Raw genomic sequence first — 109,878 nt, 5'->3', positions numbered from 1 at the left:
GTCGCGCCCTTCGATCAGCGTGGTGGCAATGCCCGATGCCTGCAAACGTATGGCAAGGGCAAGCCCGCCGAAACCGGCGCCGATCACGGCGGCGCGCTTGGGTTTCGGCTTTGTTTCGGAATTCATCGATCCACCTTAAGCGAAGAGGGGGCGCCAATACCGGCCAGCACCAGCGCGGCTTTCGTTAAAGGAACAGGCGGCTTGCCCGCAAGCACCCGCGCCATATCGGCGGTCGTGCTGCCCCCTGCATAGAAACGTTCGATCAACCCTTCGTTCAGGCGATAGAACCGCTGCAATACGCGGTAACGCCGGTCGGGTTCCGCCGCGCCGAACAACATGGCCGCCAGCATGCGGTAAAACCGCCCGCGCTGCCAGTGCGCCTTGGCATATTGGTGCGACGCGCCCGCGATGGCGGGGCCGTCCAGATGCGGCAGGGCGGCAATATGATGCGCAAACCGCACCGCATCGGGCAGGGAATAGCTGGTCAGCGGCTGGAACAGGCCCGCGCGCACGCCTGCCAGCGCCACGCCGCGCGGCACGCCGCGCCACAGCGCCGCGAAATCGCCGCCCGTCACCACCGGCAGCACGCCCGTCTCTTCGCGCGAAATGCGCGCGATGCGCCAGCCCTGCGCACCGGCATGGTCGGCAATGCGCTGCGCAAGCGTGTCGCGGTCCAGCGCGGGCGCATCGGCGTAATAGGTATCCTCGACGAACAGCGACTTTTCCGCGAACGGCAGCACATAGACGAAGCGGTACCCGTCATGCTGCGGCACGCTGGCATCCATCACGACCGGACGGGTCAGCCCGTGCGGCGCTTCCAGTTCCAGCATCTGTCCCGCGAATTTCTGCCACCCGCCCTTCAGCGCGCGCAATTGCGCAGGCCCGATCCCGCGCGCGTCGATCACCGCGCGGGCCGCGATCCGCTCACCGCTGTCCAGCACCACGCCATGCCCGTCCAGCGCGGTCACCTTTGTGCCCGTCATCACCGCATCGGCAGGCAGCGCATCGGCCACCGCCCGCGCCAGATTGTCCGACGTCACCGACCGATAGGCGGTCGGCAGGCTGCGGCGATATTCGGGGAACGCCACATCATAGCCGCCGTCCCAGCGCGCCGCGACCAGCGGTTCGACCAGATCGCGGCTGGCAGGGGCGATATCGCTGGCGAAGAACGACCACAGATGATGCCCGCCGATGGCCGGCCCGCCCTCTATCAGTGCGACCGACACATTGGGCCGCCTTGCCCGCAGGGCCAGCGCGATCAGCGCGCCCGAAAGCCCGCCGCCCGCAATGGCAATATCGAATATCCGTGCACCCATCGCCCCGTGCTTAGAGGCAGAACGGGCCGCCAGCCATAGCGACGTGGCCGATACGGGCGAAATGCCATCGCCCGTCCGTACAGCGCCGCGCGCGCCCCCCTTTACGACCATGCGATCCGCGCCTAGTATCGCGGCTCACCCCGGGGAGCCTGCTTTGGCTGAGAGGTGGGCGTAGCGGCCTGCGACCCGTTGAACCTGAACCCGTTAGCACGGGCGGAGGGAAGGGCAGTCAGGCGGGCCGTTCAAGAACCGCACTCTCCTTCCATCCTTTGAAGAACAAGGGCCATGTGCCCGATGGAAGTGGAAGAAAGGCTCCCCAATGGCGGACATCAACAGCAAGCTTGAGATTGGCGTCACCACCGGCCCCATCCGCGGATCGCGCAAGGTGCATGTCGCCGCGAAATCGGGCAGCGGCGTGCGCGTCGCGATGCGGGAGATCGCGCTGGAGGGGGACGAGCCTTCGGTCCGCGTTTACGACACCAGCGGCCCCTATACCGACAGCAATGCGGTGATCGACATTCAGGCGGGCCTGCCCCAGCTGCGCCGCGACTGGATCATGGCGCGCGGCGATGTCGAGGAATATGACGCCCGCATGGTCAAGCCGGAAGACAACGGCCAGCTTGGCCCCGACCGCAGCGGCGGCGTCCCCGCATTCCCCAATGTCGTGAAACGCCCCCTGCGCGCGAAACCCGGCATGAACGTCAGCCAGATGCACTATGCCAGGCGCGGCATCATCACCCCCGAAATGGAATATGTGGCCGAGCGCGAAAACCTTGGCCGCGACTTCATCCGCCGCGAGATCGAAGGCAATTCGTGGGGCGCGTCGATCCCCGAATATGTCACCCCCGAATTCGTGCGCGACGAGGTCGCCCGCGGCCGCGCCATCATCCCGTCGAACATCAACCACCCCGAAACCGAACCGATGGCCATCGGGCGCAACTTCCTCGTCAAGATCAACGCCAATATCGGCAACTCCGCCGTGGCGTCGGACGTGGCGAGCGAAGTCGACAAGATGGTCTGGTCGATCCGCTGGGGCGCGGACACGGTGATGGACCTGTCCACGGGCCGCAATATCCACGACACGCGCGAATGGATCATCCGCAACTCGCCCGTGCCGATCGGCACCGTGCCCATCTATCAGGCGCTGGAAAAGGTCGGCGGCATTGCCGAGGAGCTGACGTGGGAAGTCTTCCGCGACACGCTGATCGAACAGGCCGAGCAGGGCGTCGACTATTTCACCATCCACGCGGGCGTGCGCCTGCCCTATGTGCCGCTCGCCGCCAAACGCGTCACCGGCATCGTGTCGCGCGGCGGTTCGATCATGGCGAAATGGTGCCTTGCGCACCACAAGGAGAGCTTCCTTTACGAGAATTTCGACGAGATCACCGAGATCTGCAAAGCCTATGACATCGCCTATTCGCTGGGCGACGGCCTGCGCCCCGGTTCCATCGCCGACGCCAATGACGAGGCGCAGTTCGCCGAACTCTACACGCTGGGCGAGCTGACCAAGCGCGCGTGGGAGCAGGACGTTCAGGTCATGATCGAGGGCCCCGGCCACGTGCCGATGCACAAGATCAAGGAGAACATGGACAAGCAGCTCGAAGCCTGCGGCGAAGCGCCTTTCTACACGCTCGGGCCCCTCGTCACCGATATCGCGCCGGGTTACGACCACATCACCAGCGGCATCGGCGCGGCGCAGATCGGCTGGTACGGCACGGCGATGCTTTGCTATGTCACGCCCAAGGAACACCTTGGCCTGCCCGACCGCGACGATGTGAAGGTCGGCGTGGTCACCTACAAGCTGGCCGCCCACGCGGCGGACCTTGCCAAGGGCCATCCGGCGGCACAGGTGCGCGACGATGCGCTGTCAAAAGCACGCTTCGAATTCCGCTGGCGCGACCAGTTCAACCTCTCGCTCGATCCCGACACGGCAGAGCAATACCACGACCAGACGCTCCCCGCCGAAGGCGCGAAGACCGCGCATTTCTGCTCGATGTGCGGGCCGAAGTTCTGCTCGATGAAGATCAGCCAGGAAGTGCGCGAGTTTGCCGCCAAGCAGAACCAGCCCAGCGACCAGTTCCTCGCCGCCGATGCGTCTGTCGAAGACGCGGAGAAGGGGATGGAAGAGATGAGCCGCGTGTTCAAGGAAACCGGCTCGGAGCTTTATATGGGGCAGGGTGATCGGGAGCGGGATTGAGAATTTGCGGACTATGCGATTCCACGGTATCAGGATTGAAATCGCATTTGTTCCCACTATGTTCTTATCGAAAGGGGATTTGCGTGGGATATTCCGCTAAAGCGGTGGCTAATGCATTTCTCGACATCGCTAAAGCGAATGAGAAAGGGCTAACGCCACTTAAGCTACAAAAACTGGTCTATATTGCGCATGGCTGGAACCTTGCAATTAATGGGCAACCGTTAGTTGATGATGAGTTTGCCGAGGCATGGCAATATGGACCCGTGTTCCCGTCGATTTATCACGAATTCAAAGAGTTTGGTAAGTCCAACGTCACGACCAAGGCGTTGGACTTTGAAATGGGTGATGATCTTGAATTCGATGTTTTTCAGCCAGAAGTGCCATCTTCTGACGAGGAAACGTGGAGCCTTTTGCAGCGGGTATGGGAAATATATGGAAAATACAGTGGGTTGACACTATCTGATGTTACTCATCGTCCAGATACGCCTTGGTCCAAGGTTTGGAACGAGAGTGGTGGGCGGAAAAATGCCGATATCTCTAACGAGGTTATTAAATCCCATTACGACCAGCTTGCGAAAACTAGAACAAGTGGTTCTGCCTCGTGAGCGAGGGTAGCGATAAGCTCGATGCGATTGGGTCGGATCTACCCGTTGCAAATAAACCTACCGCGAAAGCGTTTCTTGAAGAAAGCGCTTTTGCTTTAGAACGCGATCGTGAAAATAACCGGCATCGTTTGCAGCAGGATACCATGCGGCTTGGTGCGATTGGGAAATGGTTTGGATCAAGAGATAACGCGATAATATATATCGTCGCTATTCTCGTGACCCTTAGTGTCGTGGTTGTAGCAGTTCTCTCGATTATCGATCCTCAAATCCGCCCTTCGGCATTTGAGTTTTTCAAGATAGTCAGTATGGCACTGGTTGGCTTCTTCGCAGGAAGGAGTTTACCTAGCGCAGAGGACTAATGTTCATGCCGAGTCACAATCATGCAATTCTTACCGCTGAAATTATTGCACTGAGTGAGGCAGATAATTGGTCCGTTGCGCGGCAAGAATGGCATTTGCAATCTATATATTTTGAAGAAGAGCCTTCGACTTGTCTCTGTTCACACTTTCCCATAATTGAGGTTTGTGTGCTCGTAAACGCCAAGAATGGAAACACTGCAGAAGTCGGAAACGTCTGCGTTAACAAATTTCTAGGTATTCCATCTAAAATTATTTTCGACGGACTTAAGCGCGTCGCGAATGACCAAGACAAGGCTCTCAACATACCAGCGGTCGATTATATCCGAAAAAAAGGATGGATTAATGACTGGGAGTATGGGTTTTTGAACGACACTTCTCGCAAGAGGACTTTGTCTCCAAAACAAGCTGCGAAGCGGCATCAAATTAATCAGCGTATACTTAAAAACGTGAAGCGATCAAAAAAGAACATTTGAACGCCCGTTTTGAAGCGTCGCGAGATAAGCTAGCCAGAGTGTTAGTACCAAGATAAACCACTCATTTTATTTTCCTACACCCCGCCCCCCATGCTCATCCTCACGGATGACCAAACCCGCAAAAACCCCGCCCGAACCCGATTACATCCCCGTCGCGCGCCGTGGGCCGCATTGGGACCCGCAGAAGATGGCCGATTTCTTGCGCATGCTTGCCGCCACCCATTCCGTGTCGGAAGCGGCGCGGTCGGTGGGGATGAGCAGGCAGAGCGCCTATCGCCTGCGCTCCCGATTAAAGGGCACGCCGTTCGATATCGCGTGGGAAACCGCCTTTCGGCAGGGCTTTGACAATCTGGCCCATGCCGCGCTCGAACGCGCGATGAACGGGGTAGAGGTGCCGCATTACCATAAGGGCGAGCTGATCGGCACCTCGCGCCGCTATGACGAGCGGTTGACCGTGGCGCTGCTCAATATGCGCAACCGTTATGGCGCGCCCGCGCTGGGGCGCTATGGGCCGATGGCCGAATATATGTCCGAACGCTGGGATACGTTGCTGGAACGGGTGGAATATGGCCCGCTCGATTGGGACCAGCCCGAATTCCCGCCCGACCCCGCGCAAGAGGTTCAGAACCTGATCGCCCGCTTCACGGTGGAGGAGCCTGCGCCGCGCGGCAACCGGCGGCGCCCCTGATGTCACCTGTGCCGCCCTGCCGGAAACGACGGGAAACCGGCGCTTTGCGCGGGGGCGGGGCGGGTGACAGCCTGTCACCTTTGTCACCCGTGGCCCCGCAAATGGCGCGCGGCTTCCCGCCGTTCCGGGCCTATCCCTCGAACTGCGTTTCCAGCGTGATTTCGCAGTTCAGAACCTTGGAAATCGGGCATCCCGCCTTGGCTTCGGCGGCCAATGCCTCAAAATCCGGTTGCGCCATGCCGGGGATATGCGCCTTCATGGTCAGCGCGCTTTTCGTCACGGCAAATCCGTCGCCGTCCTTGTCCAGCGTCACTTCGCAGCTGGTGTCCAGCGTGCCTTCGGTATGGCCCGCCCGCGCAAGGGCAAAGCTGGTGGCCATGGTAAAGCAGCTGGCATGGGCGGCGGCGATCATTTCCTCGGGGTTGGTGCCGGGGCCGGATTCGAAACGGCTTTTAAAGCCATAGGGCGCGTCGACCGCTCCCGATCTGGTGGCGACATGGCCCACGCCATCCTTGCCAAAGCCTTCATAGCGGGCGGTTGCGCTGTTCACGGTCATTGCTCGGGTCCTTTCGGCATATGCGTCCCTGCGGCCAAAGCGATTCAGGCCGCGATGCGTTCCTGCTTGCGCGGCGCGGGGCGGCGCGGGATAATCCGGTGGTCGCTCCGGTCCCCGTCACCGCCGCGCCATCGCATCGCTCTGTGCAGAGGAATTGCGCCAGATGTCGAAAAATCCCTTGGTAATGAACCCGTTCGCCGCTGCCTCCTTTGCCTTCGAATGCTGGCGCCTGTGGTACGAATCGTCGCAGGTGATCGCCATGCGCTCGCTGCGGATGATGCAGGGCGGCGCACTGGCCCAGCGCGAGGCGGTGCGCATGGTATCGGAAAAATGGGAAACGGCGGCGCTGCTGACGATGCGGGCCTCTACCGGCCACGCGGGCCGCACGCCCGAAGCGTTCATGCGCCACGCGGTGCGCAATTACCGCACCCGCGTATCGCACAACCGGCGGCGCCTGATGCGGTAGGGGCTCTGGCGGCAGGCGGGGGGGCGTCAGGAAGGATGGTGATGGCCGTGGCGGTGGGTCAGAATATCCAGCACCCGCAATTCGCCCTTCCAGGCGCGTTCGTGGAAAAAGAACACGACCGCATTCACGCAAGGCTCGACCAGCGCGATCCCGCCCGCCAGCGCAAAGCTGCCGGTGAAGGCAAAGGCAACGGCGAACCCGACCATAAGGTGAAGGCCTAGGAAGCTGACGGTTTTGACAAGATCGCGGGGCATTGCGGTGTCCTTGATGGGGTAGTGCCCTACTTATTGCGAGCAAATCGCAATTACCAACGCGGAAAGCTGCAGAGTGTGATCGCTTCGGGCGATGAAAGCGGCGGAAATCGGCAGAAAAACCGCTGATGGACGGGGCGGCAGGGGGGCGGAACGGGGCGCGCAACTCGCCGCTTGGTCCGTTCGGCTGGCCGATTTCACCCGATTGAGACGGAACGGTGCCGAGAATGTGGCCGTTTTATGATCATGATGACGAAACGACCGATAAACGACTGTGTACAGGCCCGCCCTGCCGCCACGGCGATTGCCGCCGTGCTGGTATTGTCCTCCACCATGCCGCTTGCCGCACAGGAAGTGTTGGCCGGTCCGCCGCTGGCCATGCCCGCGCAAACAACCGCGCCGCAGGACCCGATGCCGATGCAAACGCAAACTGCGCCCGAGGCGACAGTGGCTCCTGCGCCGCAGACGACAAATGTGTCGCGGCCGATGGTTCAGCAGGTTCCGGATAAGATTGTCGTCCCCGACATCGACCTGCCCGCGGTAGAAGCCGAAGCCGAAGCTGAAGCCAGCGATGCGCCCGCCGCCTCAAGCGCCGCGCCGGTTCGGAACTCGGCGAGCGCGACGATAGTATCGGCAGCCGAACCTGCCGAACCCGTCGCATTGCCCGCCGCTATGGAACCCGCAATCGCCCCTGGTCTGAGCGATCCCGCCGCTCCCACCCCCGTCGAGCAGACACGTGTAACGCAGGAAACGACGACGACGAATGCAGACTGGATGTTCATGGCCGGTGCCGGTGCCGCCGGTCTGCTGCTGGTCGTTCTGCTGCTTGGCGTGGCTGCGCGTCGCAGGCGCGGTAATCGGGCGATGCGCCAGCAGGCCGCCGCAGGGCGACGGGAAGCCGCTGTGCGGATCGATCCGGTCGAACCTTCGACCGCCGAGCCGAAGCCGCTTCATCACAACCTCGATGGAAACGGCAATGTCACCACGCGCAGCGCTGCAACGCGCCAGCCGGTCTCTGTGGCCCCTTCGGCGGCAACCACCCGTTCGGTCAGCTTTGGCGCCGGTCCGGAGCACATAGTCACGCCGCATTTGCCGCGCGATCCGGTGGTGGACCGTTCGGTGCCCGTTTCGGCCAGTGCGGCGCAGGCTGAAACGGCAGAAGGCCGCCACGAGTTGATCGATCGCATGGTCGCGGCAGAGCCGGACCGGGCGATCCCGTTCCATTCGTTGAAGGCCCGCCGCCGCCGTGCGCGACTCATCGTGCAGACGCTGGTGCAGCGCATGAAGGACAATCCGAATCTCGATTTCGGGCGGTTTTATCGTAATTTTGGCAGCCGCTACGGTGAACAAACCGCCGCCTTTGCCTGATTTGCCAGCGCCGCAACGCCGATTTGCAGTTAATTTTCCCCTCTGTTGGGGATTACGACCGGCGGCCCCCTTTCCGGGGCCGCCGCTTCGTGCTTGGCCTAGGGGCTCGGAACGCAGGCGGACCGGGGGTCGTTATCCGGACAGGAACCGCCGCGAAAGGAATTCGATGCTTGAACATGTCCCCGAATGGCTGGGTGCCGCCCTGCACAATGTCCGCGCCGGACATAGCAAGCTGGCCGCGCTGAAACTGGGAAGCGAGAGCGTGGTAGGCGCGGGCGGCATGGTGCTGACCTCGGCCGCGTTCGAGAATGGCGAGGAACTGGACCCCAGCTTTACCGCTGACGAGGAAGACGCCGTCGCGCCGCCGCTGGAATGGAACCATATTCCGGCAGGGGCACAGGAACTGGTGCTGATTGTCGAGGATCCCGACGCGCCTTCGCCCGAACCGTTCTGCCACTGGCTGGTGTGGGGCCTTGCCCCCCAGCGCGGCAAGCTGATGGAGGGGGAGGTTCCGCCCAAGGTAGGGAAGAATTCCTATCAGAATTCGGAATGGCTGCTGCCCGATCCGCCCACCGGTCACGGCCCGCATGATTATGTGTTCCAGCTGTTCGCGCTGGACACGATGATCGATCTGAAGCCCGGCGCGGGCCGCGGCGCGTTGATGAAGGCGATGGAGGGCCATGTCCTTTCGCTCGCCATCCTGACCGCGACCTATGAACGCGGCGGCACCGACATCGACGATTGGGACGACATCGACCTGGACGACGATGACGATTGACCGGTTTCAAACCAATCCGGCTGCCCGCACAAGGGGGCCGAAACTCTCCTATGGAAAGGAAGTAAGTAATGGCTGCCAAGAATAACGCGATCAACAAGCCCGTTCCCGTTTCGGCCGATCTGGAAGAGATCGTCGGCAAGGGCCCGATGGCTCGCGGTGAAGTGACCGCCAAGGTTTGGGAATACATCAAGAAGCACGATCTTCAGGCCGCTGACGACAAGCGCATGATCGAGCCCGACGCCAAGCTGGGCAAGGTGATCGGCACCGAGAAGATCTCGATGTTCAAGATGACCGCGGCGATTTCCAAGCACCTCGGCTGATCGGTTTTTCCGGTATGAACAGGCTGGGCGGTCCGTTGAGGGCCGCCCTGTTTGTTTGAAGAGCCGAGCTTGCCGCTATTTGTGCCGGATATCGATATGTCCCAGCATGCGCACGAAATAGGCCGTCGACCAGCCCAGCATGATCACGCCGGCAATACTCTCCAGCGCGGCGACATTGCGCCATGCGGTCAGGATCAGCGCATCGTTAAAGCCGACGGTCGAATAGCTGATAGTCGAAAAATACAGCGCCGACGACAAATCGGGCAGCGCCCCGACATAGAGATAGAAAAAAGCGTATAGCCAGATTTCCATCCCGTGGATGATGAACAGGCTCAGCACGATCACGATTGTCATGCTGATGCCGTGGACGGTGACCGGCGGCAGATGGGTAACGCGGCGCGGGTCTTCGGCAGGACGGATGAAACGGGTGATCATGGCGAGGCCGAGCCCGTGAATAATCACGCAGGACGCGCCCAGCAGGCTGGCAGCACCCAGTTCGATGGCCAGCTGGTGGAACGGCGCATTCGTCAGTGCTGTCTGCAATTTTCGCCCCGCACCCGGTTTCGACCGGCCATATCATAGGGCGCAAGCGGCACGATTTGAAAGACCTGCGGCTTTCAGCCCTTATGTTCGGGCAGGCCCTTGCGACTGGTTGAGGCGAATTCTTCCAGCTCGGCCTCGCTCATGCTGTCGTACATGTCCTTTGACGCGCCTTGCAGATCCGATCGTTTGGCATCGCCCCGCTTGGCCGCCAATGCCGCCCCCGCGGCCTTTTGCTGGGCTTTCGATTTTGCAGGCATCAGTCGGCCTTTTCCAGTTCGGAGCCGAGTTTCAGCACCTCGTCCCCGTCTTCCTGTTCGATCAGATAGGCTGGATTGTCGCTGCTGCCGTGGCGGGTGATCGTTGACCCCTTGATCGTGCGTTCGACATCATTTTCGAAACGCTCGCGGATCTGTCCTTTTCCGGTGCCGTTGCCCCAGCTCCACTGGACGTGTTGGTTTACGCGAAAGCTTTTGTCCCGATCCGCCATCGTATTTACTCGGCTGCGGGCGCGCTGTCCGCATTTTCGGCTTCGAACGTGAAGTCTTCGGCCATTTCGGTGGCGGGTTCCTCATCGGTCGCCGCCGGTGCGGTGCGGGTGGCGACTTCCTTGACCTCGCCCGCCTGATCCGATGTCAGCGCACCGGTAACCCATACGATGGTCATCGCGGCGGCAGCCAGAAACAGGCTGATCAACAGCACATAGCGGACGATATTCGGGGTCGATCCGCTACGCGCCTCGTCGGTGGTCAGGTCGACCTCGTCTCCATGGCGTTGCATCGTCAAATCCTTCCAAGCTCCTGTCATGCGATCCCTTGACCCGCGTCCGGTGCCGGAAGCAGGCGGTTCATGTCGGAAACGCACCCCCGGAGCATAAGGTTCCGGGGGAGGCGGGAGGAAGGACGCGCGAAGACGGCCCTGAATCAGGGGCGCAGCAGCTCGTTGATGCCGGTCTTCGAACGGGTCTGCGCGTCCACGGTCTTGACGATTACCGCACAATAAAGCGACGGGCCGGGCGTGCCGTCGGGCAGGGGCTTGCCGGGCATAGAACCGGGCACGACCACGGCGAAGGGCGGAACGCGCCCCACATGGACTTCGCCGGTGTTGCGATCGATGATCTTGGTCGACGCGCCGATGAATACGCCCATCGACAGCACCGCACCTTCGCCGATGATGACCCCTTCGGCCACTTCGCTGCGCGCGCCGATAAAGGCGCCGTCCTCGATGATGACAGGGCCGGCCTGCAGCGGTTCCAGCACGCCGCCGATGCCCGCACCGCCCGAGATATGGACGTTCTTGCCGATCTGCGCGCAGGATCCGACCGTGGCCCAGGTATCGACCATCGTGCCCTCGTCGACGAAGGCACCGATATTGACGAAGCTGGGCATCAGCACCACGCCCTTGCCGATAAAGCTGCCGCGCCGCGCCACCGCGCCCGGCACCACGCGAAAGCCGTTCCGGGCAAAGCGGTCGTCGGTCCAGCCCGCGAATTTCGACGGCACCTTGTCATAGGCGCTTTCACCCGCCGAGCCATAGGGCACGATTTCATTGTCGTTCAGGCGGAACGACAGCAGCACAGCCTTTTTCAGCCATTGGTTGACCACCCATTCGCCGTCCTGCTTTTCGGCCACGCGTGCCTCGCCCGAATCGAGCAGGGCCAGAGCTTGCTCGACATCCTTGCGCACTTCGGTGCTTTCGGGCGTGACATTGGCGCGATCCTCGAAGGCGGCGTCGATGCGGGCGATCAGCTCTGATTGGGTGGTCATGGCGCGCGGTTCTTTCTTGGCACGGATGGTAACTGCCGCCGTGAAGGGGCGGTCGGGAAAGGCGCACCGCCTATCGCCTCCACCCCGTCGGGGCAACTGTTACAGGCGAAATCACTTGTGCCGTGGCGGGCCATGCACTGCGCGATCGCATAATTGCCACTCGATTTTTCATGGCGATCGGGGCACTTATCGAATGATCAAGGGGCTTGGCGCACATCCGTCTGCGGATCGATACGCGCCAATTGCGGGGGAACGGATGATTTCGGGTCGATCGGAACAACAGCGTCGGGCGGGGACGCGGGCCCGCAAGGCGCGGCTGATGCTGGGCCTGCCTGTCCTTGCGCTGCTGGCGGCCTGCGGCGGCGGCGGATCGGGAGGAGGGCCGATTTCCACGCCTTCGCCCGTGCCCAGCCCGACGCCGACCCCGACGCCCGCGATCAATTTCAACACGGCGGAATATCGCCAGTCCGACGGACCCGAACTGCACGATGCTGTTACCGCATGGCAGCAGGGCGCCACGGGCGAGGGCGTGGGCATCGCGATCATCGACACGGGGATCGACAGCGACAATCCGGAATTCGCGGGGCGGATTTCCAGCGCTTCGGCCGATGTGGCGGGCAATCGCGGGATCGAATCGCCCGATGGGCACGGCACGCAGGTCGCGCTGGTCGCGGCGGCGGCACGCGACGGAACAGGGGTGATGGGTATCGCGTTTGACGCGACGATCATCGCATTCCGCGCCGATCTGCCCGGCACGTGCGAGGGGTTCGACCCGCTGAACCCCACGACCGGTTGCAGCTTCAGCGATTCCGATATCGCACAGGGCGTCAATCTTGCGGTGTCGGCCGGGGCAAAGGTCATCAATATCTCGCTGGGCGGATCGACACCGACCCGCACGCTCGGCAATGCGCTGGCTTCGGCGGCGGCGGCGGGTGTGGTGATCGTGATTTCGGCGGGCAATGACGGGGAGAGTACCGATCCGCTGGTCGATCCGTCGAACCCCGATCCCTTTGCCATCGGCGCGCTGGCCGCCGCGCGGTCGAATGTGATCATCGCCGGATCGGTCGACAGCGCATCGCAGATTTCCGCCTTCAGCAACAAGGCAGGCTCGTCCGCGGCATCGTTCCTGACTGCTCAGGGCGAAGATATCTGCTGCGTCTATGAAGATGGCGAGATCTATACCGAGGTCCAGAACGGGTCCGAATATGTCTATGTCGTCAATGGCACCAGCTTTGCCGCGCCGCAGATCGCGGGGGCGGCGGCCTTGCTGGCGCAGGCCTTTCCCAATCTGAGCGGATCGGAAATCGTCAGCCTGCTGCTGAACAGCGCGCGCGATGCGGGGGCGGCGGGGACCGATGCGATCTATGGCCGCGGCGTGCTGGATATCGGTGCGGCGTTCGAACCTGCGGGCACGACGACACTGGCGGGCAGCAGCACGGCGCTTTCGCTGGCCAGCGCGGCGGGTACGACCAGCCCGGCAATGGGCGATGCGGGGGTACAGGGCACTGCCGGAGCGGTTGTGCTCGACGGATACGGGCGTGCCTATGCCGTCGATCTGGGCGCGCGGTTGCAACGCGCCGCACCGCGCCGCGACCTTGCCCGCGCGCTGATCGGCAATGCGCAGGGCGCCAGCCTGCAGGCCGGTGCGCTGGGGGCCAGCTTTTCGGTTACCGATCCGCTGAACGGACGCGGCAGCGGCGGCGCGCTGAACCTGCGCAATGACGAGATTGCGGGCGCGCGGCTTCTGGCCGCGCAGGTCACCGCACGGATCGCGCCGGGCACCGAGGTCGCCTTCGGCTTCCGTCAGGGGGCAAGCGGGCTGGAAGCGGGTCTGCGCGGCGCCGAACGGCCTGCCTTTATGGTCGCGCAGGACGCGGGCGCGGATTTCGGTTTCGCCGCCATGCGCGAAGGATCAATGGCGGTGCGCCGCGATATGGGCGGCTGGGGCCTGACACTGTCGGGCGAAACCGGCCTGGTATGGAGCGAGCGGCTGGACGACCCGTTGGCGATCCTGCCCGCACGGCGTGACCGGATTGCGCGCTATAGCTTGGCGGCGGGCAGCAGGACGGGCGATGTGACCGCCATGGTCGGCGCTTCGTGGCTGGCCGAGGATGCGACCGTTCTGGGCGGCAGTTTCCAGCAATCGCTGGTGGGCGCGGGCGGGGCCGACAGCCTGTTCGTCGATGCGATGCTGGGCTGGGACGCGGCGCGCGACTGGCGCTTTGGCGCGGCGATGCGGCAGGGATTTACCCGCCCCGTCACCGGCGGGCTGATGGCGGGCAACAGCCTGCTGCGAAGCATGGGGTGGAGCGTGGATGCCGTGCATTCGGGCCTGTTCGGCAGGGACGACCGGCTGGCGCTGCGCATATCCCAACCCTTGCGCGTCGAAACGGGTGCGCTCGCGCTCGATCTGCCGCTCGCCTATGACTACGAGAGCGAAGAAGCGAGCTGGGGCATATCGCGCCTCTCGCTCTCTCCCAGCGGGCGCGAGATCGCGAGCGAGATTTCGTGGCAGGGCCCGCTATGGGGCGGAAACATGTCGGCCAGCCTGTTCCACCGGCGCGAACCGGGCCACATCGCTGCGGCCGGCGACGATATAGGCGCGGGCCTGCGCTGGATCCGCGCGTTCTGACGATCAGGTCGGCGAACCGTCGCCCGTCAATTGCCTGACAAAGGAGACGAGGCCCGTCTGGCGTTCCCGGCGCAGCCGTTCGGCATCCAGAATGCGGCGTACCTGTTCATAGCAGCGGTCGATATCGTCGTTGACGACGACGTAATCGTAATCCGACCAGTGGCTGATTTCGGCACGGGCGCGGTCCATGCGCGCCTCGATCACCGCGGCATCGTCGGTGCCCCGCGCGGTCAGGCGGCGGCGCAATTCGTCGATACTGGGGGGCAGGATGAAGACGGGAACGACATCTTCGCGCGCGCGCTGCGATAATTGCTGCGTGCCTTGCCAGTCGATGTCGAACAGGAAATCGGTGCCGGCCTTCAGCCCTGCCCAGATTTGCGCCTTGGGCGTGCCATAGCTGTTGCCGAACACATGCGCCCATTCAAGGAATTCGTGATCTTCGGCCATGCGGTCGAATGTCGGCTTGTCGACGAAATGATAATCGCGCCCGTCCTGCTCGCCCGGGCGGATCGGCCGCGTGGTGGCCGAAACCGACATGGCAAGCCCCGCATCCGACTGCAGCAGCTTTTTCGCAATCGTCGTCTTTCCCGCACCCGACGGCGAGGAGAGAATGAACATCAGCCCGCGGCGCGCCAAAGGGGTTTCCGGCGCGCCATGGGGGGCGGTATCGGTGCTGTCGTGATCGGCCATGCGCGCTGATGGCCGCGAGGGGGGAGGTGCGTCAAGCGCGTAAAGCGCCCTCTTGCACCGCTGTCACCCGTTGCCGCTGTCGCTCATGCGTTTGTGCAATGCCTTTTGTCCCTCGGCCCGGGCCTTGCGGCTGCGGCTGCGGTCGTACAGCGCCTTGGCCAGCAACCCGCCGCCGATCACCACCGCACCCGGCACCGAACGGGTGGCGACGCGGGCAAGTCCCGCTGCCATCAGCGTTTCGGAGATCGACCGGTTGTCGATCGCCTTGCGCGCGTCCTCGCGGCTATAGCGCTTGCTGAGCATTTTCTTTTCCGCCATCTGCCGCGCAAAGCGCGATACGCCGCGCAAGGCGATGTCGGTCAGGATCAGATTGGTGATCGGATTGGGGCTGAAATCCGGCAGGCCGTTTTCGTCGGTCACGGGCGTCGTGCCCTTTTTCGGTTTCTTGCGGCTTTTGCGGAAAATGCCCATTGCTTGCCCCCGTTCGCTAACAGCGCGCCTGCACTGCCGCATGACAGATGCGGGCGCTGCCTATTTCTTTTTGCCGAAATCCACCGTGACGACATTCGAACCGTCGTCGGGTGCATCCCTGTCGTCAACGCCGACATGGGCAGCCTGTTCCGAATCGTTTTCGGCATCGCCGTGGGGCTCGCCCTCGTCCACCTCTGCCACGGCCTGGAATTGCAGGCCGAATTCGACGGCCGGATCGACGAAAGCGGTAATGGCGGAAAACGGAACCGTCAGCTTGGCCGGAATCTGGTTAAAGCTGAGCCCGACCGAGAAATGATCCTCCGCCACGGTCAGGTCCCAGAACTTGTTCTGCAGAACGATCGTCATCTCGTCCGGAAAACGGGCGCGCAGATCGGCGGGAATGTCCACGCCTGCCGCGCCCGTTTTGAACGTGATATAGAAATGATGGCTGCCCGGCGGCATGCCGCCCGCGGCCTCGACCTCGCCCAAAACGCGGCCGACCACGGCGCGCAGGGCTTCCTGCACGATCTCGTCATAAGGGATCAGGCTGTCGGGCGTGGTATCGTTCATGGGCACGAATTGTCAGGCGGTTACGCGCCGGTCAAGCATGAATGGACCAAGCTTGCGGACAATATCGCGGCCGTCGAACAATTGTTGCGGGTATGCACGGTTGCGCTTGATGCGAATTTCCGATGCTTGTCGCATCGCGCAACCCCTTGCACACGGCGGCGCGGGGCCTATAGCGCAGGATCATGCAGACCAGCCAAGCCTCTCGGACCGGTTCCATCCGGCGCAAGACCCATGAAACCGACATCGATGTCGCCATCGATCTCGACGGGACGGGCCAATATGACATCGCCACCGGCATCGGTTTTCTCGACCATATGGTCGAACAGTTTTCGCGCCATTCGCTGATCGATGTGAAGCTGCATGTCGACGGCGACCTGCATGTCGACCAGCACCATACGGTGGAAGACAGCGCCATCGCGCTGGGCGAGGCGATTCTGCAGGCCCTTGGCGAAAAGCGCGGCATCACCCGCTATGGCCAGGCCTATTCCCCGATGGACGAGACTTTGGCTCGCGTCGTGCTCGATATCTCGGGCCGGCCCTATCTGGTGTGGAAGGCCGGATTCTCGCAGCCGCGGCTGGGCGAGATGGATACCGAATTGTTCGAACACTGGTTCCATTCGATATCGCAGGCGGCGGGTGTCACGCTGCATATCGAACTGCTCTATGGCCAGAACAACCATCACATTGTCGAGGCGATCTACAAGGGCTTTGCCCGTGCCATGCGCGCGGCGGTGGAAATCGACCCGCGCAAGGGCGATGCCGTGCCGTCGACAAAGGGCATGCTGGGCGCCGGGACGCTGGAGGTTTAGGGTAACATGTTCATTCTCGACATCACCTATACCGCCCCGATCGAGGTAATCGACGGCCTTCTGGCCGACCATATCACCTGGCTGGAACAGGGGCGCGCCGACGGCATGTTCATGGCATGGGGCCGCAAGGTGCCGCGCGACGGCGGGCTGGTCTATGCCACCGGCACGCGCGAAACGGTCGAGGCGGCGGCGCAGCGCGATCCGTTCGTGGCGAATGGCGCGGCCAGCGTGCGCGTGATCGAATTCGTACCGAGCTATGCGGACGCGGGGCTCGAAGGGCTTTCCCGATGAAAGACGGGCTCGCCCTCATCGATTTCGGTGCGGGCAATCTGCATTCGGTTGAAAACGCGCTGAAGGCGGCAGGCGCGGGGCGGATCATCGTGACCAGCGATCCCGACGATGTGCGGCGCGCCGAACGCGTGGTGCTGCCGGGCGTGGGCGCGTTCGGTTCCTGCGCCAGCGCCCTGCGCGCCATTCCTGGCATGGTCGAGGCGATGGAGGAAGCCGTGCTGGACGGCGGCGCGCCGTTTCTGGGCATCTGCGTGGGCATGCAGCTTCTGGCGACGCGCGGGATCGAATTCGGCACGCATAAGGGGCTGGACTGGATACCGGGCGAAGTGCGCGCGATCGAGATTACCGATCCGGCGATCAAGGTGCCGCACATGGGCTGGAACGATGTGCGCCCGATGCCGCATCACGATGGCGCGGGGCTGATCGATCAGGGCGAGGCCTATTTCCTGCACTCGTTTCATTATGTCGCCGACAGCGGGCGCGATATTGCCGCGATCACCGACCATGGCGGCGCGATCACCGCCGCCGTCGCGCGCGACAATCTGCTGGGCGTGCAGTTTCACCCCGAAAAGAGCCAGCGCTATGGCATTGCGCTTCTCGAACGTTTTCTGGACTGGAAGCCATGATAGTATTTCCCGCCATCGACCTTAAGGCCGGACAGGTCGTGCGCCTTGCCGAGGGCGATATGGACCGTGCCACCGTCTATGGCGACGATCCCGCCGCGCAGGCCGCGATATTTGCCGAGGCAGGGGCCATGCATCTACATGTCGTCGATCTGGACGGATCGTTCGCGGGCAGGGCCGAGAATCGCGACGCAGTCGAAGGCATATTGAAAACCTTTCCTGGCCATATCCAGCTGGGCGGGGGCATCCGCACGCGTGAGGCGGTGGAGGGCTGGTTCGACCTTGGCGTCTCGCGCATCGTGATGGGCACCGCGGCGCTGAAAGACCCGCAATTCGTAAAGGACATGGCCAAAGAGTTTCCCGGCGGCATCGTCGTCGCCGTGGATGCGCGCGACGGCATGGTCGCGACCGAGGGCTGGGCGGAATTGTCCGACGTGCCCGTCGTCGATCTGGCCCGCCGGTTCGAGGATGCCGGCGTTGCCAGCCTGCTGTTCACCGATATCGGCCGCGACGGTATGCTGAAAGGCTGCAACATCGACGCCACCGTCGATCTTGCGCGCGCGACCGACATGCCCGTCATCGCCAGCGGCGGGGTGAAGGGGCTGGACGACATCCATATCCTGTCGCTGCATGCGAATGACGGGATAGAGGGGGTAATCACAGGCCGCGCGATTTATGACGGGCGGCTCGACCTTGCCGCCGCGCTCGCCATCGCCGCGCGGGCGGAGGGCTGATCGCATGACCGTCCGCATCCGGGTTATCCCCTGCCTCGACGTGGCCGAGGGCCGCGTGGTCAAGGGCGTGAATTTCGTCGATCTGGTCGACGCGGGCGATCCGGTCGAACAGGCGCGCGCCTATGATGCGGCGGGCGCGGACGAACTGTGTTTCCTTGACATTTCCGCTACCCACGAAGGGCGCGGCACTCTGGTCGATATCGTGCGGCATACGGCAGAGGTGTGCTTCATGCCGTTAACCGTGGGTGGCGGGGTGCGTTCGGTGGACGATGCCCGCACATTGCTGCTGGCAGGCGCGGACAAGGTCGCGGTCAATTCCGCCGCCGTGGCGCGGCCCGAAGTGGTGGCCGACATCGCCGACCGTTTCGGCGCGCAATGCGTGGTCGCCTCGGTCGATGCGCGGCGCGTTGCGGGAGAGGGCCGCTGGGAAATTTTCACTCACGGCGGGCGCAAGCCGACCGGCATCGATGCGGTCGAGCATGCGGTCAGGCTGGCTGGTCTTGGCGCGGGCGAATTGCTTGTCACATCGATGGATGGCGACGGGACCAAGGCAGGCTATGATCTTGCGCTTACCCGCGCCATTGCCGATGCGGTTTCGGTGCCTGTCGTCGCCAGCGGGGGTGTCGGCACGCTCGACCACCTTGTCGAAGGGGTCACGAAAGGCCATGCCAGTGCCGTGCTCGCCGCGTCGATCTTTCATTTCGGCACCTATTCGATTGCCGAGGCCCATGCCGCCTTGCGCGCCGCGGGGCTGCCCGCCCGGGCATGACGGGCATCGTGCTGATACGGGGGCATAGGCACCATGGGTGAGAGCGCAAGCGCGGGACTGCTGATCGAAGGCTTCGTCCTGCTCGGCGCGGCGCTGGTGTTCGTTCTGCTGTTCCGGCGGCTGGGGCTGGGTGCGACGCTGGGCTATCTGGTCGCGGGCGTGGTCGTCGGCCCGCAAGTGCTGGGCCTTGCCGGAGATGCCGAGGACAAGCTGCATTTCGCCGAGCTTGGCATCACATTTCTGCTGTTCATCGTCGGCCTCGAACTGGCCCCGCAGCGCCTGTGGCGCATGCGGCGCGAGATTTTCGGACTGGGATTTGCGCAGGTCGTGCTGTGCGCCGTGGCGATTGTCGCGCTGATCTGGCTGACCACCGGCTTCACCTTTGCCGCCGTGCTGGCGCTGGGCCTGCCGCTGGCCCTGTCCTCGACCGCGCAGGTCTTGCCGATGCTGCAATCGGCGGGGCGCCTGCGGACGCCGTTCGGCGAACGCGCCTTTGCGGTCCTGCTCTTTCAGGACCTGTCGATCATCCCGCTCCTCACCATCGTCGCCGCGCTCAGCCGTAATCCGGCGGATCAGGCGGGGCCGCCCGGATGGCAACTGGCGCTGATGACGATTGCCGCGGTCGTCGGGCTGATGCTGGTGGGCGCCTATCTGCTGCGCCCGCTGTTGCGGCTGATCGGCAATCTGGGCGAGCGGGAGATGTTCGTGGTCGCCGGCCTGTTCGCGGTGGTCGGTTCGGCGGCGCTGATGGCATGGCTGGGCCTGTCGACCGCGCTGGGCGCATTCGTCGCGGGCGTGATGCTGGCCAGCTCCCCCTTCCGGCACGAGCTTGAGGCGGATGTCGAGCCGTTCCGGTCGATCCTGCTGGGGCTGTTCTTCCTTGCGGTGGGCATGATCCTCGATCTGCAGGCCATTGCCGAACGTCCTGTGTTCGTGATCCTTGGTGCGATCCTGCTGATCGGCGCGAAAACCGGTGTGATCTTTCTGCTGGGGCTGGTTGCCAAAATGCAATGGCGCAGCGCGCTGGCACTGGGTCTGCTGCTCAGCCAGGGGGGCGAGTTCGGCTTTGTGCTGTTCGCTGCCGCCGAACAGGGGCTGCTGATCAGCGGAGAGGCATCGAGCCTGTTCACCGCGATCATCACGATTTCGATGGCGTCCACCCCGTTCCTGATGAAGTTCACCTCCAGCATCCGCAAGCCAGCCAATGGCGATAGCGAGGAGCGCGAGGGCCCCGTCAACGAAGGTGCGAGCGCGTTGGTCGTCGGCTATGGCCGCTTTGGCCAGACGGTCGCGCAGGCATTGTCGGCGGGCGAGATCGGGCTGACCGTGATCGACCACGATGTCGAACAGATAGACGTGGCACAGGAATTCGGGGCGACCGTCTATTTCGGCGACGGCACGCGCATGGACCTGTTGCGACAGGCCGGCGCGTCCGAGGCGGAGGCGATCCTGTTCTGCATCGACGGCGACCAGATCGACAGCCATTTGCTGCGCGAGGTGCACGAGGCTTTTCCCAAGGCGCTGGTCTATATCCGCGCCTATGACCGCCGCTCGATCCTGAAAATGGATCCGGGCGAAAAGGATGTGGTGGTGCGCGAGGTTTACGAATCCGCCATCACCATGGCGCGCGAGGCATTGCGCGGGCTGGGCACCAGCGAGCAGCATATCGACGGCGCGATCGAGGATTATCGCAAGGTGGACGAAGAGCGGCTGAAGCTGCAACGCGAGGCAGGCGACCTGCGCGCGGGGCGCGACCGCATGTTCGTTCCCGATCCGCGCCACTGATGCGCGCCACAACAGCGAATAAGGGCATCATGACCGACACCACAGACATACTCACCCGCCTTGCCGCGACGATCGAGACCCGCAAGGGCGGCAATCCCGACGAAAGCTATGTCGCCAAGCTGTTCGACCGCGGACCCGATTATGCCGCGCGCAAGCTGGGCGAGGAAGCGGTCGAGACCGTCGTCGCCGCGCTGGCGGGCAGCGACGGTGAACTGGTGGGCGAGGCGGCGGATGTGATCTTCCACCTGTCGGTCCTGCTTGCCGCGCGCGACCTGTCGATCCTTGACGCGCTGGGTGAACTGGCCCGCCGCGAAGGGCTGTCGGGGATCGACGAAAAAAACGCACGCAGCGCAAAGGGAGCGAAGTAATGCAGCCTGTCGACCCCACGCAGCCCTATGATCCCGACAATATCTTTGCCAGAATCCTGCGCGACGAAATCCCTTCGACCCGTGTGTACGAGGATGAATGGGCGATCGCCTTTCACGATATCGCGCCGGTCGCGCCCGTTCATGTGCTGGTGATCCCGCGCGGCGCCTATGTCAGCTGGGACGATTTTTCCGACCGTGCACCGGCCGAGGAAGTGGCCGGTTTCGTCAGGGCGGTGGGCAATGTCGCGCGGCAATTGGGGCTGGTCGAACAGGGCTATCGCCTGATCAACAATATCGGGCCGGACGGCGGGCAGATCGTGCCGCATCTGCATGTCCATTTGCTGGGCGGGCGCGTAATGGGGCCCATGCTGACACCGCAATAGCGCGGTTCGACCCCCGCGATGCCACCATTCGTGGCTTCGCCGCGATCAGTAGTTAACAAGTTCCGCCCCCGCGCTTGTGTGACGAATCGCAGCGCGGCTATGAGCGCAATGTCTATGCGCTCCGACGATGATCCCGATATTTCGCATCATGGCGAGGCGCTTCCCGTTCCGGCGGGAGGATCGATCCTGCGCGGCGCGCATTATTATGCGGTGCGCGTGTTCTTCGAAGATACCGATCTGTCGGGCGTGGTCTATCACGCCAACTATCTGCGCTGGTTCGAACGCGCGCGCTCGGACCTGTTGCGCATGCTGGATATCGACCAGCGCCACGCGCATGAAGGGGGCGAGGGCGCCTATGCCGTCAGCGATCTCGCCATCCGCTATGCGGCGCCCGCGCGGCTGGATGACGATGTGCTGATCGAAACCCGCGCCGTGCAAATCGGGCGGGCGTCGTGCCGGTTGAAACAGCGTGCATTTCGCGACGATCAATTGCTGGCCGAAATGGATGTGCGCGTCGGTTTCGTCGCCCCCAATGGCCGTCCGCGACGCCAACCCGAAAAATGGCTGGCCGCCTTCGATAATTTCATGAACCGTTCACCTGACGCGGGCAATTCCGCACCTCAGGGGGCTCTCCCCGATCATTCTCCAGACCTGAAAGACTGATGTCGATGACCGCAACCGCCCTTGTTCTGGCTGCCGCGATTCCCCCTGCCACCGTGGCCGCGCCCACCCATCTCGATCCGCTGCAACTGTTCCTCGATGCCGGTATCGTGGTGAAACTGGTCATGGCGGGCCTGCTGCTTGCATCGGTTTGGGTATGGGCGATCATCGTGTCCTTCTCGATGAAGGTCGGACGGCTGGAGGCGAAGAACCGCCATTTCGAAAAGAGCTTCTGGCGCAGCGACAATCCCGATGCGCTGATCGCCAACCGCGAAGGCAATCTCCCCTCGCGCTCGGTGGCAGAGGCGGGGCTGGCCGAATGGCGCGCCTCGACCGAAAAGGGCGTCCGCGACCGCGAGGGTACGCGCGCCCGTCTGACGCAGGCGATGGATGCAGCGGTCACGACCGAAAGCGACAAGCTTGCCGCGCAGCTCAATTTCCTTGCCACCGTGGGGTCGGTCGCACCCTTCGTGGGGCTGTTCGGCACGGTCTGGGGCATCATGGAAAGCTTTTTCCAGATCGGTGCGCAGTCCAATACCTCGCTCGCCGTGGTCGCGCCCGGCATTTCCGAGGCCTTGTTCGCAACCGCCATCGGCCTGTTCGCGGCCATCCCTGCGGTGATCGCCTATAACCGGTTCTCGCACCGCGTCGGCACATATGAAACGCGCCTCTACCGCTTTGCCGACAAGCTCCATGCCTCGCTCAGCCGCGAACTGGAGGCGATGTAAATGGGCGCAAGGCTCGCATCTTCAGGCGGCGGCGGGCGCGGCAGGCGCGGACGCCATGGCCGTGCGCCCATGGCCGAGATCAATGTCACGCCGATGGTCGACGTGATGCTGGTGCTGTTGATCATCTTTATGGTCGCGGCCCCGCTGCTGGTCGCGGGCGTGCCGGTCGATCTGCCCGACAGCCAGGCCGACGCCCTGAATAACGAGGACCGGCAGATCAGCGTCTCTCTGGACGAACAGGGCCTCATCTATATCGACGAGGATCGCGTGCCCGCGGGCGAGTTTGTCGACAGGCTGGCCGCCATTTCGCCGCCCGATGCGGTGAACGCGCCGCCGGTCGTGCTGCGTGCCGACCGTTCGCTGGATTATGGCCGTGTGGTGGCCGTGATGGGGGCCTTGAATGCCGCCGGATTCCGCCAGATATCGCTGGTCACACACGGTTCATCTGAAAGCCCATAGCCGATGGCGAATATGCGTTCCGCCTCTGCCCTTTACGATGCGCCCGAATCGCCCGCTTTCGGGCGTGAGGAGCGCGTTGGGCTGGGCATTGCCATCGTGGCTCATGCCATTCTGTTCGCAGGGCTGGCATGGTGGGATTCCTCGCCCGAGCCGGTGGACCTGCCTGAACGGATTTCGGTGACCGTTTCCGACGAAATCGCGCTGGAATCGGTCTCGCCCAATCCGATGGCCGATCCGGCCCCCTCGGTCGCGCCCGAGATCGGAGAGATCCGGCCCGCTGCCGAATCGCTTCCCGAACCCGTGCCGGTCACTGCCGCGCCGGTCGAAACGCCGCGTCCCGCACCGACGCCGCGCCCGAACCCGACGCCAGCGCCCCAGCCCAAGGCGCGCCAGCCCGAACCGAAACCCGCGCCGCCGCAGCCCAAACAGCAACCGCGCGAGAAACAGCAGGCGCAGGGCAGCCGGATCGGTTCGGACTTCCTGTCGGGCACCGGCGGCAGCGGTTCCGACCGCGAGCAACCGGCGGAACGGGCAGGACCGGCGACCGCCGCCTCGCTCTCCTCGGCCATTGCGCGCGAGTTGAAACCGCACTGGACCGCGCCGCAAGGTGCCGATGCGGAAAAGCTCGTCACCGTGCTCGCATGGCGCATGAACCGCGACGGCAGCCTTGCGGGCCGCCCCGAAGTCGTGTCGCAGTCGGGCATTACCGAAGCCAACCGGGCGCAGGCCGACCGCCACGCCGAACTCGCCATCAGGGCGGTGCAGCTGGCTGCGCCGTTCGACCTTCCGTCTGAATATTACGATAGCTGGAAACGCGTGGATGCGTTCCGTTTCGACCGGAGACTCTAAGGATGCTCAAAGCTCACCGGCCCCATATTTTCGCCCTGTTCGCGGCTGCCATCGCCGCAACGTCCATGCCTGCTGCCGCACAGGAATCGGGGGGGCTGACCGGCTCCGTCTCCGACGAAAGCGAATGGCAGGATCTGGGCATCGCGATCCCCGCCTTTCCGACCGACCGCGACCAGCCGACCCCTGCCGCCCCGCAAACCACGTCCAAGCTGGGCGTGGAACTGGCGCGGGTGATTACCGCCGATTTGCAGAACAACGGCCTGTTCAAGCCGGTCGGCCCCGACCGCCTGCCCAAGATCGCCTTTACCGAGGCGACCAATCCGCAATTCGACCGCTGGCGTCCGCTGGGCACCGACATGCTGGTGCACGGCTATGTGACCGCCGCTGCCAATAACCAGCTGACCGTGGGCTGCTATCTCTATGACGTGCAGCTGGGCAGTGAACTGGTGCGCGAAGGCTATGTCGTCGCGCCTGCCGACTGGCGCCGCGCCGCGCATAAATGCGCCGATATGATCTATTCGCGCCTGTCGGGCGAAGAGCCGTTTTTCGACAGCCGCATCGCCTATATCGCGGAGACCGGCCCCAAGGGGAACCGGCGCAAGCGTCTGGCCATCATGGATTCGGATGGCGCGAACCATCGCTTTATCACTAGCGGATCGTCGAGCGCGCTGACCCCGCGCTATTCGCCCGATTATTCCAAGATCGCCTATCTGTCCTATTCCGACGGCAATCCGCGCATCTATGTCTATGATATCCAGAGCGGGCGTCAGACACTGGTTACGCAGGCCAGCGGTCCGACCTTTGCGCCGCGCTGGTCGCCCGATGGCCGCTATATTCTCTATTCCATGGCGATTGCGGGCAATACCGACATTTATCGCGTTTCGGCCAGCGGCGGCGGCACGCCCGTCAAGCTGACCGACAGCCCCGGCATCGACATCGGCGGGTCCTATTCGCCCGATGGCAAGCGGATCGTGTTCGAATCCGACCGTTCGGGCAGCCAGCAAATCTATGTGATGGATGCCGACGGTTCGAACCAGCGCCGGATCAGCTTTTTCGGCGGCCGTGCGGCGACGCCGGAATGGAGCCCGCGCGGCGACCAGATCGCCTTTACCCATATCGCGGGCGATCTGCGGGTCGCGGTGATGAGCCCGTCGGGCGGCGGCATGCGCCATCTGACCAATGCGTGGCAGGACGAGGCCCCGACGTGGAGCCCCAATGGCCGCATCATCCAGTTCTTCCGCACGACGAAGAACACTGGCCAAACTTCGCTGTGGCAGGTCGATCTGACCGGTCGCCATCTGCGCAAGCTGGATACGCCCGAAGACGCTTCCGACCCCGCGTGGGGACCGGTTCTGCCCTAACTGCGTTATCCCTGTACTGCCGAGCGTCCGATGGGTCCGGACGCACGGAATCGATTGACCCGACCGCCTGATGCGAGGCATTCCGTTATGGGCCCGCAATATAAGAATAAGGAGCTTTGAAATGTCGCTCTTGAACCGCCAGTCTGCCGTTCTCCTCATCGCTGCCAGCACGCTGGCACTCGGCGCGTGTAAGTCGACGCCCGACGAACTGCCGCCCGAACCGACCCCGATGCCGACGCCTGCACCCGCGCCCGCACCCAGCGGTCCGGTGCCCGGCAGCCAGGAAGATTTCGTCGCCTCTGTCTCGTCGGATCGCATCTTCTTCGACACCGACCGCTACAATGTCGACAGCGCCGACATGGCCACCCTGCAAAGCCAAGCCCAGTGGCTGGCCCGCTATCCCAACGTGCGCGTCACGATCGAGGGTCATGCCGACGAACGCGGCACCCGCGAATACAACCTCGCGCTGGGTGAACGCCGCGCCAATGCCGCGAAGAACTATCTCGTCGGCCTTGGCATCCAGGCTGGCCGCATCAATGTGGTGAGCTATGGCAAGGAACGTCCGGTCGCCCTCGGCTCTGACGAGCAGAGCTGGGCACAGAACCGCCGTGCGGTGACCGTCACGGTTCAGTAAATCCTCGAGTGGGCGGTCCGTCGATGCTTTTCGGCGGATCGCCCCTCGACCCCCGGCGATCCAGCCTGTAACGGTTTTTCCATGGCACGTTCGGGTCGATCGATGGACTGGGGTTTTCCCCGCTGGCGCGGCTATGAAGCCGGACGCGAGGCACAGACGGTGCGCCTGTGCGACCGCCATGGATGCGAGGAGCCGGGCAATTGCCCCGCGCCCAAATCCCCCAACAGCCCCGACCGCTGGTATTTCTGCGAAAAGCACGCCGCCGAATATAATCGCGGATGGGACTATTTCGCTGGCCTGGATGCCGAGGAAGCCGCCGCCCGCGCTGCGGGAGAGCGTTCGGAGAATGCCGGATACCAGCAGGCCTCGCACTACGGCTGGGGCGGATCGGGCGACGGTTCGCGCAGTCGGGACGAGATCAACGCGCTCGACGCGCTCGATCTGGAATATGACGTCGACTTCGCCACCATCAAGAAAGCATGGCGGGCCAAGGCGAAGGAAGTGCACCCCGATGTGAAACCGGGCGATGACGCGGCTGCCAGGGAATTTCACAAGCTGCAACTGGCCTATGAAGTGCTGCGCGCTGCCGAAGAGCGCCGCAGCTGGCACGGCCACCCCGAAGGTTAGGCTTCGGGCGCGGGCCCCAGTTCGGCTTCGTCCCACATTCCTGCGATGACCAACAGGCGATCGTGGATCGGGCTGGGCGGTCTGGGCGCGCTGCCGATGCACGGAAGACCGGGCACGACATCGTCGCTGACCGACATTTCCAGCGCCTCGCGCGCGGCGTCGGCGGCTTTGGCGCGCTCTCCGGTCTGCCAGCAGATAAAGGCCCGCGCCGCGCTGGCGGCGAAGCCGATGAAGGGATGGCCCAGCTGCGCCAATGCCCGCCGGTCGAGCCGGTCCAGCCAGTCGAGCGCCCTGGCATAACGGCTTTCGTCGCGCAGCAGGCCCACGGCAGAGCAATAATCGGTGATCGCGGCGATTGCCGTGAACTCGCCGCCGGTTTCGATGGCGCGTTCGAAACGCTCGAACATCGCTTCGTAATCGCCGGTGCGGAAATGGATCATCGCCTGCGCGTGCAGGGCAGGGACGATCTCGTCCTCATATTCGGCGGCAGCGATCTTTTCGTCATATAGCGCGAGCGCGTCCTCGGGGTGATCGCTGGCAATCGCGCCTGCCTTCTGGCCCAGATAGAACAGCCGCTGGTCGCGGGCACGCGAAAGGCGCAAGCGGAAATCCGCCTGCGCCTTTTCGTCCCATTCGGGTCTTTGATACCACTCGCTCGCCATCGCGGCCCCTTTCTAGGGGCACGATGGTTACCAAAGCGTGAGGATCGCTTATTTCGGGGCCAGCACCATCAGCATCTGGCGGCCTTCCATGCGGGGATAGGCTTCGACCTTGGCGATCTCTTCCACGTCTTCCTGCACGCGCTTGAGCAGGTTCATGCCCAGCTCCTGGTGCGAAAGCTCGCGCCCGCGGAACCGCAGGGTCAGCTTCACCTTGTCGCCGTTTTCGATGAATTTGTTCACATTACGCATTTTCACGTCGTAATCGTGGTCATCGATATTGGGACGCATCTTGATCTCTTTGAGTTCCTGCGTCTTTTGCGTCTTGCGGGCGGCATTGGCCTTTTTCTGGGCTTCGTACCGGTATTTGCCGACGTCAAGGAACTTGCAGACCGGCGGGTCGGCATTGGGCGAAACCTCGACCAGATCGAGCCCGACTTCGGCCGCGCGTTCGATCGCCTCACGCGTGTACATCACCCCGAGATTCTCGCCTTCGTCATCGATGACGCGAACCTTGTCGACCTGAATGAAATTATTATATCGCGGCCCGCTCTTGACCGGCGGTTGCAAACTGCGACGGGGTGGACGTGCTATGGGGCCTTCTCCTTCGGTTGCCTCGAACCATTCACTCAAACACACGGCTGACGCGGGCCATAAAGGCAGTGATCGGTCAGTCGCAAAAATCGCCGCCCGCCATTGGCTGGATACCGATGGTCAGGGCAGGCCGAAACCTTTAGCGGGCGCTCTTATCCCTAAACGGGTCCAAGTTAAAGAGAGAACAGGACGCCGGAACGACGCCTTTTGCGCAAGGTGTGGACGATAAATAGGGGTTTGCCGCCGCGAATCCAACCCCGCGCCGGTTTCAGGCGGCCTTTCCGCCGGTTTTCGTGCTTGCAGGCCAAAGCGGGAATCGCAGCAGTTTGCCTGCCGCCGGAACCGCCGCTTCGATCGTGCGGGCGGGTTGCAGTGCCGCGACGATGGCGGGATCGCCCGCGTTCATGCCGCCCGTCAATGCGCCGCACGCGGGCAGCACCATGCGTCCGCCGCGATTGCCCGACCCATGGGCCACAACGGCGCAGGGCCGCACGATTCGCCGTCCGCGCAGCGACAATTGCAGGCGCGGGTGGAAATGGCCCGATAATTCGGGCCGCATCTCGTCGGCACGGGCGATATGGCGCAGCACGATGCCCGCGATCTCCATCTCGGTCACTTGCGTTCCGCCGGGCGCTGCGGCCTCGCCGTGTTTCTCGTCGTGATTGCCGGTGATCCACACCCAGTCCAGCGCGCGGGTCAGCGCGTCGAGCATACCGCGCGCGTGCGGCTCCATCCGGTCCGGACCGGCGGTATCGTGGAAATTATCGCCCAGCGTGAACACCCGCCGCGCGCCGGTCGCCCGCACTGCCTGCGCCACGCGTTCCAATGTCTCGCGGCTGTCATAGGGGGGCAGCATCTGGCCGGTTTGCGCATAGAAGCTGGCCTTCTCCAGATGCAGGTCGGCCACGATCAGCGCATTCTCCCGCTCCCAATACAGTGCGCGGCCGATGCCCGCATCGGCGACCATGCGCCATGCCTGACCGGCAAATTCGAAAGGGGCGAACGAAACGGGAACCATGCACTTGCTATTGCCGCCGTGCGCCGCATTTGGCAAGCGCCGCTGCATGACCGACTGGACCAAACAGACAGAGCAGGCCCGTGACTGGTTCGAAACCCTGCGCGATCGCATTTGCGCCGCCTTCGAAGCGATCGAGCGCGAGGCGGGCAGCGATGCCGCGTTCGAATATACGCCATGGCAGCGCGAGGAAGCGGGGAACGACAATCCCGGCGGCGGGACGCGCGGATTGATGAAGGGCAGGATTTTTGAAAAGGTGGGGGTGAACGTCTCTACCGTGCATGGCAGCTTTGCGCCGCAATTTGCGGGCACGATCAACGGTGCCAGCCCCGAACATCCGAATTTCACCGCCACCGGCATCAGCCTTGTGGCGCATATGGCCAATCCGCATGTGCCAGCGGTTCATATGAATACACGTTTCCTGACAACGCAGAAATCATGGTTCGGGGGCGGGGCCGATCTGAACCCGCCGATCCCCTATGAACAGGATACCGCCGAATTCCATGCCGCGATGAAGGCGGCCTGCGATGCGCATGGCGATGAATATTACGACCGGTTCAGCAAATGGGCGGACGAGTATTTCTATATCCCCCATCGCGGCGTGCATCGCGGGGTTGGCGGTATCTTCTATGACCATCTGGAATGCGCCGATGTGGCCGGATTCGACGCCAATTTCGCCTTTACGCGCGCGGTGGGAGAGGCGTTTCTGGACATTTTCCCGCGCATCGTCCGCCGCCGCATGGGGCAGGAATGGAACGCGGCAGAGCGGCAGCAAATGCTGGAATGGCGCGGCCGTTATGCCGAATTCAATCTGGTCCATGACCGGGGCACCTTGTTCGGTTTGAAGACCGGCGGGAATATCGACGCCATTCTGATGAGCCTGCCGCCAGAGGCTGCATGGAGTTGATTGCATGCGATAATCCGAAACCGGTTTAAGTTGAAATTAAGTCGGTTCGGGCGAATAGTGCGATTGACGGAACGGGCCGCCATACAATTGCGGGCCCGCAACAGGGATCGCAGAATGATGGGACCGAATTCGCAATCACGCCGCGCGGCATCGCGCAGCAAGGCTTTGACCGGTGCCGGCAATGCGCTGGGCGCGCTGGCCATGGTGCTGGCGTTGACAGGCTGCGGCGGCGGTGGCGGAGGATCGGGTTCGGGCCCGACGGTCGTTTCGCCTTCTCCGACGCCCACCCCGACGCCTACACCCACGAACAGCACCTGTTCGCTGTCGAACCGGCAGGCGTGGGTAAAGGCCGCGCTGGACGAATGGTATCTCTTTCCCGATCTGCTGGCGACGAATGTGAACGCCTCGTCCTATACCGACCTGCAATCCTATATCGATGCGCTGGTCGCGCCCGCGCGGGCGGAATCCAAGGACCGCTATTTCACCTATGTCACCTCGATCGAGGAGGAGGAGGCCTATTACGCCAGCGGTTCGACCGCAGGGATCGGCGCGCTTCTGGCACTGGATGGCGCGGGCCGGCTGTGGGTGCGCGAGGCCTATGAAAATGCGCCCGCTTTTGCCGCAGGCATGGATCGCGGGACCGAAATTACCGCCATCGGGACAAGCACATCGAATCTGGTGACGGTCACGTCGATGGATTACGACGAGCTGGTGGATGCGCTGGGTCCGTCGGATGTGGGCGTTTTGCGGGTGATGCGCTTTGTGACCACCGATGGTCACACGCTGACGCGCACCGTGACCAAGGCCGATTACGACATCGAACCGCTCTCGCCGCGCTATGGCGCGAAAGTGCTCGATACGCCGTCGGGCAAGGTCGGCTATGTCCATCTGCGAACCTTTATCGAGCCGGCGCAGGGCGCGCTGCGGACCGCCTTTGCCGGCTTCAAGGCGCAGGGCGTGACCAATGTCATCGTCGATGTACGCTATAATGGCGGCGGGCTGGTCAGCACGGCGCAGGTGCTGGGCGGGCTGCTGAACGCAGGCAATGTCGGCAAGGTTTTCTCGACACTGGAATTGCGCGCCAGCAAGGCGTCGCAGAACGACACCTATTACTTCCAGGATGAAAGCGGTGCGATCAGCGCGGCGAAAGTCGCCTTTATCGGCACATCGTCGAGCGCTTCGGCGTCGGAGCTGATCATGAATGCACAGATACCCTATTCGGGTAGCAATGCGGCGCTTGTCGGGTCGAATACCTATGGCAAGCCGGTCGGGCAGTTCGCCTTTGACCGCGACCAGTGCGACGACCGTCTGCGCGCGGTCACCTTTCGCACTGCCAATGCCGACGGAGATGCCGATTATTTCACCGGCATGGCCAGTGTGATGGACAAGACCTGCCGGGCCAGCGACGATCTTGGCAACCAGCTGGGATCGGTGGACGAAGCATCGATCGCCACGGCAACGGGTTGGATCGGGGGTAACAGTTGCACCGCCATTACCGCAGGCGGTCAGGGGACCTTGTCGGTGGGCGGCCGTACGCCCATGCCCGCGCGGCCCAATATCGCACAGATCGAGATGCCCGGCCTGTTCTGACCCCAATGCCTGTTCTCAACCCGATAATGTTCTGACCGCATGAATTCGGCGCTTTTCGCAACTCAGCAGAGTTGCAAGCCGCGCAAGAAGCGCCCAAATTCGCCGTTAAGATGCTGCGCCAGTACGAACTTGTCGAACGTGTAAAAGCCTATGATCCCGACGCGGACGAGGCGATGCTGAACCGTGCCTATGTGTACACCGTGCAAAAGCACGGCACGCAAAAGCGCGCCAGCGGCGACCCCTATTTCAGCCATCCGGTCGAGGTGGCCGGCTTGATGACCGACCTGAAGCTCGATCAGGAAACGATCATCACCGCGCTGCTGCACGATACGGTCGAGGATACGCTCGCCACGATTGAGGATGTGGAGCGCAATTTCGGAGCCGAAGTGGCGCGGCTGGTCGACGGCGTGACCAAGCTGTCGAAGATCGAGCAAATGCCCGAGAACGAGCGCGCGGCCGAAAACCTGCGCAAGTTCCTTCTGGCGATGAGCGAGGATTTGCGCGTCCTGCTCGTCAAGCTGGCCGACCGGCTGCACAATATGCGCACGCTGCACTTCATATCGAAGCCGGAAAAGCGCCAGCGCATCGCGCGCGAGACGATGGATATCTATGCCCCGCTGGCTGAGCGTGTGGGCATGTACGAATATATGCGCGAGATGCAGTTGCTGGCCTTCGAACAGCTGGAACCGCAGGCCTATGCCACCATCACCGGCAGGCTGGCGCAGATCCGGTCGGAAGAAGGCGGGCAGGTCGATGAAATTGCGCTGCGCATCAAACAGGTGCTGGCCGAAGGCGGGCTGAACGTCGAGGTGTCGGGGCGCGAAAAGCATCCCTATTCGATCTGGAAGAAGATGGCCGAACGCCATGTCAGTTTCGAACAGATCACCGATATCATGGCATTCCGCGTGCTGACCGATAGCGAGGAGGATTGCTATCGCGCGCTGGGCCTGCTTCACCGCAACTGGTCCAGCCTGCCCGGGCGGTTCAAGGATTATATCTCCACCCCCAAGGCGAACGGCTATCGCTCGCTTCACACCGCGATGATCTATCGCAATTCGATGAGGATGGAGGTGCAGATCCGCACGCAGGAAATGCACCGCACCAATGAATTCGGACTTGCTGCGCATTGGGCTTACAAACAGGGCGGGGCGACGCCCGACGGACAGGTCGGCTGGCTGCGCGATCTGATCGAGGTGATGGAGCAGGCGCAGGACGCCGAGGAATTGCTCGAGAACGCGAAGCTGGCGATTTATCAGGACCGCATCTTCGCCTTTACGCCCAAGGGCGCGTTGTATCAGCTGCCCAAGGGGGCGACGCCGGTCGATTTCGCCTTTGCCGTGCATACCGATCTGGGTGCGCAAGCGGTCGGCGCCAAGATCAACGGGCGTCACATGCCGCTGCGCACGCCGCTGGCGAATGGCGACGTGGTCGAGATTATCAAGGGCAGCGACAGCGAGCCGCAATTGTCATGGCTCAGTTTCGTGACGACCGCCAAGGCGCGCGCCGCGATCCGCCGGTCTGTCCGCATGAAAGAGCGCGAGGAAACGGTCGAAACGGGCCGCGACCTGTACGAATCGATTGTCGCGCGGATGCCCGGCAAGGTCGGCAAAAAGGCACTCACGGGCGCGCTCAAGCGGCTGGAGCTGCCTGACGAGGACGCGCTGATGCTGGCTATCGGCGAAGCGCGTCTGGGCGAGCGTGAAGTGATGGAGGCGCTGGTCCCCGGCAGCGCGGCCGAATTGCCCGACAACAGTTTCTGGCAGGCGCCCCTGCGCGCGGTCCGGATTCGCGGGCTGAAACGCGGGTCCGATTTCGTGCTGGGCGAATGCTGCCATCCGGTGCCGGGCGACCGCATTGTCGGCGTTTCCGACGGCAAGACGGTCAAGGTCCACACCATCGATTGCCTGACCCTTGCCCGGGAAGCAGGGGACGAGGAATGGATGGACCTGTCATGGGACGCCAATACCGATGGCGCGACCGGACGATTGCAAGTCATCCTGTATAACCGCCCCGGCACCCTTGCCGAGATGACCGGTATTTTCGCGGCCAATCACGTCAATATCTCGCATCTGGCGCTTTTGTCCCGCGACGAGCGTTTCGGCCATTACGAAGTGGACATCGAAGTGCGCGATCTGGCCCATCTGACGCGCAATATCAGCGCGCTTCGGGCCAGCGACGCGGTCGCGCAGGCAAATCGCGTTTAAGGGGGCAAATCGCGTTCAGGGTGGCGTTCAGGAGCCGGCTTCAGCATCCTCGACCATGCGAACCGGAACCTTGATGTTGCAGACATCGGTACCACCCGCCGGAACCGCATAGAAACTGTCGCTGCGATTGGCGAGGATATCGACATAGCGGGCAAAGCTGTCGCCTTGCGTGTCGAGAAATTCATATCGTGGCCGCTCGCCCTCTGGCAGGTCGCTGGCCAGCCGCGCAGAGATGATGGGCGAATGTTCGGCCATGGTCGCATAGACGCCAAAACCCGCCGTTCCGCGCGGAAGGATCGAGAGATGCTCGATCCCGTCGATCACCTTGCCGACGACGGCGATATTCCGGTCAAGCTGGCGCGGCGCGTGTCCGATGACGGCATATAGTTCCGCTCCGGTTCCCGCGTCCGGCGACAGGTCGCGCGCGACGCCGACCGATCCATAGCAATGCACCGGCCACATGCGAACCGGCGTGTTCGTCATCGGATCGGTGCCATCCGTGACCACATGGTCCTGCAATTCGACTGCGACCGGTATGCCGCGCACATAGGTGAACGCCGCGGCATAGGGGTCGGCGTAGCGCGAGCCGGGTTGAGCCGCTGCCCCATCCGATACCATCCCGACCGGACGCCGTCCGTTTTTGCCCCACAGCACGCTTGCCATGCCGTCCTGCCATGCCAGATCATAGTCATCTTCGCTGGTTGGTACGATATCTGCGGGAAGGGGCTTGGCAGGGCTTTTCCGGTCGCTTTCCTCTTCCTCGCCGTCGCCCCATTGCACCACCCAGTTGTCGACCGAGCGATAGATCGAAAGGCCGTCCCACCAATGGGCGCGCGCCATGGTGCGGATATTGCGCGTCCAGCTTGCGGACACGGGCTCGGCAAGAAGCTGGACCACGAATTCACGCGGATTGCCCTTGGCATCGGGGGCAAGCGTTACGACCATCAGCTCATCATCCGGAATGATCGACCATTCGGATTGTGGCGCGCTATTTACGATATCGTTCGGTGTAACAGCAGTTTGCTTGTCATCCTGAGCATAGGCGGGGGCGGCGCAAAGGGCGGTGGCGGCAAGTGCGAGGGGCAGTTTCATGCCGCCGATGATGGCATCCGCGCGCTGCATGTAAAAGGGGCTTGGCTGCGCGGTGATTCGCCCAAAGGGATTAGTCAACCTGCCCGAATTTGCCGCCCAGCGGTTCGCACCGGCGTTAACGAAAATTTTTTTGCACGCCGTCGAACCTGCGATTTTCGCGGGTGCACAAGGTTAATGCGTGCGGTTCGATGCCGTGCCGGTGCTTTGATTCGCATGGGGGGAATGGTGGGCGGTGAGGGGCTCGAACCCCCGACCCTCTCGGTGTAAACGAGATGCTCTACCAGCTGAGCTAACCGCCCGTCGAAGCAATTGGCTTCGTCGAAGGGGGCCATTTAGACGCTTTTTCGCTCGCGTCAATCGTTCAGCTTTTTCGCAATTGCAGCAAGCATCACGTGGAAATGCGCCGGGAACGTTTACTTGCCGTTAACACTTTTGGGTGAAAGTAGGAGGGTAACAGATTATCCGGCCCGCGCCCGTTGAATTGCGCCGGACGGACCATGATGGAAGGACATGAGATGGACGAGACCTCACGCCTTGCGCGCCAGTGTGCCTATGCCTTCATGGTATTACGCGTCGTGCCCGTGATGCTGGTCGCCAGCACCGTCGGCCTGATGTGGATCAAGTAAACTGCTGACAAAGGCCTGGGGCAACCCGGCTGACAGACGCTGAATACAGCCGCCGCGAGAGCATCGCGGCGGCTGTTTCCGTTTCAGTTACAGCCTTCGCTTCAGGTTCCGGCCTTGGCCAGCATTTCGGCGGTTTCCGCGCTGGTCCAGTCATGCTCGCCGATCATGCGCCACACTTCCTTGCCCTCGGCGTCGTAATAGATGGTCAGCGGCAGCACGCCGCCGCCATAGGCGAAGCCCAGATCGTTCTCGCTGTCGATCCACGGTTCCAGATGGGAAAAGCCCTGCTCGGCGAAAAAGGGCGTCACGACCTCGGCCCCCTGCATGTCCTGCGACACGGTCAGCACTTTCAGCGATCCTTCGCGTTCGCCCGCCAGTTGGTCCAGCATCGGCATTTCCAGCTTGCAGGGTCCGCACCATGTCGCCCACAAATTGATCAGCAGCGGCTGGCCGGTAAATTCCGCCAGCTTCTTTTCCGTGCCGTCGGGCAGGGTAATGGCGAAATCGGGCAAGGCCTCGCCCGCATGGCTTTCGTCCATGATGCCCGCTTGCGCCGCCGGATCGGCGCTTTGTTCAGCCTCGCCTTGCTGCGGGGCCTCGCTTTGACTATCGCACGCGCCAAGCGAAAGGGCCGCCGCCATGGCAAGCGCGGGGGCCGCAAAAGAAGGTGTGCGTTTGATCATGGGCAATTCCGGCTCCGGTACGGGTAAGGCTGCAAACCAGATGTGGGGCGGACGCTTCGCCGAGGGGCCGTCCGCGATCATGCGCGAGATAAACGCCTCGATCCCCTTCGACAAGGCATTGTGGCGGCAGGATATCCGCGCATCGAAAGCGCATGTCGCCATGCTGGGCGCGCAGAATATCGTCTCGGCAGAGGATATGGCGCTGATCACCGAAGGTCTCGACAAGGTCGCCGCCGAATACGAAGCCGATGGCGTGCCCGAGAACTGGGACCTTGAAGACATCCATATGGTGACCGAGGACCGGCTGACCCAGCTGATCGGCGCCGCCGCCGGACGCCTGCACACCGCGCGCAGCCGCAACGATCAGGTGGCGACCGATTTCAAATTATGGGTGCGCGACGCGCTGGACCAGACCGATGCGGGGCTGGCTGCCCTGCAGCGCGCATTGGTCACGCGCGCGGGCGAACACGCAGATTCCATCATGCCCGGTTTCACCCATTTGCAGACCGCGCAGCCGGTAACGCTGGGCCATCACCTCATGGCCTATTACGAGATGTTCCGGCGCGACCGTTCGCGCCTGATGGATGCGCGCGCGCGGATGAACGAATGTCCGCTGGGCAGCGCGGCGCTGGCGGGCACGGGCTTTCCCATCGACCGCGATGCGACCTGCGCGTCGCTCGATTTCGCCAAGCCTACCGACAACAGCCTCGACGCCGTGTCCGACCGCGATTTCGCGCTTGATTACCTGATGGCGGCCAGCCAGATCGCGCTGCACCTGTCGCGTCTGGCGGAAGAGCTGGTGCTGTGGGCCAGCCAGCCGTTCGGCTTTGTGCGCCTGCCCGATACGCTGTCGACCGGCAGCTCGATCATGCCGCAAAAGAAGAATCCCGATGCCGCCGAACTGGTGCGCGGCCATGCGGGGCGGGTGACCGGCTGCCTGATGTCGCTGATGATGACCATGAAGGGGCTGCCGCTCGCCTATTCCAAGGACATGCAGGACGACAAGCCGCCGGTGTTCGAGGCACATGGCCTGCTCGCGCTGTCGATCGCGGCGACCGAGGGCATGATCGCGGGTGCGACCTTTCGCACTGACCGGATGCGCGGCGCGGCAGAGCAGGGCTATGCCACCGCCACGGACCTTGCCGACTGGCTGGTGCGCGAAGGCGACATCCCGTTCCGCGAGGCGCACCACATCACCGGCGCAGCGGTCAAGCTGGCCGAGAGCCGCGGTATTGCATTGGACGCGCTGACCATCGACGATCTGAAAGCCATAGACAGCCGCATCGACGAACGTGTGTACAAGGCATTGTCGGTCGATTCCTCGGTCGCGGCGCGTGCCAGCCATGGCGGAACCGCGCCCGCGCAGGTAAGGCTGCGGGTGGCCGATGCGCGTGTTGCGCTGGGTATGGAGGACGCTTGATGCGCAGCGGATTACTGGCCCTGACCCTGGCCCTGACATCGCTGGCGCTGGCCGGATGTGCCCGCCAGACCGAGCTGAAACCCGCCGCAGGGGCCGAACTGCCGCCCACGCCCTATGGCGAAGCGATCCAGCCCGATGCCGGCGACCTGCTCGAACGGCCCGTGCAGGCTGCGCCCGAACGCAATGTCGAGCTTCGCACCCGTTCCGAACCGCGCGAGGACGATCCGTTCGACCTCCCGCCCGAAGGCTGAATTCCCTTGGACCATTTCCATTACCAGAACGGCGAGCTTTACGCCGAGGATGTGCCCGTCGCCCGCATCGCGGCAGAGACCGGCACGCCCGTCTATGTCTATTCGCGCGCCACGCTGGAACGCCACGCGCAGGTTTTTCGCGAGGGGCTGAACGCGCTGCCCAGCGTGCATCTGGCCTTTGCGGTCAAGTCCAATCCGAACCTTGCCGTGCTGAAAGTGCTGAAAGAACAGGGGTTCGGCGCCGATGTCGTGTCCGAGGGGGAGATGCGCCGTGCGCTGGCCGCGGGTATTCCGGCAGCGGATATCGTGTTTTCAGGCGTCGGCAAGACGAAGCGCGAGCTGTCTGCCGCATTGGAAGCCGGAATAGGCCAGTTCAATCTGGAGTCCGAGGAAGAGGGCGAGGAGCTTGCGGCGCTCGCCGCCGAACGCGGGCTGAAGGCGCCCTGCGCGCTGCGCGTGAATCCCGATGTAGAGGCCGGAACCCATGCCAAGATCTCGACCGGCAAGGCCGAGAACAAGTTCGGCGTCCCCTATGACCGCGCGGCAGAGATGTTCGACCGGCTGGCGCGGCTTCCCGGCATGAATTTGCGCGGGCTGGCGGTGCATATCGGCAGCCAGCTGCAAAGCCTTGCTCCGCTGGAGGCCGCCTTCACGCGCATGGGCGCGCTGATGGAAGCGATCCGCGCCGAGGGGCATCACATCACCCATATGGATCTGGGCGGCGGTGTCGGCGTGCCCTATCGCGAGGGGGAGCAGTTTCCCTCGCCTGCCGATTACGGCGCGATGGTGGCACGGATCTGCAAGGGCTGGGGCGTGACGCTGATGTTCGAACCGGGCCGCGTGATCACCGGCAATTCGGGCGTGCTGGTGACCGAGGTGGTCCGCGTGAAACAGGGCGTGACCGCGCCCTTCGTGGTGGTCGATGCGGCCATGAACGATCTGGCGCGACCGGCGATGTATGATGCGTGGCACGATTTCGCGGCCGTGAAGCCGACCGGAGAGACTTTTACCGCCAGTGTCGTCGGCCCGATTTGCGAATCGAGCGATGTTTTCGCCAAGGATCGCGCCATCGACACGGTGCAGACGGGCGATCTGGCGGTGTTCCGCACGGCGGGCGCCTATGGCGCGACCATGGCCAATACTTATAACTCGCGCCCGCTGGTGCCCGAGGTGCTGGTCAGCGGTGACAAATATGCTGTGGTGGCCGACCGGATCGAACCCGCCGCCATCCTTGCCGCCGAACGCGTGCCGGACTGGCTGTGAACTCGCTGCCGCTGTTCCACCGTATCGCCGACCGCAAGGTGGTGGTGCTGGGCACGGGCGAGGCAGCGGCGGCCAAGCGTCGGCTAGTCGAACGGGCGGGCGGCATTTGCGTGGGCGAGGCAGAAGCCCATCACGCGCAACTGGCGTTCATCGCGCTGGAGGACGAGAGCGACGCGAAGGCGGCGGCCATGCGGCTGCGCGGCAAGGGGCTGATCGTCAATGTGACCGACCGGCCTGCCTTGTGCGATTTTACGGTGCCTTCCATCGTCGATCGCGATCCCGTCATCGTGGCGGTCGGCACGGGCGGGGCGTCGGCGGGCATGGCGAAGATGCTGCGGCTGCGGCTGGAACGGTTCCTGCCGCAGGGGCTGGGCATGCTGGCGACGCGATTGGCGGCGGCCCGCGACGCGATCCGCGCCCGCTTTCCCACTCCCGACCAGCGGCGTCGCGCGCTGGATGCGGCCCTGCGCGAAGGCGGGCCGCTCGATCCGATGGCGCAGCACGATGGCGATGCGGTCGACCGCTGGCTGGCGGGCGGCGATGGCGCGTTGGAGCAGGGGCAGCGCGAGATCCTGTTACGCTCGGACGACCCGGATGACCTGACCTTGCGCGAAGCGCGGCTTTTGGGCGGCGCCGATGTGGTCATTCACGACCCGAATGTGCCGCAAACGGTGCTGGTCCGTGCCCGCGCCGACGCCATTCGGGTGGCATCGGGTGGCGATTTGTCGGGGATACCATCCGAAGGGTTAATAGTATCGCTGCGCAGATCGCGCTAAAATTTCCATCGCTATGTCACATGATATTGCACCGCGTTCGATCCTTCGCAAAGCGCTGCGCATGGACGGGAACAAGATGAACCGGGCAGACGACCCCGAAGCGCTGCGCCACGCCGCGAATAATTGTCGTCACATGCTGCAAGTGCTGGAACGCAAGCTGGCCGACGCAGAGGAACATTTGCGCAATGGCGAGCATGACCGCTGCCGCCAGATCCTGATCTTCCTGCGTCAGGCCATGCCAGAGGCGATTGCCGCGCTGGACCCCGACCATCGGGGAAATACGAACTAACTACCTGACTTCAATCGAGGAATGGCGCTGACAAGGCGTCGATCGCCGCTTGCAAAATGACGGCGGCGGCATGGCTGTCGATCCGCTCTGCCCTTTTGGCGCGGCTCATGTCCTGTTCGATCATCGCGCGTTCCGCCCCCGCGGTGGACAGGCGTTCGTCCCACAACAATATGGGAAGCGCGAAGGCCGCCTCCAGATTGCGCGCCAGCGCGCGCGCCGCCTGTGCGCGCGGCCCTTCGCTGCCATCCATGTTCCTAGCCAGTCCGATAACGATGCCGGTGACCTTGCGCTCGGCAATCTGCGATTCGAGCGCGGCTTTCAGCGGTCCGAACTTGCCGCGCGGCAATGTCTTTCCCGCCGTGGCAAAGCGCCAGCCCGCGTCGCATATCGCCACGCCCACGGTCTTGGTGCCGGGGTCCAGCCCGATCAGCACGCCGCCGTCGGGCAGCGCATCGGAAAAGCTGCGGGCATCTTCGGCGATCATGATGCGGGTGCGGCTGCCTTGGCAAACGCCGCCTCGCGCGCGGCGACATCGGCGCGCAGATTGGCCCAGAACAGGGGAATGTCATACACGTGGTAATTATTCCCCGGCAGCACCGCATTGCCCATTTCGGGCGGGTTGCCGATCAGCAGGATACCGCGCGGATCGCATTTCGCCGGGACCGCGCCCGCGACAAGGCTGCCGCCGGTCATGTCGCCATTGGGAACCAGCGTCCCCAGATTATCTTCCATCGGTGCCTCGCCCCCGATGCCGCCCGTCAGCGGGTTTGAACACAGCACGTTTTCGGGCAGCTTGGGCACACCGTCGAGGTCGGGCCCGCGGGCGAAAGCCTCCAGCAGCGCCTCGGGCTCGGCGGGTTCGGCAAAACTCTGCCAGCTCATCACGCATCCCGATTGCGATGTGGTGGCACAGGCGGGCAGGCCCATGGCGGGCAGGTCGACATCGGTCGAAACGGGCCAGCCCACGACATAGGCCGCCACGATACGCGCAGCCAGCGGTGTTCCCGCCACCTTCTCCTTTATCAGGCGGATCAGATGCAGCGAACCCTGGCTATGACCGGCCAGCACGATGGGCGCGTCCTGCGGGATGGTCGCCACGAAAAAGTCGAAAGCCTGCGCCACATCGGCATAGGCCGCGTCCACCGCGCGCTTCGCCTCGGGCTTTTGCGTCAGGAATGCGCCGACCGCCGCCTGCCGGTAGCGCGGTGCCCACAGTTCGACCGAGCGGTTAAAGGGGCTGGCCATGCCGCGCACGAACAGCTCCGCGCCCTGCCGCGAAGCCGCGTCCGCCAGGGGAGCGTTCCAGTGATCGGTGCCGGTAAAGCTGGTCGGGTGGATAAAGAACACCGCACTGTCCGACGCGCCTTCTTCGGGCGTGAAGCCCGCGGGCAGGAAACGGGCCGGATTAGTCGCGCCCATACCGGGGCGCGAGATCCACATTTCGGGATCTTCATAGGCGTTATTGTCGAGCGCGGCCTGTTCCTCGAACGCGCCGCCGGGGACGAAGGCCATCTCGGTCAGCTCTTTCGACCAGAAGCTGAGCGCGATGCCCGCCGCGATGACCAGCACCACCAGAAAGGCGATCACATAAAGAAACTTGCGAGCCATCGATCCTTACAACCCCCGAATTGCGTTTATTCCGGCTGAAAACTCTGCTGCGCCGCATCGTCGCTGAACGGATCGGCGGCACCGTGTTTCGAACGATATTCCAGCATCACCTTGATCATGGCGATCAGCGGATCGGCCAGCGCCAGCCCCAGAATGCCGAACAATATGCCCAGTATCAGCTGTCCCGCCAGCACCAGTGCGGGCGCCAGATCGACCGTCTTCTTGGCGATCAGCGGAATGACGAGATAGCCGTCGAAGGTCTGCACCACGAAATAGACGCCCACGCAATAGAGCGCCATGTCGGTGCCGCCCGAAAAGCCGACCAGCACCATCAGCAGGCCCGAAATGACTGCGCCGATATTGGGAATGAACGCCAGCAGCCCCGTCAGCAATCCCAGCAGGGCCGCCATCGGCACGCCATAGATCGCCAGCGCGGCCCATGTGATGAACCCTTCGAACACCATGCCGACCAGTCGCCCGAACATCAGGCGGCGCATGGCAAAGCCCATCTGCCCCGTCATCTCCAGAAACGCCTCGCGCCGGTTGTCGGGCAGCATCCACGCGACACCGCGTTCATAGAGATTGGGTTCGAGCGCGATGTAAATGCCAAGGATCAGGATCAGGAAGCCGGTGGTGAACCCGCCGATGATCCCGCCGACTGCGCTGGTCAGCTGGCCCAGACCGCCCATTGCCTGCTGGGCCAGCCCTGTGAACTGGTCGGGATGGATTTCCAGCCCCTGGCTGCGCAGCCATGCGAACAGGCGAATCGCCTGTTCCTCGACCAGCTGGGGGAATTGCGCGGCTTCCTCTGCCAGCGATGTGCCCGCGAAGATAAAGACCCAGACGATAAAGGCCGCGCCCAACAGCAGCACGATACCGACACGCTTGCCGCGCCCGATGGGCAGAACCCTGCCCAGCAGCCGCGCGCCGCCATCGATGATCGCGGCCAGCACCAGCCCGCCGAACACCACCAGCAAGGCCTGCGCCATATAGATCGCCACGCCCACCAGCAAGACGATCGACACCCAGATCAGGGCTCTGCGCGCTTCGAACCGCAACTGCGGGTCCGAAATGCGGGTCGGGCTGGCGGATTGGGGATGGGGGTCGGCGTCGTTCATAGGCGGTCCTGCATGGGCGATCTGTTCCGGCCTTATTCAGCGATTCCCTGCGCTTGCGGGGCGGTCGCGCGGATGACGGGGCGCAAACTGCTCCATGCGCGCTCGGTGCGCAAGCCGCTCCACCACGAAAGCGGGTTCCACGATTCGCTGCCATCCAGAGAGAAGGTGATGAATTCGGCCCTGCCGCCCACATCGGCCAGCGGCACCGGCCCGCCCAGACCCTGCCCGGGACGCATTTCGCGGCTGTCGGCGGAATGGTCGCGATTGTCGCCCATCAGGAACACATGGCCTTCGGGCACGATAATCTCGTGCATAGTGTCCAATGGCTGGTTCAGATGATCGATGACCAGATAGCTGGCACCATTGGGCAAGGTTTCGCGCCACGTCGGCGGTTCGAAAACCTCGCGCCCGCTGGGCAGGCGCACGCGGAACCGTTCATAGGCTTCGAGGCAGGGGCGGCCGTCGCAAATCTGCGAATCGTCGGCGCGCAACTGGACCGGCGGTTCGACTTCCTGCGGGACGGGAATGCCGTTCAGCACGATCTGGCCGCGCCGCACTTCGATCCGGTCGCCGGGCAAGGCGACGACGCGCTTGATCCAGTCCTCGTTCGCATAGGGCGGAGTGACGATGACGATATCGCCATATTCGGGGGTCGAACCCATTACGCGCGCGGTCGAGCGGGGCAAAATGTGAAAGGAGGCGGAAACCCAGCTCCACCCATAGGGATATTTCGACACGATCAGCCGGTCGCCCACCAGCAGGTTGGGCATCATCGAACCGCTGGGAATATAGAACGGCTTGGCGACCAGCGAATGGAACGCCAGCACGGCCAGCAGCATCACGACCAGTCCGCCTGCCTCGCTCAGCCAGTTCACGCGTTCGCGCGCGGGGCCATCGATAGGCTCGATCGGGCTGGCGGGCACGGGGCGCGTGCCGCTGCGCCAGTTGGGGCGGGGGCTGTTCATTGTGGGCTGTTCATCGCGAATGGGTCATGATGCCGTAATCAGAAGCCGCGCTTCGATCACCACGAAGGCCTGTGCCCACGGGTGGTCGTCGGTCAGCGTCAGGTGGACAACGGCCTCGTGCCCTGCGGGCGTCAGTTCGGCCAGACGCGCCGCCGCCCCGCCCGCCAGCGCCAGAGTGGGCGCGCCCGATGGGGCATTGACGACGCCGATGTCCTTCATGAACACGCCGCGCTTGAAGCCGGTGCCGACGGCCTTGGAAAATGCCTCTTTCGCGGCGAATCTCTTGGCATAGGTGCCTGCACGAGTGAACGGACGGCGTTCCGCCTTGGCGCGTTCGATATCGGTAAAGACGCGCATTTCGAATCGCGCACCGAAGCGGTCCAGCGAGTTCTGGATACGCTCTATATTGCAGAGGTCGGACCCCATCCCGATAATCATGGGGCGAACCTCGCGGGCACATGCTTCGGGGCGCGAAGCGACTCCCGCAAGGCCGAACGGCCGCCGCCGCTTATGCGGCGGAATCGCAGCGCAGCAGAGATGGCCGTCAGGCCAAACCAAGGGGCGCGGATGCGCCCCGCCCGGCGTTTGAGGGGCCAGAACAAAAGACTCATCAACGCGCTTCATCCATCAGGTCGCGCATTTTCCGCACCGCGTTTTCCAGCCCCACGAAAACCGCCTCGCCGATCAGGTAATGACCGATGTTCAGCTCCGCCAATTGGGGAATCGCCGCGATGGGTTGCACATTGTCATAGGTCAGGCCGTGGCCGGCATGCGGTTCGATCCCGTTCTTCGCGGCAAGCGCTGCCATATCGGCAATACGCTTCAACTCGCGCGCGCGTTCCGTTCCGCTGGCATGGGCATATTCGCCGGTGTGGAATTCGACGACGGGCACGCCCAATCGCATCGCGGCCTCAAGCTGGCGCTCCTCGGCCTCGATAAACAATGATACGCGAATCCCCGCATCGGCCAGCCTTCCGACGATGGGCGCCAGCCGGTTGTGCTGTCCCGCCGCATCCAGACCGCCCTCGGTCGTGCGCTCCTCGCGCTTTTCGGGGACGATGCAGGCGGCATGCGGGCTGTGTGACAGGGCGATTTCCAGCATCTCGTCCGTCGCGGCCATTTCCAGGTTCAGCGGCAGGCCAGTGGCGGACTGGATACGCGCCAGATCGCCGTCGCGGATATGGCGGCGGTCCTCGCGCAGATGGGCAGTGATGCCGTCGCCGCCCACTGCCGCCACGATTTCCGCCGCGCGCACCGGATCGGGATGATCCCCGCCGCGCGCATTGCGGATGGTGGCGACATGGTCGATGTTCACGCCCAGTCTAAGGCGGGAAGGGGGCACGGGCCGTCTCCTGATCAGGGCTTTTTGCGGCTGCCGGGCTTTTCGGCGGGAATCGCGGCCAGCTCGGCAGGAACCTCGTCCTCGGCATAGGTCGGGAAAGAGAGCGAGACGAGCGCGTGATAGGGAATGTCGAATTCCACCTCGCCCCCCGAACGGTCGACCAGCGAGCAAATGCCCACGACCTTGCCGCCCGCTTCCTCGACAGCCCTGATCGCCTCGCGGCTGGAAAGGCCGGTGGTGACGACATCCTCGACCATCAGGATTTTCTCGCCCGGCTGGATGTCGAATCCCCGGCGCAGTTCAAAGGTGCCGGTGGGCCGTTCGACGAAAATAGCGTCCACCTGCAGCGCGCGGCCCATTTCATGGCCGATGATGATGCCGCCCATCGCCGGCGAAACGACCTTGTCGATCTTGCCGCGCAGGTCGCGGGGCAGGGCGGCGGCCAACGCCACCGCCAGCCGTCCGGCGCGGTCGGGGTTCATCAAAACGCGCGCGCATTGCAGATAATGGGCACTGTGGCGGCCCGAAGAGAGCAGGAAATGCCCCTCGAGCAGGGCGCCGGCAGCGCGGAATTCCGACAGGACTTCGTCTTCGTTCATCTTTCCTCGTCCAATTGCCGCAGCCGGTGGGCGCGGGCGTCCGGTGAACCCGCCCTATCATACAGGGACGGAAAAAAGGCGCCTGCGACGGGTGCGAAACGGGTGGTCGCCAGATGGCGAACAGGCTGCGGATTGCAAGCTTTATCAAAAATATCCCCTAGAGGTGCTTGAGGCAGCCCGCAAGCGCGCGTATAGGCCCCCCAAGCCGCGCCCCCTCGGGCGTGGTCGATGGTGCGTTTCTGCGCCATTTGCGTGGGGCATGTTCCGCGCTTCAGTTCAGTCTATCCGCCGTCTGGCAGGGGCATCGAATGCCTTGTCAGCGGGTGGAAAACGGGATCAGGGAAAGCGATCTTGACAGTGATGGGAATCCGCCGCGCAGCCGAATTCGTCACCTTGGCGGGCGCCGCGTTGATGGCATCTGCGGGCACCGCGATGGCCGCCGCCGCCGAAACCGCAGCCCCCGTGGTGGAAGCCGCGACAGGCTATGTTCCGATGAAGCCGACCGAGGGCAAGGGCATGCCCACCCCGGGCGCCATCGGGTTCCAGGACCAGTATTCGCCCATCGGCGATTACGGCGAATGGATGCACAATGCGGTGCTGATGCCGATCATCACCATCATTTCGCTGCTGGTGCTGTTCCTGCTTATCTGGGTCGTCGCCCGCTATCGCGCCAAGGCGAATCCCAATCCCTCGCGCACCAGCCACAACACGCTGATCGAAGTGATCTGGACGCTGTTGCCCGTGCTGGTCCTGCTGGCGATCGCGGTCCCGTCGATGCGTTTGCTGGCCAACCAGTACGAAACCGCGCCAGAGGGTGCGCTGACCGTAAAGGTCACCGGTTACCAGTGGTATTGGGGTTATACCTATCCCGATTACGGCGGTTTCGAGGTGATCTCGAACATGCTGCCCGAGGAAGAGGCGATCGCCAATGGCGAGCCTTCGCATCTTGCGGTGGACAAGCGCATGGTCGTTCCTGCGGGCGTTCCGATCCGCATCCAGACCATCGGCGCCGACGTGATCCACTCGTTCGCGGTTCCCTCGCTCTGGTTCAAGCTGGACGCCGTGCCGGGCCGCCTGAACGAGAAGGTGATGTTCATCAAGGAACCGGGCGTTTACTACGGCCAGTGCATGGAACTGTGCGGCGCGCGTCACGGCTATATGCCCATCGCGGTCGAGGCGCTGCCCAAGGACAAGTTCGAACAATGGGTTCTTGAACAGCCGGGCGGCACGCTGGGCGAAGAGGCAGAGGCGGCTCCTGCTGCCGAGGATGCGGCAGTCGAGGGTGCTGAAGAAGCGCCCGAGGGCGAGGGCGAAGCCGCCCCCGCCGCCGCCTGACAGATTTTACGGATAGGGTACCGACACCATGGCCACCACCGCCCCTGAAAGCTTTCCGGTCCACGAGGATGCGCATCACGCGCATGATGCGGATCACAAGCCGCCGTTCTTCCAGCGCTGGTTCATGTCGACGAACCACAAGGATATCGGCACTCTCTACCTGATCTTCTCGATCTGCGCGGCCATCATCGGCGGCGGCATTTCGGGCATCATGCGTATGGAACTGGCAGAACCCGGCATCCAGTATCTGGGTGCGGTTCACGAATTCCTGGGCGGTACCGCCGGCGATTTCGACGGATCGCTGCATCTGTGGAACGTGCTGATCACGGCGCACGGCCTGATCATGGTGTTCTTCGTGGTCATGCCCGCCATGATCGGCGGTTTCGCCAACTGGTTCGTGCCGATCATGATCGGCGCGCCCGACATGGCGTTCCCGCGCATGAACAATATCAGCTTCTGGCTGACCTTCATGGGCTTCTGCTCCCTGATGATGAGCGCGTTCATGCCCGGTGGCACCGGCATGGGTGCGGGCACCGGCTGGACCGTCTATGCCCCGCTGTCGACCACCGGTTCGCCGGGGCCTGCGGTGGACTTCGGCATTTTCGCGCTCCACCTTGCGGGTGCGGGCTCGATCATGGGCGCCATCAACTTCATCACCACCATCTTCAACATGCGCGCGCCGGGTATGACCCTGCACAAGATGCCGCTGTTCGTTTGGTCGGTGCTGGTCACGGCATTCCTGCTGCTGCTCGCCCTTCCGGTGCTCGCTGCCGCCATCACGATGCTGCTGACCGACCGTAACTTCAACACCACCTTCTTCACCCCGCAGGGTGGCGGTGACCCGATTCTGTACCAGCACCTGTTCTGGTTCTTCGGCCACCCCGAAGTGTACATCATGATCCTGCCGGGCTTCGGCATCATCTCGCAGATCATCTCGACCTTCAGCCGCAAACCGGTGTTCGGCTATCTCGGCATGGCCTATGCCATGGTCGCCATTGGCGTCGTCGGCTTCATCGTGTGGGCGCACCACATGTACACGGTCGGCCTGTCGGTGAACGAAAAGATGTATTTCACGGCCGCCACCATGGTGATCGCGGTGCCGACCGGCGTGAAGATCTTCTCGTGGATCGCGACGATGTGGGGCGGTTCGCTGCGCTTCACCTCGCCGATGTGGTGGGCGCTGGGCTTCATCTTCCTGTTCACCGTCGGCGGTGTGACGGGTGTGGTGCTGGCCAATGGCGGCATCGACGACAATCTGCACGACAGCTATTACGTGGTGGCACACTTCCACTACGTGCTTTCGCTGGGCGCGGTGACGGCGATGTTCGCGGGCTGGTATTACTGGTTCCCGAAGATGTTCGGCGTATGGCACTCCGAGCTTCTGTCGAAGCTGCAGTTCATCGTCTTCTTCGTGGGCGTGAACACGCTGTTCTTCCCGATGCACTTCCTGGGCATGAACGGCATGCCGCGCCGCTATCCCGACTATACCCCGGCGTTCGAGCTGTGGAACTGGGTCGCGACCAAGGGTTACGAGATCATGGCGATCAGCATCGTGATCTTCTTCGCCAACATCCTGTACGCCATCATCGTGCGCAAGAAGGCCGAAGGTAACTATTGGGGCGAAGGTGCGACCACGCTGGAGTGGACTTTGTCCTCGCCGCCGCCGTTCCACCAGTTCGAAACCCTGCCGGTGATCGACGACAAGGCAGGCGCCGCGCACTAAGCGCCCGCCTGACGGCAAATGCCCGAAGCCTTGTGCGAAGGGCAAGAATATCAGGGGGGCGTCGAAGGTGCTGCGGCTCCGCGACGTCCCCTTGCCGGTTTTTCCGCCCTCCATTCGCTTGAACGGAATTCTGGACTATCATGGCAAGCATGATCCAAGCCGATGACAATATGCAGCAGGGCGTGGCTCTGCCTGCGGACTGGCGCGATTTCGTCGCGCTGACCAAGCCGCGCGTGATGTCGCTGGTGGTGTTCACCGGACTGTGCGGCCTTCTGGCGGCTCCGGGCAGCATCCATCCGGTCATCGGTTTCACTGCCATCCTTTGCATCGCGCTGGGCGCGGGCGGGGCGGCTGCGATCAACCAATGGTACGAAGCGGATATCGACGCGGGCATGAAACGCACCGCGTCCCGCCCGATTCCCGCAGGGAGGATGGACCGCGAAAACGCCCGCGATTTTGCTGTTGCGCTGTCGGCCGGATCGGTCGTTGTCATGGGGCTGGGCGTCGGCTGGCTGGCGGCGGCGCTGCTGGCGGTGTCGATCGTCTATTACGCGGTCGTCTATACGATGTGGCTCAAGCCGCGTACGCCGCAGAACATCGTCGTTGGCGGCGGCGCGGGCGCGTTTCCGCCGCTGATCGGCTGGGTCGCGGTGACGGGCGATATCACGCTGATGCCGGTGCTGCTGTTTGCGATCATCTTCATGTGGACTCCGCCGCATTTCTGGGCGCTGGCCCTGTTCGTAAAGACCGATTACGCGCGGGTCGGCATTCCGATGATGCCGGTCGTCGCGGGCGAGGTTTCGACCCGCCGGCAGATTCTTGCCTATGCGATCGCTTTGGCACCCGTCGCTTTGGCGCCATGGTTCGTGGACGGGGCAGGGATCGTCTATGCCATCAGCGCGGCTGGGCTGTCGGCCCTGTTTTTCGCGCTGTCGATTCCGGTCGGCCTTCGCCGCGCACAGCCCGATGATGCGATGAAGCCCGAAAAGCGGCTGTTCGCCTTTTCGGTGCTCTATCTCTTCGCGCTGTTCGGCGCATTGGTGGCGGACCGGCTTCTGGCCAATGCAGGAGTGATCGCATGACCGATAACGAGAGCGACGCCGAAAGGGTGACCCGCCAGATCCGCGCCCGTCAAAAGAGCCGGAACATCGCGCTTGGCCTGTTCCTTGGCGGGTTGGTGGTGCTGTTCTTCATGCTCACCATCGTTCGTTTCCCCACCAGCTGAATCCAGGCGAGCTGATCATGGCCCAGACAATCGCATCCGTACCCGAAAAGACGCAAAGCACGCGTAATACGCGTACAGGGCTGATCTTTCTGGGCGTCGCGCTGGGCATGCTCGGGCTGGGCTATGCGGCGGTGCCGCTGTATCGCATTTTCTGTCAGGTTACCGGCATCGACGGCACTACCCAGCGCGCCAGCGCGGCACAGGCATCGGAAGTCAAGGCGACGGGCAACCGCATTTCGGTGCGCTTTGACGGCAATGTCGCGACCGGTCTGCCATGGTCGTTCCATCCGATGCAGACGACCAGCAATGTGATGATCGGCGAAAAGGCACTGGCGAAATACGAGGCGCGGAATAATTCCGCGCGCGAGATTACCGGCACCGCCGTATTCAATGTCAGCCCCGTTCAGGCGGGCAAATATTTTAACAAGATCGAATGCTTCTGCTTTACCGAGCAGACGTTGAAGCCCGGAGAGGACGTCGAGATGCCCGTCATCTATTACGTCGATCCGGCAATTCTGGAAGATCCCGATACAAAGGATATCCAGCAGATTACGCTGAGCTACAGCTTCTATGAGAGCGACCGGCTGTAAGGGCTGTCGCACGCGGGGAAGAAGGCTTATCGGGATTAGCGGCGTAAAGCCTCTGGACCATACGGGGTCTGCTGGCTAAAGCGCGGCGCAAAGGTTTGGGTTTTGCTAGGGGGCGCAACCGCCCTCTTACGCGATCAGTAAGGGAAGACACGCGACAATGGCCGGCACCAAGAACCACGATTATCACATTCTGCCGACCGATCCCTGGCCGTTTCTCACCTCGCTTTCGGCGCTGGTGATGACCACGGGTCTCGCGCTGTTCATGCACGACTATCCGTTCGGCACCTATCTGTTGATCGCGGGCGTCATTGGCCTGCTGATCTCGATGTTCAGCTGGTTCGGCAATATCATCAAGGAAGCACATGCAGGCGACCACACGCCGGTGGTGCAGTTGCACCAGCGCTATGGCATGATCCTGTTCATCGCTTCGGAAGTGATGTTCTTCGTCGGCTGGTTCTGGGCCTTTTTCGACTTCTCGCTGTTCCCCAGCACTCTGGCCGAATCGGTCGGGGGCGTCTGGCCGCCCGAAGATATCCACGCCGTGATGGATCCGTTCGATCTGCCGCTGCTGAACACGCTGATCCTGCTGTGTTCGGGCACCACGGTGACCTGGGCGCACCACTCGCTGATCCACGGCGACCGCGAAGGGCTGAAGCAGGGGCTGTGGCTCACCGTCATTCTGGGCGTGCTGTTCAGCGCCATTCAGGCCTATGAATATATGCACGCGCCGTTCCCGTTCGGTGAGAATACCTATGGCTCGGTGTTCTACATGGCAACGGGCTTCCACGGCTTCCACGTGATCGTCGGCACCATCATGCTGATCGTCTGCCTGATCCGCGCCTATAAGGGTGACTTCACGCCCCGCCAGCACTTCGGTTTCGAAGCGGCAGCGTGGTACTGGCACTTCGTCGACGTGGTGTGGCTGTTCCTCTTCATCGCCGTCTATATCTGGGGCGGTTGGGGTGCGCCGATCCATTGATAGGCTGATGGCGGGGTCCGGACATTGACCGGCCTTGACCAGAAGGGGGGCGAAGATGCGTCCCCCGACAGCGGCGTGCCCGCAGACGGTACCAGTTCCGATCGCGGCGAAGGCCCCGATGTCGGTGCCGCATTGCGCAGTGCGGTGCGCGGGGAATGCCCGCGTTGCGGCGCAACCACCATGTTCGAAGGCGGACTGCCGGCCGGATGGGTCCGCTTTGCCGCGAAATGCGGTTCCTGCGGGCTGGACTATGCACGGTTCAATGTGGGCGATGGTCCGGCCGCTTTTCTGACGCTGATTATCGGCACCATCATCACGGGTCTGGCGATCTGGCTCGATCTGGCGGTCAATCCGCCGTTCTGGGTGCATGTGATCCTGTGGGTGCCGCTGACGGCGATCATGGTGATGGGTGGATTGCGCGTGGCCAAGGGGTTGCTGCTGATCGTGGAATACCACCGCGATGCGCGTGAAGCGGGCGGGCGCGATCCGGACGATCGATGAAACGCCTGCCGCTTATTCCGACCATTCTGGTGCTTGGTGCCGTTGCCGTGATGATCGGCCTTGGCGTGTGGCAGATCCAGCGCGCCCAGTGGAAGCACGCACTTCTGTCCCGCTATGCCGCTGCAGCGCAGGATGATACGCCCGTCGCATGGCCGTTGTCGCCCGACCAATTCGAACCGGCCTATTACCGCCGCTCCGCCTTCACCTGTGCAGAAGTCACGGGCCGCGACGCCATTGCGGGCCGCAATGCCGATAATGCTTCGGGCTGGGTCCAGATTGCCCGCTGCCGCACGGACGAAGGGAACGAGGCTGCGGTGCAACTTGGCTGGACGCAGAACCCGCAGCCCGTCGACTGGGCTGGCGGAGATGTCACGGGCCGCATCACTCGCTATGGCGAGGGCGTACGGCTGGTCGCCGATCCGCCGCTGGCCGGGCTTGCCCCCAATGCCCCGCCCGATCCGCGCGAACTGCCCGATAACCATATGGCCTATGCGTTTCAGTGGTTCTTTTTCGCGATCACCGCGCTCGTCATCTATTTTCTGGCGCTGCGGCGGATGCGCGGGAAATCGGGGCAATAGGGCCCCCGGCCCGCTCTGTCTTGCCTTGACGCGCCAGCGGGGCTAACCGCGCGCCTCATGGATTACATCAGCACCCGTGGCAGCGCAGCGCCGCTCGATTTCCGTTCGGTTACGCTCGCGGGCCTTGCCAGCGACGGCGGGCTTTACGTGCCGCGCGAATGGCCGCGCTTTTCGGCCGATGACATTGCCGCGATGGCGGGGCTTCCCTATGCGGAGCTCGCCGCAAAAATCATGCAGCCCTTCGTCGGCACCTGCATCGCGCCCGAACGCCTGCTGGAACTGACGACGCAGGCCTATGGCCGTTTCGCGCACAAGGCCGTGACCCCGCTGACCCAGTTTGACGAGCGGAACTGGCTGCTCGAACTGTTTCACGGGCCGACCCTGGCGTTCAAGGATGTGGCGCTGCAACTCCTTGGCCTGTTGTTCGAGGAATTCCTCAAGGACAGCGACCAGCATCTTACCATCGTCGGCGCGACCAGCGGCGATACCGGCAGCGCCGCGATCGACGCGGTGGCGGGGCGCGCGAAGATCGATATCTTCATGTTGCACCCCAAGGGCCGCGTGTCGGAAGTTCAGCGCCGCCAGATGACCAGCGTGATCGCGCCCAATGTGCATAATATCGCGCTGGAAAACGCCAGTTTCGACGATGCGCAGGCCATGGTGAAGCGCATGTTCGCCGACACGGCGATGACGGGTCGTTTCCGCATCACGGCAGTGAATTCGATCAACTGGGCGCGGCTGATGGCGCAGGTCGTGTATTACTTTGCCGCCGCGATCCAGCTGGGCGCGCCGCATCGCAAGGTCGCCTTCAGTGTGCCGACGGGCAATTTCGGCGACGTCTTCGCCGGGCATGTGGCCGCGCGCATGGGCCTGCCGGTCGGGCAACTGATCGTCGCGACCAATGTGAACGACATTCTGCACCGCGCTTTGTCGACCGGCGACTATTCGGCGCATGGCGTTACGCCCACGGAAGCGCCGTCGATGGACATTCAGGTGTCGTCGAATTTCGAACGGCTTCTGTTCGATGCGGGCGGGCGCGACGGGGCGGCGCTGGCCGAACAGATGCGCGGGTTCGAGGCGTCGAAGGCCATGCAACTGACCAATGCGCAGCGCGAAGGGGCCGCGAGCCTGTTTGCCAGCGCGCGCGCCGATGCGGACCAGATGCGCGCCGCGATGCGCTGGGCCTATGACAATTGCGGCAAGGTGATCGACCCGCATACTGCAATCGGCTTGTCCGCCGCGCTGGAGGCCGATCTGCCGCGCGGCGTGCCGGTTGTAACGCTGGCCACTGCCGATGCCGCCAAATTCGCCCCCGCGGTTGAGGCTGCCATTGGCGTGTCGCCTGTGCTGCCGCCGCGCATTGCCGATCTGATGGATCGCGAAGAGGCCTGCACCGATCTGCTGGGCACTTACGAAGCGGTCGCCGAGTTCGTGGCGGCCAATGCCACCGAAAGCCCTGCCTGAAACCGCTATGGCGCAACTGATCGAACTTCCCCAATTGCTGGTCGGCGAGGGCTGGGCGGATTACGCCCTGCTCGATAGCGGCGAGGGGCGGAAATTCGAGCAATATGGCCCCTATCGCTTTATCCGGCCCGAGCCGCAGGCGATGTGGAAGCCGCGGCTGGGCGATTGGGACGCCCATGGCGAATTCGTGCCCGGTTCGGACGAGGATGGCGGCGGGCGCTGGCAATTCACAAAGCCCGTCCCCGAAAATGGCTGGCCGCTGGCATGGCGCGAGGTGAATTTCACCGCCCAGTGCACACCGTTCCGCCATCTGGGCTTCTTTCCCGATATGGCGCCGGTGTGGGACTGGATGGACGGCATGCTGGAGGGGAAGAGCGACCCGCAGACGCTGAACCTGTTCGGCTATACCGGCGTGGGTTCGCTGTCGCTGGCGCGGCGCGGGTCGGTGGCGCATGTCGATGCCAGCAAGAAATCGGTGGCGCAGGCGCGCGACAATGCCGATGCCAGCGGCATGGGCGATGCTCCGGTCCGCTGGCTGGTGGACGATGCCGCCAAATTCGCCGCGCGAGAGGTGCGGCGCGAAAAACGCTATGACGGCATTATCCTCGACCCGCCGAAATTCGGGCGCGGACCGAAGAACGAGACGTGGCGGATCGAGGAAAGCCTTGCCCCGCTGATCGCCGATTGCCGCCAGTTGCTCGACGCCGATTCGCGCTTTCTGTTCCTGACTGCCTATGCCGTGCGGATGAGCTCGCTTTCGCTGGCGGGGCTGCTGGACGAACAATTCGCCGCGCTGCCGGGCCGGATCGAACATGGCGAACTGGCCGTGCGAGAGGCTGCTGTCCCCGACAGCGAAACGCGCCGAATCCTGCCCACCGCCATTTTCGCGCGCTGGGCCAATGATTGAGGATCATGCTGTGAACGATTCCCTGATCCTTGAAGTCGATGATCTTGTGGTGGACGTGCTGACCGGCATCTACTCGGAAGAGACCGGCAAGCCCCAACCCTTGCGCATCTCGATCGCGGTGGAGCTGGAAATGCCCGAGCGGTTCGAGCCCGACACGCCGCTGGACGCCAGCAAGAATTACATGGACCTGAAATTCGCCGCGACAGAGGCTTTGCCCCCCGGCGTCCATTTCAAGCTGATCGAGGCGGTGGGCGACCACATCTGCGATAGCCTGTTTGTTCAGGATGCGCGGGTGAAATGGGTGCGGGTCAAGATCGTGAAGCTGGCCATTGCCGAGCAAGACGAAAAGATCGGCATGACGCTGACGCGTCATCGCAGGTGACGGCGGCGATGGACGGCGAGGCGGTTTTGCAGGTCGAGTTGGGCGGTGCCGATCCGCTGGCCGCCGCGGCGGTGTTCCACCAGCATCATCTGCCTCGCGCCGTCGAACTGCTGGGTCGCGGTTGCCGGTCCATCGTGCTGCAATTCGAATATGCGCCCGAAAAGCCGCACCGCTGGCGGAAAGAGGCAGTCGCCGCGCTGGCCCGCGCGGCGATTCCGGCGCGGGTAAACGGCGTGGCCCCCGCATCCGCAACGCCGGATGATGACGCGATTGCGTCGACGATTGCCTTTCTGCACGCGAACGAAGGCGTGACGGGGCAATTGCTCCTTGCGGGAACAGGTGATCCGCTCTGAACACTTGGCGGGCCCCGATCGCTCTGTCACAATGCATGCGATGAGCACTGGTCAGCACAAACCTCTGGTCGATGGCTTCGGTCGCCATATCACCTATCTGCGGCTGTCGCTGACGGATCGCTGCGATCTGCGCTGCACCTATTGCATGCCCGAACGCATGACGTTCCTGCCCCGCGCCGAGGTGCTGACGCTGGAAGAGGCGCATCGCATCGCGCTCGCCTTTATCGACCGCGGCGTCACCAAGATCCGGCTGACCGGGGGGGAGCCGCTGGTGCGGCGCGACATGATCGATCTGGTGCGCGCCCTGGGACGTCGCATCGGGGATGGTCTGGAAGAGCTGACGCTGACCACCAATGGCACGCAGCTGGCCGATTTCGCAGACGATCTTGCGGCAGCGGGCGTCCGGCGCGTGAATGTCTCGCTCGACACGCTGGACCGCACGACTTTTGAACGTCTGGCCCGGCGCGACCGGCTGGACGCGGTGCTGCAAGGGATCGCCGCCGCACGCGACGCGGGGCTGAAAATCAAGCTCAACACCGTCGCGTTGAAGGGTGTGAACGAGCAGGATATCCCCGCCATGGTCGAATGGGCGCACGGGCAGGGCCATGACATGACCCTGATCGAGGTAATGCCGCTGGGCGAGGTCGATGGCGAACGGATCGACCATTACCTGCCGCTGGATGCCGTGCGCCGCGATCTGGAGGCGCGCTGGACGTTGACCCCTAGCGGACATCGCACGGGCGGGCCTTCGCGCTATGTCAATGTGGCGGAAACGGGTGGCAGGCTGGGCTTTATCACGCCGCTGACAGGCAATTTCTGCGACGGCTGCAATCGCGTGCGGTTGACCGCGACGGGCCAGCTTTACGCCTGCCTTGGCGGGCGCGAGCAGGTCGACCTGCGCGCCGCCGTGCGGTCTGCCGATCCCGACGGCGCAGTGGCACAGGCGCTGGATACGGCGATGGCGATCAAGCCCGAACGCCATCATTTCGCGATCCGCAAAGCGGGTGAGGCACCGGCACTGGCCCGCCATATGTCGGTCACCGGCGGCTAGGTCCGGTTCTTATGTCGCTGACGCTTCTGTTTCTCGGCAAGCTCGAGGATGCGGCGGGTGCGCCCGAATTGTCGCTCGACATCGAACGTCCGCTGACCCTGTCGGAGATTGCCGAACGGCTCGAACCGCGCCTTGCGGTGGCGATATCCGCCGCGAATGTGCGTATCGCGCTCAACGGCTCGCTGGTGGGCGCGGGCGCATGGAGTGCGAAAAGCGGCGACGAGCTGGCCTTTCTGCCGCCCGTCAGCGGCGGTTGAGCGCGCCATGATCCGCGATGTCCGCCTTGCCCATGCCGGTTTCGATCCGGCGTTTGAATTACGGCAATTCACCGCGCGTCAGGATGCGGGCGGCGTGGTCAGCTTCCTTGGCAAGGTCCGCGCCGAAGGGGGCGCCGCTGCGGTAGAGGCGCTGGAACTGCGCCATTACGCGCCGCTGACCCTGTCGGGGATGGAGGAACTGGCCATGCGGGCAGAACGCCACTGGCGCCTTACCGGCCTGCTGGTCATCCACCGCGAGGGGCGGATGGTGCCGGGCGATCCCATCGTGCTGGTCGCATGCGGCGCGCGTCACCGCCGCGATGCGTTCGAGGCGTGCGACTTTCTGATGGACCATCTGAAGTCCGAAAGCTGGTTCTGGAAGCGCGAGAAAACGTCGCAAGGCTGGCACTGGGTCGAGCCGCGCGAACAGGACCGTGAAGACCTGTCGCGCTGGGCGCATATCGCCTGATCAGACGCTCATTGGCTTCATTGGCCCATTGGCGCCGTCAGCGCCTGCAACGCGGCGTCTTCCTCTGCGACCAGCGCGGCCACTTCCTCGCGCGCGGCGGCAATTTCGGGCAGGCCCTGTGCCGCGCCCGTATCGGCGGCGGTCACTGCGCCCACGGCCAGCATCGAATCAAGCTCGGCCAGCGCAAACATCGTATCGCTGCGTGCCGATTCGACATCGCTGATCGCGACGATGGCATCGGACCAGCGCGTGCTGCCCTGCGCCGCTCCTCTGGCGGCATTGGCGCGCGCCCGCGCGGCGCTGGCGCGGCGCAGGAAAACAGCATGCGAGGCGCTGGCCTGTTCGCGCAATTCGGCGATCCGGCCGTTCAGACCCGTCGGAAGGGGCGCGGGCGCGGCGGGGGTCGCGATATCGGGTTCGGCAGGCGGGGCATTGCCCTCCACCCGTTCGAAATCGCGCCTTTCCAGCGAGGGATAGCGCGAATCGCTGGCGCAGGCCGACACGATCAGCGATGCGGGAATGGCGACAAGGAAAAGGCGCTGTGCAATCATCACCGCGCCTGATAGCAGCTTGGAAGCGATCCGCCAGCCAAATGGCTGCGGGGAAGCAGGGCGGGTGGTACGGCCCGCCGGACGCCCCTTTCCAATTGACAGCGGCAGTCATTGCCAGTAACGGGCACCGCTCAATCCGGCATCCCGTGCTTTTGCGCGCTGTAATTGCATTGGGCCGGAATAATCGTCCGCAGATCGGCACGGATACAACATCGGCGCTTTGACGTCGGGTCGTGGCTTCGCGGCAGAACAGACAGGTTTGAACATGTTCGCAATCGTGCGCACGGGCGGCAAGCAGTATCGCGTTGCCGCAGGAGACAAGATCGCGGTCGAGAAGCTGGCGGGTGAAGCCGGCGACAAGATCGAACTGGGCGACATCCTGCTCGCAGGTGAAGGCTCGGACCTCAAGGACGCCTCGAAGGTCAAGGTTTCGGCCGAGATCATCGCGCAGGCAAAGTCGGAAAAGGTGATCGTTTTCAAAAAGCGTCGTCGCCACAACTATCGCCGTCGCAACGGACACCGCCAGCAGATGACCCTGCTGCGCATCGTGTCGGTCGGCTGAACCCAAAGTAGGAGCACACAACCATGGCACATAAAAAAGCAGGCGGCTCCTCGCGCAACGGCCGCGATTCGGTTGGCCGTCGCCTTGGCGTCAAGAAATTCGGTGGCCAGGACGTGGTCGGCGGCAACATCATCGTGCGTCAGCGCGGGACCAAGGTTTACCCCGGCGTGAACGTCGGCATGGGCAAGGACCACACGCTGTTCGCCCTGACCGAAGGCAAGGTCCGCTTCCACGATGGCAAGCTTGGCCGTAAATTCGTGTCGGTCGACGTGCTGGCGGAAGCCGCCGAGTAAGGGATAGATCCTAGCGATAGGCCGTCCCTTTAAACGGACGGCCCCGCCGGCACAGACCGGCTTGAAGGGAGAGGGCCACGCGGCCAGTCTCCCTTTTTCGCGTCGGTTTTGCGGGTGGGCGGGGGCATCTTCGGTGCCCGCCACAGGTCATCGCATTCAGGGAACCCGATCAAAAACAGATGGTTAACGCCCATAACCGGACACGGCATCTGGACAGCACGGCCAATTTTTCATGGCCGGTATCACCATATTGAAACGCGGCAGGCCTAGTGGCTCGACCGCGCCATTAGGGAGCGGAACCTTGTTTATCCGTAGCGACAATCTTTTCCTTCGGCCTGCATGGCCCGAAGACCGTGACAATCTGGACCGTGCGGGCGTTCCCGCCACCAACGATCCCCTGCGCCCCAACGATCTGGCGCACGGGCTGATCGTGACCATGCCGTCGATTGGGCAGGACCGCATTGCCGGAACTGCCGGTTTCGTCGCGCGCGGCGGTCGGTGGCAGCCGCGTATCTGGCTGGCCCCTGCGTTCCGTCACCTTGGCCTGTTTGATGAGGTGGAGGAGGCGATGTTCACGCTGATGGCGCAAATGCCCGACCCGTCGGGCCCGCGCCATATTCCGGCAATGGAATTGCAGGCGGCGTGAACTGCACGGGCGCAAGCGAAAAACGCAAGCGCAACTATAGCATAGTTAATTGTTACCGTTGATAATTTTGTGTATCAGCGTGAAAGGGTCGCGTCTTAACAATTGAAATCCGGTGGCAACAAGAAAACGACTTAGCCAGGAAGACAGCCAGCGCGCTGCGCTGGAAGCGGCGCGCGAACTGCTGATTGAATCGGGTCCGCAATCGCTGACGCTCAAGGCCGTGGCAGCGCGGATCGGGCGTACCCATTCCAATCTTCTCCACCATTTCGGCAGCGCGGCAGGCCTGCAAAAGGCGCTGGCGGGTTTCCTTGCCACGTCGATTTGCGAGACTATCGCCAAGGCGGTCGCCAAGCGGCGGGCGGGGCAAGGCAGCGCGCGCGAGCTGGTCGACCTGATCTTCGATGCGTTCGGACGCGAAGGGGCCGGAGCGCTCGCCAGCTGGACCATGGTATCGGGCAATCGCGATACGCTGGACCCGATCTTCGACACGATCCACGCTATGGTCGAGGAACTGGGACCCGAGGGCGAAGACTGGCAACGCGTGCGCGAGGTGACGATGGTGATCGTGCTGCAGGCGCTGGGCGATGCGATTATCGGCGATTCGCTGGCCGGGTCGCTCGACCTGCCGCGCGAATCGGCGCGCGATCTGGCCACGCGGCAATTGATCGCCATGCTGCCTCGCGGAGAGAGCGTTTAACTCTTCGCGGGCGTCTCAGTGCCTTCCGCATTGTCCAGAACAAGCCAGCCGGGCCAGAGTGCCGGATCGGTATCGGCCAGGCGGACATGGTCGACCGCCACCCCCAGATCGTCATAGGCGACGCGGCGGCGCGCCTCGTCGCTTTGCGCGATGGGCAGCACCAGCAGGCGCCGGTTCACTTTCTGGCGCCAGTTCATGCGGGCGGTGTTTTCCTGCCCGATGTAACAGCCCTTGCGGAAATTCACGCCGTGCAGTTCGGCGGCATTGCATTCCAGCCAGAGTGTCTGGTCGAAACCCAGTTCGCCGCGCCCTTCGGTCACGCCCAGTGACAGGCGATGCGCGCGATAGGCATCGTCGGCGCCGGGGCCGTCCGATTGCTCTGCCGGTAACAGCCAGCGCTGGCCCAGTGCGGCAAGACGCGGATCGTCGGCCCCGCCATCGCCGCGATGGCTGTTCCAGTGCACGTCGACCGCAGGGTCCACGGCAATCGCGATCTTGCGGCGCAAGCGATACAGCGAAAGCTTTCGGACCAGCTCGTCCGCATGATCGCGTTCGCATTCGATCAGCAAATCCTCGCCACTGGGCCAGACGAAAAAGTCGAACAGCACCTTGCCCTGCGGCGATAGCAATGCAGCCCATACGGGCAGGGGGGCGGTGACATCATTGGTGACCAGCCCTTGCAGGAAGTCGACGACATCCGTGCCCCCGCTCTCACCTTCACCCGTCAGACGGATGATCGCGCGATCCTTCAGTCGGGTGACATCGTGGCGAGAGGGCGTATCGGTCATGGGCTGCTGTCCTTTTGCCGGTCCGGCGCAATGCGTATCTGGCCGATGTAGGAACGACCCGCACAAAGATAAGCGCTTGCGCGTGATTTCCCGTCAGACAGGCGGCTGGGCGCGGCGTCGGGCGCGTGTGCGCAGCAGCAGGTCGGCGCAGAAAATGGCGATGGCCGTCCAGATGATGACGAAACACACCAGCCTTACGGGATCGAGCATTTCGCCCAGAACCGTCAGTCCCAGCAGAAACACGATCGTCGGTGCCAGAAACTGCACGAAGCCAAGCGTGGAGTAATCCATCCGCCGCGCCGCCGTTGCGAACAGCAGCAGCGGGATCGCCGTCCACAGCCCCGCACCGAACAGCAGGCCATGCCCCCACAGGTCGCCGCCAATGCCATTGGTCGCGGCGGGGGCCAGCGCGATGGCGATCACGGCAGGCACGGCAAGGATCAGCACTTCCACCGTCAGCCCGGGCAATGCGCCCACCGGCACACGCTTGCGCAGCAGGCCATAGGCGGCAAATGTCAGCGCCAGCATCAGGCTGATATACAGCGTATCCAGCGCTTTTGCCGCCAGAATGGCAACGCCGATACCGGCCACGCCGACTGCCAGCCATTGCATGCGCGTCAGCCGCTCTTTCAGGAAAATCGTCCCCAGAAGCACATTGACCAGTGGGTTGATGTAATAGCCGAGGCTGGCTGCATAGAATGCACCGCGCTGCACGGCGATGATATAGACGATCCAGTTGCTGCTGATCAGCAGGCTGGACAGCAGCAGCACGCCCAGAATGCGCGGATTGGTCAGCGCGGCCTTCACCTCGGCGATCTGGCCGCGCAGCGCGATGGCGACGGCGCAGACGGGAATGGTCCAAAGCGTCCGCCAGCCGACGAGCGCAAACGGGTTCACCGCATTCAAAAGCACCAGATAGAGCGGCAGGAAACCCCACAGCGTATAAGCGCCCAGGGCAAAGGGAAGGCCGCGCGGGGCAGGGCTCTCGGTGGTCGGAACGGGCGAAGGGCTGCTCATGATTCCGCGCGCCTAGAGCGGGCCCGACGCGATGCAAAGCCCAAACGTTTGCAATCTGCGACAAGCCGTTCAGAAAAGGGGCATTCTTTCTGAAAATAAACGGGCCATTCTGTGAGTGTTCATTTTCACAAGCCTAATTCTGAACTCACAACGCCGAGGCATCCAACCGACGCGGACCGGAATTGAAGGAGAATGATAATGGCCCAGTTTCTGAAGCTTCGCACGATCGCCCTTGCGGCTGCCGTTCCCGCCATGGCCCTTTCGGCCCCCGCGGCACAGGCAGCGGCTTTTCCCGTAGAGGCGCCGCAGGCGCAGACCTCTCAGGTTATGACGGTCAGCGATCTGAACGCCAATCATGACCGTCGTTACAAGAACCGCGACCGGTATGGCCGCTATGACCGTTACGACCGGTATGACCGCCGCGACGAGCGTCTGCGCCACGACAGTCGCGTCTGGCGCGGGAATGACGGGCGCTATTACTGCAAGAAGGAAAACGGCACGACCGGCCTGTTGATCGGCGGCGCGGTGGGCGGCCTGGCCGGCCATGAGATCGCCAAGGACAAGACGCTGGGTGCGATCCTTGGTGCGGCGGGCGGTGCCCTGCTGGGCCGCGCCATCGACAAGAGCGATGCCCGCTGCCGTTAATCGTTAATCCGATTGAGAGGAGGCCGCGTCCCGCACTGTCGGGGCGCGGCCTTGGCCGTTCCGGCGACTTACTGGTGAAGCCCGACCCCGATCATCGCCCGCGGCTGGTCAATCTCGGCCGAGGCGACGGGATAGTTGCAGTAATCCACCGCGTAATAGGCGCCCGGCCGGTGGTTGCCCGACAGGCCCACCCCGCCGAAGGGCGCGTTCGACGATGCGCCATTGGTCGGCCGGTTCCAGTTCACGATGCCTGCCCTGATCTCGCGCCAGAACCGGTTGTACAGTTCGGGCGTGCCGCCCAGCAGCGATGCGGACAAGCCGTAATTGGTGTTGTTCGCTTCGGCGAGCGCTGCCTTGAAATTCGACACGCGGATCACCTGCAACAGCGGGCCGAACAGCTCCTCGTCGCGCCTGCCGTTCATATCGGTCACGTCGACGATGCCGGGGGTGAGGAAGGGCAGGCCTTCCTTCAAACGCTCGACCGGACGGATCACCCGGCCCCCGCGCGACACGATGCCGTTAAAGCCGCGTTCGACCACATCGGCGGCGACATTGTCGATCACCGGACCCATGAAGGGGGCAGGCTGGTCGAACGGAGCGCCCACGATGATGCGGTCGACCAGCTTGGTCAGCGCCTCCATCACCGGTTCGTACATCGTATCGCGCACGATCAGGCGTCGTGCGGCGGTGCAGCGCTGGCCCGCAGTGGTAAAGGCCGATTGCACGATGGTCGCCGCCGCATCCTGCAGCAGCGGCGTATCCCACACGATTAACGGGTTGTTGCCGCCCATTTCCAGTGCGGTGATGACGCCCGGCCGTTCGGCCAGCGCCTTGCGGATGGCGACGCCGGTATGCGACGATCCGGTGAACAAGACGCCGTCGATGCGTGGATCGGCTGTCAGCGCGCGGCCTTCCTCCGGTCCGCCCAGCAGCAGTTGGACCACGTTTTCGGGAAAGCCCGCTGCCTGGAAATAGCTGACGAGCCGTTCCCCCACCGCCGGTGTCTTTTCCGACGGCTTGAACACGACCGTATTGCCCGCCAGCAGGGCCGGAACGATATGGCCATTGGGCAGATGGGCGGGGAAATTATACGGGCCCAGTACGGCCATCACGCCATGCGGCTTGTGACGCAGCGCGCTTTTCGCGCCCATCGCCCCTTCGCTGGCGCGATTGCCCGCACGTTCGGCCTGCGCGGCGATAGAGATATCGACTTTGCCGATCACCGCCTGCACTTCGGTTTCGGCTTCCCACAGCGGCTTGCCGGTTTCGCGCGCGATCAGCTTTGCAAGGCTGTCGGCATCGGCGCGAACCTGGTTGGCGAAACGTTGCAGCAATTCGATCCGGCGCGACATCGGCTCTGCCGACCATGAAAGGAACGCGGTGCGCGAACGATCGAGGATGAGATTGCGATCGCCCGGTTCGCCGTGCCAGAAAATCTCGCCACTGGCGGGTTCGATCGAGGTCAGTTCGGTGGTCAAGTTGGCTCCGTCGGATGCGTGCCGGGGAAGGTCCGGCGCAGGCTCTAACCCATTGATGCCGCGCTGGCCAGACCGGCGTAGTTTCGGTCGAAACAAGTTTTCGCAGCAGCGTTCATATGGGTGCTTTGTCCCCATTGCCAAGCGCGCGATGCAGGCTAGAACCCGTCGCCATGATGCATTTCGCCCACTTGCCGCTTATCGCCCGTTCGCCCATCCGCCCGGCGCCTCTTTGCCTGACCGCCATGGTCGCGGCGGGGCTATCCATCGCTCTTGCCCAGCCCGTTCTGGCACAGGAACAGGCGTCACCGGCTCCGCAAGCGACCACTGTGCCGCCGCCCGCCGCTGCACCCGTGCCCAGCGAGATGGAACTGGCGCGGCTGATCTGGTCCACCATGGTCACGATCGACAATGCCAATAACAGCGGAAATTACACCGTGCTGCGCGACAGTTCGGCCACGGGGTTCCAGATCGCCAATGATCCGGCAAGGCTGGCGCAGATATTCGCGGGGCTGCGCGCCAGCCGGATCGATCTGACGACCACGCTGCTGACCGCGCCCAGCTATACCGCGCCGCCGCAATTGCTGCGCCCCGATGTGTTTCAGGTGCAGGGCTATTTCCCGCTGCGTCCGCGCGCGGTGGTATTCGATATGGCATTCCAGTGGCAGAACGGGCGCTGGCGGCTGTTCGGCGTCAGCGTAGAGCCGCGCACCTTTGCCGTTCCGCAACCGGCGGAACAGGAAAAGCCCGCTAAATAGGCTGTCCGGCCGGCATAGGGGCGGGACCGTGTGCGTTGCCCATGCGGCGCTGCGCGGCGACGACGGCATCGAAGCCCGTCCAGTCGTCACCGCGGTCGATGCCCGACCAGACCGCTTCCATCTCTTCGATCACCATCGATTGCGGGGTGTCGCCCTGCCAGTATTCATGCGTGTCGGTCACACGCGGCACATCGGCCAGCAGGCGTGTAAAATCCTCCACCACGCCGGTGCCCGACAGAGAACCCTGCCGCGCGGCGAACAGGAAACGGTCGGGCTGCATTCCCCTTTCGCGCATGGCGCGCTCCGCTGCCTCGACCATGGCTCCCGCATCGTCGGGATGGGCCGCGGTCCAGATCGCGTCCACCCCCAGTCGCCAGCCGAAGCGGCGGCGCACGGCGGCAGTATAAAGCTCGGGAAACCGCTCCAGCGCGGCGACCAGCGGCGGTGCTTCGCAAATCGGGCGCAGCGCGATGGCAAGCTGCGCGCAATTCCAGTGGATCGCCTCGGCCTGACGTCCGAACGAATAGAGGCCCGAGTGGTCGAAATAGGCGGCGGTGAACGCTGGGTCCCAGCGCGGCAGGAAACGCCACGGGCCGTAATCGAAACTTTCGCCCGATATATTCATATTATCGGTGTTGAGCACGCCATGGACAAAGCCCGCGCTGGCATAGGCGGCGGCCATGTCGGCCAGCCGTTCGACCACCAGATGCAGCAGGCGAACCGGCGGCAGGTCGCGATCCGGCGCATCTTCGGGCGGAGGCGGGCCGGGATATTGCGCCAGCGCATAATCGGTCAGCATTGCCAGATGATCATGCTCTTCCAATGCGGCCAGGCGCTGGAAGCTGCCGATGCGGATATGCCCGTGGCTAAGCCGCACCAGAACCGCCGAGCGCGTGGGCGAAGGCTCGTCATTGCGGTCGAGCTGTTCGCCCGTTTCGATGACCGAGAATGTCTTGCTGGTATTGACGCCCAGGGCTTCCAGCTGCTCGGTCGCCAGCACTTCGCGAACCGCGCCTTTCAGCGTCAACCGGCCGTCGCCAAAGCGAGAGTAGGGTGTCTGCCCCGACCCTTTCGTGCCCAGATCGAGCAGCCGGCCCGCGCCATCGCGCATCTGCGCGAACAGAAAACCGCGTCCGTCGCCGATATCGGGGTTATAGCTGCGGAACTGGTGTCCGTGATAGCGCAGCGCCAGAGGTTGCGGCAGATTGCCGTCCAGCGGCTCGAAACAGGCGAAATGGCGGGTCCAGCCCGCGTCGTCCAGCCCGTCCAGCCCGACCGCTTCGGCCCAGCGCCGGTTGCGGAAACGCGTGATCGCCTGCGGAAAAACGGCCGCGCGCACCGAATCGGCGATCCAGTCGGCAATCCCCGTAATGGCAGGGTCGGGACGATAGGGGGAAGGTTGCGGAATGCCGCTCATACCGCGATAGTGGGGTGCGGCCGCGTCCGGCGCAAGGTGCGGCATCCGATTGCGTTCAGAACAGGGTATCAGACACGTGGACCATAAAGCCGGCGGGTTGCCGAAAGAGCAGGCCGAACCGCAGACCGAATTATGGCAGGACGGCTGGTGGGAAAGCGCCGACGGGCTGAAACTGCATTACCGCGATTATCCCGCGCGCGGCGGTGACGCGGCTGCTTTGCCCGTTATCTGCATCCCCGGCCTGACCCGCAATGCCCGCGATTTCGAACAATTGGCACAGGATCTGTCGGCGGAACGCCGCGTGATCTGCATCGAACTGCGCGGACGCGGCGAAAGCGAATATGCGCGCGATCCGGCCAGCTATGTGCCGATGCAATATGTCGCCGATCTCGACGCGTTTTTCGCGCAGACGGGGATCGAGCGGGCGATCTTTTTCGGCACTTCGCTGGGCGGGATCGTCACCATGCTGTCGGCCCTGTCATCGCCGCAGCGGATTGCGGGGGCGATGCTGAACGATATCGGCCCGGTGATAGAGCGCGAGGGCCTGGACCATATTCTTGAATATGTCGGCCACGGGCGCAGCTTTCCCACATGGATGCATGCCGGCCGCGCGTTGCAGGAAGTGCATGGCGCGGTCCATCCGTCATGGGGCATCGAACAATGGATCGGCTTTGCCAAACAGCTGATGGAGCTGAGCGGCAGCGGCAATATCCGTTTCGATTACGACATGCGCATCGCAGAGGCTTTTGCGACCGGCGGCAATCCGGCGCGTGATTCGTCGATCATCGGATCGGCCGATCTGTGGCCCGCCTATGATGCCTTGCAGGGGCGACCCGTGCTGGTCGTGCATGGCGAGACATCGGATATATTGTCGGGAACCGTGGCGCGCGAAATGGTCGGGCGTATCCCGAATGTGGAACTGGTGAGCGTGCCCGAAACCGGCCATACGCCCACGCTGAACGAACCGCATGTGCGGCAGGCGATCGACCGCCTGATCGCGCGCAGCCACTGACCCGCCGGATAACACCCGTTTTATGGCCAAGAAGATTACCGTCTATCGCAAGCTGCGTATCCTGCATCTTGGGCTGGACCCCGTTGCCGCGCCGTGGAGCGGCGATCTGATCCGCGCGCTTTCGGGCGGGAAATTCCAGTTTATCGAACATCACGGCCCCAATGCCGACGACGATATCGCATCGCGCCTGCAACTGTACCGCCCCGAATTTCCCGTGCTGGACGGCGGGGCGGGACCGGCAAAGCTGAACCGCATGGCGCGGCAGATGCGCGGCTATGACCTGATCGTCACCCATGGCGAGGCGGGCTTTGCCGCGGCGATGGCGCACAGCCTGTTCGGGGAAGCGCTGAAACTGTCGCCGCTGATCCATTACCACCACGGGTTGAAGGGCTTTGCTGGCGGTGCGGTCAAGCGGTTCAAGCGCAAGCTTGGCTTTTCGCGAACGCAGGCCATGGTCGCCCCCACGCCTGCCGCCGCGAACGAGATTGCCGCGAACTGGGACGTGGGCGGAAAAAGGCTGCGGATCGCGCTGCCGGTGTTCGGGCGCGAGCCCAAGGCGCCGCGCTCCGATGCGATTCCGGGCCTCGTCAAGCGCAAGGACGAGGCGTGGATCGGCGTGCGTGCCAGCGGTCTGCTGCCCGATGCCGATCCGCTGCTGCGCCGCCTGCGCGATCTGGGCGACGAATGGCGGCTGGTCGCGTTCGGCAGCAAGGAGGACACGGTCCGGCTTACCTCCCTGTGCGCCGAGATGGAGGTGGCAGACCGGCTGCTGACCAGCCAGCGCCTGTCGGGGCCGGAAGACAGGGCAGGGCTGTTCGACCTGTTGCTGGCACCCAAACCGCCCGCCAAGGGCGGCGACATGCCGCGCGAGCCGTTTCTGGCGGCTCCCGCGGGCGTGCCGCTGATCGCGGCGGGTAGCGAACTCGGCGCGATCCTGCCGCCTGAGCAGGGCGATTACGTCATCGGCGCAGGCAGCGGGCAACTTGCCGCCATGGCCGAGGCGATGGTGACGCTGGCAAGGGACGAGGTGAAGCGTAAGGGGCTGGGCAAGGCCATGGCGGGCTTTGCCGCCAGCCACCGCGATGCTGCCGATCACCGCGCCTTGATGGCGGAACTGACCGGCGACGGCAGGCTTTACCCCTGACGATCCGTGCACTGCCGGACTGTCGCGCCTATGGACGGTTTCAGCGCCCGTTCAGGCGCGAACCGCTTTGGCGTTGAAAAGCCCCCGTCCGGTCCTTAAGACCCCGCAATCCCGGCGTATGGGCCGGAAACCCTATCCTGTTCGAAAGGCCGATCATCGTGGCGCTTAGCCCAACCAGTCCCGAAAATGCCGTCGACAAGGCCGCGCAGCGCCAGCGGGCGCAAGAGGATGTGTTCCGCCGCGAAGTGGACGAGGCCGTCCGGCAGGACACGATTTCGGGTTTTTTCCGCAAATGGGGCAAGCCGCTGATCGCCATCACCGTGCTGGCGCTGGCGGCGCTGGGCGGCTGGTCATGGTGGCACCACAAGACGACAAGCGAGGCAGAGGCCGATGCGGTCGAACTGACGCTGGCGATCGACCAGCTGGAAGCGGGCAATCTGGCCGCCGCCGCCGAAAAGGCTGCTGGCCTCACGGCAGAGGGCACGCCCGCTGCCTATCGCGTTCCCGCCCAGTTCCTTGCCGCCGCTGCCGCGCAGGAAAAGGGCGATAATGCGCAGGCGGTGAAACTGTTCGACGCGGTGGCGAATGACGCATCGAATCCGCAGCCGTTCCGCGATCTGGCCGCGATCCGTGCCGTCGCCGTCGATTTCGACGCTATGGAGCCGCAAAAGGTGATCGATCGCCTGAAACCGCTGGCCGTGCCGGGCAATCCGTGGTTCGGCAGCGCGGGCGAAATGGTGGGCCTTGCCTATGTCGAGCAGGGCAAGACCGAGCTGGCAGGCCCGCTGTTCGCCGAAATCGCGCGGGACGAGGATCAGCCCGAAACCCTGCGTGCCCGTGCCCGCCAGCTGGCGGGCCTGTTTGGCACGGATGCGGTGGATGACGCGCAGGAAATCGTCGAACAGATCGCCGCCGGCGGCGCAGCACCGAACTGATCGCGCTGGCGGTCGGTGCACGGGGCATCACAGGATTTATGGAGAGAAACCGAATGAATAACCCGCTTGGCAAAGGCGCCGTCATGGGCGCGGCAAGGATCGCATTGGTCGCGGCTCTTGCAGGCGGACTGGCGGCTTGCGGCGCGTTCAAGGGCGATGGGCCCGAAACGACCCCGACCATCGGCAAGCGCGAACCGATCCTGTCGCGGATCGAAAACGCAGCCGAAGTCGATCCCTCTCTCGCCAGCGTTCCCGTGGTGCTACCCGCGCCGACGGCCAATGCCGAATGGGCACAGGCGGGCGGTTCTGCCTCCAAGGCCTATGGCCATCTGGCGCTGGCGGCCAATCCGACCCGCGCGTGGAGCCGCAGCATTTCGGGCGCAAGCCAGCAATCGCGCCTTGCCGCATCGCCCGTGGTCGGCGGCGGGAAGCTGTTCGCGTTCGGCACCGACGGCACCGTATCGGCATTCGATGCGACCACCGGCGCGCCCGTGTGGCAGAAATCGCTGAAAGTCAGCGGCGACGGGGCCAGCGCGGTGTTCGGCGGCGGCGCCAGCTATGAAAACGGGCGTCTTTACGTCACCACCGGCGTGGGCGAGGTAGCCGCGCTGAATGCCGAGGATGGCGCCGAATACTGGAAGGTCCAGCCTTCGGGCCCGCTGCGCGGCGCGCCGACGCTGGCCTTTGGCAATGTGTTCGTGATGACGCAGGACAACCAGATCTTCGCGCTCGACGCCACGACCGGAGAGGTCGAGTGGAACCGTGCGGGTTCCAGCGGGCTTTCGGGCGTGTTCGGCGTGGCGGCTCCGGCGGCAGGGGCGGGCACGGTGATCGCGGGCTATTCCAGCGGTGAACTGATCGCCTATCGCTATGAAAACGGCACAGAGCTTTGGGGCGATGCGCTGGCGCGGACCAATATCTCCACCTCGGTCGGTTCGCTGACCGATGTCGATGCCGATCCGATCATCGATGGCGGGCGCGTCTATGCACTGGGGCAGGGTGGCCGCATGGCTGCCTATGAACTGCTGTCGGGCCGCCGTATCTGGGATCTGTCGCTGGCAGGCATTTCGACCCCGGCCGTGGCGGGCGACTGGATTTTCGTGCTGACCGACGATGCGCGCCTGCTGGCTATTGCCCGCGCGACGGGCAAGGTCCGCTGGATCAGCCAGTTGCAGCGCTGGAAGGACGAAAAGGACAAGAAGGGCGAAATCTTCTGGTCCGGTCCGGTGCTGGCGGGCGGCAAGCTTTATGTCGCCAGCACGCGCGGCGCGCTGGTGGCGGTGGACGCGGCCGAAGGAACGCAGGCCAATGTCGCGCAGCTTGACGATGGCGTGTCGCTGAACCCGATCGTCGCGGGCAACACGCTTTACGTGTTGGACAATGGCGGGGCGATCAGCGCGTTTCGCTGATCGCCGTCGCGGCCCGTCCAGTGCCGCGGACTACAGGCTGTATTTATAGATCGGTGCGACCGAACCGTTCCACTCGCCGTGATAGCGGTCGAGAAGGTCCTGCGCGGGCACCTTGCGGCGCTTGGCAATCTCGTCCAGCGGGGCAAGGAAGCCGGTTTCGTTATCGCCCACCGAATTGAGCTGGCCGCGCGCGGCAAGACCGGCGCGCGCGATCTTCAGCACTTCGGGGGCAAGGTCGGCCAGCACGCCGCCGCCCGGAACCGGCGCGTCGAGCGCCAGTTTCGGTACGGCATTGCGCAATGCCTCGCGCTCTTCCATCGACCAGTCCTTGACCATGTCCCACGCGGCATCCAGTGCCGTCTGGTCATACAACAGGCCGACCCAGAACGCGGGCAGAGCGCAAATGCGGCTCCACGGCCCGCCATCCGCGCCGCGCATTTCCAGAAAGCTTTTCAGGCGCACTTCGGGAAAGGCGGTGGACATGTGATCGGTCCAGTCCGCCATCGTCGGCTTTTCGCCGGGCAGGGCGGGCAATTCGCCTTTCAGGAAATCGCGGAAGCTTTGCCCTGCGGCATTGATGTATTTCCCGTCGCGGAAGACGAAATACATCGGCACGTCGAGCATGTAATCGACCCAGCGTTCATAGCCGAAGCCGTCCTCGAAAACGAAGGGCAGCATGCCGGTGCGCGCCGGATCGGTGTCAGACCAGATGTGGCTGCGATAGGACAGGAAACCGTTGGGCTTCCCCTCGGTAAAGGGCGAATTGGCGAACAGGGCCGTGGCCAGCGGTTGCAGCGCCAGCCCGACGCGGAACTTCTTGGCCATGTCGGCCTCGGACGAATAATCCAGATTGACCTGAATGGTGCAGGTCCGCAGCATCATGTCGAGCCCCATGGTGCCGACCTTGGGCATATGCTCCATCATGATCTTGTACCGGCCCTTGGGCATCACCGGCAGGTCGGCACGCGCCTTGTCGGGCCACATGCCAAGGCCGAGGAAGCCGACGCCCAGTTCGCCGCCGACCTCCTTGACCTGCGTCAGGTGGCGGCCCGTTTCGGCGCAGGTCTCGTGCAGGCTGACCAGCGGCGCGCCCGAAAGTTCCAGCTGGCCCGCCGGTTCAAGGCTGACCGTGCCGTCGCCGCCCGACATGGCGATGACATTGCCGCCTTCGACTACAGGCTCCCAGCCATATTTCTGCAGCGCCATCAGAATGTCGCGGATGCCGCCCTTTTCGTCATAGGACGGGGCGCGGCGGTCGGCGGTGCGGAACACGAACTTTTCGTGCTCGGTGCCGATGCGCCATTGTTCGCGCGGCTTCTCGCCCTTTTGCATGGGGATCAGCAGCTGGTCGCGGCTTTCGATGACGGGCTCTGCGGCCCCGGTGTCCTTGCGCGTGCTCATGGCGCGGGGGCCTAGGCGGGTTCGCGCGATTGGGAAAGCGGGATTTTGCCTCTACCCGATGTCACGCCCAGTCTCCGGCAACACCCATCCACAAGGCCATGGCTGCAATCGCCGCCGTTTCGCCGCGCAGGATTCGCGGGCCCAGCGATAGGGGGCGGGCTGCGGGATGGGCGCGAACCGCGGCCCGCTCGGCATCGTCGAAGCCCCCTTCGGGACCGATCAGCAGCGCGGCGGGCGGCGGGTTTTGCGCAAAACACTGCGCCGCGGGCGGGGCATCGCGCGTTTCGTCGGCAAAGAACAGCGTGCTGCCGTTCCAGTCTTTCAGCATGGCATCCAGAGATACCGGCGATTCGATGACGGGAAGGGCGGTTCGGGCACATTGTTCCGCCGCCTCGGTCACGATCTGGCGCGCGCGTTCCATGTTGAGCGCATCCGCCACGCAGCGCCGCGTGATAACGGGATGAATCCGTGCCACGCCCAATTCGGTCGCCTTTTCCAGCACCAGGTCAAAGCGCGGTTTTTTCAGCAGGGCGGCGCATAGGGTCAGTTGCGGTACGCTTTCGCGCGGGCGCAGATGATCGGCCAGTTCCACATTCACGCTGCGCTTGCCCGCATCGGTGACGCGCGCGGCCCATTCGCCGGTGCGGTCATCGCACAGGATCACCGCATCGCCCGGCTTTATCCGCATCACCCGCGACAGATAATGCGCCTGCTGCCCGTCGATCTCGAACATCATGCCCGGCGACAAGGTCACCTCGACGAACAGGCGCGGCGCGCTTTTGGGTGGCCATGCGGGGGTCGCGGTCATTCCATTCAACTCGGCAAGATGGCGCGGGTGGCGATATAGCAATCCATCAATTGCCCCACCGCATCGCGCGTTTCGAAATCGTCCTCGAACAGATGGGTCAGCATGAACCCCGCCGCAAGCTGTCCGCCGATCTGGTCGGTCAGCGTATGGCCGAAACAGATGACGGGGTCCTGTGCCAACAGGGCGTCCCGCTCGGCCTGCGGCAGGTCGAGGTCGCTATAGGGTATGCGATTGCGCGCCAGCGGTTCGCCGCGTTCGACGCTGCCTTCGTCGAACAGGAAGCGCGCCGGATTGGTGAACCCTGCCAGCAATATGCCGCCCGGGCGCAGCACCCGCGCGCATTCGCGCCAAACGGGCAGGATGTCGGGCGCGAAACTGTTGGAGCAGGGATGGAAAATCAGGTCGAAGCTGCGATCCCCCAGCGCCGACAGATCGTGCATCAATCCGCGGATCGTGCGAATATGCAGCCCCTCCCGTCCGGCCACTTCGCGGTCGCGGGCAAGCTGTCCGTCGCTGGCGTCGAAGCTGGTGACGCGCGCGCCGGCGGCCGCAAAGATCGGACATTGCTGCCCGCCAGCGGATGCAAGGCCCAGCACATCCCTGCCTGCGATATCGCCGAACCAGTCGCGGGGAACGGGGCGCGACGGGGTCAGCACCACATTCCATTCGCCCTGCCGCGCAGCGGCGATGGTGGCGGCATCGACGGGGATCGACCAGCGATCGCCGCCATCGGCCTTGGCATTCCAGCCCTGACGGTTGAATTCGCCGATATCGCCAATTTCGGGCATTGTATCTGTGCTCCCTTGCCGCCGGATCGATCCCCCCTTTAAAGCAAGCCGCGATGAATGACACAGCCCCCGAAATCACGACGCCCGATACCCAGCATCGCGGTCTGGTCGCCCTGTTACCTGCCCGTGCGCGGCCCTATGCGCTGCTGGCGCGGTTCGACCGGCCAATCGGCTGGTGGCTGCTGTTCTGGCCCTGCGCGGCGGGGCTGTGGGCGGCGGGCGGCGCGGCACGCTGGGACATGGCGTTATGGCTGTTGCTGGGATCGGTCGCGATGCGCGGGGCGGGCTGCGTCTATAACGATATCCTCGACCGCGACCTCGACCGGCAGGTCGCGCGAACGGCCAGCCGTCCGCTGGCAAGCGGGCAGGTCTCGCTGAAAAGCGCGTGGATTTGGCTGGTCTCGCTCTGCCTGATCGGGCTGGTCGTGCTGCTGCAATTGCGCTGGCAGGCGCAACTGGTCGCCATCGCCAGCCTGCTTCCGGTCGCGCTCTATCCGCTGATGAAGCGCATCACATGGTGGCCGCAGGCGTGGCTGGGGCTGGTGTTCAGCTGGGGGGCGCTGGTGGGCTGGGTTGAAATGGACGGCGGCTCTCTTGCCACGCTTTGCGCGCTTTATGCGGGATGCATCTTCTGGGTGATCGGATATGACACGATCTATGCGGTGCAGGACATGGAGGATGACGCGCTGGTCGGTGTAAGGTCCAGCGCGCTCGCCATGAAAGGGCGGATCGTGCCGGGGGTGACGGCGCTTTACATCCTCGCGCTGGCCGGTTGGGCCGTGGCGGTCTGGCTGATCCGGCCCGACTGGCTGGCGCTGCTGACGCTGTTGCCGGTCGCGACTCATCTGGGTTGGCAGGTCGCCACGCTCGACACGGCGGACGGCATGAACGCGCTGGCCCGTTTCCGTTCCAATCGTCTTGCAGGCCTGCTCATGGCGCTCGCATTTCTGACGATTGGTAGCGTCGGATAGCGGCGCGCAAGGAAATACCCCTTCCGGCTAGGATTCATGCATGGCGAAAGACCGTCTAACGCCGATGTGGAAATCTGCCGAAAGGCTTTGCGGTGGCGATTCGATTTATGCCACTATCCAATACAAGTAACGGGGCTGAAGCGGCCGAATGCGTCGGGCTGGAATCCAAGGGTCCGGCACAGTGTCGCGAAGGGGCTGACAGCGAGTTTGCGGAGACCTTAATGAGCATTAATATCGGTCCGCCTGCGGTTGAGGAACTGCGTCCGCGCATTACCGTGATCGGCGTTGGCGGCGCGGGCGGCAACGCCATCGCGAACATGATCCAGGCGCAGATCGAGGGCGTGGATTTTATCGTCGCCAACACTGACGCGCAGGCGTTGAACAGCGCTGTGTGCGAGGATCGCATCCAGCTTGGCCCTGAAATCACCCAGGGGCTTGGCGCGGGTTCGCGTCCCGAGGTCGGTCGCGCGGCAGCGGAAGAGACGCTGCATGAGATCGACCGCATGCTTGACGGCGTGCACATGTGCTTCATCGCGGCCGGCATGGGCGGCGGTACCGGCACGGGCGCGGCGCCCGTGATTGCCAAGGCGGCGCGCGACAAGGGCGTGCTGACCGTTGGCGTGGTGACCAAGCCTTTCATGTTCGAAGGGTCGCGCCGGATGCGTTCCGCGGACGCCGGTATCGAAGAGCTGCAAAAGCATGTCGACACGCTGATCGTCATTCCGAACCAGAACCTGTTTCTGGTCGCGCGGCCCGACACCACTTTCAAGGAAGCGTTCCAGCTTGCCGACGAAGTGCTGCAACAGGGCGTTCGTTCGATCACCGACCTGATGGTCATGCCCGGCCTCATCAACCTCGACTTTGCCGACGTGCGTTCGGTGATGGGCGAAATGGGTAAGGCGATGATGGGTACCGGCGAGGCGGACGGCGAAAACCGCGCGCTGGAAGCGGCCGAAAAGGCGATCGCCAATCCGCTGCTCGACGGTGTGTCGATGACGGGTGCGAAGGGCGTGATCATTTCCATCATCGGCGGCGAGGATATGCGCCTGATGGAAGTGGACGAGGCTGCGAACCATATCCGCGATCTGGTCGATCCCGATGCGAATATCATCTGGGGTTCGGCCTTCAATCCCGAACTGGAAGGCAAGATCCGCGTGTCGGTCGTCGCGACCGGTATCGATCAGGATGCCGAACAGCCCGCCCAGCAGTCGCGTCCGTTCTCGCTGGGTTCGGGCCGCGCGCCCGCACGCACCGGTGCTGCTCCCGCCGCTCCGGTCGCGGCACCTGTCGCAGCGCCGGTCTCTTCGGCTCCCGCGCCGGAGCCGGCGATGAAGCTGACCGATCCTGCGGACGATGGCGAGCATCTGAACGTGGGTGACGAAGGCGGCTATGCCTCGGCCGAGGAGCCGCTCGATCTGGGCCTTGAAATGGCCGAGGTCGAGGATGAGGATGAATTGCTGCTGGGTGACGGTTACGAGGAACCCGCAGCGGCTGAGCCGGTTGCGAAATCGCGCGATTCCGGCCCGATGGATGCCTCGGCGCGCACCGAACCGGCGCGCGGCTGGCGTCCGGCTTCGGGTCAGGCGGCGGTTTCGGTCGGCGGCAGCACCCTGTTCGAGCGTATGGCCAGCCTGTCGCGCAATCGGGACGAGGCTCCGGCCGACGACCGCGAGGAAGACGACGATGCCGCGGACCTTAATATCCCGCGCTTCCTCGGCCGTAACAACAACCGGCGCTGATATCCGCCCGCAAGGGCTGACTAACGCAAGGGCGGCGGGCTTGCTCGCCGCCCTTGCTGTATTGGTTGTCGGGATGGCAAGCCACGATGCCGGTGCGCAATCACGCACCATCCGCATCGAAGATCCCGCCGCCGACCAGCGCCAGCTTGATGATGCGACCGCGCGGCTGGTCCGCGATCCGAACGATTTGCAGGCGATGCGCGAAGGGGCCGATGCTGCGATGCGGCTGGGCGAATATGATGTCGCGCTGGGTTTTCTGAACCGCGCAGAGGTGGTTCGCCCCGACGATGCGTTCACGCGGGCAATGCGCGGTTCGGTGATGGTGCAACTGGGCCAGCCCCGCATGGCTCTGCCCATGTTCGCCGAGGCAGAGCGCATGGGTGCGCGGCCCGCCGATCTGGCCGCAGATCGCGGGCTGGCGCATGACTTACTGGGCGATCAGCCCAGCGCGCAATATTACTATGCCATCGCCAATCGCATCGGGCCCGAACCCGAAGTGACCCGCCGCCATGCCTTCAGCCTTGCCGTGGGCGGAGAGCGGCAGGCGGCGGAACGGATGCTGCAACCCTTGCTGCAGGCGAACGACCCTGCGGCATGGCGCATCAAGGCGTTCATGCTGGCCGTGTCCGGCCGCAGCGGAGAGGCGGTTGCGATGCTGTATGCCGTGTTGCCGCGCCAGCTGGCGGATAATCTGGCCCCCTATATGCGATCGATCCCGCGCCTGTCTGCCGGACAGCAGGTGGCTGCCGCCCATCTGGGTATTTTTCCCGCCGATAACAATGTGATGGCGGGTAATGACCGGCTGGTCCCCAGCGGCCGTCCGTTCGGTGCAGAGGGCGGTTCGGACGATGAGCCCGACGACGAATAGCGGCCGGATTGTTGCAGATCGGCATCGCCCGGACCCTAACGCAAAATCCTTATCCACATGCGGTGAACAACAGTATCGCGTTATGCACGGCAGCGATAGGTTAAGCCATTGTAAAGACGGCGAGCGCCGGTCCAGATCGCACAATGGCGGGTCATCGGGGTCCGCGTGACGGAGAAAGAACCGCTGCATGATGAGTGAAAGCCAGACCGAGAACCGTCACGAAGATGCGGCGCCGGTCGATATGCTTGTCTCTTTGTTCGAGGCGCGCGGCTGGCCGTACGAGCTGACCGGCGAGGACGAGATCGGCGGCGAGATTCAGGGCGCATGGGCCAAGTACCAGCTGCGCGCGATCTGGCGGCGCGAGGATAATGTCCTGCAATTGCTATGCCTGCCCGAAGTGCGCGTTCCCGAAGACAAGCGCGTGCAGATGTTCGAACTGATGAGCCTTGTGAACGAGCAATTGTGGCTGGGTCATTTCGATCTGTGGTCGGCAGGTTCGGTGCTGCTCTATCGCCATGGGCTGATGCTGGGCGATGACGGGCTGTTGTCGCTGAGCCAGGCGCAAATGGCGGTGGAGCAGGCGGTCGACGAGTGCGACCGGTTCTATCCCGCGTTCCAGTTCGTGTTGTGGGGCGACCGTGACGCCGCCGATGCCTTGGCCAACGCGCTGGTGGATGCAGCGGGCGAGGCCTGATCGCTTTGCAGCCCTGATCCCGCGACGGGCTGATTGTTACAGAATATTGCTGACTGGCGGTTTTCCTTGAAAAGAACCGCGTCACAGCCGATATTGTCCCCAGAGCGCCCCCCGTTTGGGAGGGGCGACTGAGGAGAAGAACAAAGCTATGGCAAACTGGAACGACCCCCAGCCCACGCGTCCGCAGACGCGCGCCGGCTTCGGCGCGTCCACGGGCCTCGGCGCAAGCGTGCCGCGCACCGGATATGATGCCGGCCTGCGCAAATACATGCTTTCGATCTATAATTACATGGCATCGGCCGTGCTGCTTTCGGGCGTTGTCGCGCTGTTGATGGCCAGCAGCGGCATGACGCTGTCGATGATCGGCTCGCCGCTGATGTGGCTAGTGATGCTGTCGCCGCTCGCGATCGTTTTCGCGATGAGCTTTGGTGCGAACCGTTTCTCGCAAGGCACGCTCCAGATGCTTTTCTGGGGTTTCGCGATCCTGATGGGGATGAGCCTTTCGACGATCTTCCTCGTCTATACGGGCGGTTCGATCGCGGCGACCTTCTTTGCGACGGCGGGCGCTTTTGCCGGTCTGTCGCTGTTCGGTTATACGACCAAGAAGGATCTGTCGGGCTTCGGCAGCTTTCTGATCATGGGCCTGATCGGCCTGATCATCGCGTCGGTGATCAATATTTTCGTTCAGTCGACCGCGCTGATGTGGGCCGTCAGCTTCCTTGGCGTGCTGATCTTCGCGGGCCTTACGGCTTACGATACGCAGCGTCTCAAGATGCAGTATTACCAGCTGGCCGGTACCGAGTTCATGGGCAAGGCCGTGATCCTGGGCGCGCTGTCGCTCTATCTGGACTTCATCAACATGTTCCAGTTCCTGCTGGCCTTCATGGGCCAGAGGGACTGACCGGCAATTCAATGCCTTAAGGGCGGGGCGGCTGACAGTTCCCTCGCCCGGACGACGAAAAACAACGCCCGATCGGACACAGCGTCCGGTCGGGCGTTTTCCTTGTGGACGAGTGGGATAATCCCGATGCAGCATTTCTGCCAAAGGCGCATGCTAATGCTTCACCCGGGCGCAAGCTGCGCCCTGCTATAACCGGCCCATGGCGTGACTGGACGCCGTGGCCGCAAGAAACAGGAAAGACCCGTGTCGGGAAGCAAGCCCATCATTCGCATTACGACCGTGGCCGCCGCCGCAACCCTTGCTTCGTGCGGACCGCCGCCGCCGCCGCCGGTCGCGCCGCCGCCGCCTGTGCAGGAGGCTTTCCGCGCGCGCCCGATCGCACCGGGCTATGCGCAGGACAATCTGGCAATCCCGCAACGGAACGAGCTGGGCATCCGCCAGACCGTCAACACCGGCCTGTCGACCGAACAGGCGACGTGGAACCTGCGCTCAGCCTATAATGTGGCGGCACTGAACTGTAACTCGCCCGAAGACGCGGTGATTGCCGAGCGCTACGGCGATTTCCTGAAAACCCACTCGCGCGAGCTCAGCACCACGAACCAGAAGGTCGATACCCAGTTCCGCGACAAATTCGGCCGCAGCGAATACAAGCGCGCCCGCGACCAGTACATGACGCAGGTTTATAATTATTTCTCGCTGCCGCCCGCCTTGCCGCGTTTCTGCTCCGCCGCGCGCGAAACCAGCCTTGCGCTGGCCGATACGCCCAAGGGCAAGCTGGACGAGGCGGCACAGGCCGAACTGCCCAAGCTGGAGCTCGTCTTCCTCGGCTATTTCGACGAATACGAAGCATATAGCGCAGAGGCGCAGGCATGGGACGCGGAATATCTGGCGACCTATGGCGAACCCTATCGCCATCGCCGCATGGTGCCGCCGCCGGTCGATCCCAATGCGCCGGTTGCCGCGCCCGTGGCCGATCCGTCCGCCATACCGTCTGCCTCTGCCGACAACACCAGCGGCAATTCGGAAGGCTAGCGGGCCAACCGATCTACGCATTTTTGCTTTAACTGGAGCGCGCCTTCGGGTAAGGGGCGCGCTCTTGCACATCGGCCTTGGCGGATGGTGCAGCGAATGGAACGGGGCCGTAGCTCAGTTGGGAGAGCGCGTCGTTCGCAATGACGAGGTCAGCGGTTCGATCCCGCTCGGCTCCACCATTCATCCATTTGCCTCGACCCGAACCGGACAGGCGATCTGTTGCCGGTCGCCCGGCCCGATCTGGCATGCTTGCCATTCCGGCCGCTATTCGGATAGCGAGGCATGACGCTGTTTCCGGCCATGCGCGGCAAGTTTTCCGCGCTTTGCCCGCCATCGGATTGATCGCCCATGCATTTTCTCGACCAGGCCAAGATTTACGTGCGCTCCGGCGCGGGCGGGCCGGGCGCGGTCAGCTTCCGGCGCGAGAAATATGTCGAATATGGCGGACCCGACGGCGGCAATGGCGGTCGCGGCGGCGACATTGTGTTCGAGGCTGTTCAGGGCCTGAATACGCTGATCGATTTCCGCTATTCGCAGCATTTCAAGGCGCCGCGCGGCGGCCATGGCATGGGCAAGGACCGCACCGGCGCATCGGCTCCGCCGCTGGTGATCGAAGTGCCGGTGGGCACGCAGATCCTGTCCGACGATAAAGAAGAAGTGCTCGCCGATTTTACCGAGGTCGGCCAGCGCATCACCCTGCTGGAAGGCGGCATGGGCGGTCGCGGCAATGCGAGTTACAAGACCAGCACCAATCGCGCCCCGCGCCAGCACCAGCCGGGCGAGCCCGCGCAGGAATTGTGGGTGTGGCTGCGGCTGAAGCTGCTGGCCGATGTGGGCCTTGTGGGGCTGCCCAATGCGGGCAAGTCGACCTTTATCAATCAGGTGTCGAACACCCGTGCCAAGGTGGGCGATTATGCGTTCACGACCTTGGTGCCCAAGCTGGGCGTGGTACGGCACAAGAACCGCGAATTCGTGCTGGCCGACATTCCCGGCCTGATCGAGGGTGCGGCCGATGGCGCGGGGATCGGGGACCGTTTTCTGGGCCATATCGAACGCTGCCGCGTGCTGATCCACCTGATCGACATTTCGGGCAGCGGTCCGGGGCAGGACCCGGCCGAGGCGCTGCGCATCGTCGAGGAAGAGCTGGAAGCCTATGGCGGCGGGCTTGAGGACAAGCCGCGCCTTGTCGCGCTGAACAAGCTGGATCTGGCCGACCGCGAACTGGCCGAAGGCTTTGCGCAGGAATTGCGCGAGGCGGGGGCGGAGAAAGTATTCGCCGTATCGGGGGCGACCGGGCAGGGCGTCAGCGAATTGCTCGATGCCGTGCTGTCGTTCCTGCCTGCCGCCACCAGCACCGAGACCAAGGGCGTAGAGCGCGAGGACGATGCGGGCGACGGGACCGAGGGCGAGAGCAACTGGTCGCCCATCTGATCGCCGGTTCGTTTTCCTGATCGGGCCGCCTGTCGGGAAAAGCCCCCTTTGCATCCGGCGAATGAGTGCCTAACTGCATGGTCATGCAGAAACCCGACGAAATGATCGCCCATCTGACGGACCTTCAATCGCCGGAGGCTTGCGGGCGTCTGGTCGTGAAGGTCGGATCGGCGCTGCTGGTCGGAAAGGACGGCAAGCCGCGCCGTAAATGGCTCACGGGGCTGGCCAACGAGATTGCGCAGGCGCGCGACCGCGGGCAGGAAGTGATCATCGTATCGTCCGGCGCGATCGCGCTGGGCGCGGCGATCCTCGGCCTTGAAAAGGGCGGGCGTGGCAGCCTTGCCGATGCGCAGGCCAGCGCCGCGGTGGGGCAGATCGCCTTGTCCAGCCTGTGGGCCGAATTGCTGGGCAACCACGAGATTGTCGCCGCGCAGGTTCTGATCACGCTGGAGGATCTGGAAGGTCGCCGCCGCTATCTCAATGCCTCTGCCACCTTGAACCGCTTGCTGGAAACCGGCGCCGTTCCCGTGGTGAACGAGAACGATACTGTTGCCACCCATGAAATCCGTTTCGGTGACAACGATCGTCTGGCCGCGCGCGTGGCGCAGGCGGCAAAGGCCCAAGCAGTGATCCTGCTGTCCGATATCGACGGTCTGTATGACAAGCACCCCTCCGAACCCGGCGCATCGCGCATTCCCATGGTCTGGGGCGTGGACGACGAGGTGCGCGCCATGGCGACCGGCGACAGCGATTCGGGCATCGGATCGGGCGGCATGCGGACCAAGGTGAACGCGGTGGAAATCGCCGAGCGCGCGGGCATCGCGCTGGTGATCGCCAACGGCAAATATGACGCGCCCATCGCGCGCGCCATCGGCCTGCATGGCGACGATGGCATTGGCACATTGTTCCTGCCGCGCCGTCACGATACGGGCCGCAAGGCATGGATCGGCGGGCGCTTGCGAATGAAGGGCACGATCGTGATCGACGAAGGCGCGGTCAATGCGCTGCGCGACGGCAACAGCCTGCTTGCCAAGGGCATCACCCGCGTCGAAGGGCGTTTCGTGCGCGGCGATCCCGTGCGGATCGAAGGGCCCGAGGGTGAATGGATCGCCAAGGGCCTGTCCGAATATGACGCGCCCGAATGCGTCGCTCTGGTCGGGTTGCATACCGACGAGCAGGAAGAGGTGCTGGGCTATACCCCGCGCTCTGCCGTGGTGCACCGCGACCAGCTTGTGATGCTGCGGTAAAGGCCCGCCCGTGAAGCTGGCCATAACCGGCGCGACAGGATTTGTCGGCTCGACACTGATCGATCACGCGCTGGAACAGGGGCACGCGGTAAACGCGCTGACTCGCCGCGATCAGGCGCCGCGCAAGGGCGTGACATGGGTGCGCGGCGATCTGGCCAATCACGCGGCTCTGGCGGCACTATGCGATGGCTGCGATGCGGCGATCCATGTCGCGGGTGTGGTCAACGCCCCCGACCGCGCGGGGTTTCAGGCAGGCAATATCGCCGGTACGCGCGCGATGGTGGACGCGGCCAATGCGGCGGAAGTGCCCCGTTTCGTCCATGTTTCCTCTCTTGCCGCGCGTGAGCCTGCACTGTCCGATTACGGCTGGTCCAAGGCAGGCGCGGAAGGCGAGGCGGCGCAGGCGACAAACTGCCTGATCGTGCGTCCGCCCGCGATCTATGGCCCCCGCGATACCGAGATGTTCGAACTGTTCCGCGCGGCGAAAAGCGGCATTGTGCCCCTGCCGCCACGCGGGCGCGCATCGATGATCCATGTCGGCGATCTGGCGCGGCTGCTGTTGACGCTGGCAGTGGAGGGCGCACAAGCCGGCGCGATTTACGAGGCCGATGACGGGCACGACAACGGCTGGAGCCATGAGGAGATCGCCCGCATGATCGGCGCGGCCATGGGGCGCAGGATCGTGCCGCTGCATGTGCCCCGCGCGCTGTTGACCTTTGCCGCGAGGGCGGATCGTGCGCTGCGCGGGAACAAGGCGAAGCTGACGCCCGATCGGGCCAGCTATATGTGCCATCCCGACTGGACGGCCCATGCGGACAGGCACCCGCCCGCCAGCCTGTGGCAGGCCCGCATCCCCACGCCTGACGGCCTGAAACAGACCGCGGACTGGTATCGCGCGGAGGGCTGGCTCTAACCCTTCAGCAGACGGGACTAAAGAACAGGCCTAAAAAACAGGCCTAAAAAACGGGTTCGTAGCCCGGAGGCAGATCGCCCTCGTCACTTGCGCCGGGGACGGAGTGAATGCCGCACTCCGTCTTGTCCCAGCCGCGCCAGCGGCCCGAACGCGGATCTTCGCCATCGGCCACCTTGCTGGTGCAGGGCATGCAGCCGATCGAGGGATAGCCCTGCTCCACCAGCGGGTGGCGGGGCAGATCGTGCTCTTCCAGATAGGCCTGCAAATCGGCGGCGGACCAGCCGATCAGCGGATTGACCTTTAACCGGCCTGCCGTGTCGCTCTCGTCGATTTCGAATACCGGCAGATCGGCGCGGGTGGCGGACTGGAAAGCCTTGCGGCCCGTGACCGATGCATCGTAACCCGCCAGCGCCTTGGCCAACGGCTGGACCTTGCGAATGTCGCAGCAACCGTCGGGGTCATAGGACCAGCGCAGCCCGCTTTCGTCCTTGGCAGCCAGAGCCGCCGGATCGGGTCGCAGATTGACCACGCCCTTCAGCCCCAGCCGTGTCACCAGCGTGTCGCGATAGGCCAGCGTCTCGGGAAAATGCTTGCCCGTTTCGAGGAACAGCACGGTCGCCGCCGGATCGACGCGCGAGGCGAGATGCAGCAACACCGCGCTTTCCGCGCCAAAGCTGGAGACAAGCGCGATCTTGCCCGCGACGCCGTCTATCAGCACGGCGCGCAGGATTTCCTCCGCGTTCGCACGGGCAAAGCGTGCGTTGAGCGCGGCGGCATCGGCGCGCGTAAAGCGCGGCCCGGTGTCGATACGGTCGATGGAACGTGCAGCTTCAGCCATCTTGATGCCTTTGGGCCCAGATCGGCACGCGGGTGTCGCTGGTCTTTTGATAGACGTTTTTCCAACGCGTGAACGCGGCCTCCACATCGGCCTCGTTCATCGGTACGTCGGGCTGGAATGCGTCGAAACCGCACCGGCGCATGGGGAACAGCTGGTCCACCGCCACGTCGCCCACGGCGCGGATTTCGCCGGTATAGCCCGCCTCGCGCAGGATCTGCGCCGCGGAATAGCCGCGCCCGTCACCGAATGCGGGGAAATTGATTTCGACGCGGGTGATATGGTCCAGATGCGGCAACAGCAGCCGCGCATCGTCGCCCGGTTCGATCCGCACGGCGCCTGCGTTCGACTGTTCGGCAAAGGAATCGACCGTCACCGCCGGCGCATCGCTGGCGCTGTCCTCGCGCAGGCGGACGAGTTCGGTAAAGCTGGCGTCAGTCATAAAGAGCCTCCTTGAACGGGGCCATGCCGATACGGCGATAGGTGTCGAGGAAACGCTCCCCGTCGGTGCGCTGCGCGAGATAGACGTCGGTCACGGTCTCGACCGCCTTTACCACACCGTCCTCGTCGAAACCGGGTCCGGTGATCTTGGCAAGCGAGGTATCCTCCGCCTCTGACCCGCCGAGCAGCAGCTGGTAGTTTTCGGTGCCTTTGCGGTCCACGCCAAGGATGCCGATATGGCCCGCATGATGGTGCCCGCAGGCATTGATGCAGCCCGAAATCTTCAGCTTCAGCTGGCCCAGTTCCGCGCCCTTGCCATTGGCGGCAAAGCGTTCGGAAATCTTCTGCGCGACGGGGATCGAACGCGCATTGGCAAGGCTGCAATAATCGAGGCCGGGACAGGCGATGATATCGTCGATCATGTCCAGATTGGGCGTCGACAGGCCTGCCGCGTCCAGCCGTGCGAACAGCGCGGGCAGATCCGCGATCTTCACATGGGGCAGCACGATATTCTGCGTGTGCATCACGCGGCATTCGTCAAAGCTGAACTCCGTGGCGAGGTCGGCCATCAGATGCATCTGTTCGACGCTGGCATCGCCGGGGATGCCGCCCACGGGCTTCAGCGAGATGACCGCCGACACATAGCCGTCGGCCTTGTGCGGATGGGTGTTGCGGTCGACCCACAGCGCGAAATCCGGATCGCTGCGATCGATATCGGCAGGCAGGCCGCTCTCGAACGCGGGATCCGCGAAATAGGTCTTGATACGCTCCAGCTCGGCAAAGGGCGGTTCGACGCCCTGTTCCAGCATATGGGCGTATTCTTCCTCGACCTGACGGGTGTATTCCTCCTTGCCCAGTTCGTGGACAAGAATCTTGATCCGCGCCTTGTACTTGTTGTCGCGGCGGCCATAGCGGTTGTAAACGCGCAGGCACGCCTCCGCATAGGTGATGAGGCGGTCGAGCGGGACGAACGCGTTGATGCAGGGCGCGATCATCGGTGTGCGGCCCATGCCGCCGCCAACATAGAACGCAGCGCCGGTTTCGCCCGCATCATTCTTGACGATCTGGATACCGATATCGTGCAGGCGCATGGCGGCACGGTCGGTATCGCTGGCGATCACCGCGATCTTGAACTTGCGCGGCAGATAGGTGAACTCCGGATGGAAGCTCGACCACTGGCGCATCAGCTCGGCATAGGGGCGCGGGTCGATCAGCTCGTCCGCAGCGGCGCCCGCGAAATGGTCGGAACTGATATTGCGGATGCAATTGCCGCTGGTCTGGATCGCATGCATTTCGACCTTGGCCAGATCGGCCAGAATCTCGGGCGCGTCTTCCAGCTTGATCCAGTTGTACTGGATGTTCTGGCGGGTGGTGAAATGGCCGTAACCACGGTCATATTTCTGCGCGATATCGGCCAGCGCATGCATCTGCGCGCCCGACAGCGTGCCATAGGGCACGGCGACGCGCAGCATATAGGCATGCAATTGCAGATAGAGCCCGTTCATCAACCGCAGCGGGCGGAACTTTTCCTCCGGCAGCTCGCCCGACAGGCGGCGGCGGGTCTGGTCGCGGAATTCCTCGACGCGGGTGTCGACCATCTGCTGGTCGTAATTGTCGTATTTATACATCGCGAATGTCCTAGATCACCCAGTTGCCGGCGGCGGGGTCGGCGGGTTTCAGCGTAAGATCGGGGCGCACCGTGGGGCCAAGGGCGCGGATGCGTTCCTTGATGTGCGAAGGGCGAACACCCTGACCGTCGGTCGTGGCATCGACGGCATAGGGCACGTTGACGCGGCGCAGGGCTTCCTCGCGCGCAGCGATTTCGTCGGCCTTGTCGCCCACATCGACCGCATCGTTCACATGGAGCGACCAGTCGGTGCCGGTCCACCAGATGACCTCTCCGGTCTTGAGGTCGTTGCCTGTCAGGATTTTCATGCTCTTGCTTCCATGGCAATTCGGGCGAGGGCGGTATCGCCGCCTTCGCGCGTGACTTCGCCGATCACGATCAGCGCAGGGCTGCGCACATCGTTCTCGGCCACGATTTCGGGAAGGCCCGCCAATACCCCGCGCAGGACGCGCATGCCGGGAAGCGAGGCGCGCTCCACCACGGCGACGGCGGCATCGGGGGCAAGCCCGTCTTCCATCAGCTTTTCGGAAATCTGTGCCGCGGTTGCGACACCCATGTAAATCACCAGCGTCCGGCCCACGCCTGCAAGGCCCGACCAGTCCTGTTCGGTCAGCCCCTTGCACTGGCCTGCGACAAAGCTGACGATGCTGGCATGATCGCGGTGGGTCAGGGGAATCTGCGCCAGCGAACCGGCGGCCTGCGCGGCGGAAATGCCAGGAACGATCTCGACCGGAACGCCCGCGGCGCGGCATGCCTCTGCCTCTTCGCCGCCGCGCCCGAAGATCAGCGGATCGCCGCCCTTCAGCCGCACGACATGGCGACCGGCCAGCGCCTCGCGCACCAGCAGGGCATTGATCTCGTCCTGCTTCATCGTGTGGCGCGCGCGCGATTTGGCGACGCTGATCCGCCGTGCGCCAGCAGGGGCCATCGCCATGATTTCGGGCCCGACCAGCCCGTCGTGGACAAGCACTTCGGCCCGTTCGATCAGCCGCGCGGCCCGCAAGGTCAGCAATTCGGGATCGCCCGGTCCTGCGCCGACAAGGCTGACCGTTCCGACGGAACCGGATTGATGGGGCGGGAAATGAGCCATGGCGTCCAGATGGTCGCTGCGACAGCCTAGTGCCAGCCAGAATGCCTAAAAGGGGGGGTAGGTCAGCTTTAGCGGCGAACTATGCGGGCGTTGCAGGCACTTAGGCTGGCGGTTTGCCCGAAGCGTCCAGCCTTTGGCCGATGGCTGCGACCAGCTGATCGAATTGTTCATTGCCGCGCAAATTAATGTCCCGCTGGGGGAAGGGAATCTCGATATCGCTTTCCTGAAACAGGTCCCACAATTTCTTCAACACTTCGGACCGTATATTGCCCAGCCCGTTTTCGGGATCGCGGATCCAGCAATGGATCGTGAAATCGACCGAATTATCGCCATAGCCCGACAGCCAGACGCTGGGCGCGGGCGTTTTCAGCACGCGCGCACAGCTGGCCGCGGCCTCCAGCATCAGCCTTTCGGCCAGCTTGATGTCGCAATTATACGAAATGCCGACATTGACCTGCATGCGCACGTCGCGGCTGGAATAGGACCAGTTCTCGACCTGATTGATCATCAGGTTCTCGTTCGGGATCAGATATTCCTTTTCGTCGCGCGTCACGATGGACACCGCGCGAATGCCGATCTTGCGGATTTGTCCGAAGGTCTCGTTCCCGGCGGTATCCGACACCGCGATCACGTCGCCCGGCTTGATCGACCGGTCCATCAGCAACAGGATCCCCGCGATCAGATTGCCGAAGGTTTTCTGCAGGCCGAAACCGATGGCAAGGCCGAAGGCGCCCGAAAACACGGCCAGCGCCGTCAGGTCGATGCCCAGAATATCGATCCCGATCAGGATCACGATGGCCCAGACCATCAGGGTCAGAAGCTTGTCGGCCAGCAGATGTTCGGTGGCCGACAGATTGGTGAACTTGTCCAGCGCCCTGTGCGCCATGCGCACACCCAGCCGGCCCAGCACGAAAATGCCGACCAGCACCAGAATCACAAGCAGCGCGGTCCAGACCGAAAAGCGCGTATCGCCGATGGTCACGCCCCAACTGTCCAGCGTATCGATCACACCGCCCAGCGTGATCGAATGTTCCTGCAACACTTCCTTGATCTGTTCGGCCCCCTCGATCGGGGCGTCCAGCGGTTCGGCGGGCGCGGCACTGGCCGCATCGTTTGCCGTGTCGGTCGCGACCTGGGTTGCGGCGGCTATGTCGGCCGAAGCGCTATCGGCGGCCTGTGGGCTTGCCGCTGCCGTGATCGCGCTCCATGCCCATGTCATCCGCCTGCCTCCATCGCCGCAAACCCCTGCTCAAGATCGGCGATCAGATCGGCCGGGTCCTCAAGCCCTATCGACAGGCGTACCGCAAAACGGTCGCCTTCGTCCAATCCGGCCCATCCGTCAGCGTCATTGCCGACGGGCGGCCATGCACGGACCGAACGGCAGGTTTCAGGATCGACGGGCAGGGCAAGGCTTTCGAACCCGCCCCAGCTATAGCCAATACCGAACAGGTCCAGCGCATCGATCAGCCGCGCGCGGGCCGCCGCGTCGCGCCCCTTCAGAACAAAGGCAAACAGCCCGCAGCCACCGGTAAAATCGCGGCGCCACAGATCATGGCCCGGTGCGCCCGCCAGCATGGGGCACAGCACGGCGGCGACTTCCGGACGCTTTGCCAGCCATTGTGCGATTTCCAGCGCGCTGGCCGCTTCCTGCCTCAGCCGCAGGTCCAAAGTGCGCAGGCCCCGCAGCGCCAATGCGGCATCGTCGGGCGACACGACCGTGCCCAGTTGCTGCGCGGTGCGGCGCAGGCGGCGATACAGCCGTTCCGTCCCCGACACCGCGCCCATCATCAGATCGGAATGTCCGCCCACATGCTTCGTCAGCGCGGTGATCACCCCGTCGCAGCCATGGGGAATGCCGGAAAAACCGGTCGGCCCCGCCCAGGTATTGTCGATCAGCACCCATGCGCCCGCTGCCTTTGCAATGGCGGCAAGGGCGGGAACGTCGCACATTTCGAACGTGAGGCTGCCGGGCGCTTCCAGCAGGACCGCGCCGATCTTGCCGTCCTGCGCGCACAGGGCGCGGAACGCCTCTATATCCAGCGGGTCGAAGAATTCGGGCTTTACGCCGAAATTCTTCATCAATCCCGTGCCGATATTGCGCGACGGGTCATAGGCATTGTCGGTGATCAGCAACCGCTCGCCGGGGCGCAGCACCGCCAGATAGGCACCCGTGATCGCCGCCACGCCCGATGGGTAGAGCATGGTGCCATAGGCGCCTTCCTCCAGTCCCGTCAGCGCCTCTGCCAATGCCCATTGCGTCGGCGCACCGCGGCGGCCGTAATAGAACCTTCCGTCCTCGTTGGCGCTGGCCGCTGCCTCTTTCAGTGCGGCGCAGTTTTCGTACAGATGTGTGCTGGCCCGCCAGACGGGGGGATTGACCACGCCGCCGGCCAGATCGGGCACGCTGGTCCATTGCTTGCGCCGTCCGGCCTCGACCACGCGGGTCGCGGTGCGGTGCTGATTATCCTGATCGTCAGCCAACGGCCGGCCTCTCGGCCTTGGGGGTGGCGGGATCGCTGCCCCATTCGGACCAGCTGCCATCGTAAAGCGCCACATCGGTCTTGCCGAGCCGAGCCAGCGCAAGGCTGAGCACGGCCGCCGTCACGCCCGAACCGCACGAAGTGATCACCGGCCGTGCCAGATCGACGCCCGCGCCGATAAACTCCGCCTCGATCCCGCCCGCGTCCTTCATCGTGCCGTCCGCCTCGTACAACAAGCCGATGGGAAGATTGCGCGCGCCCGGGATATGGCCCGATGCCATGCCGGGGCGCGGTTCGGGCTCCGCCGCCGTGAAACGCGCTGCGCCGCGTGCGTCCACCACTTGCGCAGCCGTGCCGATCGAGGCGAGCACCGCCTGCTTGTCGCGCAGCAGGTCGGGGTTGGGGGCCGCGGTGAAATCGCCCGCAGGCCGCTGTGTCACCTCTTGCGTTTCGGGCCGACCCTCGGCCTTCCACTTGGCCAGACCGCCGTCGAGGATGGAGACATGGCCCGCCCCGAACAGGGTGAACAGGAACCAGCCCCGTGCCGCGCTTTTCAGCGGGCTGTCGTCATACAGAATCACATGGCTGTCTGCCGATACGCCAAGCGCGCGGACGCGGTCCTGAAACTGCTGTGCGGTGGGCACCGTATTGTCGAACCTGCCTGCCGGATCGTTCAGCGCGCCAAGGTTCAGGAATTGCGCCTGCGGGATATGCCCCGCCGCGAATTCCGCCGCGGCGTCACGGCCCGTGGGCGCAAGGTGATAGCTGGCGTCGAGCAGCACGATATCCGCATCGCCGAGATGATCCGCAAGCCATGCGGTGGAAACGAGAAATCCGGTCATGCCTGCCACGCTAGCCGATGCGATACCGCCGCGCCAAGTGCGCTCTCTTGAGTAGTCGGGATCAAAGTGCCAAAGCGCGCACATGGCCGACGAACATCAGCAGCCCCTCCATCTGGGGCAGACCAGCGCGCTTCCCGCATCGCCCGAACAGGCCGTGCTGGATTACGTGCCCAATCCGCGCGCGGGATCGCTTTATATGGTGCGCTTTGCCGCGCCCGAGTTCACATCGCTGTGTCCTGTGACCGGCCAGCCGGACTTCGCCCATCTGGTGATCGATTATGCCCCGCGCGAGACGATCGTCGAATCGAAATCGCTGAAACTGTTCCTTGGCTCGTTCCGCAATCATGCCGGTTTCCACGAGGATGTGACCGTCGGGATCGGCCAGCGCCTGTTCGACGAGATGAAGCCCGAATGGCTGCGCATCGGTGGGTACTGGTATCCGCGCGGCGGCATTCCCATCGATGTGTTCTGGCAAAGCGGCGCGGCCCCGCAAGGACTGTGGGTGCCCGATCAGGGCGTGTCGTCCTATCGCGGACGCGGCTGAGTTCAGCCGACACAGGCGTCATAGGCTTATCCATACGCAAAAAACTGCGCAGCGCCGTTGGGATAGCGCCTTAGGCGTTTGACATTAACCGTTTTTTCACCCGCTATGGGCCAAGAGGGGCATGGCGGGGGCGCGCCCTGGCAGTCTGGTGGCGGGCTGCGGTCGACCGGTTACGACCGTCTGCTCCCACGGGACGCAGGGGGTATCATGGATCTTCGGTTGACTGGCCGTGCGCGTTTGCTCGCCGGTATCGGTTTCGTTCTGGCGGCGGGCGCGCAGGCCGATGGAGCATTGGCGCGCGATTGCCTGCTCGATACCAATAATGACGGCGTGGCGACGGCATCCACCGATACCGACGGCGGTGCGGAATCGGCCAATCAGCCTGACCGGCTGGCTTGCGGTCCCTATAGCAGCGCGGGCGCCAGCGGGGCCGTGGCGCTGGGCGTATCGGCCAATGCGGGCGGTGCCTATTCGCTGGCCGCAGGCTATCTGGCGGCGGCCTACCGGCAGGACGGGATTGCGATGGGCAATCAGGCGCAGGCCAATGCGAAACAGGCTGTGGCGGTCGGCGCCTATGCAGTGGTGAACGGTTCGGGCACATCCTTTGAAACCGATGCGGGCGTGGCCATGGGCTATGGCGCCTATGCCGAAGAAGGCGGGGTGGCGCTGGGCCGCGATGCCGATGCGCGTGGCGGCACTGCGGTGGGGCGCTTTGCCTTTGCCGCGAATTCAACCGGTTCGGCATTGGGCACGCGCAGTGTGGCAGGCACCGAATCGGTGGCGGTGGGCGATAATGCGCTGGCCGATTTCCGCGGTACCGCCGTGGGCGCGGGGGCAGAGGCGACCGAGCCCGGCACGACCGCCATCGGCGGCTATGGCGCCTATGGCAGCGCGCAGCAGGCGTCGGCGACGGGCACAAATGCCACCGCGCTGGGCGCAGGCGCAGTGGCGGAAAAGGAAAACGCCGTCGCCCTGGGCGCGAATTCGCTGGCCGATACGGCAAACACTGTCTCTGTCGGGAACGAGAGCCTGAAACGCCGCATCGTCAATCTGGCCGATGGCGTCGATACCGGCGATGCCGCGACGGTCGGGCAGATGACAAGCGCCATCACCGCGGCCATCGCGGGGATCGAGCCATCGGCCCCCGCCAATCCGCATCTTGCCAGCAATAGCGCGCTGGGCGATGCGGGCGCGGCTGGCAGCGAAGCGGTGGCCATTGGCGGCAACGCGCAGGCTGGCGCGGATAATTCGGTGGCGCTGGGCAGCGGTTCGCTGGCCGACCGCGCGAATACGGTGTCGGTCGGCAATGGCACCGCGCAGCGCCAGATCGTCAATGTCGCATCGGGCACGCAGCAATATGACGCGGTGAACCTTGGCCAGATGAACAGCGCGATTGCCACTGCCATCGCTGCCATCGAACCGGTAGAAGGCGGCGATGGCGGCGGCGGGGCCAATCCCTATCTGGCGGTCAATAGCATGGGGGCCGAACCTGTCGCGACGGGTGCGGATGCCATTGCACTGGGATCTGCGGCCAATGCCTCGCAGGAAGGAGCGATGGCGCTTGGCAAAACGGCGCAGGCGACAGGCCGGGCCGCGTCGGCAGTGGGCTTCGAAACGACGGCATCGGGCAGCCATGCGCTTGCGTTGGGGTCGGGTAGCGTCGCGAGTGGAAATTACTCCTCCGCCATCGGCCGCGCTGCGCTGGCTCAGCAGGCCGGTTCGACCGCGGCGGGTTATCGCAGCGCGGCGACAGCCAGCAATTCCAGCGCGTTCGGTTTCGAAGCCGAGGCGAGCGGTAGCCTTTCGGGATCGGTCGGCGCACAATCGGTCGCCTCGGGAGAGCGCTCGGTGGCGCTCGGCGCGCGAGCGACGGCCAGCAACATCTACACCAGCGCCATCGGTTACCGTGCAACGGCATCGGGAGAACGTGCATCGGCCATCGGCGCACTTTCAAGCGCCACCGCATTGGGCGCAATTGCCATCGGCGGCGAGGCGGCGGCGGCCCATGCCTATGCCACGGCCATCGGCTATGGCGCGAAGACCACGGCCAGCAACCAGCTGGCGCTGGGCGGCACGGGGTCGTCGGTCAAAATCGGCGATATCGCCAGTTCGACCGGCGCGCAAAGCGGCCAGCTTTATACGGTGACGATCGACGCGAACGGCACACTGGGCCGCGGCACGGCGCTGGCAACCGGGCAGCAGACCGCGTCATTGGTGGCATCGATGCAGGCGGTGGCGGCCGTTACCGACGAACAATTCGCGCAATTGCAGGGGCAGGTCGACCGTCTGTTCGATATCGCCGCGCTCGACCGCAGGGAAATGCGCCGCGGCATCGCGGCCACCGCGGCGCTGGCCAATCCGCATTTCCCCAGCGAGGCAGGGCGGACCAGCTATGCCAGCAATGTGGCCATGTTTCGCGGAGAGATGGGCGTATCGGCAGGGCTGATGCACCGGATCGCCAGCGATACGCCTTTTGCGCTGACCGCAGGGGCCAGCTATGGCGGGGGCAGCAATACGGCCGTGCGGGCAGGGATTGCGGGCGAATTCTGATGCAGGGGCCGGGTTACAGCGGGTCGATGACGCCGGTGAACAGCAACACCAGTATCGTGCTGCCCAAAAGCACGCGATAGATCACGAAAGAGATATAGCTGCGCGTGCTGACCAGCTTTAAAAAGCCCATGATCACCGCATAGCCCGAGACGAAGGCGACGATGGTCGCCACGATCGTCGGCATGGCCATGCTGCTCGTAAAGTCGCCCCAATAATTGTAAAGCTGGTAGAAGCCCGATGCCAGCACGGCGGGAATTGCCAGCAGGAACGAATAGCGTGCCGCCGCCTCGCGCGTGTAGCCCATCGCCAGCCCTGCCGTGATCGTACCGCCCGAACGCGACACGCCCGGGATCAGGGCCATGGCCTGCGCAAAGCCGAAGATCAGCCCGTGTTTCCACGTCAGATTTTCCAGCGGGCGGCTGCGTTGTCCCAGCCGGTCGGCCAGCCCCAGCAACAGGCCGAACACGATCAGCATGGTCGCGGTGATATACATGTTGCGCAGATAGGTTTCGATCGCGTCCTTGAACAAGACGCCTAGGATGGCGATCGGCAGCGTGCCGATGATGATCAGCCAGCCCATGCGCACATCGGCCACATCGCGCTTTTCCGCACGCGGCAGATATTGCCGGATCCACGCCTCTGCAATGCGCCAGATATCCTTGCGGAAATATAGCAGTACGGCAGCCTCGGTCCCGATCTGGATGACGGCGGTAAAGGCCGCGCCCGGATCGCCCGACGAGAGAAACGGGCCGGCCAGCCGCAAATGCGCGCTGGACGAGATAGGCAGAAACTCGGTCAGGCCCTGAAGCAGGCCGACGAGAATGGCTTCGATAATGCTCATGCGGAAATGATCGTCCCGGTGCGATTTCGCAGTTGCACACATGGCTGCGGGCACAGCGCGGCAAGGTCAAGGGGGCGATCGCGTTTGCCCCCGAATGGTAGCGCGGTCCGCCTTCGTGCAGCCATCATGCGATGTCGCGTTCCCAAAAGGGCGGATCGCCGAAGCTTTCCTTCAGGCTATCGGCCAGCGCCCTGATCTTGGCCGATGCGCCATGGTCGCGCGGATAGGCGATGAACAGTTCCGCCCCTTCTGCCGGAGCGCCGACGTCAAGCGCGACGAGAGTGCCGTCCTGCAATTGGCCGTGCACGAAAAAGCTGGGTAGCAGCGTGATTCCCAGTCCCGCCAGGGCCGCCTCGCGCATGACCAGCCCGTTGTTCACCCGCAGCGCGGCGGCGGGTCGCACCACGGTCCAGCCATCGCCTTCGGCAAAGCGCCAGTCGCCGTCACGCATGGCGTAAAGCACGCCGCGATGGGCCTGTAGCGCGGACAGGGTTTCCGGCTGTCCCATGCGCGCCAAATAGTCCGGCGAAGCGACGAGCAATCGCCTGCTGGTGGCCAATCTGCGTGCGATCAGGCGGCTGTCGCCGACCGATCCGTGCCGCAAAACCGCGTCGAACCCGCCCGCAGCGGCATCGACGAACCGGTCGTCCAGCTCCAGCGTCACCTCGATATCGGCGTGCTGTTCCATAAACCGGCACAGCGCGGGGGCGAGGTGGAGTATGCCGAAACCGACCGGTGCCGACAGCCGTAACGGACCTGCCAGCGTGCCGCTGCGCGCGGCCAGCTCTGCCGCCGCCTCGTCGGCTTCGCGCAGGATGCGCTGGGCGCGGGGCAGAAAGCTTTGCCCGTTTTCGGTCAGGGAGAGGCTGCGGGTGGAGCGCTGGATCAGCCGCGTGTCCAGCACGCGCTCCAGCTCTGCCAGACGATTGCTGACGACCGACTTGGCCAGCCCGAGCCGCCGCGATGCGGCACTGATCGAGCCTGTTTCCGCCGTGGCGACAAATGCAACGATACCGTCGAACTTCATCATCGTTCGGAAAATCCGGCGTCTGATTCCGGCGCTAGCCCGCTAGTTGCGACCATGGGCCCGAATTAAGTTCCCGTCCAGACGTTCCCCCTCGGAACGCCGCTGTAACGGAGAAGAGCGATGCTTCGTAACCTGTCCCTTCTGGGCGCTGCCGCGCTGATGTTCGCGGCGAATCCCAGCCCTGCACAAATCGTGCCTTTCCCCGCCGGTTTCGAAACCGGCGATATCGATACGGGAGAGGTGACCATCCATGTCCGCACCGGCGGTCATGGCCCTGCGGTCGTATTGCTTCATGGCTATGCCGAAACGGGCGATATGTGGTCGCCGATGGCAGCCGATCTGGCCCGCGATCATACGGTGATCGTGCCCGACCTGCGCGGCCTCGGGCTCTCTTCACGGCCCGAGGGCGGCTATGACAAGATGACACAGGCAGGCGATATCGCCGCCGTGCTCGACCGGCTGAAGATCGCCAGGGCCGATCTGGTCACCCATGATATCGGCAATATGGTCGGCTTTGCCTTTGCCGCGCAGCACCCCGAGCGGGTAGGCCGCTTTGCACTGATCGACGCGCCGGTACCGGGCATCGGTCCGTGGGAAGACATCCTCAAGAACCCGCTTTTGTGGCATTTCCGCTTTGGCGGGCCGGATATGGAACGGCTCGTCGCAGGGCGCGAGCGGATTTACCTCGACCGGTTCTGGAACGAGTTCTCTGCCGATCCGTCGCGCTTTGGTGAAGAGGCGCGGTCCCATTACGCGTCGCTTTATGCTTTGCCCGGTGCGATGCACGCCGGCTTTGCCCAGTTCGCGGCGTTCGACCGCGATGCCGAAGACAATCGCGCCATTCTGGCGGAACGGGGCAGGCTGACTATGCCGGTCCTCGCGCTGGGGGGCGAGAAATCCTTTGGCCCGGTGATGGCCACGGTCATGCGCCATGCCGCAGAGGATGTGCGCGAAGGGATCGTGCCCGATGCCGGTCATTGGGTGATGGAGGAAAACCCGCAGGCAACCGTCGCGCTGGTGCGCGCATTTCTGGACGAGGCACGATGAACGCCCCTCACACAGCAACGGAAGGACCCGTCATGGACGAATTCGCAGGCAAGAACATTCTGGTTCTGGGCGGCAGCCGCGGGATCGGTGCCGCCATCGTACGCCGCTTTGCGCAGGGCGGTGCACGCCCTGCCTTTACCTACGCCGGATCGCATGAAGCCGCGCAGGCGCTTTCCGGTCAAACCGGGGCCGAGGCGATCCGGGCCGACAGCGCCGCGCGCGACGCTCTGATAGAGGTCGTGGCCTCGCGCGGGGCGCTCGACATTCTGGTGATCAACGCGGGCGTTCTCGTCATGGGCGATCCGCTGACGCTCGATCCCGACGATGTCGACCGGATGATCGATATCAATGTCCGCGCACCCTATCACGCCGCGGTCGAGGCGGGGCGGCGGATGAACGATAACGGGCGGATCATCGTGATCGGATCGGTCAATGGGGACCGCATGCCCTTTGCCGGCGGCGCCGCCTATGCGCTGACCAAGTCGGCCATGCAGGGCATGGTGCGCGGTCTGGCGCGCGATTTCGGCGACCGGGGCATCACGGTGAACAGCATTCAGCCCGGCCCCACCGACAGCGAAATGAATCCCGCCGATGGCCCGATGGCCGGTGTGATGCACAGTTTCATGGCGATCAAACGACATGCCCGCGCCGGGGAAGTGGCCGAGCTTGCCGCCTTTATCGCGGGCCCGCATGGCGCGATGATCACCGGTTCGCTGCAAACGATCGACGGCGGCATGGGCGCCTGATGCAGGGGGGGATGGTGCCGGCTACAGGATTCGAACCCGTGGCCCCCTGATTACAAATCAGGTGCTCTACCAACTGAGCTAAGCCGGCCCATTGCGATCGCGCGACAGATTCGCGGAAGCGCTCTTTGCGTCAAGGCGCGCCGAAGGTCCAGCCCTCGGTTTGCGCGACATCGTTCAGGCCGGGTGGATTCCACAGTGCGTCGTCATGCGCCGCGACGCGCAGCCATGCGGCGGACAGCAATGCGTCGGCGCTGTGATCGTCGATCGGTCCGCTACCATGCGGTGCGGGGCTGCCCAGTGAAGCCAGCGCGGCGGCAAGTTCTTCATGGCTGCGGATTTTCGACGCGCCCGCGCGCCGTCCTGCGGCGATGGCGGGGATTGCGGTATAGATCTCTACGATAACGCTGCCCGATGGGGGCAGCGGGTCGACCGGCCAGACGGGGATACGCCCGTTCAGCCGGTGCAGGACGCGCATTCCGGTCAGGCTGGATTTCCCGACCTGCGCCGCGCCGACTAGGTTGAAATTGGAATAGGGCAAGCAGCCGAGCGCTGCCTGACGCTCTTCGGTTACGCGGAAACGGCCGCGGCGGTGGGGGGCGTCCGGCGCGTGGAAGCAGGCGCCCTCGCGCCCGTTATGGCGGCGGAAAAACGCGCTGAGTTCGTCGTGATCGACGAAACTTGTGGCGCCAAGATGCGCGTCATCGGCGCAAATATGGTCGATCAGGGACCATAAAGCGCGCGCATCGGGCGGGGTTTCGCGCCAGCCGGGAAAAAATGCGCCGCAATCGGCAAAGGGCAGCGATATGCCAAGGTCGAGCCCGACGAGCGTATCGTCGGGCAGCCCGTCCAACAGCAACGCCAGCACGTCCCGACGCGACCAGCCGGGACCGGCATCGACCAGCACCGGCGCGCCGCCATCGCCATGCGCCAGTGCCATCGCGATCCCGCCGGGGCGTTCCACGGCGGCGCCCGACCAGTCGATGGCAAGGAAATGGCGAAAGCGCGGCATCAGCCGCCCCGTTCGGCGCGCTTCTTCGCCCACCACTCCATCCGCTCGATCACTTGCCGTTCGAAACCGCGCGGGACGGGCTGGTAATAATCCTGCGCCTCCATCCCCTCGGGCCAGTAATGCGCGCCCGAAAATCCGTCGGCCGCATCGTGGTCATAGGCGTAATCCTTGCCATAGCCGACATCCTTCATCAGCTTTGTCGGAGCATTGAGGATATTGGCGGGTGGCATCAGGCTGCCCGTTTCGCGCGCGCTTTTGAAGGCGGCCTTCTGCGCCTTGTACGCGGCGTTCGATTTGGGTGCGGTCGCGCAATAAAGGCAGGCCTGCACGATGGCGAGTTCGCCTTCGGGACTGCCGAGGAAATCATACGCATCCTTGGCGGCAAGACACTGGACCAGCGCCTGCGGATCGGCGAGGCCGATATCCTCGCTCGCAAAACGGACGAGGCGGCGCAGCACGTAAAGCGGTTCCTCTCCCGCCGTCAGCATGCGGGCGAGGTAATAGAGCGCGGCCTGCGGGTCCGATCCGCGCAGGCTTTTGTGCAGGGCGCTGATCAGATTGTAATGTCCGTCCCGGTCCTTGTCGTAAACGGCGACGCGGCGTTGCAGGAACTGGCCAAGCGCGGCGGGGGTCAGCGGGGCGTCGATCCTTGCGGCATAGAGCGTTTCCGCCTGATTGAGCAGGAAGCGCCCGTCGCCGTCGGCGCTGGCGACCAATGCGGCGCGGGCATCGGCATCAAGGGGCAGGGGACGCTCCGTCAGTGCCTCTGCACGGTCGAGCAGTTTCGCCAGCGCTTCCGCGTCCAGCCGGTGGAGGATCAGCACCTGTGCGCGGCTGAGCAATGCGGCATTCAGCGCGAAGCTGGGGTTTTCGGTCGTCGCGCCGACCAGCGTAACCGTGCCGCGTTCGACGAAGGGCAGAAACCCGTCCTGCTGCGCGCGGTTGAAGCGGTGAATCTCGTCCACGAAAAGCAGGGTGCGCTTTCCCGCCTTTTGCATCGCCTCGGCTTCGGCAAAGGCCTTTTTCAGATCGGCCACGCCGGAAAACACCGCGCTGACGGCGGCAAATCGCATGCCCACGCTATCGGCCAGCAGGCGCGCGATGCTGGTCTTGCCCGTGCCGGGCGGCCCCCACAGGATCATGCTGGTCAGCCGTCCGGCCTCTACCATGCGCCCGATCGCGCCTTCGGGGCCGGTCACATGCTCCTGCCCGATCACTTCGCCCAGATTCGCGGGGCGCAACCGGTCGGCCAGCGGCGCATCGGGGGCGATGGCGTCGGGCGGGGTTTGCGCTGCTTCGTCGTCGGCAAAAAGGTCGGTCATCGCCAGCGAAGATAGGTTGCCGGAAAAAATTTTCACCTGTCGCTTGCAAAGATGCAACGACGATATATCTTAAAAGCATCGAAATGGAGTTATTGAAGACCATGAAATTTGAAAAACGAATGGGCGGCCGCGCTCGGGATGCCCGCAGTATGGATGGCGAGCGTACGGGTCGTCGCGGTGGACGCTGCGGCGGACGGGGCGAACGCGCCGGACGCGGTGAAGAACGCGGCGGGGGCCGTCGTGGCGGACGTGGCGAGCGCGCCGGTCCCTGGGGCGACGGCCCGTTCGGGTCCGGCCCGTGGGGCAAAGGCTTTGGCGATGATTTCGGCGATCGCGCTCCCCGCGGGCGTGGTAGCCGGATGGGTCGTGGCCCCGGAATCGGCGAGGGCTTCGGCGAAGGGCGTGGTCGCGGACGCGGCAAGCGGATCTTTGGCCATGGCCAGTTGAGGCTGGTGCTGCTGGAGCTGATCGGCAAGCAGGAGCGCCACGGCTACGAGCTGATCAAGGCGATCGAGGAACTGACCGGCGGACGTTATGCGCCCAGTCCCGGTGCGGTCTATCCCACCCTGTCCATGCTGGCCGACGAAGGGTTGATTGCCGAGGCTGCCGGGCATGAGGACAGCGCGAAAAAGCCGTTCACCCTGACCGAAGAAGGCCGGACCGCGCTGGCCGCAGAGGCGGACAAGGTCGAGAAAATCCTTTCTCGCCTTGCTGCCATGAATGAAGGCGAAGCGCGCGAAAGCCCGCCGATCCGCCGCGCCATCGGCAATTTGCTGATGGCCACCCGCAACCGTGCGCAGGCCGAGGGTTTCTCCGACCAGACCGCGCACGACATCGCCGCCATTCTTGACGAGGCGGCGGGCCGGATCGAGCGGCTTTAACACCGCTCCGGCCCACCCCTCGGCGCCCCGCAACACCCGCATATTTGGCAATCCGTTCATCTGCGGTATAGGTTGCGCCCGAATTGCGGGGCGTATCGGGAGGGAGACGATCATGGCCAGCAGGGCGATAAAAGTGCCGGTCAGCTTTTGGGTGGTCGCAGGGTTAAGCCTGTTGTGGAACGCCTATGGCGCGTTCGATTACACGATGACTCAGCTGGATGCAGAGGCGCTGATGGGCAATTTCACCGCCGAGGAACGTGCTTATTTCACCAGCTTTCCTGCATGGCATACCGTGTTCTGGGCGCTGGGCGTATGGGGATCGGTGGCGGGTTCGGTCTTGCTGCTGGCGCGTTCGCGCTGGGCGGTGGCGGCGTTTCTGGTGTCGCTGGCGGGCCTGACCGTAACGACGATCTATTCCGCGATGAAACCCATGCCCGCCAGCCTTGAAGGGCCGGGATACTGGGGCGTGACCATGGTGATCTGGGCGATCCTGCTGGCGCTGCTGGCCTATTCGCGCAGGGCTTTGGCGCGCGGATATATTGCCTGAGCACCTGCTGCCCTGCGGCGAAACGGGATCAGCCCTTCGCCGCGAGCAAGCGGCGATAGGTGTCGAGCACGGCGGAATTGATCCGGTCCCAGCCGAATTCCTCGGCCCGCGCCTCTCCCGCCTTGCCATGCTTTGCGGCCAGTGCCGTATCGCTGCAATAGGCTTCCAGCGCATCGGCAAAGCCGCCGATGTCGCCCGGTTTTACCAGCCGTCCCGACACGCCGTCGCGCACCAGGCTTTCGCTGCCCGTTGCCGCCGCCGCGACCACGGGCAAGGCGCAGGCCATCGCCTCCAGCGTGACATTGCCGAAAGTCTCGGTCACCGAGGGGTTGAACAGCATGTCCATCGACGCAACCGCGCGGCCCAGACCCTCGCCGGTCTGATGGCCGACAAAAACGCCGCCCCGCAGCCTTTGTTCGAACCATTCGCGCGCAGGCCCTTCGCCGATGACCAGCACTCTGTGCGTCACGCCGCGCCGGTTCAGCTCGGCGCAGGCATCGGTAAACACGTCCAGCCCCTTTTCCATGACCAGCCGGCCAAGGAAGCCGATCACACGGTCATTATCGCCAATGCCCAGCGATTGCCGCCAAGCCAGATCGCGCGCGGCGGGCGAGAAAATCGTGCGATCCACGCCCCGCGTCCACAGCGAGACATCGTCGTTCATGCCCTGCTGCTTCAGCAGTTCGACCATCGATTCCGATGGCGCGACCAGCGCGTCGCAGCGGTTATAGAACCGCCGCAGACCCGCCACCAAAGCCGGTTCGATAAAGCCCATATTGTAATAGCGCGGATAGGTTTCGAACCGCGTATGCACCGATGCCAGCACCGGAATACCGCGCGCACGGGCCCAGCGCACCGCGCCATGGGCGGCGATATCGGGGCTGGAGACATGCAGCACATGCGGCGCGAACCGGCCCAGATCCTTCTTCACCGCCGAAGACAGCGCCAGCGGAAAGCGATATTCGCTGCGGCCCGGGATGGGCATGGCGGGAATGCCCACCAGCTCGCCCGTCGGTTCAAAGGCGGGATCGTCCACCTTGGGCGCATAGACGCGCACGTCGCAACCCTGCCGCAGCAAATAGCCGACCAGCCGGTTCAGCGCCTGGTTCGCGCCGTCGCGCACGTAATTGTAATTGCCGCTGAACAGCGCGATGCGCAGCCCTTTCATCGGACCCGCAGCCGGGCTTGCGCTGGAAAGGGGCGTGCCTTCGTTCTGCATTGTTTCGGCATCTGCATGGGACATGGCAGCGGGCCATAGACGCATGGCGCGGTTTTGGCGAGGCAGGAAGCGCCCGCACGCCTCGCAATTCGTCGCGAGTTTCCAACATGATCGCCGTGTTTGACATGAATTTGTCAAAAAACTGCGACAATGGCGGTGCCGGGCATGTCGGTCACGGGTCTGCCATCCGGCATATGGCGCGGACGCAATCACGGCCCGATGGCCACAGGAACGGGCATTGCGCCGCTTGTGCAACAGGCGCGCGGCCCATAGGTCTAGGCACCTTGATATTGACGGGTGGGATGAAGAGCTTGCGATTCGGTCGTTTAGGCCAAAGCGGTCCTCGCCTGCGGGGGGTGAGCTTGCACGATGTGCTTTGGTGGCTGCTGGCCATCGGCATCGTGATCGCCGCCGTGCGCCTGCTGTGGATGATCGTAACGCCGGTATCGCCGCTGGGCGACTGGCGACCGGCGAGCGTGCGGGTAATGCCCGATGGCGTGCGCAGTGCGCTGATGCGCGGGTTCGATCCGTTCAACCGCACGCCCCCGCAGATCATGGCAGAGGCGGGGCCGGTAGAGACGATCACCGATCTGCCGCTGACCGTGTATGGCATACGGTACAACGCGGCGACGGGCGCGGGCACCGCGATCATCGCGGACAATGACGGCGAGCAGAATATCTTCCGCATCGGCGAGGAAGTGTCGCCGGGCGTCACGCTCAGCGCGCTGGAATTCGACCATGTCGTGCTCAGCCGCGGCGGCGCGCGCGAATTGCTTTACCTCGATCAGTCGCAGCCGGCGCCTTCGATCCAGCCTTCGGTTCGGCCGTCACTGCGGCCTGAACCTGCCGGTGGCGAGGCGCAGAGCCGGATGACGGCCAGCGAATTGCGCGCCGGTGTCTCCTTCGCCCCCTCGGGACAGGGCGGCAATTTCGCCGGCATGGCGGTATCGCCCGCGGGCGACGGCAGTGTGTTTCGCGCAGCCGGCCTGCGCGACGGCGATATCGTGGTGGCCATGGGCGGACAGCGCATCAGCTCTCCCGCACAGGCTGCGCAGCTTTCGGGCGCGTTCACGCCCGGTTCGCAAGTTTCCCTCACCGTCCGGCGCGACGGGCGCGAGGTTCCGGTCAATATAACGGTGGCACCCTAATGCGTGTTTTCAATCAGGCGCTTGCCGCCGCTCTTACCTCTACCATCGCGATCTGCGCCAGCGTGACGCCTGCCCATGCGCAATATGTGCTGAACATGCGCGATGCCGATGTGCGCACCTTTGTCGCCGATGCGGCGCAGGTGACGGGGCGGACCTTTATCGTCGACGGGCGGGTGAACCAGAAGATTTCGGTCGTGTCCGACCGTCCGCTGACCCGCAGCGAATATTTCGAGGTTTTCCTGTCGACCCTGCGCGCCAACGGCCTGGTCGCAGTGCCCACTTCGGATGGCGCGTTCCGCATCCAGCCCGCCGCCAATGCCGCATCGCAGCCCAGCCGCGTCGGCAGCCAGGGCGCGCCGGGCAACCAGATGGTGACCGATGTGGTCCGTCTTGGCGCGGTGGAGGCCGAGCAGGCGGTCAACACGCTGAAACCTCTGGTCAGCCCCGAAGGTTCGATCACGGCCAATCGCGCGGGCAATTCGCTGGTCATCGTCGATTATGCCGATAATTTGCGCCGCATCCGCGCGCTGTTGAAACAGATCGATACCGACAATAGCGCGACCGAAATGATCGCTCTGAACCATGCGGGTGCGCGCGAAATCGCGGCGGCGCTGACAGAGCTGGTGCCGCAAGGGCAGGGCGGCGGCGGTTCGCTGGCCAGCGTGGTCGCGGTCGACAGTTCCAATTCGCTGTTGCTGCGCGGAGAGCGCGAGACGCTGAACCGCCTGTCGGGCATGGCGCGCGAGCTGGACAATCGCGCGGCCGCGGGCAGCGAGATCAAGGTGATCTGGCTGGATTACGCCGATGCGGGCGCGATGGTCGCCATGCTGGAAAAGCTGATCGGCGGATCGGGCAGCTATACCGCGCCGTCGACCGAAACGGTGCGCCGCACCAGCGGGCTTTCGACCATGGGCACCGAAGGCGGGCAGACCACACCCGTTGCAGGCGGAAATACCAGCGCCGACGGCAATCTGGGCGGGGGCGTGATCGAATTGTCGGGCGGACGCGGCACGGCGGTCATCACCCGATACCCCGGCGCCAATGCCATCGTCATTTCGGCCCCCGTCAATATCCAGCGCCAGATGGCCGAGCTGGTGCGCCAGCTGGACGTGCGGCAGGACCAGGTTTTGGTCGAGGCGATCATCGTCGAGATTTCGGATTCGGTCGCCAAGGAACTGGGGCTGCAATTCCTGATCGGCGGAGAGGACGTGCCCTTCGCCATCACCAATTTCACCAATGTGGCGCCCAATATCATCGATATCGCGGGCGGCCTGCTGGCCGACCGTTTCGACGAGACGACGACGGTGATCAACGGCGATACCGTCACCACCAGCACCAATAGCAGCGTGTCCGACATGCTGCGTGAAAACGCGGCGCAGGCGGTGCTGGGCACCAGTGGCGGTCTGGGCGGCTATGCCACCAAGTTCGGCGGCGACAATTACCTTGGCGTGCTGATCAACGCGGTGGAGGAGGATTCGGATTCGAACATCCTGTCCACCCCGCATCTGACCACGAACGACAATGTGCCCGCGTCGATCCTGTTCGGTCAGGAAATCCCGATCTCTACGGGCGAGGCGCTGTCCGATAATTTCGACAATGCCTTCCGCACGATCCAGCGCCAGAACGTGGGCATTTCGCTGGATGTCACCCCGCAGATCAACGCCGGGGACGAGATCAAGCTGAACCTGCGGCAGGAAGTATCGTCGATCGCGGGCCCCGTATCCGACGATTTCAACGAGCTGATCATCAACAAGCGCGAGATTGCCACCACCGTCACCGTCGGCAATGGCGAGATTCTGGTGCTGGGCGGATTGCTTGACGATAACGAGCGCAAGACGATCCACAAGGTGCCGTTGCTGGGCGATATTCCGCTGATCGGCGAATTGTTCAAATCGCGCGGGAAAAGCCATGTGAAGACCAATCTGATGGTCTTTATCCGTCCGACCATCCTGCGCACCGCTGCCGACCGCCAGCGCGTGACCGCGCAGCGTTACGGCGCGATCCGAACCGCGCAGCAGAATTTCGATCCCGACCGTCAGCCCGCGATCGACCAGCTGGTTATCGATTATCTGGGGGCAGTGCCGCCGACGATGCCGGTAACGCCTGCCGATACGGTGATCACGCCCGCCGGAACGGTGCAGCAGCCTGGACCCGTCGTTCAGCAGCCGGTGGTGCAGCCGACGCCCGTTCCTGCCTCCACCGCAGGCCAGTAAGACCGGCGCCATGGCCCATCCCGACCAGCCAGACGATATCGCGCTGACCGACGACATGGCGTTCGCCGGTGCCGAAAGCGTGGCGGCGGAACGCAGCGCACCCGCGCTCTCCTATGCCGAGGCGCGCGATCATGGCGTATTGCTGGTCGAGGGAGAGGATGGCGCGCATCTTGCCATGCGCAATTCGGCCGATCCGCTGGTGCTGCTGGATTTGCGCCGCCGGTTCGGGCGGCCCCTGCGGGTCGAGAAGGTGGAGCCGCAGCGTTTCGAGGCGCTGCTGGCCGAAACCTATGGCGATGCCGGTTCGCTGGCCGCCGACAGTATGGGGTTCGAGGCGAGCGGCGACACCGACATGATGGGCCTGCCGAGCGCGGAGGATCTGCTCGACAGCGCGGACGATGCGCCTGCGATCCGGCTGATCAACGGGCTGATCGCGCAAGGGCTGCGCGAGGGCGCGTCGGACATCCATATCGAGCCATACGAACAGGCGCTGGTCGTCCGTTTCCGCGAAGACGGCGTTCTGGTCGAGAAATTGCGCATGCCCCCGCATGTCGCCCCCGTGCTGGTAAGCCGCATCAAGGTGATGGCGCGGCTGGATATTGCCGAACGCCGCGTGCCGCAGGACGGGCGCATCGGCCTGTCGCTGGCGGGCAAGCTGGTCGACGTGCGCGTCTCCACCCTGCCGAACCGCGCGGGCGAGCGCGTGGTGCTGCGCCTGCTCGACAAGGATAATGCGGGGCTGTCGCTCAAAGATCTCGGCCTCGACGAAAAAGCGGGCGAGGTACTGGAACGCGCATTGAAAGAGCCCAATGGCATCGTGCTGGTCACCGGCCCGACCGGATCGGGCAAGACGACGACGCTTTATGCCGGTCTGCGGCGGTTGAACGACGGTCAGCGTAATATCCTGACTGTGGAAGACCCTGTGGAATATGCTGTGGACGGGGTGGGGCAAACGCAGGTCAACGCCAAGGTCGGGCTCGATTTCGCGGCGGGGCTGCGCGCGATCCTGCGGCAGGACCCCGACGTGGTGATGGTTGGCGAAATCCGCGACAAGGAAACTGCCGATATCGCGGTGCAGGCCTCGCTGACGGGCCATCTGGTGCTGTCCACCGTGCACACCAATGACAGCGTCGGCGCGATCACGCGCATGCGCGACATGGGTGTCGAACCGTTCCTGCTGGCCAGCACCTTGCGCGGCGTCATCGCGCAGCGTCTGGTCCGCCGCCTGTGCCCGCATTGCAAGCGCGAGGCGGCGATCGATCCGGCACTGGGCGCGATCCTTGGCATCAAGCCGGACAGGACCGTCTATGAACCGGTGGGCTGCAAGCAATGCGGCGAAACCGGCTATGCGGGCCGTATCGGCGTGTATGAGGCCGTGCGCGTGGACGAGGCGATCCGCCGCATGATCCACGAAATCGCGGATGAGGAGCGGATTGCCGATTACGCATTCGGCAAGACCGCCGACGGCAAGCGGCGCGGCCAGCGCCTTGCCCGCGCGGCAAGGCGGCTGGTGTTGGCGGGCGTGACCTCTGCCGCCGAAGCCGCCCGCGTCGCAAGGCGCGAGGACGAGCAGGGCTGATGCCACGGTGGGCCTATCTCGCGGTCGATCCGCAGGGGCGCGAAAGGCGCGGGGCGGTGGAGGCCGCCTCGACCGGGGCCGCGCGCGAGGCATTGGCGAAAAAGCGCTGGCATGTGCTGAGCGTGGAGGAGAAATCGGCTGCGGCCGCGCCGGTCAAGGCGGGCGGGTTCAGCCTGCCGCTGTTGGGCCGCAAGCTGACCACCAAGCAATTGTCGCTGTTCACGCGGCAGCTTGCCTCGCTGATGATGGTCAGCCCGCTGGAAGAGGCATTGCGCACGATCAGCCGCCAGACCGAAAAGGAAAAGGCGCGCGCGATCCTGTCCAATGTCCATGCAGGCATTGTCGAGGGGCAGCCCCTGGCCGAAGCCCTGCGGCGCGAGGAAGCGAGCTTTCCCCCCGTCTATCGCGCGATGATCGCGGCTGGCGAAAATTCGGGCAGCCTGCCATCGATTGCCGAGCGTCTGGCCGACAGTCTTGAATCGCAGGCCGAGATCAGGGGCAAGATCATCGCCGCGCTCGCCTATCCTGTCATCCTGTCGCTGGTCGCGGTGGCCGTGGTGACGGGGCTGATGGTCTCGGTCGTGCCGCGCGTGGTCGAACAGTTCGACAATGCCTCGCGCCAGTTGCCGCTGCTGACGCGGATCGTGATCGTGGTGTCGGAATTCCTGTCGGCATGGTGGTGGGTGCTGGCGCTGCTGATCGCGCTCGCCATACTCGGCTTTCTGCGGGCGCTGAAGAACCCGGCGTTCAAATTGCGCTTCGATGCGATGCTGCTGAAAACGCCGTTCGTGGGAAAGCTGATCCGCGACATGCATGCCGCCGCACTGGCCCGCACTTTGTCGGCGATGATCGCCGCGCGCCTGCCGCTGGTCGACGGGCTGCGCCTTGCCAGCCGGACGGTGCATAATGCGGTGCAGCGCCGCGCATTGGAAGGGATTACCGAAAAGGTGCGCGCGGGCACGTCGCTTTCCACCGCCATGCGCGAGGCGGGGACTTTTCCGCCCCTGCTCGTCTATCTCGCCGCCAGCGGAGAGGCGGCGGGACAGCTTGGCCCGATGCTGGAACGTGCGGGCGAATATCTTGAGCGTGAGTTCGCCAGCTTTACCGCGGCGGCGATGGCGCTTCTGGAACCTGCTATCATCATATTGATGGGCGCGGTGGTCGCGACGATCATCCTCGCCATCCTTCTTCCCATCCTGCAATTGCAGGAACTGACCGGACTTTAAGACCATGAGCGAGACCGAAACCCCCAACCCGATATCCCAGACTGCCTGCAAGAAGCGCCGCAAGAACGGCTTTTCGCTGGTGGAACTGATGGTGGTGCTGTTCATCATCGGCCTGCTGGCCAGCGTCGTCATTATCAATGTGCTGCCCAGCCAGGACAAGGCGATGCGCGTGAAGGCAGAGGCGGATATCTCCACGCTGAACCAGGCGCTGGAAATGTACCGGCTCGACACCGCGACCTATCCGGGGGCGGCCGACGGGCTGACCGCGCTGGTCACGCCGCCCGCCGATCTGATGATGCCGCAGAATTACCGTTCGGGCGGCTATATCAAGGAATTGCCCAGCGACCCGTGGGGCCGCCCCTATCAATATCGCGTGCCGGGCAGCAATGGTAAGCCGTTCGACGTCTATTCGCTGGGGGCCGATGGCCAGCCCGGCGGCGATGGCGAGAATGCGGATATCATCGGCTGAACCGGACCATGGCGCGCTTTTCCCAACCGCTTCCCGATGATGGCGACCGTGCGGCAGGGCTGATCGTCCTGCTGGGCGAACAGCCGCGCGATGCATGGCGCTGGTGGCGGGT

Annotated in this window: 124 protein-coding genes, 3 tRNA genes and 1 riboswitch (2 of these 128 only partly in view); of the genes, 80 read left to right on the top strand and 47 right to left on the bottom strand. The window is 64.1% G+C overall.

Annotated features, from left to right (window positions below; all coding sequences use genetic code 11):
• Positions 1-126: the 5' end (the start) of a phytoene desaturase gene (locus LOZ74_RS14330; protein ID WP_230291722.1), read on the bottom strand. It extends 1,383 nt beyond the left edge of the window; the window shows 126 of its 1,509 coding nt (coding positions 1-126); the start codon lies at positions 124-126; its stop codon lies beyond the left edge, outside the window.
• Positions 123-1,427: a lycopene beta-cyclase CrtY gene (crtY, locus tag LOZ74_RS14325; RefSeq protein WP_230291721.1), complete on the bottom strand. Its 1,305-nt coding sequence runs from the start codon at positions 1,425-1,427 to the stop codon at positions 123-125. Before crtY ends, LOZ74_RS14330 begins: the two co-directional genes overlap by 4 nt.
• 20 nt (positions 1,428-1,447) lie before the next feature.
• Positions 1,448-1,556: riboswitch (TPP riboswitch) on the top strand.
• Positions 1,557-1,635: 79 nt separating this feature from the next.
• Between crtY and thiC the strand changes: the two genes are divergently transcribed.
• The 5 genes from thiC (at position 1,636) to LOZ74_RS14300 (ending at position 5,638) form a co-directional block, all read left to right on the top strand.
• A complete protein-coding gene (gene thiC / locus LOZ74_RS14320) occupies positions 1,636-3,513 on the top strand; it encodes a phosphomethylpyrimidine synthase ThiC (protein WP_230291720.1) in 1,878 nt (625 codons plus the stop codon).
• A gap of 83 nt (positions 3,514-3,596) precedes the next feature.
• A complete protein-coding gene (locus LOZ74_RS14315) occupies positions 3,597-4,118 on the top strand; it encodes a Panacea domain-containing protein (protein ID WP_230291719.1) in 522 nt (173 codons plus the stop codon).
• On the top strand, positions 4,115-4,477 hold the full coding sequence (locus tag LOZ74_RS14310) for a hypothetical protein (protein ID WP_230291718.1): 363 nt from the start codon (positions 4,115-4,117) through the stop codon (positions 4,475-4,477). Before LOZ74_RS14315 ends, LOZ74_RS14310 begins: the two co-directional genes overlap by 4 nt.
• 5 nt (positions 4,478-4,482) lie before the next feature.
• On the top strand, positions 4,483-4,950 hold the full coding sequence (locus LOZ74_RS14305) for a hypothetical protein (RefSeq protein WP_230291717.1): 468 nt from the start codon (positions 4,483-4,485) through the stop codon (positions 4,948-4,950).
• 106 nt (positions 4,951-5,056) lie between these two features.
• Positions 5,057-5,638, top strand: coding sequence for a hypothetical protein (locus LOZ74_RS14300; protein ID WP_230291716.1), 582 nt, complete (start codon positions 5,057-5,059; stop codon positions 5,636-5,638).
• A gap of 130 nt (positions 5,639-5,768) precedes the next feature.
• Here LOZ74_RS14300 and LOZ74_RS14295 read toward each other — a convergent pair whose 3' ends face one another.
• Positions 5,769-6,194: an OsmC family protein gene (locus LOZ74_RS14295; RefSeq protein ID WP_230280188.1), complete on the bottom strand. Its 426-nt coding sequence runs from the start codon at positions 6,192-6,194 to the stop codon at positions 5,769-5,771.
• A 184-nt stretch (positions 6,195-6,378) separates the two neighbouring features.
• Here LOZ74_RS14295 and LOZ74_RS14290 point away from each other — a divergent pair, with 184 nt between their 5' ends.
• On the top strand, positions 6,379-6,660 hold the full coding sequence (locus LOZ74_RS14290) for a hypothetical protein (RefSeq protein WP_230291715.1): 282 nt from the start codon (positions 6,379-6,381) through the stop codon (positions 6,658-6,660).
• A gap of 26 nt (positions 6,661-6,686) precedes the next feature.
• On the opposite strand, the gene LOZ74_RS14285 is transcribed toward LOZ74_RS14290, so the two are convergent.
• Complete coding sequence (locus LOZ74_RS14285; protein ID WP_230291714.1) at positions 6,687-6,914, bottom strand: DUF2061 domain-containing protein; 228 nt, start codon at positions 6,912-6,914, stop codon at positions 6,687-6,689.
• A 237-nt stretch (positions 6,915-7,151) separates the two neighbouring features.
• On the opposite strand from LOZ74_RS14285, the gene LOZ74_RS14280 reads away from it, so the two are divergent.
• From LOZ74_RS14280 to LOZ74_RS14270, 3 genes are all read left to right on the top strand, one after another.
• Positions 7,152-8,279, top strand: coding sequence for a hypothetical protein (locus tag LOZ74_RS14280; protein WP_230291713.1), 1,128 nt, complete (start codon positions 7,152-7,154; stop codon positions 8,277-8,279).
• A 166-nt stretch (positions 8,280-8,445) separates the two neighbouring features.
• Complete coding sequence (locus LOZ74_RS14275; RefSeq protein WP_230291712.1) at positions 8,446-9,057, top strand: YbhB/YbcL family Raf kinase inhibitor-like protein; 612 nt, start codon at positions 8,446-8,448, stop codon at positions 9,055-9,057.
• 68 nt (positions 9,058-9,125) lie between these two features.
• On the top strand, positions 9,126-9,377 hold the full coding sequence (locus LOZ74_RS14270) for an SWIB/MDM2 domain-containing protein (protein WP_230280193.1): 252 nt from the start codon (positions 9,126-9,128) through the stop codon (positions 9,375-9,377).
• Between the two features lie 75 nt (positions 9,378-9,452).
• On the opposite strand, the gene LOZ74_RS14265 is transcribed toward LOZ74_RS14270, so the two are convergent.
• The 5 genes from LOZ74_RS14265 to dapD form a co-directional block, all read right to left on the bottom strand.
• Complete coding sequence (locus LOZ74_RS14265; RefSeq protein ID WP_230280194.1) at positions 9,453-9,920, bottom strand: ion channel; 468 nt, start codon at positions 9,918-9,920, stop codon at positions 9,453-9,455.
• 74 nt (positions 9,921-9,994) lie between these two features.
• Entirely contained in the window at positions 9,995-10,177 is a 183-nt protein-coding gene (locus tag LOZ74_RS14260) for a DUF3008 family protein (protein ID WP_230291711.1), read from the bottom strand.
• Positions 10,177-10,407 (bottom strand): DUF2945 domain-containing protein, encoded by a 231-nt coding sequence (locus tag LOZ74_RS14255; protein ID WP_230291710.1) that lies wholly within the window; start codon positions 10,405-10,407, stop codon positions 10,177-10,179. The genes LOZ74_RS14260 and LOZ74_RS14255 overlap by 1 nt, the downstream gene beginning before the upstream one ends.
• A 5-nt stretch (positions 10,408-10,412) precedes the next feature.
• Positions 10,413-10,697, bottom strand: a complete 285-nt coding sequence (locus LOZ74_RS14250; RefSeq protein WP_230293963.1) for a hypothetical protein — start codon at positions 10,695-10,697, stop codon at positions 10,413-10,415.
• 143 nt (positions 10,698-10,840) lie between these two features.
• On the bottom strand, positions 10,841-11,683 hold the full coding sequence (gene dapD, locus LOZ74_RS14245; protein ID WP_230291709.1) for a 2,3,4,5-tetrahydropyridine-2,6-dicarboxylate N-succinyltransferase: 843 nt from the start codon (positions 11,681-11,683) through the stop codon (positions 10,841-10,843).
• Between the two features lie 319 nt (positions 11,684-12,002).
• On the opposite strand from dapD, the gene LOZ74_RS14240 reads away from it, so the two are divergent.
• Entirely contained in the window at positions 12,003-14,315 is a 2,313-nt protein-coding gene (locus tag LOZ74_RS14240; RefSeq protein ID WP_230291708.1) for a S8 family peptidase, read from the top strand.
• A 3-nt stretch (positions 14,316-14,318) separates the two neighbouring features.
• On the opposite strand, the gene gmk is transcribed toward LOZ74_RS14240, so the two are convergent.
• From gmk to LOZ74_RS14225, 3 genes are all read right to left on the bottom strand, one after another.
• Positions 14,319-15,005, bottom strand: coding sequence for a guanylate kinase (gene gmk / locus LOZ74_RS14235; protein WP_230291707.1), 687 nt, complete (start codon positions 15,003-15,005; stop codon positions 14,319-14,321).
• A gap of 63 nt (positions 15,006-15,068) precedes the next feature.
• Entirely contained in the window at positions 15,069-15,476 is a 408-nt protein-coding gene (locus tag LOZ74_RS14230) for a hypothetical protein (RefSeq protein WP_230280200.1), read from the bottom strand.
• 60 nt (positions 15,477-15,536) lie between these two features.
• Positions 15,537-16,046, bottom strand: coding sequence for an SspB family protein (locus tag LOZ74_RS14225; RefSeq protein WP_230280201.1), 510 nt, complete (start codon positions 16,044-16,046; stop codon positions 15,537-15,539).
• Between the two features lie 182 nt (positions 16,047-16,228).
• Between LOZ74_RS14225 and hisB the strand changes: the two genes are divergently transcribed.
• From hisB to LOZ74_RS14150, 15 genes are all read left to right on the top strand, one after another.
• Positions 16,229-16,855: an imidazoleglycerol-phosphate dehydratase HisB gene (gene hisB, locus LOZ74_RS14220; protein WP_230291706.1), complete on the top strand. Its 627-nt coding sequence runs from the start codon at positions 16,229-16,231 to the stop codon at positions 16,853-16,855.
• Positions 16,856-16,861: 6 nt separating this feature from the next.
• Positions 16,862-17,146, top strand: coding sequence for a YciI family protein (locus LOZ74_RS14215; RefSeq protein WP_230291705.1), 285 nt, complete (start codon positions 16,862-16,864; stop codon positions 17,144-17,146).
• Positions 17,143-17,772, top strand: a complete 630-nt coding sequence (hisH, locus tag LOZ74_RS14210) for an imidazole glycerol phosphate synthase subunit HisH (RefSeq protein WP_230291704.1) — start codon at positions 17,143-17,145, stop codon at positions 17,770-17,772. Before LOZ74_RS14215 ends, hisH begins: the two co-directional genes overlap by 4 nt.
• Complete coding sequence (hisA, locus tag LOZ74_RS14205; protein WP_230291703.1) at positions 17,769-18,503, top strand: 1-(5-phosphoribosyl)-5-[(5-phosphoribosylamino)methylideneamino]imidazole-4-carboxamide isomerase; 735 nt, start codon at positions 17,769-17,771, stop codon at positions 18,501-18,503. Before hisH ends, hisA begins: the two co-directional genes overlap by 4 nt.
• Before the next feature lie 4 nt (positions 18,504-18,507).
• The gene (gene hisF / locus LOZ74_RS14200; protein ID WP_230291702.1) at positions 18,508-19,272 is read left to right on the top strand and encodes an imidazole glycerol phosphate synthase subunit HisF; all 765 of its coding nucleotides are present in this window, start codon (positions 18,508-18,510) and stop codon (positions 19,270-19,272) included.
• A gap of 33 nt (positions 19,273-19,305) precedes the next feature.
• Positions 19,306-21,057, top strand: a complete 1,752-nt coding sequence (locus LOZ74_RS14195; RefSeq protein WP_230291701.1) for a cation:proton antiporter — start codon at positions 19,306-19,308, stop codon at positions 21,055-21,057.
• 29 nt (positions 21,058-21,086) lie between these two features.
• Positions 21,087-21,425, top strand: a complete 339-nt coding sequence (locus tag LOZ74_RS14190) for a phosphoribosyl-ATP diphosphatase (RefSeq protein WP_230291700.1) — start codon at positions 21,087-21,089, stop codon at positions 21,423-21,425.
• Complete coding sequence (locus LOZ74_RS14185) at positions 21,425-21,808, top strand: histidine triad nucleotide-binding protein (RefSeq protein ID WP_230291699.1); 384 nt, start codon at positions 21,425-21,427, stop codon at positions 21,806-21,808. The genes LOZ74_RS14190 and LOZ74_RS14185 overlap by 1 nt, the downstream gene beginning before the upstream one ends.
• A 114-nt stretch (positions 21,809-21,922) precedes the next feature.
• A complete protein-coding gene (locus tag LOZ74_RS14180; RefSeq protein ID WP_230291698.1) occupies positions 21,923-22,471 on the top strand; it encodes a YbgC/FadM family acyl-CoA thioesterase in 549 nt (182 codons plus the stop codon).
• 5 nt (positions 22,472-22,476) lie between these two features.
• Entirely contained in the window at positions 22,477-23,196 is a 720-nt protein-coding gene (gene tolQ, locus LOZ74_RS14175) for a protein TolQ (RefSeq protein WP_230291697.1), read from the top strand.
• Positions 23,197-23,655, top strand: coding sequence for an ExbD/TolR family protein (locus LOZ74_RS14170; RefSeq protein WP_370638838.1), 459 nt, complete (start codon positions 23,197-23,199; stop codon positions 23,653-23,655). It abuts the gene before it with no gap.
• A 3-nt stretch (positions 23,656-23,658) separates the two neighbouring features.
• Positions 23,659-24,504: a hypothetical protein gene (locus LOZ74_RS14165; RefSeq protein ID WP_230291695.1), complete on the top strand. Its 846-nt coding sequence runs from the start codon at positions 23,659-23,661 to the stop codon at positions 24,502-24,504.
• 2 nt (positions 24,505-24,506) lie between these two features.
• Positions 24,507-25,865: a Tol-Pal system beta propeller repeat protein TolB gene (gene tolB / locus LOZ74_RS14160; RefSeq protein WP_370638837.1), complete on the top strand. Its 1,359-nt coding sequence runs from the start codon at positions 24,507-24,509 to the stop codon at positions 25,863-25,865.
• Between the two features lie 121 nt (positions 25,866-25,986).
• Positions 25,987-26,499 carry a peptidoglycan-associated lipoprotein Pal gene (gene pal, locus LOZ74_RS14155; RefSeq protein ID WP_230280214.1) on the top strand — a complete coding sequence of 171 codons (513 nt, stop codon included), beginning with the start codon at positions 25,987-25,989 and terminating at the stop codon, positions 26,497-26,499.
• A gap of 81 nt (positions 26,500-26,580) precedes the next feature.
• A complete protein-coding gene (locus LOZ74_RS14150; protein WP_230291694.1) occupies positions 26,581-27,126 on the top strand; it encodes a J domain-containing protein in 546 nt (181 codons plus the stop codon).
• Here LOZ74_RS14150 and LOZ74_RS14145 read toward each other — a convergent pair.
• The 3 genes from LOZ74_RS14145 to pdeM all read right to left on the bottom strand — a co-directional run bounded on the left by LOZ74_RS14145 (position 27,123) and on the right by pdeM (position 29,397).
• Positions 27,123-27,788 (bottom strand): hypothetical protein, encoded by a 666-nt coding sequence (locus LOZ74_RS14145; protein WP_230291693.1) that lies wholly within the window; start codon positions 27,786-27,788, stop codon positions 27,123-27,125. The two genes, LOZ74_RS14150 and LOZ74_RS14145, sit on opposite strands and share 4 nt — an antisense overlap.
• Before the next feature lie 48 nt (positions 27,789-27,836).
• Complete coding sequence (infC, locus tag LOZ74_RS14140; protein WP_230281927.1) at positions 27,837-28,355, bottom strand: translation initiation factor IF-3; 519 nt, start codon at positions 28,353-28,355, stop codon at positions 27,837-27,839.
• Positions 28,356-28,647: 292 nt separating this feature from the next.
• The gene (gene pdeM, locus LOZ74_RS14135; protein ID WP_370638836.1) at positions 28,648-29,397 is read right to left on the bottom strand and encodes a ligase-associated DNA damage response endonuclease PdeM; all 750 of its coding nucleotides are present in this window, start codon (positions 29,395-29,397) and stop codon (positions 28,648-28,650) included.
• Between the two features lie 46 nt (positions 29,398-29,443).
• Between pdeM and hemF the strand changes: the two genes are divergently transcribed.
• From hemF to LOZ74_RS14120, 3 genes are all read left to right on the top strand, one after another.
• Positions 29,444-30,301: an oxygen-dependent coproporphyrinogen oxidase gene (gene hemF / locus LOZ74_RS14130; RefSeq protein ID WP_230291692.1), complete on the top strand. Its 858-nt coding sequence runs from the start codon at positions 29,444-29,446 to the stop codon at positions 30,299-30,301.
• Between the two features lie 114 nt (positions 30,302-30,415).
• A complete protein-coding gene (locus tag LOZ74_RS14125; protein ID WP_230291691.1) occupies positions 30,416-31,891 on the top strand; it encodes a S41 family peptidase in 1,476 nt (491 codons plus the stop codon).
• Between the two features lie 110 nt (positions 31,892-32,001).
• Complete coding sequence (locus LOZ74_RS14120; protein ID WP_230291690.1) at positions 32,002-34,095, top strand: bifunctional (p)ppGpp synthetase/guanosine-3',5'-bis(diphosphate) 3'-pyrophosphohydrolase; 2,094 nt, start codon at positions 32,002-32,004, stop codon at positions 34,093-34,095.
• Between the two features lie 27 nt (positions 34,096-34,122).
• On the opposite strand, the gene LOZ74_RS14115 is transcribed toward LOZ74_RS14120, so the two are convergent.
• The 3 genes from LOZ74_RS14115 to LOZ74_RS14105 form a co-directional block, all read right to left on the bottom strand.
• Positions 34,123-35,187, bottom strand: coding sequence for a peptidylprolyl isomerase (locus LOZ74_RS14115; protein WP_230291689.1), 1,065 nt, complete (start codon positions 35,185-35,187; stop codon positions 34,123-34,125).
• A gap of 223 nt (positions 35,188-35,410) precedes the next feature.
• Positions 35,411-35,486: transfer RNA gene (locus tag LOZ74_RS14110), tRNA-Val, on the bottom strand.
• 428 nt (positions 35,487-35,914) lie between these two features.
• A complete protein-coding gene (locus LOZ74_RS14105; protein WP_230291688.1) occupies positions 35,915-36,496 on the bottom strand; it encodes a TlpA disulfide reductase family protein in 582 nt (193 codons plus the stop codon).
• Positions 36,497-36,536: 40 nt separating this feature from the next.
• Here LOZ74_RS14105 and argH point away from each other — a divergent pair, with 40 nt between their 5' ends.
• Genes argH through LOZ74_RS14080 form a run of 5 tightly spaced genes read left to right on the top strand, consistent with a single transcriptional unit; the run spans position 36,537 to position 40,495 of the window.
• Complete coding sequence (gene argH, locus LOZ74_RS14100) at positions 36,537-37,916, top strand: argininosuccinate lyase (protein ID WP_230293903.1); 1,380 nt, start codon at positions 36,537-36,539, stop codon at positions 37,914-37,916.
• On the top strand, positions 37,916-38,167 hold the full coding sequence (locus LOZ74_RS14095) for a hypothetical protein (protein WP_230291687.1): 252 nt from the start codon (positions 37,916-37,918) through the stop codon (positions 38,165-38,167). Before argH ends, LOZ74_RS14095 begins: the two co-directional genes overlap by 1 nt.
• A gap of 6 nt (positions 38,168-38,173) precedes the next feature.
• Positions 38,174-39,430, top strand: coding sequence for a diaminopimelate decarboxylase (lysA, locus tag LOZ74_RS14090; protein ID WP_230291686.1), 1,257 nt, complete (start codon positions 38,174-38,176; stop codon positions 39,428-39,430).
• Positions 39,427-40,206, top strand: coding sequence for a bifunctional precorrin-2 dehydrogenase/sirohydrochlorin ferrochelatase (locus LOZ74_RS14085; RefSeq protein WP_230291685.1), 780 nt, complete (start codon positions 39,427-39,429; stop codon positions 40,204-40,206). Before lysA ends, LOZ74_RS14085 begins: the two co-directional genes overlap by 4 nt.
• Positions 40,207-40,219: 13 nt before the next feature.
• The gene (locus tag LOZ74_RS14080; protein ID WP_230291684.1) at positions 40,220-40,495 is read left to right on the top strand and encodes a hypothetical protein; all 276 of its coding nucleotides are present in this window, start codon (positions 40,220-40,222) and stop codon (positions 40,493-40,495) included.
• Between the two features lie 10 nt (positions 40,496-40,505).
• Here the strand turns inward: LOZ74_RS14080 and ruvX are convergent, their stop codons facing one another.
• The 7 genes from ruvX to pyrE all read right to left on the bottom strand — a co-directional run bounded on the left by ruvX (position 40,506) and on the right by pyrE (position 46,127).
• On the bottom strand, positions 40,506-40,979 hold the full coding sequence (ruvX, locus tag LOZ74_RS14075) for a Holliday junction resolvase RuvX (protein ID WP_230280293.1): 474 nt from the start codon (positions 40,977-40,979) through the stop codon (positions 40,506-40,508).
• Complete coding sequence (locus LOZ74_RS14070; protein WP_230291683.1) at positions 40,976-42,103, bottom strand: DUF3089 domain-containing protein; 1,128 nt, start codon at positions 42,101-42,103, stop codon at positions 40,976-40,978. The genes ruvX and LOZ74_RS14070 overlap by 4 nt, the downstream gene beginning before the upstream one ends.
• A 26-nt stretch (positions 42,104-42,129) precedes the next feature.
• Entirely contained in the window at positions 42,130-43,221 is a 1,092-nt protein-coding gene (locus LOZ74_RS14065) for an AI-2E family transporter (protein WP_230291682.1), read from the bottom strand.
• A 32-nt stretch (positions 43,222-43,253) separates the two neighbouring features.
• Positions 43,254-44,186: a signal peptidase I gene (gene lepB, locus LOZ74_RS14060; RefSeq protein WP_230291681.1), complete on the bottom strand. Its 933-nt coding sequence runs from the start codon at positions 44,184-44,186 to the stop codon at positions 43,254-43,256.
• 24 nt (positions 44,187-44,210) lie between these two features.
• On the bottom strand, positions 44,211-44,624 hold the full coding sequence (gene acpS / locus LOZ74_RS14055; protein WP_230291680.1) for a holo-ACP synthase: 414 nt from the start codon (positions 44,622-44,624) through the stop codon (positions 44,211-44,213).
• Between the two features lie 172 nt (positions 44,625-44,796).
• Positions 44,797-45,528 (bottom strand): pyridoxine 5'-phosphate synthase, encoded by a 732-nt coding sequence (locus LOZ74_RS14050; RefSeq protein ID WP_230291679.1) that lies wholly within the window; start codon positions 45,526-45,528, stop codon positions 44,797-44,799.
• 14 nt (positions 45,529-45,542) lie between these two features.
• A complete protein-coding gene (pyrE, locus tag LOZ74_RS14045; RefSeq protein ID WP_230291678.1) occupies positions 45,543-46,127 on the bottom strand; it encodes an orotate phosphoribosyltransferase in 585 nt (194 codons plus the stop codon).
• 360 nt (positions 46,128-46,487) lie between these two features.
• On the opposite strand from pyrE, the gene coxB reads away from it, so the two are divergent.
• The 15 genes from coxB to LOZ74_RS13970 all read left to right on the top strand — a co-directional run bounded on the left by coxB (position 46,488) and on the right by LOZ74_RS13970 (position 57,941).
• On the top strand, positions 46,488-47,462 hold the full coding sequence (gene coxB, locus LOZ74_RS14040; protein WP_230293902.1) for a cytochrome c oxidase subunit II: 975 nt from the start codon (positions 46,488-46,490) through the stop codon (positions 47,460-47,462).
• Positions 47,463-47,490: 28 nt separating this feature from the next.
• Positions 47,491-49,185 carry a cytochrome c oxidase subunit I gene (ctaD, locus tag LOZ74_RS14035; protein ID WP_230291677.1) on the top strand — a complete coding sequence of 565 codons (1,695 nt, stop codon included), beginning with the start codon at positions 47,491-47,493 and terminating at the stop codon, positions 49,183-49,185.
• A 149-nt stretch (positions 49,186-49,334) separates the two neighbouring features.
• Complete coding sequence (locus LOZ74_RS14030; RefSeq protein WP_230291676.1) at positions 49,335-50,267, top strand: heme o synthase; 933 nt, start codon at positions 49,335-49,337, stop codon at positions 50,265-50,267.
• On the top strand, positions 50,264-50,410 hold the full coding sequence (locus LOZ74_RS14025) for a hypothetical protein (protein WP_230291675.1): 147 nt from the start codon (positions 50,264-50,266) through the stop codon (positions 50,408-50,410). The genes LOZ74_RS14030 and LOZ74_RS14025 overlap by 4 nt, the downstream gene beginning before the upstream one ends.
• A 17-nt stretch (positions 50,411-50,427) precedes the next feature.
• Positions 50,428-51,000, top strand: coding sequence for a cytochrome c oxidase assembly protein (locus LOZ74_RS14020; RefSeq protein ID WP_230291674.1), 573 nt, complete (start codon positions 50,428-50,430; stop codon positions 50,998-51,000).
• 157 nt (positions 51,001-51,157) lie between these two features.
• On the top strand, positions 51,158-51,979 hold the full coding sequence (locus LOZ74_RS14015) for a cytochrome c oxidase subunit 3 (RefSeq protein WP_230291673.1): 822 nt from the start codon (positions 51,158-51,160) through the stop codon (positions 51,977-51,979).
• A 180-nt stretch (positions 51,980-52,159) separates the two neighbouring features.
• Complete coding sequence (locus LOZ74_RS14010; RefSeq protein WP_230293901.1) at positions 52,160-52,480, top strand: DUF983 domain-containing protein; 321 nt, start codon at positions 52,160-52,162, stop codon at positions 52,478-52,480.
• Complete coding sequence (locus LOZ74_RS14005; RefSeq protein WP_230291672.1) at positions 52,477-53,058, top strand: SURF1 family protein; 582 nt, start codon at positions 52,477-52,479, stop codon at positions 53,056-53,058. The genes LOZ74_RS14010 and LOZ74_RS14005 overlap by 4 nt, the downstream gene beginning before the upstream one ends.
• Before the next feature lie 57 nt (positions 53,059-53,115).
• Entirely contained in the window at positions 53,116-54,522 is a 1,407-nt protein-coding gene (gene thrC / locus LOZ74_RS14000; RefSeq protein ID WP_230291671.1) for a threonine synthase, read from the top strand.
• Positions 54,523-54,529: 7 nt separating this feature from the next.
• Positions 54,530-55,429, top strand: coding sequence for a class I SAM-dependent methyltransferase (locus tag LOZ74_RS13995; RefSeq protein ID WP_230291670.1), 900 nt, complete (start codon positions 54,530-54,532; stop codon positions 55,427-55,429).
• Positions 55,430-55,439: 10 nt separating this feature from the next.
• A complete protein-coding gene (locus LOZ74_RS13990; protein WP_230291669.1) occupies positions 55,440-55,811 on the top strand; it encodes a dihydroneopterin aldolase in 372 nt (123 codons plus the stop codon).
• Positions 55,808-56,164: a Rossmann fold domain-containing protein gene (locus tag LOZ74_RS13985; protein WP_230291668.1), complete on the top strand. Its 357-nt coding sequence runs from the start codon at positions 55,808-55,810 to the stop codon at positions 56,162-56,164. The genes LOZ74_RS13990 and LOZ74_RS13985 overlap by 4 nt, the downstream gene beginning before the upstream one ends.
• A 40-nt stretch (positions 56,165-56,204) precedes the next feature.
• On the top strand, positions 56,205-57,215 hold the full coding sequence (moaA, locus tag LOZ74_RS13980) for a GTP 3',8-cyclase MoaA (RefSeq protein ID WP_230291667.1): 1,011 nt from the start codon (positions 56,205-56,207) through the stop codon (positions 57,213-57,215).
• An 11-nt stretch (positions 57,216-57,226) separates the two neighbouring features.
• A complete protein-coding gene (locus LOZ74_RS13975) occupies positions 57,227-57,472 on the top strand; it encodes a MoaD/ThiS family protein (protein ID WP_230280310.1) in 246 nt (81 codons plus the stop codon).
• Between the two features lie 10 nt (positions 57,473-57,482).
• Positions 57,483-57,941 (top strand): molybdenum cofactor biosynthesis protein MoaE, encoded by a 459-nt coding sequence (locus tag LOZ74_RS13970; RefSeq protein ID WP_230293900.1) that lies wholly within the window; start codon positions 57,483-57,485, stop codon positions 57,939-57,941.
• A gap of 17 nt (positions 57,942-57,958) precedes the next feature.
• Here the strand turns inward: LOZ74_RS13970 and LOZ74_RS13965 are convergent, their stop codons facing one another.
• Positions 57,959-58,492: a hypothetical protein gene (locus LOZ74_RS13965; protein WP_230291666.1), complete on the bottom strand. Its 534-nt coding sequence runs from the start codon at positions 58,490-58,492 to the stop codon at positions 57,959-57,961.
• Positions 58,493-58,757: 265 nt separating this feature from the next.
• Between LOZ74_RS13965 and rplU the strand changes: the two genes are divergently transcribed.
• From rplU to LOZ74_RS13945, 4 genes are all read left to right on the top strand, one after another.
• On the top strand, positions 58,758-59,054 hold the full coding sequence (gene rplU / locus LOZ74_RS13960; RefSeq protein ID WP_230281937.1) for a 50S ribosomal protein L21: 297 nt from the start codon (positions 58,758-58,760) through the stop codon (positions 59,052-59,054).
• 23 nt (positions 59,055-59,077) lie between these two features.
• The gene (gene rpmA, locus LOZ74_RS13955) at positions 59,078-59,347 is read left to right on the top strand and encodes a 50S ribosomal protein L27 (protein WP_230280312.1); all 270 of its coding nucleotides are present in this window, start codon (positions 59,078-59,080) and stop codon (positions 59,345-59,347) included.
• 301 nt (positions 59,348-59,648) lie between these two features.
• Positions 59,649-59,993: a hypothetical protein gene (locus LOZ74_RS13950; protein WP_230291664.1), complete on the top strand. Its 345-nt coding sequence runs from the start codon at positions 59,649-59,651 to the stop codon at positions 59,991-59,993.
• 112 nt (positions 59,994-60,105) lie between these two features.
• On the top strand, positions 60,106-60,690 hold the full coding sequence (locus tag LOZ74_RS13945) for a helix-turn-helix domain-containing protein (protein WP_230291663.1): 585 nt from the start codon (positions 60,106-60,108) through the stop codon (positions 60,688-60,690).
• Here LOZ74_RS13945 and LOZ74_RS13940 read toward each other — a convergent pair.
• Complete coding sequence (locus LOZ74_RS13940; protein ID WP_230291662.1) at positions 60,687-61,478, bottom strand: folate-binding protein YgfZ; 792 nt, start codon at positions 61,476-61,478, stop codon at positions 60,687-60,689. The two genes, LOZ74_RS13945 and LOZ74_RS13940, sit on opposite strands and share 4 nt — an antisense overlap.
• Before the next feature lie 93 nt (positions 61,479-61,571).
• Positions 61,572-62,495, bottom strand: coding sequence for an EamA family transporter RarD (gene rarD, locus LOZ74_RS13935; protein WP_230291661.1), 924 nt, complete (start codon positions 62,493-62,495; stop codon positions 61,572-61,574).
• A gap of 198 nt (positions 62,496-62,693) precedes the next feature.
• On the opposite strand from rarD, the gene LOZ74_RS13930 reads away from it, so the two are divergent.
• On the top strand, positions 62,694-63,140 hold the full coding sequence (locus LOZ74_RS13930; RefSeq protein WP_230291660.1) for a glycine zipper 2TM domain-containing protein: 447 nt from the start codon (positions 62,694-62,696) through the stop codon (positions 63,138-63,140).
• 68 nt (positions 63,141-63,208) lie between these two features.
• Here LOZ74_RS13930 and astD read toward each other — a convergent pair whose 3' ends face one another.
• Positions 63,209-64,618 (bottom strand): succinylglutamate-semialdehyde dehydrogenase, encoded by a 1,410-nt coding sequence (astD, locus tag LOZ74_RS13925; RefSeq protein WP_230291659.1) that lies wholly within the window; start codon positions 64,616-64,618, stop codon positions 63,209-63,211.
• A 170-nt stretch (positions 64,619-64,788) separates the two neighbouring features.
• On the opposite strand from astD, the gene LOZ74_RS13920 reads away from it, so the two are divergent.
• Positions 64,789-65,373: a hypothetical protein gene (locus tag LOZ74_RS13920; RefSeq protein WP_230291658.1), complete on the top strand. Its 585-nt coding sequence runs from the start codon at positions 64,789-64,791 to the stop codon at positions 65,371-65,373.
• Here the strand turns inward: LOZ74_RS13920 and LOZ74_RS13915 are convergent.
• Positions 65,366-66,790, bottom strand: a complete 1,425-nt coding sequence (locus LOZ74_RS13915; RefSeq protein ID WP_230291657.1) for a protein adenylyltransferase SelO family protein — start codon at positions 66,788-66,790, stop codon at positions 65,366-65,368. The genes LOZ74_RS13920 and LOZ74_RS13915 overlap by 8 nt on opposite strands.
• Positions 66,791-66,866: 76 nt before the next feature.
• On the opposite strand from LOZ74_RS13915, the gene LOZ74_RS13910 reads away from it, so the two are divergent.
• From LOZ74_RS13910 to LOZ74_RS13895, 4 genes are all read left to right on the top strand, one after another.
• Positions 66,867-67,802, top strand: coding sequence for an alpha/beta fold hydrolase (locus tag LOZ74_RS13910; RefSeq protein WP_230291656.1), 936 nt, complete (start codon positions 66,867-66,869; stop codon positions 67,800-67,802).
• 22 nt (positions 67,803-67,824) lie between these two features.
• Positions 67,825-68,946, top strand: coding sequence for a glycosyltransferase (locus LOZ74_RS13905; protein ID WP_230291655.1), 1,122 nt, complete (start codon positions 67,825-67,827; stop codon positions 68,944-68,946).
• Positions 68,947-69,104: 158 nt separating this feature from the next.
• Positions 69,105-69,881 carry a tetratricopeptide repeat protein gene (locus LOZ74_RS13900; RefSeq protein WP_230291654.1) on the top strand — a complete coding sequence of 259 codons (777 nt, stop codon included), beginning with the start codon at positions 69,105-69,107 and terminating at the stop codon, positions 69,879-69,881.
• Positions 69,882-69,934: 53 nt separating this feature from the next.
• Complete coding sequence (locus tag LOZ74_RS13895) at positions 69,935-71,290, top strand: PQQ-like beta-propeller repeat protein (protein WP_230291653.1); 1,356 nt, start codon at positions 69,935-69,937, stop codon at positions 71,288-71,290.
• A 30-nt stretch (positions 71,291-71,320) separates the two neighbouring features.
• Here the strand turns inward: LOZ74_RS13895 and LOZ74_RS13890 are convergent, their stop codons facing one another.
• From LOZ74_RS13890 to LOZ74_RS13880, 3 genes are all read right to left on the bottom strand, one after another.
• A complete protein-coding gene (locus tag LOZ74_RS13890; RefSeq protein ID WP_230291652.1) occupies positions 71,321-72,691 on the bottom strand; it encodes a glutamate--cysteine ligase in 1,371 nt (456 codons plus the stop codon).
• Between the two features lie 61 nt (positions 72,692-72,752).
• The gene (locus LOZ74_RS13885; protein ID WP_230291651.1) at positions 72,753-73,499 is read right to left on the bottom strand and encodes a 16S rRNA (uracil(1498)-N(3))-methyltransferase; all 747 of its coding nucleotides are present in this window, start codon (positions 73,497-73,499) and stop codon (positions 72,753-72,755) included.
• A gap of 5 nt (positions 73,500-73,504) precedes the next feature.
• On the bottom strand, positions 73,505-74,287 hold the full coding sequence (locus LOZ74_RS13880; protein ID WP_230291650.1) for a class I SAM-dependent methyltransferase: 783 nt from the start codon (positions 74,285-74,287) through the stop codon (positions 73,505-73,507).
• Between the two features lie 53 nt (positions 74,288-74,340).
• On the opposite strand from LOZ74_RS13880, the gene ubiA reads away from it, so the two are divergent.
• From ubiA to LOZ74_RS13830, 10 genes are all read left to right on the top strand, one after another.
• Positions 74,341-75,258, top strand: coding sequence for a 4-hydroxybenzoate octaprenyltransferase (gene ubiA, locus LOZ74_RS13875; protein WP_230291649.1), 918 nt, complete (start codon positions 74,341-74,343; stop codon positions 75,256-75,258).
• 221 nt (positions 75,259-75,479) lie between these two features.
• Positions 75,480-76,997, top strand: coding sequence for a cell division protein FtsZ (ftsZ, locus tag LOZ74_RS13870; protein ID WP_230291648.1), 1,518 nt, complete (start codon positions 75,480-75,482; stop codon positions 76,995-76,997).
• Between the two features lie 73 nt (positions 76,998-77,070).
• Positions 77,071-77,865, top strand: coding sequence for a tetratricopeptide repeat protein (locus LOZ74_RS13865; RefSeq protein ID WP_230291647.1), 795 nt, complete (start codon positions 77,071-77,073; stop codon positions 77,863-77,865).
• A 190-nt stretch (positions 77,866-78,055) separates the two neighbouring features.
• Positions 78,056-78,559 (top strand): YbjN domain-containing protein, encoded by a 504-nt coding sequence (locus tag LOZ74_RS13860; protein WP_370638912.1) that lies wholly within the window; start codon positions 78,056-78,058, stop codon positions 78,557-78,559.
• A gap of 148 nt (positions 78,560-78,707) precedes the next feature.
• Positions 78,708-79,460, top strand: coding sequence for a Bax inhibitor-1/YccA family protein (locus LOZ74_RS13855; RefSeq protein ID WP_230291645.1), 753 nt, complete (start codon positions 78,708-78,710; stop codon positions 79,458-79,460).
• A 243-nt stretch (positions 79,461-79,703) separates the two neighbouring features.
• Positions 79,704-80,492, top strand: a complete 789-nt coding sequence (locus LOZ74_RS13850) for a hypothetical protein (RefSeq protein ID WP_230291644.1) — start codon at positions 79,704-79,706, stop codon at positions 80,490-80,492.
• A 103-nt stretch (positions 80,493-80,595) separates the two neighbouring features.
• Positions 80,596-80,671: transfer RNA gene (locus tag LOZ74_RS13845), tRNA-Ala, on the top strand.
• Positions 80,672-80,840: 169 nt separating this feature from the next.
• Positions 80,841-81,923 (top strand): GTPase ObgE, encoded by a 1,083-nt coding sequence (gene obgE, locus LOZ74_RS13840; protein WP_230280333.1) that lies wholly within the window; start codon positions 80,841-80,843, stop codon positions 81,921-81,923.
• A gap of 83 nt (positions 81,924-82,006) precedes the next feature.
• The gene (gene proB, locus LOZ74_RS13835; RefSeq protein WP_370638036.1) at positions 82,007-83,170 is read left to right on the top strand and encodes a glutamate 5-kinase; all 1,164 of its coding nucleotides are present in this window, start codon (positions 82,007-82,009) and stop codon (positions 83,168-83,170) included.
• 10 nt (positions 83,171-83,180) lie between these two features.
• Positions 83,181-84,083, top strand: coding sequence for an NAD(P)-dependent oxidoreductase (locus LOZ74_RS13830; RefSeq protein WP_230291643.1), 903 nt, complete (start codon positions 83,181-83,183; stop codon positions 84,081-84,083).
• A gap of 43 nt (positions 84,084-84,126) precedes the next feature.
• Here the strand turns inward: LOZ74_RS13830 and LOZ74_RS13825 are convergent, their stop codons facing one another.
• The 8 genes from LOZ74_RS13825 to sseA all read right to left on the bottom strand — a co-directional run bounded on the left by LOZ74_RS13825 (position 84,127) and on the right by sseA (position 91,398).
• On the bottom strand, positions 84,127-84,921 hold the full coding sequence (locus tag LOZ74_RS13825) for a phosphoadenylyl-sulfate reductase (protein ID WP_230291642.1): 795 nt from the start codon (positions 84,919-84,921) through the stop codon (positions 84,127-84,129).
• Complete coding sequence (locus tag LOZ74_RS13820; protein WP_230291641.1) at positions 84,914-85,360, bottom strand: DUF934 domain-containing protein; 447 nt, start codon at positions 85,358-85,360, stop codon at positions 84,914-84,916. Before LOZ74_RS13820 ends, LOZ74_RS13825 begins: the two co-directional genes overlap by 8 nt.
• Complete coding sequence (locus LOZ74_RS13815) at positions 85,353-86,987, bottom strand: nitrite/sulfite reductase (RefSeq protein WP_230291640.1); 1,635 nt, start codon at positions 86,985-86,987, stop codon at positions 85,353-85,355. Before LOZ74_RS13815 ends, LOZ74_RS13820 begins: the two co-directional genes overlap by 8 nt.
• A 10-nt stretch (positions 86,988-86,997) precedes the next feature.
• A complete protein-coding gene (locus tag LOZ74_RS13810) occupies positions 86,998-87,294 on the bottom strand; it encodes a DUF2849 domain-containing protein (protein ID WP_230291639.1) in 297 nt (98 codons plus the stop codon).
• Positions 87,291-88,076, bottom strand: a complete 786-nt coding sequence (gene cobA / locus LOZ74_RS13805) for a uroporphyrinogen-III C-methyltransferase (protein WP_230291638.1) — start codon at positions 88,074-88,076, stop codon at positions 87,291-87,293. The genes LOZ74_RS13810 and cobA overlap by 4 nt, the downstream gene beginning before the upstream one ends.
• Positions 88,077-88,176: 100 nt before the next feature.
• Entirely contained in the window at positions 88,177-89,295 is a 1,119-nt protein-coding gene (locus tag LOZ74_RS13800) for a mechanosensitive ion channel family protein (protein ID WP_230291637.1), read from the bottom strand.
• Complete coding sequence (metC, locus tag LOZ74_RS13795) at positions 89,292-90,557, bottom strand: cystathionine beta-lyase (RefSeq protein ID WP_230291636.1); 1,266 nt, start codon at positions 90,555-90,557, stop codon at positions 89,292-89,294. The genes LOZ74_RS13800 and metC overlap by 4 nt, the downstream gene beginning before the upstream one ends.
• The gene (gene sseA / locus LOZ74_RS13790) at positions 90,550-91,398 is read right to left on the bottom strand and encodes a 3-mercaptopyruvate sulfurtransferase (protein ID WP_230291635.1); all 849 of its coding nucleotides are present in this window, start codon (positions 91,396-91,398) and stop codon (positions 90,550-90,552) included. Before sseA ends, metC begins: the two co-directional genes overlap by 8 nt.
• A gap of 82 nt (positions 91,399-91,480) precedes the next feature.
• On the opposite strand from sseA, the gene queF reads away from it, so the two are divergent.
• Positions 91,481-91,942 carry a preQ(1) synthase gene (gene queF / locus LOZ74_RS13785; RefSeq protein WP_230280343.1) on the top strand — a complete coding sequence of 154 codons (462 nt, stop codon included), beginning with the start codon at positions 91,481-91,483 and terminating at the stop codon, positions 91,940-91,942.
• A gap of 207 nt (positions 91,943-92,149) precedes the next feature.
• On the top strand, positions 92,150-94,492 hold the full coding sequence (locus LOZ74_RS13780) for a hypothetical protein (RefSeq protein WP_230291634.1): 2,343 nt from the start codon (positions 92,150-92,152) through the stop codon (positions 94,490-94,492).
• A 13-nt stretch (positions 94,493-94,505) separates the two neighbouring features.
• Here the strand turns inward: LOZ74_RS13780 and LOZ74_RS13775 are convergent, their stop codons facing one another.
• Positions 94,506-95,333, bottom strand: coding sequence for an undecaprenyl-diphosphate phosphatase (locus LOZ74_RS13775; protein ID WP_230291633.1), 828 nt, complete (start codon positions 95,331-95,333; stop codon positions 94,506-94,508).
• Positions 95,334-95,457: 124 nt separating this feature from the next.
• On the bottom strand, positions 95,458-96,363 hold the full coding sequence (locus LOZ74_RS13770) for a LysR family transcriptional regulator (protein WP_230291632.1): 906 nt from the start codon (positions 96,361-96,363) through the stop codon (positions 95,458-95,460).
• Positions 96,364-96,480: 117 nt separating this feature from the next.
• Here LOZ74_RS13770 and LOZ74_RS13765 point away from each other — a divergent pair, with 117 nt between their 5' ends.
• Together LOZ74_RS13765 and bdcA are read left to right on the top strand one after the other, a co-directional pair.
• A complete protein-coding gene (locus LOZ74_RS13765) occupies positions 96,481-97,407 on the top strand; it encodes an alpha/beta fold hydrolase (protein ID WP_230291631.1) in 927 nt (308 codons plus the stop codon).
• 32 nt (positions 97,408-97,439) lie between these two features.
• Positions 97,440-98,153: an SDR family oxidoreductase gene (bdcA, locus tag LOZ74_RS13760; RefSeq protein ID WP_230291630.1), complete on the top strand. Its 714-nt coding sequence runs from the start codon at positions 97,440-97,442 to the stop codon at positions 98,151-98,153.
• 12 nt (positions 98,154-98,165) lie between these two features.
• Here bdcA and LOZ74_RS13755 read toward each other — a convergent pair.
• The 3 genes from LOZ74_RS13755 to LOZ74_RS13745 all read right to left on the bottom strand — a co-directional run bounded on the left by LOZ74_RS13755 (position 98,166) and on the right by LOZ74_RS13745 (position 100,484).
• Positions 98,166-98,241 (bottom strand) — tRNA-Thr (locus LOZ74_RS13755).
• 42 nt (positions 98,242-98,283) lie between these two features.
• Positions 98,284-99,162: a hypothetical protein gene (locus tag LOZ74_RS13750; protein WP_230291629.1), complete on the bottom strand. Its 879-nt coding sequence runs from the start codon at positions 99,160-99,162 to the stop codon at positions 98,284-98,286.
• Entirely contained in the window at positions 99,162-100,484 is a 1,323-nt protein-coding gene (locus LOZ74_RS13745; protein WP_230291628.1) for a replication-associated recombination protein A, read from the bottom strand. The genes LOZ74_RS13750 and LOZ74_RS13745 overlap by 1 nt, the downstream gene beginning before the upstream one ends.
• Before the next feature lie 149 nt (positions 100,485-100,633).
• Between LOZ74_RS13745 and LOZ74_RS13740 the strand changes: the two genes are divergently transcribed.
• Both LOZ74_RS13740 and LOZ74_RS13735 read left to right on the top strand, forming a co-directional pair.
• Positions 100,634-101,365: a PadR family transcriptional regulator gene (locus tag LOZ74_RS13740; RefSeq protein WP_230291627.1), complete on the top strand. Its 732-nt coding sequence runs from the start codon at positions 100,634-100,636 to the stop codon at positions 101,363-101,365.
• Positions 101,366-101,477: 112 nt separating this feature from the next.
• Positions 101,478-101,912: a hypothetical protein gene (locus tag LOZ74_RS13735; RefSeq protein ID WP_230280348.1), complete on the top strand. Its 435-nt coding sequence runs from the start codon at positions 101,478-101,480 to the stop codon at positions 101,910-101,912.
• Positions 101,913-101,940: 28 nt separating this feature from the next.
• Here the strand turns inward: LOZ74_RS13735 and LOZ74_RS13730 are convergent, their stop codons facing one another.
• Positions 101,941-103,080 carry a glycosyltransferase family 1 protein gene (locus LOZ74_RS13730; protein WP_230293899.1) on the bottom strand — a complete coding sequence of 380 codons (1,140 nt, stop codon included), beginning with the start codon at positions 103,078-103,080 and terminating at the stop codon, positions 101,941-101,943.
• A 422-nt stretch (positions 103,081-103,502) separates the two neighbouring features.
• Here LOZ74_RS13730 and LOZ74_RS13725 point away from each other — a divergent pair, with 422 nt between their 5' ends.
• The 6 genes in view from LOZ74_RS13725 to gspL are tightly spaced (at most 55 nt apart) and all read left to right on the top strand, a layout consistent with a single transcriptional unit that may run on beyond the window.
• Complete coding sequence (locus LOZ74_RS13725) at positions 103,503-104,279, top strand: type II secretion system protein N (RefSeq protein WP_230293898.1); 777 nt, start codon at positions 103,503-103,505, stop codon at positions 104,277-104,279.
• Positions 104,279-106,492: a type II secretion system secretin GspD gene (gene gspD / locus LOZ74_RS13720; RefSeq protein WP_230291626.1), complete on the top strand. Its 2,214-nt coding sequence runs from the start codon at positions 104,279-104,281 to the stop codon at positions 106,490-106,492. Before LOZ74_RS13725 ends, gspD begins: the two co-directional genes overlap by 1 nt.
• Positions 106,493-106,547: 55 nt before the next feature.
• Positions 106,548-108,071, top strand: a complete 1,524-nt coding sequence (locus tag LOZ74_RS13715; RefSeq protein WP_230293897.1) for a GspE/PulE family protein — start codon at positions 106,548-106,550, stop codon at positions 108,069-108,071.
• Positions 108,071-109,297 carry a type II secretion system inner membrane protein GspF gene (gene gspF, locus LOZ74_RS13710; protein WP_230291625.1) on the top strand — a complete coding sequence of 409 codons (1,227 nt, stop codon included), beginning with the start codon at positions 108,071-108,073 and terminating at the stop codon, positions 109,295-109,297. The genes LOZ74_RS13715 and gspF overlap by 1 nt, the downstream gene beginning before the upstream one ends.
• Before the next feature lie 4 nt (positions 109,298-109,301).
• A complete protein-coding gene (gene gspG / locus LOZ74_RS13705; protein ID WP_230291624.1) occupies positions 109,302-109,766 on the top strand; it encodes a type II secretion system major pseudopilin GspG in 465 nt (154 codons plus the stop codon).
• Between the two features lie 8 nt (positions 109,767-109,774).
• On the top strand, positions 109,775-109,878 hold the 5' end (the start) of the coding sequence (gene gspL / locus LOZ74_RS13700) for a type II secretion system protein GspL (RefSeq protein WP_230291623.1). 1,054 nt of this gene lie beyond the right edge of the window; 104 of the gene's 1,158 nt are visible here — the first part of the coding sequence; the start codon lies at positions 109,775-109,777; its stop codon lies beyond the right edge, outside the window.

The organism is Croceicoccus sp. Ery5 (assembly GCF_020985325.1).
In the GTDB taxonomy this organism is placed as follows: Bacteria; Pseudomonadota; Alphaproteobacteria; order Sphingomonadales; family Sphingomonadaceae; genus Croceicoccus.
Note: the sequence above shows the minus strand (reverse complement) of the source record. Positions and strands in the feature narration are given on the sequence as shown.

Bases quoted from the DNA above. Each gene is read 5' to 3' on its own strand.
- crtY (WP_230291721.1), bottom strand. From the start codon at position 1,427: ATGGTCGTAAAGGGGGGCGCGCGCGGCGCTGTACGGACGGGCGATGGC.
- thiC (WP_230291720.1), top strand. From the start codon at position 1,636: ATGGCGGACATCAACAGCAAGCTTGAGATTGGCGTCACCACCGGCCCC.
- LOZ74_RS14305 (WP_230291717.1), top strand. From the start codon at position 4,483: ATGCCGAGTCACAATCATGCAATTCTTACCGCTGAAATTATTGCACTG.
- LOZ74_RS14300 (WP_230291716.1), top strand. From the start codon at position 5,057: ATGACCAAACCCGCAAAAACCCCGCCCGAACCCGATTACATCCCCGTC.
- LOZ74_RS14295 (WP_230280188.1), bottom strand. From the start codon at position 6,194: ATGACCGTGAACAGCGCAACCGCCCGCTATGAAGGCTTTGGCAAGGAT.
- LOZ74_RS14290 (WP_230291715.1), top strand. From the start codon at position 6,379: ATGAACCCGTTCGCCGCTGCCTCCTTTGCCTTCGAATGCTGGCGCCTG.
- LOZ74_RS14285 (WP_230291714.1), bottom strand. From the start codon at position 6,914: ATGCCCCGCGATCTTGTCAAAACCGTCAGCTTCCTAGGCCTTCACCTT.
- LOZ74_RS14280 (WP_230291713.1), top strand. From the start codon at position 7,152: ATGATCATGATGACGAAACGACCGATAAACGACTGTGTACAGGCCCGC.
- LOZ74_RS14275 (WP_230291712.1), top strand. From the start codon at position 8,446: ATGCTTGAACATGTCCCCGAATGGCTGGGTGCCGCCCTGCACAATGTC.
- LOZ74_RS14270 (WP_230280193.1), top strand. From the start codon at position 9,126: ATGGCTGCCAAGAATAACGCGATCAACAAGCCCGTTCCCGTTTCGGCC.
- LOZ74_RS14260 (WP_230291711.1), bottom strand. From the start codon at position 10,177: ATGCCTGCAAAATCGAAAGCCCAGCAAAAGGCCGCGGGGGCGGCATTG.
- LOZ74_RS14255 (WP_230291710.1), bottom strand. From the start codon at position 10,407: ATGGCGGATCGGGACAAAAGCTTTCGCGTAAACCAACACGTCCAGTGG.
- LOZ74_RS14250 (WP_230293963.1), bottom strand. From the start codon at position 10,697: ATGCAACGCCATGGAGACGAGGTCGACCTGACCACCGACGAGGCGCGT.
- dapD (WP_230291709.1), bottom strand. From the start codon at position 11,683: ATGACCACCCAATCAGAGCTGATCGCCCGCATCGACGCCGCCTTCGAG.
- LOZ74_RS14240 (WP_230291708.1), top strand. From the start codon at position 12,003: ATGCTGGGCCTGCCTGTCCTTGCGCTGCTGGCGGCCTGCGGCGGCGGC.
- gmk (WP_230291707.1), bottom strand. From the start codon at position 15,005: ATGGCCGATCACGACAGCACCGATACCGCCCCCCATGGCGCGCCGGAA.
- LOZ74_RS14230 (WP_230280200.1), bottom strand. From the start codon at position 15,476: ATGGGCATTTTCCGCAAAAGCCGCAAGAAACCGAAAAAGGGCACGACG.
- LOZ74_RS14225 (WP_230280201.1), bottom strand. From the start codon at position 16,046: ATGAACGATACCACGCCCGACAGCCTGATCCCTTATGACGAGATCGTG.
- hisB (WP_230291706.1), top strand. From the start codon at position 16,229: ATGCAGACCAGCCAAGCCTCTCGGACCGGTTCCATCCGGCGCAAGACC.
- LOZ74_RS14215 (WP_230291705.1), top strand. From the start codon at position 16,862: ATGTTCATTCTCGACATCACCTATACCGCCCCGATCGAGGTAATCGAC.
- hisH (WP_230291704.1), top strand. From the start codon at position 17,143: ATGAAAGACGGGCTCGCCCTCATCGATTTCGGTGCGGGCAATCTGCAT.
- hisA (WP_230291703.1), top strand. From the start codon at position 17,769: ATGATAGTATTTCCCGCCATCGACCTTAAGGCCGGACAGGTCGTGCGC.
- hisF (WP_230291702.1), top strand. From the start codon at position 18,508: ATGACCGTCCGCATCCGGGTTATCCCCTGCCTCGACGTGGCCGAGGGC.
- LOZ74_RS14195 (WP_230291701.1), top strand. From the start codon at position 19,306: ATGGGTGAGAGCGCAAGCGCGGGACTGCTGATCGAAGGCTTCGTCCTG.
- LOZ74_RS14190 (WP_230291700.1), top strand. From the start codon at position 21,087: ATGACCGACACCACAGACATACTCACCCGCCTTGCCGCGACGATCGAG.
- LOZ74_RS14185 (WP_230291699.1), top strand. From the start codon at position 21,425: ATGCAGCCTGTCGACCCCACGCAGCCCTATGATCCCGACAATATCTTT.
- LOZ74_RS14180 (WP_230291698.1), top strand. From the start codon at position 21,923: ATGCGCTCCGACGATGATCCCGATATTTCGCATCATGGCGAGGCGCTT.
- tolQ (WP_230291697.1), top strand. From the start codon at position 22,477: ATGACCGCAACCGCCCTTGTTCTGGCTGCCGCGATTCCCCCTGCCACC.
- LOZ74_RS14170 (WP_370638838.1), top strand. From the start codon at position 23,197: ATGGGCGCAAGGCTCGCATCTTCAGGCGGCGGCGGGCGCGGCAGGCGC.
- LOZ74_RS14165 (WP_230291695.1), top strand. From the start codon at position 23,659: ATGGCGAATATGCGTTCCGCCTCTGCCCTTTACGATGCGCCCGAATCG.
- tolB (WP_370638837.1), top strand. From the start codon at position 24,507: ATGCTCAAAGCTCACCGGCCCCATATTTTCGCCCTGTTCGCGGCTGCC.
- pal (WP_230280214.1), top strand. From the start codon at position 25,987: ATGTCGCTCTTGAACCGCCAGTCTGCCGTTCTCCTCATCGCTGCCAGC.
- LOZ74_RS14150 (WP_230291694.1), top strand. From the start codon at position 26,581: ATGGCACGTTCGGGTCGATCGATGGACTGGGGTTTTCCCCGCTGGCGC.
- LOZ74_RS14145 (WP_230291693.1), bottom strand. From the start codon at position 27,788: ATGGCGAGCGAGTGGTATCAAAGACCCGAATGGGACGAAAAGGCGCAG.
- pdeM (WP_370638836.1), bottom strand. From the start codon at position 29,397: ATGGTTCCCGTTTCGTTCGCCCCTTTCGAATTTGCCGGTCAGGCATGG.
- hemF (WP_230291692.1), top strand. From the start codon at position 29,444: ATGACCGACTGGACCAAACAGACAGAGCAGGCCCGTGACTGGTTCGAA.
- LOZ74_RS14125 (WP_230291691.1), top strand. From the start codon at position 30,416: ATGATGGGACCGAATTCGCAATCACGCCGCGCGGCATCGCGCAGCAAG.
- LOZ74_RS14120 (WP_230291690.1), top strand. From the start codon at position 32,002: ATGCTGCGCCAGTACGAACTTGTCGAACGTGTAAAAGCCTATGATCCC.
- LOZ74_RS14115 (WP_230291689.1), bottom strand. From the start codon at position 35,187: ATGAAACTGCCCCTCGCACTTGCCGCCACCGCCCTTTGCGCCGCCCCC.
- LOZ74_RS14105 (WP_230291688.1), bottom strand. From the start codon at position 36,496: ATGATCAAACGCACACCTTCTTTTGCGGCCCCCGCGCTTGCCATGGCG.
- argH (WP_230293903.1), top strand. From the start codon at position 36,537: ATGTGGGGCGGACGCTTCGCCGAGGGGCCGTCCGCGATCATGCGCGAG.
- LOZ74_RS14095 (WP_230291687.1), top strand. From the start codon at position 37,916: ATGCGCAGCGGATTACTGGCCCTGACCCTGGCCCTGACATCGCTGGCG.
- LOZ74_RS14080 (WP_230291684.1), top strand. From the start codon at position 40,220: ATGTCACATGATATTGCACCGCGTTCGATCCTTCGCAAAGCGCTGCGC.
- ruvX (WP_230280293.1), bottom strand. From the start codon at position 40,979: ATGATCGCCGAAGATGCCCGCAGCTTTTCCGATGCGCTGCCCGACGGC.
- LOZ74_RS14070 (WP_230291683.1), bottom strand. From the start codon at position 42,103: ATGGCTCGCAAGTTTCTTTATGTGATCGCCTTTCTGGTGGTGCTGGTC.
- LOZ74_RS14065 (WP_230291682.1), bottom strand. From the start codon at position 43,221: ATGAACGACGCCGACCCCCATCCCCAATCCGCCAGCCCGACCCGCATT.
- lepB (WP_230291681.1), bottom strand. From the start codon at position 44,186: ATGAACAGCCCCCGCCCCAACTGGCGCAGCGGCACGCGCCCCGTGCCC.
- acpS (WP_230291680.1), bottom strand. From the start codon at position 44,624: ATGATTATCGGGATGGGGTCCGACCTCTGCAATATAGAGCGTATCCAG.
- pyrE (WP_230291678.1), bottom strand. From the start codon at position 46,127: ATGAACGAAGACGAAGTCCTGTCGGAATTCCGCGCTGCCGGCGCCCTG.
- coxB (WP_230293902.1), top strand. From the start codon at position 46,488: ATGGGAATCCGCCGCGCAGCCGAATTCGTCACCTTGGCGGGCGCCGCG.
- ctaD (WP_230291677.1), top strand. From the start codon at position 47,491: ATGGCCACCACCGCCCCTGAAAGCTTTCCGGTCCACGAGGATGCGCAT.
- LOZ74_RS14030 (WP_230291676.1), top strand. From the start codon at position 49,335: ATGATCCAAGCCGATGACAATATGCAGCAGGGCGTGGCTCTGCCTGCG.
- LOZ74_RS14025 (WP_230291675.1), top strand. From the start codon at position 50,264: ATGACCGATAACGAGAGCGACGCCGAAAGGGTGACCCGCCAGATCCGC.
- LOZ74_RS14020 (WP_230291674.1), top strand. From the start codon at position 50,428: ATGGCCCAGACAATCGCATCCGTACCCGAAAAGACGCAAAGCACGCGT.
- LOZ74_RS14015 (WP_230291673.1), top strand. From the start codon at position 51,158: ATGGCCGGCACCAAGAACCACGATTATCACATTCTGCCGACCGATCCC.
- LOZ74_RS14010 (WP_230293901.1), top strand. From the start codon at position 52,160: ATGTTCGAAGGCGGACTGCCGGCCGGATGGGTCCGCTTTGCCGCGAAA.
- LOZ74_RS14005 (WP_230291672.1), top strand. From the start codon at position 52,477: ATGAAACGCCTGCCGCTTATTCCGACCATTCTGGTGCTTGGTGCCGTT.
- thrC (WP_230291671.1), top strand. From the start codon at position 53,116: ATGGATTACATCAGCACCCGTGGCAGCGCAGCGCCGCTCGATTTCCGT.
- LOZ74_RS13995 (WP_230291670.1), top strand. From the start codon at position 54,530: ATGGCGCAACTGATCGAACTTCCCCAATTGCTGGTCGGCGAGGGCTGG.
- moaA (WP_230291667.1), top strand. From the start codon at position 56,205: ATGAGCACTGGTCAGCACAAACCTCTGGTCGATGGCTTCGGTCGCCAT.
- LOZ74_RS13975 (WP_230280310.1), top strand. From the start codon at position 57,227: ATGTCGCTGACGCTTCTGTTTCTCGGCAAGCTCGAGGATGCGGCGGGT.
- LOZ74_RS13965 (WP_230291666.1), bottom strand. From the start codon at position 58,492: ATGATTGCACAGCGCCTTTTCCTTGTCGCCATTCCCGCATCGCTGATC.
- rplU (WP_230281937.1), top strand. From the start codon at position 58,758: ATGTTCGCAATCGTGCGCACGGGCGGCAAGCAGTATCGCGTTGCCGCA.
- rpmA (WP_230280312.1), top strand. From the start codon at position 59,078: ATGGCACATAAAAAAGCAGGCGGCTCCTCGCGCAACGGCCGCGATTCG.
- LOZ74_RS13940 (WP_230291662.1), bottom strand. From the start codon at position 61,478: ATGACCGATACGCCCTCTCGCCACGATGTCACCCGACTGAAGGATCGC.
- rarD (WP_230291661.1), bottom strand. From the start codon at position 62,495: ATGAGCAGCCCTTCGCCCGTTCCGACCACCGAGAGCCCTGCCCCGCGC.
- LOZ74_RS13930 (WP_230291660.1), top strand. From the start codon at position 62,694: ATGGCCCAGTTTCTGAAGCTTCGCACGATCGCCCTTGCGGCTGCCGTT.
- LOZ74_RS13920 (WP_230291658.1), top strand. From the start codon at position 64,789: ATGATGCATTTCGCCCACTTGCCGCTTATCGCCCGTTCGCCCATCCGC.
- LOZ74_RS13915 (WP_230291657.1), bottom strand. From the start codon at position 66,790: ATGAGCGGCATTCCGCAACCTTCCCCCTATCGTCCCGACCCTGCCATT.
- LOZ74_RS13905 (WP_230291655.1), top strand. From the start codon at position 67,825: ATGGCCAAGAAGATTACCGTCTATCGCAAGCTGCGTATCCTGCATCTT.
- LOZ74_RS13895 (WP_230291653.1), top strand. From the start codon at position 69,935: ATGAATAACCCGCTTGGCAAAGGCGCCGTCATGGGCGCGGCAAGGATC.
- LOZ74_RS13890 (WP_230291652.1), bottom strand. From the start codon at position 72,691: ATGAGCACGCGCAAGGACACCGGGGCCGCAGAGCCCGTCATCGAAAGC.
- LOZ74_RS13885 (WP_230291651.1), bottom strand. From the start codon at position 73,499: ATGACCGCGACCCCCGCATGGCCACCCAAAAGCGCGCCGCGCCTGTTC.
- LOZ74_RS13880 (WP_230291650.1), bottom strand. From the start codon at position 74,287: ATGCCCGAAATTGGCGATATCGGCGAATTCAACCGTCAGGGCTGGAAT.
- ubiA (WP_230291649.1), top strand. From the start codon at position 74,341: ATGAATGACACAGCCCCCGAAATCACGACGCCCGATACCCAGCATCGC.
- ftsZ (WP_230291648.1), top strand. From the start codon at position 75,480: ATGAGCATTAATATCGGTCCGCCTGCGGTTGAGGAACTGCGTCCGCGC.
- LOZ74_RS13865 (WP_230291647.1), top strand. From the start codon at position 77,071: ATGGCAAGCCACGATGCCGGTGCGCAATCACGCACCATCCGCATCGAA.
- LOZ74_RS13860 (WP_370638912.1), top strand. From the start codon at position 78,056: ATGAGTGAAAGCCAGACCGAGAACCGTCACGAAGATGCGGCGCCGGTC.
- LOZ74_RS13855 (WP_230291645.1), top strand. From the start codon at position 78,708: ATGGCAAACTGGAACGACCCCCAGCCCACGCGTCCGCAGACGCGCGCC.
- obgE (WP_230280333.1), top strand. From the start codon at position 80,841: ATGCATTTTCTCGACCAGGCCAAGATTTACGTGCGCTCCGGCGCGGGC.
- proB (WP_370638036.1), top strand. From the start codon at position 82,007: ATGCAGAAACCCGACGAAATGATCGCCCATCTGACGGACCTTCAATCG.
- LOZ74_RS13825 (WP_230291642.1), bottom strand. From the start codon at position 84,921: ATGGCTGAAGCTGCACGTTCCATCGACCGTATCGACACCGGGCCGCGC.
- LOZ74_RS13820 (WP_230291641.1), bottom strand. From the start codon at position 85,360: ATGACTGACGCCAGCTTTACCGAACTCGTCCGCCTGCGCGAGGACAGC.
- LOZ74_RS13815 (WP_230291640.1), bottom strand. From the start codon at position 86,987: ATGTATAAATACGACAATTACGACCAGCAGATGGTCGACACCCGCGTC.
- LOZ74_RS13810 (WP_230291639.1), bottom strand. From the start codon at position 87,294: ATGAAAATCCTGACAGGCAACGACCTCAAGACCGGAGAGGTCATCTGG.
- cobA (WP_230291638.1), bottom strand. From the start codon at position 88,076: ATGGCTCATTTCCCGCCCCATCAATCCGGTTCCGTCGGAACGGTCAGC.
- LOZ74_RS13800 (WP_230291637.1), bottom strand. From the start codon at position 89,295: ATGACATGGGCATGGAGCGCGATCACGGCAGCGGCAAGCCCACAGGCC.
- sseA (WP_230291635.1), bottom strand. From the start codon at position 91,398: ATGACCGGATTTCTCGTTTCCACCGCATGGCTTGCGGATCATCTCGGC.
- queF (WP_230280343.1), top strand. From the start codon at position 91,481: ATGGCCGACGAACATCAGCAGCCCCTCCATCTGGGGCAGACCAGCGCG.
- LOZ74_RS13780 (WP_230291634.1), top strand. From the start codon at position 92,150: ATGGATCTTCGGTTGACTGGCCGTGCGCGTTTGCTCGCCGGTATCGGT.
- LOZ74_RS13775 (WP_230291633.1), bottom strand. From the start codon at position 95,333: ATGAGCATTATCGAAGCCATTCTCGTCGGCCTGCTTCAGGGCCTGACC.
- LOZ74_RS13770 (WP_230291632.1), bottom strand. From the start codon at position 96,363: ATGATGAAGTTCGACGGTATCGTTGCATTTGTCGCCACGGCGGAAACA.
- LOZ74_RS13765 (WP_230291631.1), top strand. From the start codon at position 96,481: ATGCTTCGTAACCTGTCCCTTCTGGGCGCTGCCGCGCTGATGTTCGCG.
- bdcA (WP_230291630.1), top strand. From the start codon at position 97,440: ATGGACGAATTCGCAGGCAAGAACATTCTGGTTCTGGGCGGCAGCCGC.
- LOZ74_RS13750 (WP_230291629.1), bottom strand. From the start codon at position 99,162: ATGCCGCGCTTTCGCCATTTCCTTGCCATCGACTGGTCGGGCGCCGCC.
- LOZ74_RS13745 (WP_230291628.1), bottom strand. From the start codon at position 100,484: ATGACCGACCTTTTTGCCGACGACGAAGCAGCGCAAACCCCGCCCGAC.
- LOZ74_RS13740 (WP_230291627.1), top strand. From the start codon at position 100,634: ATGGATGGCGAGCGTACGGGTCGTCGCGGTGGACGCTGCGGCGGACGG.
- LOZ74_RS13735 (WP_230280348.1), top strand. From the start codon at position 101,478: ATGGCCAGCAGGGCGATAAAAGTGCCGGTCAGCTTTTGGGTGGTCGCA.
- LOZ74_RS13730 (WP_230293899.1), bottom strand. From the start codon at position 103,080: ATGAAAGGGCTGCGCATCGCGCTGTTCAGCGGCAATTACAATTACGTG.
- gspD (WP_230291626.1), top strand. From the start codon at position 104,279: ATGCGTGTTTTCAATCAGGCGCTTGCCGCCGCTCTTACCTCTACCATC.
- LOZ74_RS13715 (WP_230293897.1), top strand. From the start codon at position 106,548: ATGGCGTTCGCCGGTGCCGAAAGCGTGGCGGCGGAACGCAGCGCACCC.
- gspF (WP_230291625.1), top strand. From the start codon at position 108,071: ATGCCACGGTGGGCCTATCTCGCGGTCGATCCGCAGGGGCGCGAAAGG.
- gspG (WP_230291624.1), top strand. From the start codon at position 109,302: ATGAGCGAGACCGAAACCCCCAACCCGATATCCCAGACTGCCTGCAAG.